109 protein-coding genes, 10 pseudogenes and 1 other annotated feature (2 of these 120 cut by a window edge) are annotated in these 115,343 nt (G+C 32.6%); of the genes and pseudogenes, 60 read left to right on the top strand and 59 right to left on the bottom strand.

Translation table 11 applies throughout. From position 1 onward, the window contains the following. From sleB to ACYFX0_RS26125, 7 genes are all read left to right on the top strand, one after another. Positions 1 to 732 carry the 3' portion of a spore cortex-lytic enzyme gene (sleB, locus tag ACYFX0_RS26095; protein ID WP_001249046.1) on the top strand. It extends 30 nt beyond the left edge of the window, so 732 of the gene's 762 nt are visible here — the last part of the coding sequence; the start codon falls outside the window, past its left edge; it ends in the stop codon at positions 730 to 732. Between the two features lie 15 nt (positions 733 to 747). Next, positions 748 to 2,088, top strand: coding sequence for a germination protein YpeB (gene ypeB / locus ACYFX0_RS26100; protein WP_000943737.1), 1,341 nt, complete (start codon positions 748 to 750; stop codon positions 2,086 to 2,088). 26 nt (positions 2,089 to 2,114) lie between these two features. Further along, positions 2,115 to 2,711, top strand: a complete 597-nt coding sequence (locus ACYFX0_RS26105) for a YhcN/YlaJ family sporulation lipoprotein (RefSeq protein WP_000854056.1) — start codon at positions 2,115 to 2,117, stop codon at positions 2,709 to 2,711. A 106-nt stretch (positions 2,712 to 2,817) separates the two neighbouring features. Beyond that, positions 2,818 to 3,174, top strand: coding sequence for a hypothetical protein (locus ACYFX0_RS26110; protein ID WP_000976437.1), 357 nt, complete (start codon positions 2,818 to 2,820; stop codon positions 3,172 to 3,174). Positions 3,175 to 3,184: 10 nt separating this feature from the next. Beyond that, positions 3,185 to 3,697 (top strand): GNAT family N-acetyltransferase, encoded by a 513-nt coding sequence (locus tag ACYFX0_RS26115; protein WP_003278429.1) that lies wholly within the window; start codon positions 3,185 to 3,187, stop codon positions 3,695 to 3,697. 104 nt (positions 3,698 to 3,801) lie between these two features. Further along, positions 3,802 to 4,857 (top strand): aromatic acid exporter family protein, encoded by a 1,056-nt coding sequence (locus tag ACYFX0_RS26120; protein ID WP_001070854.1) that lies wholly within the window; start codon positions 3,802 to 3,804, stop codon positions 4,855 to 4,857. Between the two features lie 28 nt (positions 4,858 to 4,885). Then, positions 4,886 to 5,422 (top strand): DUF1697 domain-containing protein, encoded by a 537-nt coding sequence (locus ACYFX0_RS26125; protein ID WP_000158574.1) that lies wholly within the window; start codon positions 4,886 to 4,888, stop codon positions 5,420 to 5,422. A 44-nt stretch (positions 5,423 to 5,466) separates the two neighbouring features. On the opposite strand, the gene ACYFX0_RS26130 is transcribed toward ACYFX0_RS26125, so the two are convergent. Continuing rightward, the gene (locus tag ACYFX0_RS26130) at positions 5,467 to 5,871 is read right to left on the bottom strand and encodes a hypothetical protein (RefSeq protein ID WP_001093135.1); all 405 of its coding nucleotides are present in this window, start codon (positions 5,869 to 5,871) and stop codon (positions 5,467 to 5,469) included. Between the two features lie 208 nt (positions 5,872 to 6,079). On the opposite strand from ACYFX0_RS26130, the gene ACYFX0_RS26135 reads away from it, so the two are divergent. After that, on the top strand, positions 6,080 to 7,249 hold the full coding sequence (locus ACYFX0_RS26135; protein WP_086398318.1) for a ParM/StbA family protein: 1,170 nt from the start codon (positions 6,080 to 6,082) through the stop codon (positions 7,247 to 7,249). An 11-nt stretch (positions 7,250 to 7,260) separates the two neighbouring features. Further along, entirely contained in the window at positions 7,261 to 7,596 is a 336-nt protein-coding gene (locus ACYFX0_RS26140; RefSeq protein ID WP_001257762.1) for a hypothetical protein, read from the top strand. Between the two features lie 117 nt (positions 7,597 to 7,713). Here the strand turns inward: ACYFX0_RS26140 and mle are convergent, their stop codons facing one another. Then, a complete protein-coding gene (mle, locus tag ACYFX0_RS26145; RefSeq protein WP_001290769.1) occupies positions 7,714 to 8,568 on the bottom strand; it encodes an alpha/beta fold macrolide esterase in 855 nt (284 codons plus the stop codon). A 425-nt stretch (positions 8,569 to 8,993) separates the two neighbouring features. Beyond that, positions 8,994 to 10,427 (bottom strand): MocR-like pyridoxine biosynthesis transcription factor PdxR, encoded by a 1,434-nt coding sequence (gene pdxR, locus ACYFX0_RS26150; protein ID WP_000706774.1) that lies wholly within the window; start codon positions 10,425 to 10,427, stop codon positions 8,994 to 8,996. A 148-nt stretch (positions 10,428 to 10,575) separates the two neighbouring features. On the opposite strand from pdxR, the gene ACYFX0_RS26155 reads away from it, so the two are divergent. Then, positions 10,576 to 11,493, top strand: a complete 918-nt coding sequence (locus ACYFX0_RS26155) for a DMT family transporter (protein ID WP_460272014.1) — start codon at positions 10,576 to 10,578, stop codon at positions 11,491 to 11,493. 85 nt (positions 11,494 to 11,578) lie between these two features. Here the strand turns inward: ACYFX0_RS26155 and secY are convergent, their stop codons facing one another. Next, positions 11,579 to 12,883, bottom strand: a complete 1,305-nt coding sequence (gene secY, locus ACYFX0_RS26160; protein ID WP_000490132.1) for a preprotein translocase subunit SecY — start codon at positions 12,881 to 12,883, stop codon at positions 11,579 to 11,581. A gap of 354 nt (positions 12,884 to 13,237) precedes the next feature. Further along, positions 13,238 to 13,588, bottom strand: coding sequence for a VOC family protein (locus ACYFX0_RS26165; RefSeq protein ID WP_080118523.1), 351 nt, complete (start codon positions 13,586 to 13,588; stop codon positions 13,238 to 13,240). 172 nt (positions 13,589 to 13,760) lie between these two features. Between ACYFX0_RS26165 and ACYFX0_RS26170 the strand changes: the two genes are divergently transcribed. The 8 genes from ACYFX0_RS26170 to ACYFX0_RS26205 all read left to right on the top strand — a co-directional run bounded on the left by ACYFX0_RS26170 (position 13,761) and on the right by ACYFX0_RS26205 (position 32,818). After that, positions 13,761 to 14,231, top strand: coding sequence for an AraC family transcriptional regulator (locus ACYFX0_RS26170; protein WP_000869618.1), 471 nt, complete (start codon positions 13,761 to 13,763; stop codon positions 14,229 to 14,231). A 95-nt stretch (positions 14,232 to 14,326) separates the two neighbouring features. Next, a complete protein-coding gene (locus ACYFX0_RS26175) occupies positions 14,327 to 14,842 on the top strand; it encodes a DinB family protein (protein ID WP_000379381.1) in 516 nt (171 codons plus the stop codon). A 528-nt stretch (positions 14,843 to 15,370) separates the two neighbouring features. Beyond that, positions 15,371 to 17,323, top strand: a complete 1,953-nt coding sequence (locus ACYFX0_RS26180) for a bifunctional metallophosphatase/5'-nucleotidase (RefSeq protein WP_016098602.1) — start codon at positions 15,371 to 15,373, stop codon at positions 17,321 to 17,323. Between the two features lie 340 nt (positions 17,324 to 17,663). Further along, positions 17,664 to 19,367, top strand: coding sequence for a M4 family metallopeptidase (locus ACYFX0_RS26185; protein WP_000791462.1), 1,704 nt, complete (start codon positions 17,664 to 17,666; stop codon positions 19,365 to 19,367). Positions 19,368 to 19,848: 481 nt separating this feature from the next. Continuing rightward, on the top strand, positions 19,849 to 22,407 hold the full coding sequence (gene pulA / locus ACYFX0_RS26190) for a type I pullulanase (protein ID WP_460272015.1): 2,559 nt from the start codon (positions 19,849 to 19,851) through the stop codon (positions 22,405 to 22,407). A gap of 871 nt (positions 22,408 to 23,278) precedes the next feature. After that, positions 23,279 to 24,256 (top strand): SagB/ThcOx family dehydrogenase, encoded by a 978-nt coding sequence (locus ACYFX0_RS26195; RefSeq protein WP_199670224.1) that lies wholly within the window; start codon positions 23,279 to 23,281, stop codon positions 24,254 to 24,256. Positions 24,257 to 24,288: 32 nt separating this feature from the next. Beyond that, a complete protein-coding gene (locus ACYFX0_RS26200; RefSeq protein ID WP_460272016.1) occupies positions 24,289 to 31,308 on the top strand; it encodes an amino acid adenylation domain-containing protein in 7,020 nt (2,339 codons plus the stop codon). 55 nt (positions 31,309 to 31,363) lie between these two features. Next, positions 31,364 to 32,818, top strand: coding sequence for a pyridoxal phosphate-dependent decarboxylase family protein (locus tag ACYFX0_RS26205; protein WP_199670222.1), 1,455 nt, complete (start codon positions 31,364 to 31,366; stop codon positions 32,816 to 32,818). 108 nt (positions 32,819 to 32,926) lie between these two features. Here ACYFX0_RS26205 and ACYFX0_RS26210 read toward each other — a convergent pair whose 3' ends face one another. Next, positions 32,927 to 33,883, bottom strand: a complete 957-nt coding sequence (locus tag ACYFX0_RS26210) for an alpha/beta hydrolase (RefSeq protein ID WP_000857939.1) — start codon at positions 33,881 to 33,883, stop codon at positions 32,927 to 32,929. Between the two features lie 659 nt (positions 33,884 to 34,542). Further along, positions 34,543 to 35,543, bottom strand: a pseudogene (locus ACYFX0_RS26215) (alpha/beta hydrolase). 582 nt (positions 35,544 to 36,125) lie between these two features. On the opposite strand from ACYFX0_RS26215, the gene ACYFX0_RS26220 reads away from it, so the two are divergent. Together ACYFX0_RS26220 and ACYFX0_RS26225 are read left to right on the top strand one after the other, a co-directional pair. Beyond that, entirely contained in the window at positions 36,126 to 37,550 is a 1,425-nt protein-coding gene (locus ACYFX0_RS26220) for an ABC transporter permease (RefSeq protein ID WP_106103649.1), read from the top strand. An 11-nt stretch (positions 37,551 to 37,561) separates the two neighbouring features. Then, positions 37,562 to 38,239 (top strand): ABC transporter ATP-binding protein, encoded by a 678-nt coding sequence (locus tag ACYFX0_RS26225; RefSeq protein ID WP_000447864.1) that lies wholly within the window; start codon positions 37,562 to 37,564, stop codon positions 38,237 to 38,239. A gap of 299 nt (positions 38,240 to 38,538) precedes the next feature. Here ACYFX0_RS26225 and ACYFX0_RS26230 read toward each other — a convergent pair whose 3' ends face one another. From ACYFX0_RS26230 to ACYFX0_RS26245, 4 genes are all read right to left on the bottom strand, one after another. Then, positions 38,539 to 38,721, bottom strand: a complete 183-nt coding sequence (locus ACYFX0_RS26230) for a hypothetical protein (RefSeq protein ID WP_000273237.1) — start codon at positions 38,719 to 38,721, stop codon at positions 38,539 to 38,541. 201 nt (positions 38,722 to 38,922) lie between these two features. After that, positions 38,923 to 39,459: a DinB family protein gene (locus ACYFX0_RS26235; protein ID WP_000405918.1), complete on the bottom strand. Its 537-nt coding sequence runs from the start codon at positions 39,457 to 39,459 to the stop codon at positions 38,923 to 38,925. A 327-nt stretch (positions 39,460 to 39,786) separates the two neighbouring features. Beyond that, the gene (locus tag ACYFX0_RS26240; protein WP_001084893.1) at positions 39,787 to 41,247 is read right to left on the bottom strand and encodes a sensor histidine kinase; all 1,461 of its coding nucleotides are present in this window, start codon (positions 41,245 to 41,247) and stop codon (positions 39,787 to 39,789) included. Further along, positions 41,240 to 41,905 carry a response regulator transcription factor gene (locus tag ACYFX0_RS26245; protein ID WP_000800727.1) on the bottom strand — a complete coding sequence of 222 codons (666 nt, stop codon included), beginning with the start codon at positions 41,903 to 41,905 and terminating at the stop codon, positions 41,240 to 41,242. Before ACYFX0_RS26245 ends, ACYFX0_RS26240 begins: the two co-directional genes overlap by 8 nt. 461 nt (positions 41,906 to 42,366) lie before the next feature. On the opposite strand from ACYFX0_RS26245, the gene ACYFX0_RS26250 reads away from it, so the two are divergent. The 4 genes from ACYFX0_RS26250 to ACYFX0_RS26265 all read left to right on the top strand — a co-directional run bounded on the left by ACYFX0_RS26250 (position 42,367) and on the right by ACYFX0_RS26265 (position 45,111). Continuing rightward, the gene (locus ACYFX0_RS26250) at positions 42,367 to 43,044 is read left to right on the top strand and encodes an HAD family hydrolase (protein ID WP_460272017.1); all 678 of its coding nucleotides are present in this window, start codon (positions 42,367 to 42,369) and stop codon (positions 43,042 to 43,044) included. 182 nt (positions 43,045 to 43,226) lie between these two features. Next, positions 43,227 to 43,595 carry a DUF4180 domain-containing protein gene (locus ACYFX0_RS26255; RefSeq protein ID WP_000351863.1) on the top strand — a complete coding sequence of 123 codons (369 nt, stop codon included), beginning with the start codon at positions 43,227 to 43,229 and terminating at the stop codon, positions 43,593 to 43,595. 108 nt (positions 43,596 to 43,703) lie between these two features. Beyond that, positions 43,704 to 44,207: a MepB family protein gene (locus ACYFX0_RS26260; protein ID WP_001058784.1), complete on the top strand. Its 504-nt coding sequence runs from the start codon at positions 43,704 to 43,706 to the stop codon at positions 44,205 to 44,207. Positions 44,208 to 44,346: 139 nt separating this feature from the next. After that, on the top strand, positions 44,347 to 45,111 hold the full coding sequence (locus tag ACYFX0_RS26265) for an arylamine N-acetyltransferase family protein (protein WP_106082091.1): 765 nt from the start codon (positions 44,347 to 44,349) through the stop codon (positions 45,109 to 45,111). A gap of 23 nt (positions 45,112 to 45,134) precedes the next feature. On the opposite strand, the pseudogene ACYFX0_RS26270 reads toward ACYFX0_RS26265, so the two are convergent. Continuing rightward, positions 45,135 to 45,339: pseudogene (locus tag ACYFX0_RS26270) on the bottom strand (hypothetical protein). 27 nt (positions 45,340 to 45,366) lie between these two features. On the opposite strand from ACYFX0_RS26270, the gene ACYFX0_RS26275 reads away from it, so the two are divergent. The 4 genes from ACYFX0_RS26275 to ACYFX0_RS26290 all read left to right on the top strand — a co-directional run bounded on the left by ACYFX0_RS26275 (position 45,367) and on the right by ACYFX0_RS26290 (position 48,957). Next, a complete protein-coding gene (locus ACYFX0_RS26275) occupies positions 45,367 to 46,020 on the top strand; it encodes a YdeI/OmpD-associated family protein (protein ID WP_000110859.1) in 654 nt (217 codons plus the stop codon). Positions 46,021 to 46,147: 127 nt separating this feature from the next. Beyond that, positions 46,148 to 47,263 (top strand): NAD(P)/FAD-dependent oxidoreductase, encoded by a 1,116-nt coding sequence (locus ACYFX0_RS26280; RefSeq protein ID WP_106082119.1) that lies wholly within the window; start codon positions 46,148 to 46,150, stop codon positions 47,261 to 47,263. 215 nt (positions 47,264 to 47,478) lie between these two features. Beyond that, complete coding sequence (locus ACYFX0_RS26285; RefSeq protein WP_001202616.1) at positions 47,479 to 47,919, top strand: NUDIX hydrolase; 441 nt, start codon at positions 47,479 to 47,481, stop codon at positions 47,917 to 47,919. A gap of 378 nt (positions 47,920 to 48,297) precedes the next feature. Then, complete coding sequence (locus tag ACYFX0_RS26290; RefSeq protein WP_000026523.1) at positions 48,298 to 48,957, top strand: protein kinase family protein; 660 nt, start codon at positions 48,298 to 48,300, stop codon at positions 48,955 to 48,957. A gap of 434 nt (positions 48,958 to 49,391) precedes the next feature. On the opposite strand, the gene ACYFX0_RS26295 is transcribed toward ACYFX0_RS26290, so the two are convergent. Further along, on the bottom strand, positions 49,392 to 50,609 hold the full coding sequence (locus tag ACYFX0_RS26295) for a macrolide family glycosyltransferase (RefSeq protein ID WP_106082090.1): 1,218 nt from the start codon (positions 50,607 to 50,609) through the stop codon (positions 49,392 to 49,394). A gap of 618 nt (positions 50,610 to 51,227) precedes the next feature. Here ACYFX0_RS26295 and ACYFX0_RS26300 point away from each other — a divergent pair. Next, positions 51,228 to 52,397: a serine hydrolase domain-containing protein gene (locus tag ACYFX0_RS26300; protein WP_460272018.1), complete on the top strand. Its 1,170-nt coding sequence runs from the start codon at positions 51,228 to 51,230 to the stop codon at positions 52,395 to 52,397. A 278-nt stretch (positions 52,398 to 52,675) separates the two neighbouring features. On the opposite strand, the pseudogene ACYFX0_RS26305 reads toward ACYFX0_RS26300, so the two are convergent. After that, a pseudogene (locus tag ACYFX0_RS26305) lies at positions 52,676 to 54,004 on the bottom strand (IS4 family transposase). A 229-nt stretch (positions 54,005 to 54,233) separates the two neighbouring features. Here ACYFX0_RS26305 and ACYFX0_RS26310 point away from each other — a divergent pair. From ACYFX0_RS26310 to ACYFX0_RS26320, 3 genes are read left to right on the top strand one after another with little or no spacing between them, the layout of a single operon-like run. Then, positions 54,234 to 54,446, top strand: coding sequence for a helix-turn-helix transcriptional regulator (locus ACYFX0_RS26310; protein ID WP_000599740.1), 213 nt, complete (start codon positions 54,234 to 54,236; stop codon positions 54,444 to 54,446). Next, positions 54,443 to 54,877, top strand: a complete 435-nt coding sequence (locus ACYFX0_RS26315; RefSeq protein WP_000595642.1) for a hypothetical protein — start codon at positions 54,443 to 54,445, stop codon at positions 54,875 to 54,877. The genes ACYFX0_RS26310 and ACYFX0_RS26315 overlap by 4 nt, the downstream gene beginning before the upstream one ends. An 18-nt stretch (positions 54,878 to 54,895) precedes the next feature. After that, positions 54,896 to 55,372, top strand: coding sequence for a small multi-drug export protein (locus tag ACYFX0_RS26320; protein ID WP_000230643.1), 477 nt, complete (start codon positions 54,896 to 54,898; stop codon positions 55,370 to 55,372). Positions 55,373 to 55,746: 374 nt separating this feature from the next. On the opposite strand, the gene ACYFX0_RS26325 is transcribed toward ACYFX0_RS26320, so the two are convergent. Further along, complete coding sequence (locus ACYFX0_RS26325) at positions 55,747 to 55,926, bottom strand: hypothetical protein (RefSeq protein ID WP_098582558.1); 180 nt, start codon at positions 55,924 to 55,926, stop codon at positions 55,747 to 55,749. A gap of 91 nt (positions 55,927 to 56,017) precedes the next feature. Further along, positions 56,018 to 56,275 carry a hypothetical protein gene (locus ACYFX0_RS26330; RefSeq protein WP_000173569.1) on the bottom strand — a complete coding sequence of 86 codons (258 nt, stop codon included), beginning with the start codon at positions 56,273 to 56,275 and terminating at the stop codon, positions 56,018 to 56,020. Between the two features lie 137 nt (positions 56,276 to 56,412). Between ACYFX0_RS26330 and ACYFX0_RS26335 the strand changes: the two genes are divergently transcribed. The 4 genes and pseudogenes from ACYFX0_RS26335 to ACYFX0_RS26350 all read left to right on the top strand — a co-directional run bounded on the left by ACYFX0_RS26335 (position 56,413) and on the right by ACYFX0_RS26350 (position 59,658). Beyond that, complete coding sequence (locus ACYFX0_RS26335; RefSeq protein WP_000169959.1) at positions 56,413 to 57,843, top strand: PQQ-dependent sugar dehydrogenase; 1,431 nt, start codon at positions 56,413 to 56,415, stop codon at positions 57,841 to 57,843. Positions 57,844 to 58,030: 187 nt separating this feature from the next. Then, positions 58,031 to 58,604: pseudogene (locus ACYFX0_RS26340) on the top strand (hypothetical protein). A gap of 32 nt (positions 58,605 to 58,636) precedes the next feature. Then, positions 58,637 to 59,200, top strand: a complete 564-nt coding sequence (locus ACYFX0_RS26345) for a GNAT family N-acetyltransferase (protein WP_000185962.1) — start codon at positions 58,637 to 58,639, stop codon at positions 59,198 to 59,200. A 77-nt stretch (positions 59,201 to 59,277) separates the two neighbouring features. Then, complete coding sequence (locus tag ACYFX0_RS26350; protein WP_001048937.1) at positions 59,278 to 59,658, top strand: nucleotide excision repair endonuclease; 381 nt, start codon at positions 59,278 to 59,280, stop codon at positions 59,656 to 59,658. A gap of 57 nt (positions 59,659 to 59,715) precedes the next feature. Here the strand turns inward: ACYFX0_RS26350 and ACYFX0_RS26355 are convergent, their stop codons facing one another. Continuing rightward, entirely contained in the window at positions 59,716 to 59,922 is a 207-nt protein-coding gene (locus tag ACYFX0_RS26355) for a hypothetical protein (RefSeq protein WP_098437247.1), read from the bottom strand. Positions 59,923 to 60,054: 132 nt separating this feature from the next. Here ACYFX0_RS26355 and ACYFX0_RS26360 point away from each other — a divergent pair, with 132 nt between their 5' ends. From ACYFX0_RS26360 to ACYFX0_RS26380, 5 genes are all read left to right on the top strand, one after another. Beyond that, on the top strand, positions 60,055 to 60,834 hold the full coding sequence (locus tag ACYFX0_RS26360) for an undecaprenyl-diphosphate phosphatase (RefSeq protein ID WP_001104288.1): 780 nt from the start codon (positions 60,055 to 60,057) through the stop codon (positions 60,832 to 60,834). Positions 60,835 to 60,916: 82 nt separating this feature from the next. Then, positions 60,917 to 62,239 (top strand): FAD-dependent oxidoreductase, encoded by a 1,323-nt coding sequence (locus ACYFX0_RS26365; RefSeq protein WP_106082087.1) that lies wholly within the window; start codon positions 60,917 to 60,919, stop codon positions 62,237 to 62,239. A 63-nt stretch (positions 62,240 to 62,302) separates the two neighbouring features. Continuing rightward, positions 62,303 to 62,830, top strand: coding sequence for a GNAT family N-acetyltransferase (locus ACYFX0_RS26370; protein WP_000409250.1), 528 nt, complete (start codon positions 62,303 to 62,305; stop codon positions 62,828 to 62,830). A 16-nt stretch (positions 62,831 to 62,846) separates the two neighbouring features. After that, complete coding sequence (locus ACYFX0_RS26375; RefSeq protein ID WP_000999070.1) at positions 62,847 to 63,368, top strand: YfiT family bacillithiol transferase; 522 nt, start codon at positions 62,847 to 62,849, stop codon at positions 63,366 to 63,368. 1 nt (position 63,369) lies between these two features. Then, on the top strand, positions 63,370 to 63,843 hold the full coding sequence (locus tag ACYFX0_RS26380) for a GNAT family N-acetyltransferase (protein WP_000351397.1): 474 nt from the start codon (positions 63,370 to 63,372) through the stop codon (positions 63,841 to 63,843). 121 nt (positions 63,844 to 63,964) lie between these two features. Here the strand turns inward: ACYFX0_RS26380 and ACYFX0_RS26385 are convergent, their stop codons facing one another. Continuing rightward, positions 63,965 to 64,342 carry a PH domain-containing protein gene (locus ACYFX0_RS26385; protein ID WP_000522474.1) on the bottom strand — a complete coding sequence of 126 codons (378 nt, stop codon included), beginning with the start codon at positions 64,340 to 64,342 and terminating at the stop codon, positions 63,965 to 63,967. A gap of 179 nt (positions 64,343 to 64,521) precedes the next feature. Between ACYFX0_RS26385 and ACYFX0_RS26390 the strand changes: the two genes are divergently transcribed. The 6 genes and pseudogenes from ACYFX0_RS26390 to ACYFX0_RS26415 all read left to right on the top strand — a co-directional run bounded on the left by ACYFX0_RS26390 (position 64,522) and on the right by ACYFX0_RS26415 (position 68,267). Beyond that, complete coding sequence (locus ACYFX0_RS26390) at positions 64,522 to 65,373, top strand: patatin-like phospholipase family protein (RefSeq protein ID WP_000789282.1); 852 nt, start codon at positions 64,522 to 64,524, stop codon at positions 65,371 to 65,373. Positions 65,374 to 65,385: 12 nt separating this feature from the next. After that, complete coding sequence (locus ACYFX0_RS26395; protein WP_000765972.1) at positions 65,386 to 65,757, top strand: YxiJ-like family protein; 372 nt, start codon at positions 65,386 to 65,388, stop codon at positions 65,755 to 65,757. Between the two features lie 280 nt (positions 65,758 to 66,037). Next, complete coding sequence (locus ACYFX0_RS26400) at positions 66,038 to 66,403, top strand: hypothetical protein (RefSeq protein WP_000800304.1); 366 nt, start codon at positions 66,038 to 66,040, stop codon at positions 66,401 to 66,403. Between the two features lie 109 nt (positions 66,404 to 66,512). After that, a pseudogene (locus ACYFX0_RS26405) lies at positions 66,513 to 66,926 on the top strand (hypothetical protein); the annotation flags it as partial. Positions 66,927 to 66,965: 39 nt separating this feature from the next. Further along, positions 66,966 to 67,373, top strand: a complete 408-nt coding sequence (locus ACYFX0_RS26410; protein WP_001070924.1) for a DnaJ family domain-containing protein — start codon at positions 66,966 to 66,968, stop codon at positions 67,371 to 67,373. A 78-nt stretch (positions 67,374 to 67,451) separates the two neighbouring features. Continuing rightward, complete coding sequence (locus tag ACYFX0_RS26415; protein ID WP_460272019.1) at positions 67,452 to 68,267, top strand: YwqG family protein; 816 nt, start codon at positions 67,452 to 67,454, stop codon at positions 68,265 to 68,267. Between the two features lie 723 nt (positions 68,268 to 68,990). Here ACYFX0_RS26415 and ACYFX0_RS26420 read toward each other — a convergent pair. Together ACYFX0_RS26420 and ACYFX0_RS26425 are read right to left on the bottom strand one after the other, a co-directional pair. Further along, a complete protein-coding gene (locus tag ACYFX0_RS26420; protein ID WP_106082086.1) occupies positions 68,991 to 69,386 on the bottom strand; it encodes a RidA family protein in 396 nt (131 codons plus the stop codon). A gap of 152 nt (positions 69,387 to 69,538) precedes the next feature. Next, positions 69,539 to 70,535 (bottom strand): annotated as a pseudogene (locus ACYFX0_RS26425) (LAGLIDADG family homing endonuclease). A 296-nt stretch (positions 70,536 to 70,831) separates the two neighbouring features. Between ACYFX0_RS26425 and ACYFX0_RS26430 the strand changes: the two are divergent. Next, positions 70,832 to 71,794: an MBL fold metallo-hydrolase gene (locus ACYFX0_RS26430; protein WP_106082084.1), complete on the top strand. Its 963-nt coding sequence runs from the start codon at positions 70,832 to 70,834 to the stop codon at positions 71,792 to 71,794. Positions 71,795 to 71,855: 61 nt separating this feature from the next. Here ACYFX0_RS26430 and ACYFX0_RS26435 read toward each other — a convergent pair whose 3' ends face one another. The 15 genes from ACYFX0_RS26435 to ACYFX0_RS26505 all read right to left on the bottom strand — a co-directional run bounded on the left by ACYFX0_RS26435 (position 71,856) and on the right by ACYFX0_RS26505 (position 83,988). Further along, entirely contained in the window at positions 71,856 to 72,794 is a 939-nt protein-coding gene (locus ACYFX0_RS26435; RefSeq protein ID WP_001242971.1) for a hypothetical protein, read from the bottom strand. A 97-nt stretch (positions 72,795 to 72,891) separates the two neighbouring features. Further along, positions 72,892 to 73,404, bottom strand: a complete 513-nt coding sequence (locus ACYFX0_RS26440) for an NUDIX hydrolase (protein ID WP_002082688.1) — start codon at positions 73,402 to 73,404, stop codon at positions 72,892 to 72,894. Positions 73,405 to 73,426: 22 nt separating this feature from the next. Next, positions 73,427 to 74,557, bottom strand: a complete 1,131-nt coding sequence (gene dnaN, locus ACYFX0_RS26445) for a DNA polymerase III subunit beta (protein ID WP_106082083.1) — start codon at positions 74,555 to 74,557, stop codon at positions 73,427 to 73,429. A 30-nt stretch (positions 74,558 to 74,587) separates the two neighbouring features. After that, positions 74,588 to 75,031, bottom strand: coding sequence for an NUDIX hydrolase (locus tag ACYFX0_RS26450; protein WP_106082082.1), 444 nt, complete (start codon positions 75,029 to 75,031; stop codon positions 74,588 to 74,590). A gap of 281 nt (positions 75,032 to 75,312) precedes the next feature. Continuing rightward, a complete protein-coding gene (locus ACYFX0_RS26455; RefSeq protein WP_000706899.1) occupies positions 75,313 to 75,738 on the bottom strand; it encodes a GNAT family N-acetyltransferase in 426 nt (141 codons plus the stop codon). A 130-nt stretch (positions 75,739 to 75,868) separates the two neighbouring features. After that, entirely contained in the window at positions 75,869 to 77,077 is a 1,209-nt protein-coding gene (locus ACYFX0_RS26460; protein ID WP_000814378.1) for an L-lactate MFS transporter, read from the bottom strand. A gap of 280 nt (positions 77,078 to 77,357) precedes the next feature. Beyond that, positions 77,358 to 77,501, bottom strand: coding sequence for a hypothetical protein (locus tag ACYFX0_RS26465; RefSeq protein ID WP_000653680.1), 144 nt, complete (start codon positions 77,499 to 77,501; stop codon positions 77,358 to 77,360). A 31-nt stretch (positions 77,502 to 77,532) separates the two neighbouring features. Continuing rightward, complete coding sequence (locus ACYFX0_RS26470; protein ID WP_000288927.1) at positions 77,533 to 78,549, bottom strand: serine hydrolase domain-containing protein; 1,017 nt, start codon at positions 78,547 to 78,549, stop codon at positions 77,533 to 77,535. Between the two features lie 101 nt (positions 78,550 to 78,650). After that, positions 78,651 to 78,911: a heterocycloanthracin/sonorensin family bacteriocin gene (locus ACYFX0_RS26475; RefSeq protein WP_001071342.1), complete on the bottom strand. Its 261-nt coding sequence runs from the start codon at positions 78,909 to 78,911 to the stop codon at positions 78,651 to 78,653. Between the two features lie 199 nt (positions 78,912 to 79,110). Then, positions 79,111 to 79,557 carry an NUDIX domain-containing protein gene (locus ACYFX0_RS26480; RefSeq protein WP_000836826.1) on the bottom strand — a complete coding sequence of 149 codons (447 nt, stop codon included), beginning with the start codon at positions 79,555 to 79,557 and terminating at the stop codon, positions 79,111 to 79,113. A gap of 16 nt (positions 79,558 to 79,573) precedes the next feature. Further along, complete coding sequence (gene cutA, locus ACYFX0_RS26485; RefSeq protein WP_001160789.1) at positions 79,574 to 79,921, bottom strand: divalent cation tolerance protein CutA; 348 nt, start codon at positions 79,919 to 79,921, stop codon at positions 79,574 to 79,576. 30 nt (positions 79,922 to 79,951) lie between these two features. Then, a complete protein-coding gene (locus ACYFX0_RS26490) occupies positions 79,952 to 80,410 on the bottom strand; it encodes a GNAT family N-acetyltransferase (RefSeq protein WP_086390554.1) in 459 nt (152 codons plus the stop codon). A gap of 77 nt (positions 80,411 to 80,487) precedes the next feature. Then, complete coding sequence (locus tag ACYFX0_RS26495; RefSeq protein ID WP_014895267.1) at positions 80,488 to 81,411, bottom strand: nucleoside hydrolase; 924 nt, start codon at positions 81,409 to 81,411, stop codon at positions 80,488 to 80,490. Positions 81,412 to 81,573: 162 nt separating this feature from the next. Continuing rightward, positions 81,574 to 82,935, bottom strand: a complete 1,362-nt coding sequence (locus ACYFX0_RS26500) for a glycosyl hydrolase family 8 (protein WP_106082081.1) — start codon at positions 82,933 to 82,935, stop codon at positions 81,574 to 81,576. Positions 82,936 to 83,073: 138 nt separating this feature from the next. After that, entirely contained in the window at positions 83,074 to 83,988 is a 915-nt protein-coding gene (locus tag ACYFX0_RS26505; protein WP_000551632.1) for a DMT family transporter, read from the bottom strand. 150 nt (positions 83,989 to 84,138) lie between these two features. On the opposite strand from ACYFX0_RS26505, the gene norG reads away from it, so the two are divergent. After that, entirely contained in the window at positions 84,139 to 85,572 is a 1,434-nt protein-coding gene (norG, locus tag ACYFX0_RS26510) for an efflux pump transcription regulator NorG (RefSeq protein WP_460272020.1), read from the top strand. A 44-nt stretch (positions 85,573 to 85,616) separates the two neighbouring features. Here the strand turns inward: norG and ACYFX0_RS26515 are convergent, their stop codons facing one another. Next, positions 85,617 to 86,147, bottom strand: coding sequence for a DUF4269 domain-containing protein (locus tag ACYFX0_RS26515; RefSeq protein WP_000495184.1), 531 nt, complete (start codon positions 86,145 to 86,147; stop codon positions 85,617 to 85,619). 174 nt (positions 86,148 to 86,321) lie between these two features. Here ACYFX0_RS26515 and ACYFX0_RS26520 point away from each other — a divergent pair, with 174 nt between their 5' ends. Continuing rightward, positions 86,322 to 86,783 (top strand): DUF2306 domain-containing protein, encoded by a 462-nt coding sequence (locus ACYFX0_RS26520; protein WP_000021744.1) that lies wholly within the window; start codon positions 86,322 to 86,324, stop codon positions 86,781 to 86,783. Positions 86,784 to 86,916: 133 nt separating this feature from the next. Here ACYFX0_RS26520 and ACYFX0_RS26525 read toward each other — a convergent pair whose 3' ends face one another. The 4 genes and pseudogenes from ACYFX0_RS26525 to ACYFX0_RS26540 all read right to left on the bottom strand — a co-directional run bounded on the left by ACYFX0_RS26525 (position 86,917) and on the right by ACYFX0_RS26540 (position 89,767). Then, the gene (locus ACYFX0_RS26525; protein ID WP_086398306.1) at positions 86,917 to 87,762 is read right to left on the bottom strand and encodes an SH3 domain-containing protein; all 846 of its coding nucleotides are present in this window, start codon (positions 87,760 to 87,762) and stop codon (positions 86,917 to 86,919) included. Further along, positions 87,759 to 87,929 carry a hypothetical protein gene (locus tag ACYFX0_RS26530; RefSeq protein WP_000232343.1) on the bottom strand — a complete coding sequence of 57 codons (171 nt, stop codon included), beginning with the start codon at positions 87,927 to 87,929 and terminating at the stop codon, positions 87,759 to 87,761. The genes ACYFX0_RS26525 and ACYFX0_RS26530 overlap by 4 nt, the downstream gene beginning before the upstream one ends. A gap of 117 nt (positions 87,930 to 88,046) precedes the next feature. After that, complete coding sequence (locus ACYFX0_RS26535) at positions 88,047 to 88,922, bottom strand: glycerophosphodiester phosphodiesterase (protein ID WP_016098587.1); 876 nt, start codon at positions 88,920 to 88,922, stop codon at positions 88,047 to 88,049. Positions 88,923 to 88,967: 45 nt separating this feature from the next. Continuing rightward, positions 88,968 to 89,767: pseudogene (locus tag ACYFX0_RS26540) on the bottom strand (GNAT family N-acetyltransferase). 510 nt (positions 89,768 to 90,277) lie between these two features. On the opposite strand from ACYFX0_RS26540, the gene ACYFX0_RS26545 reads away from it, so the two are divergent. Beyond that, the gene (locus ACYFX0_RS26545; protein WP_000035353.1) at positions 90,278 to 90,982 is read left to right on the top strand and encodes a hypothetical protein; all 705 of its coding nucleotides are present in this window, start codon (positions 90,278 to 90,280) and stop codon (positions 90,980 to 90,982) included. 49 nt (positions 90,983 to 91,031) lie between these two features. Here the strand turns inward: ACYFX0_RS26545 and ACYFX0_RS26550 are convergent, their stop codons facing one another. The 13 genes and pseudogenes from ACYFX0_RS26550 to ACYFX0_RS26610 form a co-directional block, all read right to left on the bottom strand. Next, positions 91,032 to 91,676, bottom strand: a complete 645-nt coding sequence (locus tag ACYFX0_RS26550) for a methyltransferase family protein (RefSeq protein WP_106082079.1) — start codon at positions 91,674 to 91,676, stop codon at positions 91,032 to 91,034. A gap of 22 nt (positions 91,677 to 91,698) precedes the next feature. Beyond that, positions 91,699 to 92,148: pseudogene (locus tag ACYFX0_RS26555) on the bottom strand (GyrI-like domain-containing protein); the annotation flags it as partial. Between the two features lie 191 nt (positions 92,149 to 92,339). Continuing rightward, the gene (locus tag ACYFX0_RS26560) at positions 92,340 to 92,765 is read right to left on the bottom strand and encodes a DUF4879 domain-containing protein (RefSeq protein ID WP_000472921.1); all 426 of its coding nucleotides are present in this window, start codon (positions 92,763 to 92,765) and stop codon (positions 92,340 to 92,342) included. A gap of 302 nt (positions 92,766 to 93,067) precedes the next feature. Next, positions 93,068 to 93,874: a DegV family protein gene (locus ACYFX0_RS26565; protein WP_000831919.1), complete on the bottom strand. Its 807-nt coding sequence runs from the start codon at positions 93,872 to 93,874 to the stop codon at positions 93,068 to 93,070. Between the two features lie 200 nt (positions 93,875 to 94,074). Further along, complete coding sequence (locus tag ACYFX0_RS26570; protein WP_106082077.1) at positions 94,075 to 94,581, bottom strand: DUF3189 family protein; 507 nt, start codon at positions 94,579 to 94,581, stop codon at positions 94,075 to 94,077. Positions 94,582 to 94,660: 79 nt separating this feature from the next. Beyond that, entirely contained in the window at positions 94,661 to 95,116 is a 456-nt protein-coding gene (locus tag ACYFX0_RS26575) for a DUF1453 family protein (RefSeq protein ID WP_000353716.1), read from the bottom strand. Positions 95,117 to 95,306: 190 nt separating this feature from the next. Continuing rightward, on the bottom strand, positions 95,307 to 95,939 hold the full coding sequence (locus ACYFX0_RS26580; RefSeq protein WP_000281840.1) for a VanZ family protein: 633 nt from the start codon (positions 95,937 to 95,939) through the stop codon (positions 95,307 to 95,309). 224 nt (positions 95,940 to 96,163) lie between these two features. Next, the gene (locus ACYFX0_RS26585) at positions 96,164 to 97,189 is read right to left on the bottom strand and encodes a serine hydrolase domain-containing protein (RefSeq protein ID WP_000598054.1); all 1,026 of its coding nucleotides are present in this window, start codon (positions 97,187 to 97,189) and stop codon (positions 96,164 to 96,166) included. A 212-nt stretch (positions 97,190 to 97,401) separates the two neighbouring features. After that, positions 97,402 to 98,634: an MFS transporter gene (locus ACYFX0_RS26590; RefSeq protein WP_000793350.1), complete on the bottom strand. Its 1,233-nt coding sequence runs from the start codon at positions 98,632 to 98,634 to the stop codon at positions 97,402 to 97,404. Between the two features lie 65 nt (positions 98,635 to 98,699). Further along, positions 98,700 to 98,958: a binding site (T-box leader), on the bottom strand. A 176-nt stretch (positions 98,959 to 99,134) separates the two neighbouring features. Beyond that, entirely contained in the window at positions 99,135 to 101,273 is a 2,139-nt protein-coding gene (locus ACYFX0_RS26595) for a penicillin-binding protein (RefSeq protein WP_001170953.1), read from the bottom strand. 289 nt (positions 101,274 to 101,562) lie between these two features. Further along, positions 101,563 to 102,162 (bottom strand): undecaprenyl-diphosphatase, encoded by a 600-nt coding sequence (locus ACYFX0_RS26600; RefSeq protein WP_001110130.1) that lies wholly within the window; start codon positions 102,160 to 102,162, stop codon positions 101,563 to 101,565. Between the two features lie 246 nt (positions 102,163 to 102,408). Beyond that, a complete protein-coding gene (locus tag ACYFX0_RS26605; RefSeq protein ID WP_000644526.1) occupies positions 102,409 to 103,398 on the bottom strand; it encodes a zinc-binding dehydrogenase in 990 nt (329 codons plus the stop codon). A gap of 175 nt (positions 103,399 to 103,573) precedes the next feature. After that, positions 103,574 to 104,077 (bottom strand): GrpB family protein, encoded by a 504-nt coding sequence (locus tag ACYFX0_RS26610; RefSeq protein WP_106082075.1) that lies wholly within the window; start codon positions 104,075 to 104,077, stop codon positions 103,574 to 103,576. Positions 104,078 to 104,205: 128 nt separating this feature from the next. Here ACYFX0_RS26610 and ACYFX0_RS26615 point away from each other — a divergent pair, with 128 nt between their 5' ends. Together ACYFX0_RS26615 and ACYFX0_RS26620 are read left to right on the top strand one after the other, a co-directional pair. Continuing rightward, entirely contained in the window at positions 104,206 to 105,087 is an 882-nt protein-coding gene (locus ACYFX0_RS26615; protein ID WP_106082074.1) for a protein kinase domain-containing protein, read from the top strand. A 510-nt stretch (positions 105,088 to 105,597) separates the two neighbouring features. Beyond that, the gene (locus ACYFX0_RS26620) at positions 105,598 to 106,167 is read left to right on the top strand and encodes a hypothetical protein (RefSeq protein WP_061667044.1); all 570 of its coding nucleotides are present in this window, start codon (positions 105,598 to 105,600) and stop codon (positions 106,165 to 106,167) included. A gap of 538 nt (positions 106,168 to 106,705) precedes the next feature. On the opposite strand, the gene ACYFX0_RS26625 is transcribed toward ACYFX0_RS26620, so the two are convergent. After that, positions 106,706 to 107,176 carry an NUDIX hydrolase gene (locus ACYFX0_RS26625; RefSeq protein WP_000210489.1) on the bottom strand — a complete coding sequence of 157 codons (471 nt, stop codon included), beginning with the start codon at positions 107,174 to 107,176 and terminating at the stop codon, positions 106,706 to 106,708. A 1,242-nt stretch (positions 107,177 to 108,418) separates the two neighbouring features. Between ACYFX0_RS26625 and ACYFX0_RS26630 the strand changes: the two genes are divergently transcribed. The 4 genes and pseudogenes from ACYFX0_RS26630 to ACYFX0_RS26645 form a co-directional block, all read left to right on the top strand. Further along, positions 108,419 to 109,705 (top strand): APC family permease, encoded by a 1,287-nt coding sequence (locus tag ACYFX0_RS26630; RefSeq protein ID WP_001060113.1) that lies wholly within the window; start codon positions 108,419 to 108,421, stop codon positions 109,703 to 109,705. Next, positions 109,689 to 110,285, top strand: a complete 597-nt coding sequence (locus ACYFX0_RS26635) for a bifunctional transcriptional activator/DNA repair enzyme AdaA (RefSeq protein ID WP_000654821.1) — start codon at positions 109,689 to 109,691, stop codon at positions 110,283 to 110,285. Before ACYFX0_RS26630 ends, ACYFX0_RS26635 begins: the two co-directional genes overlap by 17 nt. Before the next feature lie 264 nt (positions 110,286 to 110,549). Continuing rightward, positions 110,550 to 111,023 (top strand): DUF1203 domain-containing protein, encoded by a 474-nt coding sequence (locus ACYFX0_RS26640; protein WP_106082073.1) that lies wholly within the window; start codon positions 110,550 to 110,552, stop codon positions 111,021 to 111,023. A gap of 140 nt (positions 111,024 to 111,163) precedes the next feature. After that, positions 111,164 to 111,810 (top strand): annotated as a pseudogene (locus ACYFX0_RS26645) (IS4 family transposase); the annotation flags it as partial. Positions 111,811 to 111,812: 2 nt separating this feature from the next. Here ACYFX0_RS26645 and ACYFX0_RS26650 read toward each other — a convergent pair. The 3 genes from ACYFX0_RS26650 to ACYFX0_RS26660 form a co-directional block, all read right to left on the bottom strand. Next, entirely contained in the window at positions 111,813 to 112,172 is a 360-nt protein-coding gene (locus tag ACYFX0_RS26650; protein WP_016077596.1) for a hypothetical protein, read from the bottom strand. Positions 112,173 to 112,275: 103 nt separating this feature from the next. Further along, on the bottom strand, positions 112,276 to 112,437 hold the full coding sequence (locus ACYFX0_RS26655; protein WP_106082072.1) for a hypothetical protein: 162 nt from the start codon (positions 112,435 to 112,437) through the stop codon (positions 112,276 to 112,278). 116 nt (positions 112,438 to 112,553) lie between these two features. Continuing rightward, complete coding sequence (locus tag ACYFX0_RS26660; protein ID WP_000901426.1) at positions 112,554 to 112,751, bottom strand: hypothetical protein; 198 nt, start codon at positions 112,749 to 112,751, stop codon at positions 112,554 to 112,556. Between the two features lie 85 nt (positions 112,752 to 112,836). Between ACYFX0_RS26660 and ACYFX0_RS26665 the strand changes: the two are divergent. Further along, positions 112,837 to 113,123: pseudogene (locus tag ACYFX0_RS26665) on the top strand (hypothetical protein). Positions 113,124 to 113,378: 255 nt separating this feature from the next. Here ACYFX0_RS26665 and ACYFX0_RS26670 read toward each other — a convergent pair. Beyond that, positions 113,379 to 113,612, bottom strand: a complete 234-nt coding sequence (locus tag ACYFX0_RS26670; RefSeq protein WP_000453747.1) for a hypothetical protein — start codon at positions 113,610 to 113,612, stop codon at positions 113,379 to 113,381. A gap of 32 nt (positions 113,613 to 113,644) precedes the next feature. Then, positions 113,645 to 113,905, bottom strand: coding sequence for a hypothetical protein (locus tag ACYFX0_RS26675; protein WP_000453677.1), 261 nt, complete (start codon positions 113,903 to 113,905; stop codon positions 113,645 to 113,647). Between the two features lie 581 nt (positions 113,906 to 114,486). Between ACYFX0_RS26675 and ACYFX0_RS26680 the strand changes: the two genes are divergently transcribed. Together ACYFX0_RS26680 and ACYFX0_RS26685 are read left to right on the top strand one after the other, a co-directional pair. Beyond that, a complete protein-coding gene (locus ACYFX0_RS26680) occupies positions 114,487 to 114,951 on the top strand; it encodes an exosporium protein D (RefSeq protein ID WP_460272021.1) in 465 nt (154 codons plus the stop codon). A 291-nt stretch (positions 114,952 to 115,242) separates the two neighbouring features. Continuing rightward, a protein-coding gene (locus ACYFX0_RS26685; RefSeq protein ID WP_106082608.1) for a hypothetical protein crosses the window boundary here: on the top strand, positions 115,243 to 115,343 show its 5' end (the start). The gene runs 364 nt beyond the window's last position; 101 of the gene's 465 nt are visible here — the first part of the coding sequence; the start codon lies at positions 115,243 to 115,245; the stop codon falls past the right edge of the window.

Here is a 115,343-nt window from a genome sequence, read left to right on the forward strand (position 1 = left end):
GTTTTACTTGCGTTCATAGGACTGTCTTTAATGGTCAGTAGTATACAACTAAAGAATGTAGAAGCTTTTTCTAATCAAGTCATTCAAAGAGGAGCATCTGGCGAAGATGTCATTGAACTGCAATCTCGTTTGAAATATAACGGATTTTATACGGGAAAAGTGGATGGTGTTTTCGGATGGGGTACATATTGGGCACTTCGGAATTTTCAAGAGAAATTCGGATTACCCGTTGATGGTTTAGCTGGAGCTAAAACGAAGCAAATGCTCGTGAAGGCAACGAAGTATGACAAGTCCACTGCCAATAAAGGAAATAGTGGTAGTACTGCACAAAAAAATAAACCATCTCAAAATAAAGGGACAAATGTTCCGAATGGTTATTCGCAAAATGACATTCAACTTATGGCAAACGCAGTATACGGGGAATCACGTGGTGAACCGTATTTAGGACAAGTTGCAGTAGCTGCTGTTATTTTAAATCGTGTTACAAGTGCATCATTTCCAAATACCGTTTCAGGAGTAATATTTGAGCCAAGAGCCTTTACGGCAGTTGCGGATGGGCAAATATATTTAACGCCAAATGAAACAGCGAAAAAAGCTGTATTAGATGCGATTAATGGATGGGATCCAACAGGAAATGCTTTATATTATTTCAATCCAGATACTGCGACTAGTAAATGGATTTGGACTCGTCCACAAATTAAAAAAATCGGTAAACATATTTTCTGTAAATAGAGCGGAGGTGGGACAATGTTACGAGGTATTATCATTGTATTATTAACAGTCGGTGTAGTAGGAACAGGATACTGGGGCTATAAAGAGCACCAAGAGAAAAATGCGGTTTTAATTAGAGCGGAAAATAGCTATCAACGTGCATTCCATGATTTAGCATACGAAGTCGATTTATTACACGATAAAATTGGCACAACACTTGCGATGAATTCACGATCATCTTTATCACCTGCATTAGCGGATGTATGGCGTTTAACATCTGAAGCTCGCTCAGATGTAGGGCAACTTCCTTTAACATTAATGCCATTTAATAAAACGGAAGAATTTTTAGCGAATATCGGTGATTTTAGTTACCGTGCAGCCATTCGTGATTTAGAAAAAGAGCCTTTAAATGAGCAAGAATATAAAACGTTGCAAACTTTATATTCAAATGCAGGAAATATACAAGATGAACTAAGAAAAGTACAACATCTTGTTTTGAAAAATAATTTACGCTGGATGGATGTAGAAATGGCACTTGCATCAAATCGCGATCCAGCAGATAACACAATTATTGATGGATTGAAAACTGTAGAGAAAAACGTAACATCATATTCTTCTACAAACTTCGGACCGACCTTTACAAGTGCGCAAAAAAATAAAAAAGGCGGATTTGAAGCGCAAGGAAAGGCAATTTCTAAAGATGAAGCGGCGAAAATTGCAAAATCGTTTTTGAATTTAAAAGGAAATGAAAAAGTAGATGTTGAGAAAAGCGGAAAAGGTGCGAAAGAATCCTTCTATAGTGTGAAAATTAAAGATGAAGCAACGAACAATGAGTTCTATATGGATATTACGGGAAAAGGAGGATATCCAATTTGGGTTATGAATAACCGCGAAATTAAAGAACAGAAAGTTAGTTTAAACGATGCAGGTAGTAAAGGTTTGAAATTTTTAAAGGACCATAAGTTTAATAATATGGAGCTTTATGATAGCTCTCAATATGATAATGTTGGTGTGTTTACGTATGTAGTAAATGAAAATGGAGTACGAATTTATCCAGAAGCAATCCAAATGAAAATTGCTTTAGATGACGGTTCTATCGTAGGGTTCTCCGCAAAAGAATATTTAGCGTCGCATCAAAAACGAACAGTTCCATCGGCAAAGTTAACTGTAGCAGAAGCAAGAAAGAAAATCAATCCGGATGTGAAAGTAATGGAAGAACGTAAAGCTGTAGTAGTCAATGATTTGCATAATGAAGTACTTTGCTATGAATTTGTAGGTACTTTAGGAAAAGATACGTACCAAATATTCATTAATGCTAATAGTGGGGCCGAAGAAAAGGTAAAGAAAATGCAAGCTGTTGAAAAAATTTATGATTAAACCTTAATAGTGAAGTGGTGAAAATAATGAAAACTCTAATATATATATTGATGCTTTGCTTCGTTATAACTGGATGCAGTATTGGAAAAAAAGACAATCCAAACGAAAAGCCGGAACAAAAAAATGTCTCAATGAAAAATGTTAATTATACGAATAAATCAAATAAGCCAAATGAAAAAGCAGCAGATCATTTAGCATCTTTAGCTGCAAGTGTGCCAGGTGTGAATGATGCGACAGCCGTAGTAGTCGGCAAATATGCAATTGTAGGTATAGACGTAAAAGCAAAACTTGATCGAACTCGAGTTGAATCAATTAAATACTCTGTTGCAGAAAGTTTAAAAAATGATCCTGACGGTGCTAATGCAGTCGTTGTAGCAGATGTTGATACGTATGAACGCCTCAAACAAATTGGAAAGCAAATTAAAAAAGGAAAAACAGGTGAAGGTATACTAGATGAATTAGCGGCTATTGTGGGCCGAGTAATGCCACAAGTTCCAAATGATATGATTGAAAATAGAGAAACGAATCCAATTAAAGATAATGATAAACAATTACCAAAAGATGAAAAACAAGAGCTAAGAAAAGAACAGGATGATCAATCAAATAATCATTTGAATAAATGAAATTAGCCTCGTACTTAATTGTACGAGGTTTTTGAATATAATATTAAATATTCAGTTTATTTTTAAGGAAATATATGGTTTAATTATGATGGGAGGGACAACTGTTATGATGAAAAAAAGCGCATGTATATTGTTTAGTTTTTGCTTAGGTTTCAGTATGACAGCGTGTGAACAAAGAAAAGAAGTGAAAAATCAAACAGCAACTTCTTCTACTGTGATGGAAAGGCAACAGAAAGCGTCTATCAATATAAACCATTTCTCGAACATAAATGAAGGAATGACTTATACAGAAGTAAAAGATTTAATTGGTTGTGAAGGGGATTTACTTATAGAAGAAGGGGTAGAGCATTCTACACAAATTAAACAAATTTTTGCTTGGAAAGGAAACGATCCAAATTCATTTGTTGAAATTACCTTTTTAGATGGAAGAGTGCATTCAAAAGTACAGCAAGGTATAAGTTAATAAGCAAAAAATGGGAGAGTTTAGCATGAACATACACACAGGGGAAATTCAATTAGTTCCGTATAAGGAGAAATATAAAGAAGTTATACAAACATTTACTTTACCAAGTGAACAAGTTCAGTTTACATCAGATCCAAGCGCATTACTGGAGAAAGCAAAAAGTGATCGTACAAAAAATGTGATTGTTATTTTAGATTACAATGGGGTACCGGTTGGTCTTTTCGCATTGCAAACGGGAGATAGAGTAAAGGAGTTCACGGATAATGAGGATGCTTTACTTTTAACATCATTTTCTATTAATCACAATAGACAAAGAAAGGGATACGCTAAAAAGTCATTGTTATTATTAGAAGAGTTTGTAAAACGTTATTTTCCAATAAAAAATGAAGTTGTACTTGCTGTGAATGAAAGAAATATTCCTGCACAAAATTTATATGCAAAAGTCGGCTTCCAAGATAAAGGTTTTAGAAGAATGGGACCAATTGGCCAACAAATAATAATGCATTTACCTATAATGAAATAATGAGATAGAAAACTTACTCTTGAATATTCATGTAGTAGGTTTTTTTATTTTAACAATATATAATATATGTATATAAAATGAAACAGAAATGAAGGATATAAAAAATGAATCAAGATAGACAATGGAATATTGTTGGGGGAAGAGTGATTAAAACTGGGATTGCAGTTTTTCTTACAGTGTTAGTTTGTAAATTTTTTAACATCCCAACTATTTTTGCTGTAATAACAGCAATTGTTACAATTGAACCAACTGCAACAGACTCAATAAAAAAAGGGTTTATTCGCTTTCCGGCCTCAACAATTGGATCGGCATATGCCATGACTTTCACATTTTTCCTAGGCCATCAAGCAATTTCTTATGCATTAGCTGCGATGTTTACGATTGTTACATGTCAAAAACTAAGGTTACATGCGGGAACATTAGTCGCGACTTTAACTGCTGTAGCTATGATTCCAATTACGGCAGATCATTATTTTACTGCATTTTTAATTCGTTTAGCTACTACATCTACTGGTATTATAGTATCTACTTTAGTGAATTTTTTCATTTTCCCACCACACTACACGAAAACGATTTTTGGATGTACAGAGGATCTATTTGCTAAAACAGCAAATATTATGGAAGAATGGATTACTGCATTACTTGCAGGAAAAGGTATGAAAAAGGAGACAGCTCAGGATCTATCTAAATTGACTTTATTATTGCATAAGGCGATACAATTTGTTCAATATGAGCAGAAAGATTGGAAGTATCATCACCATACAAAGAAGGAAATGAAAAGCTTTTTACTTGTACAAAAGCAATTGCATTTATTACAGCAAATCATTTACCATATAGATAATTTAGCTCGAGTGTCAATTGAGACCTGTGACTGGTCACAAAGTGAAAGGGAAATATTACAACAAACAACTTATTCTATAATTGCTATATTGAGAAACCGTTGTAATGAAATTGATGAGGAACATTTTAAACTTATTGCTGAATTAGACAAGCAATTTTGGAGTTATAAAAATGATTTAAAAGATTATAAACCAGATCATTATCATCACCATTTTTCAAGTGAATCTATTATTTTATTTGAGGTATTATCTATTCATGATATGTTAGAAGAATTAAAACAAATATCCGAGAAATATGAGTGGGAAAATCAATTCAGTTGATAAATTCATTTTATTGTGGGGGAATAATATGACAATTTATGTTGCACTACTAAGAGGAATCAATGTCGGTGGACATAAAGTAATCAAAATGGCTGATTTAAAACGATTGTTTGAATCAATAGAATTAAAACATGTGAAAACATATATACAAAGTGGTAATATCGTGTTCGAATCTGAGGAAGGTATAAACTTTCTAAAGGACCGAATACAATCTGAAATGAAAAATGAATTTGATTTCGATGTTCCAGTCATGCTAAGAACACATGATGAATTTATAAATATTATTAAACAATGTCCGTATGAAGTTCATTCATTGTTAGAAGGGGAAAGTGTTCATGTTGCTTTTTTAGCTAATGTACTTTCTGAAGAAGAGAGTAGTCAATTGCTTACATTTAAAAGTGAACTTGAAGATTGCTATATAGATGAGAAGGTTGCTTATTTGTTTTTCAAAAATAGCATTCGAAATTCTAAATTAATGAACCAGTTTCAGAAGTTACATACACCAGCTACAGTTAGGAATTGGCGGACTGTGAATAAATTAAAAGCAATTGTAGAGAGTATGTAAATATAAAAAGATGAGGTTTTCTACATGTAGAAAACCTCATCTTTTTACTTATATTGTTTTGCAACTATGAGTTCGACAATAGGATAAATAAAGAATGAAGAGCAAATTGCGATGAACAGAGGGAGGTTTTTAACGCCATCTAAATTAGCCCCCATAGAAAATCCTTCGGAGAAGATTAATAAAAGGAACATTATAACTACAAGCACAAAATACGCAATTTTAAAGCTTTTATATGTAATTTGTTGGCCCATTTCATCTTGACTTTCTTCTGATACACCGTGGGGATCTCCCCAAGTAATGTGATTAATTAAATTACTAAGTATTAACGAAATAGCAAAAATCGTACCACCCAAAATAGAACCTTCAGTGATGTATTTATATGTGCCATGTACTATTATTGCAATTAATGCTAAAACAATGATGATAAAAATAGTTTTTTTAGTATTCAATAAATAATTGCCCCCTCGATTGTAAAAAACTCTTTACAAATATAAGTATAAAATTGGAAAAGTATCATGTCAAATACTTTTTACATAAAATATATAAGTATGCAATATTTTGGTTTTATGATAAATAAAAAATTACAATACATTTGAATGTAAAAGAATGGGCTCGCATATATTTGGAAGGGATGTCAGATTAATTTAGGGGGTAGTTATGTCTATACTTTTAAAAGCTGGTGCAGATGCAGGAAACAACGGTTTGAAGTTAATGGTGAAAGGGCAAGACCCTATTTTTATTCCGAGTATTTATTCTTTATATATAGGTGAGCCGACAGGACTCTTAGATGAGGTAGATGTTTCATTATCTGAATTAGAAAACCACATTGATGTGACTATAAGTTCGCCATCGTTAATGCTTAATAATGTACGATACATCGTTGGAGAAAAAGTCATTCAAGATCAATTAAAAGGTACTGAGGTAGAGAAGAAATCAAATAAGTCAACGGATGAGTTAATGGTTATTACAATACTATCAGGTTTGGCGGTAAGCGCTATGCGTCAAAGTCCAACTTCTAGCCATATTAATATTCGTTATGATTTATCTGTCGCTCTTCCTATGCAGCTTATTACACAAGAAATAGCTGCTGAAAATGCAAAACGTTATATGGGAAATCATAAGGTAATTTTCCATTATCCGAACGGACGCGATGTGACAATTAATGTTTCAATTGAGTATTGTAAATGCCTGCCTGAGGGCGCATCTGGGACGTGGGGCATTGTATACGATGAAGAAGGAAATGTTGTGAAACATAAAATAGAATGTGAGCCGAATCAAGTTTCTGAAATTGATTTTGTAGATAAGACTCTACTCTCTTTTGATATTGGTGCAGGGACGACAGAAGAAGTTGTTTCATTAGGGGTAAATTTCCGTCCGCAACTAAGTAAAGGTTTATCTTATGGTGTAAAAGAGACGTTATTACAAATTATCACGAGATGGAACCGAAAGTATCCAACTAAGACGATTGATAGTATTACAGAATTCAATCAAATTTATTTAAATGATAAGCATCCGAGAAATACCTTATTAGTTGAGGAATCACAGCCGGCACTATTAGGTTTAGCAGCTCGTGTTGCAACAGATATTATAAATAAAATTGATGATATGAAAGACGATCCATACGTGTTTATTTATGGCGGTGGTGCAGTAATTATTAAAAACAGTTTAAAAATGATTTTAAAGCAAAAAGGACGACTCAAAAATGTAATCTTTGTAGATAATCCGTTATTTACCAATGCACGAGGATTATTAGTCTATACTTGTTCGCCAAAATATAGAGAGCATAAGCAAAAAGAGTTAGGATTTACAAACTTAACGATAAGTTAGTTGGTGGAAGTATGCGATCTAGGCGATATAAACGTGGTGATCGAGTAAAAATCAATATTCATAAATCGGTATCACCTGAAATGCTTGCGTGGCTGAATAAACAATCAAATCCAACTAATTTCTTCTTTTTTGCTGCGCAGCAACTATTTAAACAAGTAGGAGATATTGACGTTTCTAAAGCTTTACCAAGCAGCCATGTTTTCTCATTATATGTGGAGCCTTCATCCTTATTAAAAGTTGAAGTAAACCCTTTTAAAAACATGACACTAGAAACAAATACATCCACCGAAAATGCAAAAAAAAAATTATGGGAATCTGTTGATCAATTAGATTGTCCATTTTTTTAAACATAGAAAAATATAAGAAGTCCCATCACTATACATACGAATACAGTGATGGGTTTTTGTTTGTAAATAGAAGGGGCACAATACAATTTGTGCCCCTTTTGTTAATTATTTGTTTGTCTAAATTTCAGATGTATGTTTAGAAACAGCAGTAATTATGCTTTCCCAGTCATCTGGATGGTTTTCATGGCCTGCCCCTTTAAGAGTTAATAGTACTGAGTTTGGAATTTCATCAATTAGTGCGAGGCCATGTTCGAATGGGAGTGCTGTATCATCTGTTCCGTGAATAACCAATGTAGGTGCTTGTATGGAGTGAAGTACACCTTCATATGCATCATCACCTTGAAGTAAAGCATGATTAAACATACTTAATAAATTATTTGCGCGTTCTATTTCTTGTTTTACTTGTGTATAAACTCTATTTTCATCAAATATTCGTTCTGATCCACATAATAGACGAGATCCTGAAACTAAATACTCTGCCACATCGTTTTTATTTGTCCAATCTATACTTGTGCCATTTACATGATGTGTTAAAATTCTTTCATCCATTGGAGGTAAATCGCGAGTATTGTCATCAGATCCTATTACACTAGTCGCTAGTAAAGTTAGCGTCAAAATTCTTTCGGGATGTTTTATAGCGGCAATTTGAGCAATCATACCACCTAATGACATACCAAATAGGTGAGCTTTATCAATATGATAAGCATCTAGTACTCCAATTGCATCTTCAGCCATATCTGTTACTGTATAATTGGAAGTTCTAGGTTCGTAGGCAACAGAGCGTCCAACATCACGGTTATCAAAGCGAATAACAAATTTCCCCGTACTAGCCAACAGCTCACAAAACTCTTCGTCCCAATAAACCATGGAACATGTAGCGCCCATAATTAATAAAATAGCAGGGTTCTTAGGGTTCCCAAAGCTTTCTGTACATATATCAATTCCGTTTATTTTAAATATCTTTTCACTCATATAGTTAGCCTCATTTCTTTTGAATTTAATTAATAAAACAGTTTTGGATGATTCTAAGATGTGTGTAAGATTCTTTTTGAAATTCATCCCGCTATTTGCCGGGCAGTAAGAGCCCGATTGGTGAGGAATGATTAAAGTTTTACTTTATAATGCTTTTTGCATAATTACCCCCAAAAATAAGTATATGGTAATTCAAGGCAAAAAATTTTGAGAAATAATTGTATGTTATTAAAATAAACAGCAAGGAGGAGAGGAAATGAAAGCAATTGTTATTGATCGATATGGCAGTGTTGAAGAATTGAAAGAAAGACAAGTTTTAAAATCGGTTGTTAAGAATAACGAAAAAGCTCAACAATAAATAATAGCCCATACTACACATTGTCATTTTCGGGTATTATTTATTGTTGGCTATTGTGTTATTACTTCTAACAAATACTGTTTCGTATTGTATCATGTAATTTCTCTAATCCAATTGCCATATCTTTCTCGTTTAACATTGAATAGCTAATTCTTAATTGGTTATCATTTGTTTCGTAGTTTAATAGACAAGCTGTTCCTGGTAAAAAAGAGACATCTACTTCATTTGCTTTTTGTAATAAGGTAAAGGGATCTATCGAATCAGGCAGTTTCACCCATAAATTAAAACCGCCATTTGGTATCTCAAAGTTTAGTCCTTTTAATGGCGATAGTATATCAATTGTTAAATCACGTCTCATTTGTAAAGCTGTACGTAATTTTTCTAAATGATTTTTCATACGTTCCGCACGTAAGAAAGGTAGAAGTGCCTTCTGTGTTAATAAAGGACTACCGATATCCATGGAACCTTTCACTGCATATAGCCATTCAAAAATAGGACCATCGGCAAAAAGTGCTGCGATACGGAGTCCTGGTGCTAACGTTTTACTAAATCCTTTTATATATATCACGTGGCCATCCTTATCAAAACTTTTGATTGGTGGTGGGACTATAGCACCTTCAAAATATATTTCTCCGAAAGAATCATCTTCAATGATAAAAAATTGATATAGCTCCGCTAGTTCTATAAGTTCCATTCTTCGTTCTTTACTCATTACTGTACCTGTCGGGTTCTGGAAGGTGGGATTTGTATACAATAAAACAGGATTTTTACTTTGACAAATATCATCAATTAAGTCGGAGCGAACTCCATGATTATCAAGAGAAATAGGAATGATTTGAACACCTTTATTGATGAAAACGTCAAGCGCAGCACTGTAACATGGACTTTCTACTAATACGATATCTCCAGGTTTTAATAATGTTTGAGCAATTAAATCAATTCCTTGTTGTGCTCCGCTTGTAATTAATAATTGAGATGGGTCCGTCACTAATTTCTGGTGTTCATTTAAGTAATTTGCTATTTCAACTCGCAGTTCATAATCGCCTTGAACAGGCCCATAAGTTGCTAACAACATCGGATTTTTATCTAGCAATTTATGCATTTCGTCTGCCAAAAATGGATTTGGTAACAGACGAGGATACAGAATTGCTTGTGAAAAATCATAATATTTACGGTGCTTATTCATTGCATATTGAGAACGCATAACATTAATAGATCTTGATTGTTGCCATTTATACGGTATCGGTTTGAAATCTTTCTTTACACGTTTATATATGTAAGCACCTTTTCCTTGTTCGATGCGTATATACCCTTTCGTTTCTAACTGTTTATACGCTTTACGAACAGTTAATACATTGATTTGTAAATCTGTGGCCATACAACGTAAAGAAGGAAGGGATTCACCATGTGAAAGCATACCACTTTGTACTCTTTCAACAATTTGCATATATATTTGCTTGTAATACGGTATGTTTGATTCTTTACGCAATACAATCTTCATAGTTTCACCTATTTTTCTTTTTAATTTAATTAAAGCGAAAAATATATAGGGAATCAACTACAACTTGAAGTAACTGTTATATGTATTGATACACTGTTATACACCATACCCTCTATACTCATTTTAAGAGTAAAAAGGAGGAAGAAAAATGGTCATTTTTAATTACATTTTAGTATGTATTATTTTCGGGACAACATTTTTAACAATAAAAATTGGAATTGAAGCAGGGGCGCCACCGTTGTTTTCAGCAGGAATTCGATTCTTTTTAGCGGGCATAATCCTTATGATTATTTTTAAATTAAAGCGAAAAGAAATTATGCCACATATATTTTCAAAACGTATTATGTATGCTGGATTTTGTTTAACATTTATGACATTCGCAAGTTTATATTGGTCAGAACAATATATTTCTTCGGGATTAGCTGCTGTTCTTTCTGCTACGGGACCAATGATGATTTTATTAATACAAGCAAAGAGGAATAGGGAGAAATTACAAAAGGAGCAACTCGTTGCTTTAGTTATCGCACTAATAGGTGTTATATTTGTTTCTTTACCAGGAATGCATCAACAAGTAAGTTTCATATGGAGTATTGCTTGTATTGTTTTAGTTATAGGAGAGTTATTTTACGGAATAGGCTCTATTCGTTCGAAAGAAATACTTTCAGATTTATCAAATGTATCACCATTTCTTATTAACGGTATTCAAATGTTTTATGGAGGGATTTTACTACTAATCGCATCTATTATTGTAGAACAACCAAATGTAAGTGTATTAACTTCATGGAGTGTACAATGGCCTATTTTATATCTCATATTTATCGGATCAATCGGTGGACACGGATTATATTACTGGCTCTTATCAAAAACAAATCCAGTATTTCCATCGACGTGGTTATATGTATCACCATTAATTGCAATAATTGTGGGATATATCATTTTAGGAGAACCTTTAAATCCTACAATGGGAATGGGGGCTTGTTTTATATTGATAGGTGTATTTTTAGCCAATCGTTCAACACTACGGACTTATTTCAAAAAAGGGCGGTTATTAGAGAAGGAGATGTAGTTTAATAAAGCAACAGCCCTGTATATTACAGGACTGATACAATAAAAAACACAGTTGGTTATTTTTCCAACTGTGTTTTTTATAATTAATTCACTTTTTTAATAAAACCTTTATAATGACGTTTTACAAGCTGGCTTTCTAACGTCTTCATAGTTTCTAGTGCTACACCGACAATGATAAGTAAGCTTGTACCACCAATTTGGGCAGAAGGTGGTAACGTAGCAATTTTCGTGAATACGAGCGGTAATATAGAAATTGCACCTAAGAAAATTGCACCGATAAATGTTAAACGGTATAAAATTTTAGTTACATATTGTTCAGTTGCTTTACCAGGACGAATACCAGGAACATATCCATTTTGCTTTTTCAAATTCTCAGCCATTTGTTCAGGATTTACTTGAATAAATGCGTAGAAGTATGTGAAAGCAACGATAAGACCGACATAAAGTGTCATTCCAATTGGATGTGCGAAATCAAGATTTGCAACTAACCATTTTGATATGCTTGAATCAGGGAAGAGCTGCGCAATTGTACGCGGCGTCATTAAAAATGCAGAAGCAAAGATAACTGGTATAACACCAGCACTATTTACTTTAAGAGGTAAATGAGTGTTTTTTGCTCCTTGATATTGATTGTTTCCTGAAACAGCTTTTGCATATTGTATCGGTATTTTACGTACAGCTTGTTGAATGTAAATAACGCCAACAACTATCGCTAAAATTACGAGTCCAATTAAAACAATTTTTATTATGTGCATGAATAGCTGATCGCCAGCATTTTGGAATTGTTGTAAATAAATTTGATTTGCAACATTTGGAATCGCGGCAACGAGACCTGCGAAGATAATCATCGAAATACCATTACCAACTCCGTTAGCGGTAATTTGTTCGCCTAACCAAAGTAAAAATGCAGTACCTGCAGTTAAAACTGTCGCAATAAATAAGTATGTAGTCCAGCTTTGATCTGTTATTAATTGTCCACCAGCTATATTATTAAAGCCATAAGACATTCCGATGGCCTGTATGAATGCGAGAATGATTGTAAAGTATCGAGTGAATTGAGCTGATTTCTTACGGCCCATTTCTCCTTGCTTTGCCCATTCCGAAAATTTAGGTATAACATCCATTTGAAGTAATTGTACTATGATAGAAGCTGTAATATATGGTGTAATACCTACAGCAAAGATTGAGAAGTGTTGCAGTGCTCCTCCACCAAATACGTTTAACATACCTAGAACGTTAGCTTGATCTTGTACTTTTAATACCTCTGCGTTAGTATGAGGAACTGGAATAAACGTGCCAATTCGAAAAACGATTAACATCGCTAGTGTAAAAAGGATTTTCCTTCTTATCTCAGCTACTCTCATGAAATTTGAAATCGTACGAAACATTATGTCGCCTCCTATATTTTTATCAGTAAAAAACTGATTATTATACCCTATGAAGTAACCACAAACCTCCTTCCGCACTAAATTCATTTGACAAATGGATTTTCATACACTTTGTAGTTTTCACGGATATAAAAATATAAGGTGTTATATAAGCGACCTATACACTTTTCGTAATCATTCAATACCCATAATATATCGAATAAATTCACAAATGTACATACATACGCATGAAAAATGAATAAATAGGGTCATTTTTTACATTTATTTAATGATAAATTGATAGGACATTATTATTCACGATTGTTATACATGTTATAAAAATAAAGGCGAGCCATTATGATTTATAGCTTATATTCATTCAAATGTGTCAGCTAATAGTGTCTCCCAATCTTTAAATGATAATTTATTAGTTATATGTTTTAGTGCATTAGGTACAACAATATGACAAATAAGTTCTAAGCTATTACCATCTGGATCAATAAAATAAACAGATGCATTACCTTGATGTGGACGGACAAAGGGTTCAATAGATTCATTACTTCCAAACGGAACGGTTTTAATTTGAAGTGAGTGTAACCAATGTAATGATTCTTTTAAATCCTCATATGAAACTCTAAATGCAATATGACGTAAAGAAGGATGATATTTTATTTCCTTACAATTAATATATCGATTTAAAAAGAATTTAAAATCAAATAAAAGTATGAAAGTACATACTACTTTAGTAGTAGTAATCAATTATATTACAATTAAAATTTATCCCCCGCTGATTAAAGGTTCACTTTATGTGATTAGAAAATTCTTTTTATTTAAGAAGGAATAAATATTAAAGAAAGCTAAATAAACAGTGTACGTATTTATAGGGGAGAAGATGTAAATGAAAGTTGTTATAAAAAAATTACCACCATTAGAAGTAGCGTATATAAGACGAACTGGTAGCTACTTTGAACCGCAAAATCACTGGGGAAAGTTACTGAACTGGTCAATTGAAAATAACCTTTATCCACCAGAGCAATCATTTATCGGAATATCATTAGATAATCCTGAACTTGTTGCAAGTCATAAGTGCCGGCATGATGCATGTGTTACGATTCCTGAAAACTTCGATAAAGAAAAGTATCATGATGTGCAATTTAAAAGATTAGATGGAGGTACATATGGTCTATACCAGTTCTATGGTGAACCTCATAAATTAAGTGAAGCGTATCAATACATGTATGCAGAGTGGCTACCAAATAGTGAGTATGATGCAGATTATGATAGAGATAATTTAGAGTTTTGCTTAAATAATGTTCCTGAAGATTTAGAAGGAAAGTTAAAGGTTGATTTATTTGTGGCTTTAAAATGAAATTGGATATAGTAGTGAAAGAAAATCTTTTTTCGAAGATAATATTTCTAGCGTAGGAATTTAAGTATGTAGGTTGCAATGAAAGGAGAATCCACATGGATACATTTGTAAATAACAAATTTTATGAAACGAGAAATCAATTAGTTGAGGAAATTAATTTGTTGAGTGATGCTCAATTTAATAGGAAACCAGATAAGGATAAATGGAGTATTGCACAAGTTTGTCATCATTTAGTTTTATTAGATGAGAGAATTATAACAGTTATTTCGTCAGGATTAAAAAAGTTAGATAGTACCCAAAATGAGCGTAAAGAAATTCACACTATTTTATTAGATAGAACGAAAAAGTTTATAGCACCAGAAATGATTGAACCAAGTATAGAACCATTTGAAGTGCTGCAAATGGTTGATTTGTTAAACGACTCTAGAAAAGAATTGATGCGTTTTCTGAGTACAATAGAAGATGAATCTAAATTAGTAAAAAAATCAGTGATGCATCCAGCTCTTGGAGAATTATTTCTTGATCAGTGGATAGAATTAATCTATTTGCATGAACAGCGTCATATAGAACAAATCAAAGAGATAAAATTGCTTTGTGAAATTGAAAAGTAAAAATCATTCCCTGTTTATTGATGCGTATTATAAACAGGGGAAACGATTGATTCATATTGATTCAGAAGAAAACAAAAATAGAATGAAATTAGTTGAAAGTAACCAATAAGCTTAAGAAAATATAAAACTATCCGATTTTCTGTATAAGTGTAACCCCGTCTTAAATGAAGAGCGGGGTTATTTTTTTTTGAAAGTGTTTTTATTTAGAAGGAAATAAATCAGCAACGAAATTCAAAAAATTAATCATCATAACATATTGTATATGCACGTTTTAATAAATTGAAATGATAATAAATGATATGTCCTTATTTTGAAAGTACACTTCACACCCTTAAGGAAGGGGTATTCTGTCAGGAAACGATAAAATACAATTCTGTTAGGGGATGTATGCAATTTATTCTCTTTATTTTTGCAACAGAACCACCTTCAAAATTATCTTTTGTAGTTGAAGTTTCCCGAATAATAAGTTACATTTTTAAAGTTCAAACAACTTTACGAAAGTACAAAAAGGGGAGAAATATTATTATTATGCAAAAAATGAAATGGAAGAACTATGTATGTTACTTTGTAATTCTATTACTGCTCGGAACAGCAGTAATAGTCAAACCACCTATCTCTAAGGCTGAGGAATCTGAAGTTAATATTACATTGTTAGGTACTGCAGATATTCATGGCAGATTTATGCCTTGGGATTATGCGCTTGATGGAGCAAATATGAGTGGAAGTTTGACGCAGCTTTATACGGTTATAAAGAAGGTCCGTCAAGAAAATCAAAATACCATATTAGTAGATGCCGGGGATACAATTCAAGGAAACTCAGTAGAATTATTCAACGATAAGCCACAATCGCCAATGATGGTAGCGATGAATACAATGGGATATGACGCCTGGGCATTTGGAAATCATGAATTCAACTTTGGATTAGATACATTGAAAAAAGTTAGTGAGCAATATAAGGGAAAAACGTTAGCAGGAAATATTTATAAGGAAAATGGAGAGCGCTTTCTTCCTGCATATACAATTGTAGAAAAAGGTGGAATTAAAGTTGGGATTATTGGTATGAATACACCAATGATTAGTGATTTTGAAAAAGGGACAGATCACTTAAATGGTTTAGTGGTGAAAAATCCGGTAGAAGAGACGAAAAAGGCAATTAAGGAATTAGAAGGTAAAGTAGATGTAATGGTAGGAGTTATGCATATGGGACTAGAAAATGAGAATGGTATCCCTGGTACTGGTGTACAAGATATTGCAAATGCTTGTCCGGAACTAAGCGCTATTTTTGCGGCTCATATGCATAAACTTGTAAAAAAAGAAGTTGTAAATGGCGTAATTATTACAGAACCAGATAAATATGGAACACATATTTCACGTATTGACCTTACTTTTACAAAGCAAGATGAGAAGTTGGTTTTAAAAGATAAAACTGCTACCGCTATACCTGTAAAAAATGCTGATGGAACAACGATATTATCTGATCCTACACTTGAAGAAACACTAACACCTTTTCACGAATATGCGAGAGGAGATGCAAATGTTGTAGTCGCTCAATTAAAGGGTAGAAATCTTGTTCCTGAAAATGAAATAAAGGGTATCCCAAGTGTTCAGATTCAAGAAACACCTTTATCAGATTTCTTTCATGAAGTCATGCTCTACTACAGTAAAGCAGATGTAGTAGCCCATCAAATTGATAATGATTATGCCCGTTTGGATACAGGTCCTATTAAGAAAAAAGATATTGCGTATAATTACCAATATGCCTTGGGAGAGATTACAGTATATAAGATTTCTGGAAAAGATTTAAAAGACTATATGGAATGGGCAGCAGGATATTTTAACTCATCTCGTGCCGGAGATGTAACCGTTAGCTTTGATAAAACCCGCCGTGCATCTAAATACAGTACGAACGATTTCTTTGGAGGCGTAAAATACGAAATTGACTTAACAAAACCATACGGAAGTAGAATTACAAATTTACGCTCTATTCGTACAAACAAACCAATCAAAATGAGCGATGTTATGACGCTGGGAATGAATGCATACAGAATGGAGGCTCTTCAGGCAAAAGGAGGAGCTTTAGAGGGGCGTAAGTTTGAACAAATTTGGTCATCTAAACAAGAGAATGCATTTGGAGAAACAGGTGGAACCATTCGTAACCTTGCTATTACATATTTAAAAGAGGTAAAGAACGGTGTATACACGCCAAAAGTTATGCGTAATTGGAAAATTACTGGTGTAGATTTACATTCTTCAGAGCATAAGGCTGTAGTTGATCTTGTGAATAAAGGGATTTTAGAAATTCCAAAAACAGAAGACGGAAAATACACAAATATAGCATCTATAAATACGAAAGATTCAATTACAAAAGAAGAGATTGTAGCACTCTCACAAAAAGCAAATATTAATCCAAATCAGTTTAAGCATATAAAAACGAAAGGTGAATTTTACAAAAAACTTAGTAGGATTACTAAAAAAATATAAATTATAAGGTTTCTTATAGTAATTGTTATTTTAACAACATTAAACCCACTCTTAAAATAGTAAAGAGTGGGTTTTTATGTTGTTATTTAGAGGTAAGTATACTTTTATTACAATGAATATAGATAATTAATAACTAACCAATTGGATGAGCGCCTATAAGGACTCTCTTTTATTCAAATTAATGTACATATGTGTTCCGTTCATTATTTATAATATTGACCACAATTTATGTAATTTTGCATAATGTTACATAAATTGTGTATTTTCTCTTTTTTCCGACATAAATAGACAGTATACTTTGTACAAGCTTTCTATTTCAAAAATTATACGAGGTGAAATAATGAAAAACAAAAAGACATTAACTAAGGTAGCATTAACAACTGGATTAGCTTTAACAGCTGTGGCACCATATGGGGTAGGTCATGCAGAGGAAACAGATCAACTACAAGTTCAAATTCAGGAAGAATCGTTCCGTTCGGGTGAACTGACACAACCGTCACAAAAGACACCAGAAAATGTAGTAAAGGATGCACTTAAGGAGAAAACAGAGCAAGCTCTCTCCCAAAAACAAGTCAATGGAGAAGCAGGAGTAGATTATAAAGTCCTTCAAAAACGTGGTTCGTATGATGGAACTACACTTGTACGTATGCAGCAAACATACGAAGGAAAAGAAGTATATGGTCATCAATTAACTGCACACGTAGATAATAATGGTGTTATTAAAAGTGTTTCAGGTGATAGCGCGCAAAATCTAAAACAAGAAGAATTGAAAAAACCTATTAATCTGTCAAAAGATGAAGCAAAACAATTTATTTATACGAAGTACGGGAACGATATCAAGTTTATTACTGAGCCAGAAGTTAAAGAGGTTATTTTTGTTGATGAAAATAATGGACAAGCTAAAAATGCATACCAAGTTACCTTTGAAGCTGCAACACCAAACTATGTTTCTGGTACTTATTTAGTAAATGCACAAAATGGTGATATGTTAAAAAATATGGTACAAGAATCTAACTTAAAAGCTAGTGACAAACTAGTTGGAGCTTTAAAGAAAAGTAAACAAAGCAGTCTTACATCATTAACTGGAACAGGAAAAGATGATTTAGGTATTTCTCGTTCATTTGGTATCTCTAAACAAAGTAATGGCAAATATGCTCTTGCTGATTATACAAGAGGGCAAGGAATTGAAACATATGATGTGAATTACAGAGATATTACTAAAGAAGAAAGCTATTATCCTGGTACATTAGCGACTAGTACTTCGGCAACATTTAACGATCCAAAAGCAGTAAGTGCTCATTACTTAGCAACAAAAGTATTTGATTTTTATAAAGATAAATACAAACGTAATAGCTTTGATAATAAGGGACAAAAGGTAGTTTCAGTTGTACATGCTTGGGATTCTGAAGAGACGAATGATCCGAAAAATTGGCAGAATGCATTAAGTGCTAATAATGGAAGTATGCTTGTATATGGGGATCCTATTGTTAAAGCATATGACGTAGCTGGACATGAATTTACACATGCTGTTACTTCTAGTGAATCTAATCTTGAATATTACGGTGAATCCGGTGCGATTAATGAGGCGCTATCTGATATTATGGGAACATCTATTGAGAAATACGTAAATAATGGAAACTTTAATTGGACAATGGGAGAACAAACGGGATCTGTTTTCCGTGATATGGAAAACCCAGCTTCTGTTCCATCTTCACTCGGAGTACCTTATCCAGATGATTACAGTGAATTTAACGATTTTAATGGATGGGATCAAGGCGGTGTTCATTTTAATTCAAGTATTATTAATAAAGTTGCGTATCTCATTGCAAAAGGCGGAACTCATAACGGAGTAACTGTTAAAGGAATTGGTGAAGATAAAATGTTTGATATTTTCTATTATGCAAATACTGATGAGTTAAACATGACTTCTAATTTCAAAGAATTGAAATCAGCATGTATTCGAGTGGCAACTAATAAATATGGGGCGAATACAGCTGAAGTTCAAGCAGTTCAAAAGGCATTTGATGCAGCAAAAATTAAGTAATTTAGAATTATAGTTCTCATTCATATATTAATACATTATGAAAAAAAGCTAATATCATTTTAAGGATATTAGCTTTTTTACGTAGCGATGTATTGTTGAAAATAAACTGACTAAGCAATAATTAGGCGCGTTATCTGTAAGAAGTTGCGACAAATAAATAAGGTTTAAAGTATATAAAAACAGAAAATTAATAATATATTGACCTCTTGATAGAAAGTCTATAAAATGAAAACGATAACAAACGATTGCTTTAAAATGATTTCCCTGACCTTTTAGCATTTACAAATATATGAGGGCATACACAAATCTATTTTTTTAAGCATTTATGCAAACGCTTTCGTATTAAAAGGTCATTGAAATACATACGTGAAAATAGCCAATATGGAGGTGAAGCAAAAGAGATTTCTAGATTAATTTAAGCAGTGTTATTCAGTGTAAGCATAATAAATCGCTAGTAATATTTGAAGAAAGGGTGTATGTGGTGCAAATTATAAAAAGATTAATTAACAAAACAGTTTTATTACTTACTTTAATCGTTATGTTATCATCTGTTTTCTCCTTTCAGGGTGTGAAGGCAGTTTCAAATTCGAAAACAACTGAAGTTATCATTCATTACAAAGAGAAGCTTGGAAATACAAAAGACTGGAATCTTTGGTTATGGGGAGAAAATGCAAATGGTACATCTTATGAATTTACTGGTGAAGATGAATTTGGAAAATACGCTAAGATAAAAATAGACGGTGACTATAATCGTGTAGGATTTATAGTTCGAACAAATGAATGGAAAAAAGATGGTGGGGATCGTTGGATTGAAAATATAAAGGGCGGTCGTGCTGAAGTATGGATTCTTTCGGGCGATGAAAAAGTATATAACTCTAAGCCTTCTTCAGATCTCTCAATTCAAAAAGCAACTATTGATAGTTTCCATGAAATTACCATAACGACTAATGTCCCGTTTCATATTAGGGAAAAGAAAATTGAAATTGAAGGCATTAAAATTAAAAATATTAGTCCTTATGATATAAATAGTGGAGATATTACTAATAAGGTCAAAATAATTACGGAACAGAAAATTGATTTAAAACAAACATACAAAGTTAAAATAGAAAACTTAGCTGATACGAATACTGAAATTGGTAAAGTCATTCGTAGCGAGGAATTTGATAATTTATTTTATTATAGTGGTAACGATTTAGGGAATACATATACCGCGCAACATACAAAGTTTCGTTTATGGGCTCCTACTGCAAGCGAAGCGAAGTTAGTTACATATAAAAACTGGAACGATAAAATAGGTGCTGAAATAAACATGCAACAAGGTGAAAAGGGAACTTGGACAGCAGAACTAAAGGGGAATCAAAAAGGGCTCTTTTATACGTATAAGGTCAAAATTGGTGATACATGGACTGAAGCGGTTGACCCATATGTGCGTGCTGCTTCTGTAAATGGAGATAAAGGTGCAGTCGTTAATTTAGAAGAAACAAATCCGAAAAAATGGAAAGCAAACAAAAAGCCAAAATTTAAAAATCCGGAAGATGCTATTATTTATGAGTTACATGTACGTGATCTTTCCATCCAACCTGAAAGTGGTATTAAACAGAAAGGGAAGTATTTAGGTGTAACAGAAAAAGGAACAAAAGGGCCAGAAGGTGTAAAAACAGGACTTGATCATATAAAGGATCTAGGTGTTACTCACGTTCAGTTTTTACCGATATTTGATTATGCTTCAGTAAATGAAGAGACTTTAAATGAACCGCAATATAACTGGGGATATGACCCTAAAAATTTCAACGTTCCAGAAGGCTCCTATTCTACAAATCCTTATGAGCCAACTTTTCGAATAACTGAATTAAAGCAAATGGTTCAAATACTACATGATAATAATCTTCGTGTGGTAATGGATGTAGTATATAACCATATGTATAACGCTGCTGAATCTAATTTCCATAAGTTAGTTCCAGGTTATTATTATCGTTACAATGAAGATGGAACATTTGCAAATGGAACTGGAGTAGGAAATGATACTGCTTCAGAAAGAAAAATGATGAGGAAATTTATGATAGATTCCGTCACATATTGGACAAAAGAATACAATTTAGATGGATTCCGTTTTGATTTAATGGGTATTCATGATTATGAAACGATGAATGAAATACGTAAAGCTGTTAATCAAATTGACCCTTCTATTATACTACACGGAGAAGGATGGGATTTAAATACACCTCTTGCAGCTGAGCTGAAAGCAAATCAAAAAAATGCAGAGAAAATGAAAGGGATTGCTCATTTTAACGATAATATACGTGATGGGTTGAAAGGTAGTGTATTTGAGGAAAAGGAAAATGGTTTTATAAATGGAAAGGAAAACATGGAAGATCGTATTAAAAAAGGTATTACGGCAGGTATTGACTACGATACAAATTCGTCTACCTATCAAGATCCGGAACAGGTATTAACTTATGTGGAAGCACATGACAATCATACATTATGGGATAAACTTGAGTTAACTAATTCAGGTGACAGTGAAGAAGTGCGAAAACAAATGCACAAATTGTCTTCTTCAATTTTATTAACATCACAAGGAATTCCATTTTTACATGCAGGGCAAGAGTTTATGCGGACGAAATATGGTGATCATAATAGTTACAAATCTCCAGATTCAATTAACCAGATGGATTGGCTGCGCCGTGCAACGTTTAATAATGAAGTAGATTATATGAAGGGTTTAATAGAATTACGCAAAAAGTACTCAGCTTTTCGAATGACATCTGCAGAGCAAATAAAAACACACGTATCATTTATTGATGCTCCGAAAAATACTGTAGCTTATACAATAGAGGGGAATAAAAATGAAGACTTTACAGTGGCTCACAATGCAAATAGAGAAGCTGTTGAAATAACACTTCCATCGAAAGGGCCTTGGAAAGTACTAGTAGACAGCAAGCAGGCGGGAAGTAAACCACTTTATGTTGTCCATGACAATAAAATTAAAGTTCCTACATTAAGTTCATTTATCTTAAAAACAGAGAAACCGATTAAATAAAAGCGAAGAATGTGGAAATAAATACTGCATTGAGCAAATTTAATAAGGATTGCAAATGAAAAAAGCGAAGTGAAGATTATTCTCACTTCGTTTTTAAAGTTAATGTAATATAATTTCACATACTGTAATTATATTACAATTTAATAAAAGAAATAAGCAATAGATTATTTCTTTTGTGGCAGTAGGAGAAGAAGATATCTTTGAGTTTATTTATAAAATTATCTGAAATACATTCGTAATTCAGATAATGTTTATTATATATTCGAACATATAACGAACTAGATATTTGAGTTGTATTAATTCCTACAAATCGTTTAAAAATAACAAAGGCGTAAAAAGTATATGGAATTAAAATAGAGAAAAGACACCATTCAAGGTGTCTTTTCTCTATTTTGAATATGAAATGTAAGTAACTCGATTCTATGTAATAGTATGTGATATTTTCACACTAACTGATTAAGAAAAATTTAAAACCCTTTTCTTAATCTATTTGTAATAAATTACATCATAAAATTTTATCGATATAATAAATAAAACTTTCTCAACATTATTTGATTTAATAACTATATTCAACCGCTCTCCAATCCATTACAATAATTTCACATTGGAAATAAATGAATATTCCTAATGTTATAAATGGTTTATACCTTATAGGATTACTATGGGAAAGGATGTGAAATATCCAAAAAAAAATCATTTTTTATGATGAAATAAAAAATTTTAATGAAGAAAAAGTTATTTCATTATTTTCAAGTTTCGTTAAAGTGCATGTATTTATAATCACTATGAGACAAGGAACAGAATCTAAAAAAATTTTTGTAGATTAGAAAATTGCATTTCAAAAATAAGTTAAACGTTTATGGAGGGTTATATGAGCGAGAAAATTTATTACTGGTCTCCGATTAAGCATTGGGAGAAGTTGCATAATGAAGTTTTGATAGGGGAAATGAGATTTACAGGTATTCTGTCTGAGTGGTTTCCTGATCTTTATTTTATGGCTCAAAAAGGTGTGAAAATCAGTGAACTAGTAGAGCGCTTTTCATTAGGAAATGTAGAAGAGACACAAAAAAACATAGAGCTCATGATAAAAAATCGTGTGTTAGTAAGTAACATATTACACCCAAGAGAAGTATTTTCTTCACAAGAAAAGATTTTTTCAAATCCATATAGCAACCAGATTCGCTTTTCTAAAGAAAAGTTAGATAAGTATATGAGTGAACAATTAAATCGCACGCACGTTGCTGCACGGTCGACCGAAATTCAACTTGAAACAACAAATGAGCTACCTACTATAATTAAGGAACGTAGATCTTGTCGTCAATTTGATATGGAAAAACATATTAGTTTTTCGGAATTTTCTCAATTCTTATCAACTCTAAAACAGGTTAAGGAAGAAAAAATATACTATCATTACGCAAGTGCAGGCGGGCTCTATCCCATTGATATCTTTGTTTATATAAAACCAAAACGTATAGAGGGTATGAAAGCTGGATTTTATTATTATAACCCATCAAAAAACAGTCTTGTGATTGTAAACAACATTGATCAAGTGATCAAAAGTGATCATGAGTTAATTAATCAGGATTTATTTACTCAATCTGCATTCTCAGTTTATTTGATTTATAATGCGAACGCTTCTATCCCGAAATACGGTTCAGATGGATATTTATTTGCTTGTATTGAGTCAGGCATTATCACTGCTACCTTAAATATGGTTGCTGAAACATTAAATTTAGGGGTTTGTTCAGTTGGTCATATGAAATTTGAAGATATTCAGCAATTTTTATGTTTGGATAATCATCAAGTGTTTCTCCATGGGCTTGAAGTTGGCTTAAAAATTAACGAGTAGAAGAAATGAATATTAGGGGGATAAAGATAAAAATGCACATTAAAGATCGAAGTTCAATTCATGAAAATAAAGAAGTAGAAGCGTTTTGGAAGGAGCAATTATCTTCCGAGATTCTCGATTTTTCTGTATTTAAATTTAATAGCGATTACCAACTAAATAAAGAAACACCTTGTGAGTACGTTCAAGTCAGAGTGAATGTAGAATTTAGTAAAAGTATACAAAAAATAAGTAAGTCTCAAGATTTATTATTATTTAGCTGGTTTCAAGCCGCTTTAAGGGTTTGTTTGGCACATTATACAGATCAAGAAAGAATTACCATTGGTATTCCTATAATTGAAAAGAATCTTGAACAAAGTGAGAATCTTAATAAGTTGATTCCTTTAGGAAGTGAAATCCATCCGCATCACCCCTTTAAACAATTAGTAAATGAGATTGAACAAACGACTTTATTCGGGTATGAAAATCAGGAGTATCCGCTCTCTGAATTATTAGTTAAACACAATTTAACTCCTTTTCAAATTGTTATTGGGATGGAAGGATTACATAATGAAAATTCACTAGAAGAATACGCAGAGAATAATTTAGTCCTATGGATACGAAGAAAATGGAATGAAATACATAATGAATTTGAATTTCAAATTTCTTGCAAGTCCCGTTCATTCTCTTCTTTGCAACAGTTTGCAAATTCGTATTGTTATGTTTTAAAGCAAGTTTCACAAAATCCGAATTTGGCAGTGAAAGATATTTGTATTATTGCAGAAGAAGAAGAAAAAGAGTTGCTAGAAGGATTGAATACTTTTCAAACGGGCATAGACTTGTTTCAATCATTTCAAGATTTGTTTGAAGCGCAAGTATTAAAAACTCCAGATCAAATTGCTGTTGTTTGTAATGATCAATCTTTGACATATAGAGAATTGAATAAGAAAGCGAATCAATTGGCTTCTATTCTTCAAAGTAAAGGTGTTTCAAAAGAAAGTATTATTGGCGTTATGGTAGATCGGTCATTAGAAATGATTATTGGTATGATGGGGATTTTAAAAGCAGGAGCAGCCTATTTACCAATCGACCCTAACTACCCAACTGAACGAATTGAATATATGTTACAAGATAGTCAAGCAAAATATTTACTTAGTAAGCGAACAGAAGAAGTATTGCCACAATTTGCGGGTGAAGTACTGTATCTTGATAAAGAATATCTTTTTCAAGGTGAAGAAAGTAATTTAGTACGAGAACATAATCCTAATGATTTGGCTTATGTTATTTACACATCAGGATCGACAGGAAATCCAAAAGGGGTAATGATAGAACAAAAATCTCTAGTTCATTTTTTAAATGTAATGAGAGAAAAAGTAAAGGATAATCGATCATTCTTGTTTCTTGCTAGTGTATCTTTTGATATTTCCTTGTTAGAAATATGTCTTCCTTTAACGCAAGGTTCAAAAGTAGTAATTGCTACAGAGGACCAGTTTGCAACAAAAGAATTGGCTCATTTGGTCAAAAAACATAAGGTGGATTTATGGGAATCAACGCCATCGCGAATGGAAGTGATTTTGAGTGATCCAGAAGGGGCAAATTTTCTAAAAGATTTAAAATCTATTTTATTAGCAGGAGAAGCATTTTCTATTGATTTGGTTGAAAAAATTCGTTGTATCAGTGAAGCAACAATTTTAAATATTTATGGTCCCACAGAAACAACCATTTGCGCAACAGTAAAAGACTTGAGCACTTCCAAAGAAGTTACGATCGGTAAACCAAATCCGAATTATCATTCCTATATATTGAATAAGTATGGCCAATTAAAACCATTTGGAATTCCCGGTGAACTCTGCATTGCTGGAGTAGCAGTAGCACGAGGGTATCTTGGTAAAAGTAAACTGACAGATGAAAAATTTGTACCGAGTCCTTTTACGGCAGGAGAAATGATGTATCATACAGGTGATCTCGTTCGTTGGTTGCCTAATGGAGAACTTGAGTATTTAGGTCGAATGGATCATCAAGTGAAAATTCGGGGGTATCGGATTGAATTAAGAGAAATCGAAACTCAATTAAGGGAATATCCAGAAATAAACCAGGCTATCGTTGTTGATCAAGTGTATGGAAATAGGAAATTATTAGCTGCCTACTATGTATCGGATAACAAGGTGTCTTTTGGTGAAATCAGAAAATATTTAAGTGATAAATTACCTGAGTTTATGATTCCTGAAAAAATGATTCAGGTAGAAGAGATTCCATTGAATCCAAATGGAAAAGTGGATAGAAAAAGGTTATTGGATATAACACAAACGGATTATGTATCAATCCCATACGTTGCCCCGCGCAATGAAATTGAACAAAAATTAGTGTGTGCATGGGAAAAAGTTATGGAGATTGAGGGAATCGGTATTCATGATAATTTTTTTGCATTAAAAGGAGAATCCATTAAAGCACTTCAAGTAATTAATTTACTAAGAAAAGACTGCTTAAAAATAAGTACAACAGATTTTTTTAAGCACCCTACAATCGCTCAACTGAGTTCTTGTGTAAAGTTAGAGCATAAAGAGGAAAACTTTGAAAGTAGACCAACTCATGTTAAAGATTTATCTAATCCATTTTCCTTAACAGAAGTTCAGACAGCGTATATGTTAGGAAGGAATTCACAGTTTGAATTAAGTGGTATTTCACCTCAAACATATTTTGAATATGAAACAACATTGGATATCAATCGTCTTTCAAAAAGTTTTCAAAAGGTAATCCATCGTCATCCAATGTTGCGAGCTGTAATTTTACCAGAGGGAAAACAGCAAATATTACAAAGCGTTCCTGATTACCAGATTGAAATAGTGAGTCTCATAGATTTAGATGATAGGAATCAAAATGCTCGCTTGCAAGAAGAGCGTTCTCGAATGACTAACCATGTATTCCCTTTGGGGCAATGGCCTTTGTTTGAATTGAAAGCTTTTCTTTTAAAAGAAGACACGTATTTATTATGTTTTCGATACGATGCTTTATTAATGGACGGAGCAAGCATGAACATTGTTGGACAGGATTTGTTGCATTATTATTATAAACCAAATCAAAGATTAGAATCTTTATCTTTTGATTTTCAAGATTATATGTTTATCTATGATGAAATGAAACAAATCGGAGAATATAAAACAGCAAAAGATTATTGGACAAGTAAGCTTCCTGACTTTCCGTTTGCACCTTCTTTGCTGTTAAAAAAGGATCCAGCAGAGATTGCTACTCCTAAATTCCAATCACTTACAAAAATCCTGGACAATGAAAAATGGACAAAGCTACGAAAGTTAGCACAAGAGAAAGAGGTAACGCCTTCCGCTCTACTTTGTACAATATATGGTGATGTGTTGGCATATTGGAGTAATCAACGTCGATTAGCAATTAATTTGACTGTATTTAACCGTTATCCTGTTCATGATGAAGTAGAACAGATTGTAGGAGATTTCACATCGCTTATTTTGTTGGATGTTGATGTAAAACCAGAGCAAACTTTCTTTACTAGAGTAAAAGAAACGCAATCTACTTTATTAGATGGCCTTGAACATCGTCATTACGATGGAGTTAACTTTATTCGAGATTTTACTCGATATCATCAAATGACGCCAAAAGCAGTTATGCCAATCGTTTTCACCTCGATGTTAGCAGGTGCAGGTGCTTTCTCTTGGGAACAACTTGGTTCTCTTCGCTATATTCATGCTCGGACTCCACAAGTGTATTTGGATAATGTAGTAATTGAAAAAAATGGTGAGTTATTAATTAGCTGGAATTATGTTGAAGAGTTGTTTGATATTGATGTGATAGAAGCAATGTTTTCCCAATTTGTTGACTTATTGGAACAATTGGTGAAACAAAGCGATATAACATCTTTGCAGATGAAAGAATCGGATCAAACTTTAATTGAACAATATAATGAAACAACAGAAAAAATACCTTCAACTACTCTGTATCAATTATTTACAGACCAAGTAAAACGTACACCGAATGAAGTAGCGGTGGTATTTGAGCAAAAATGGTTAACATACTCGGAACTTCATAAACGCTCCAATCAAATTGCCCACTTCTTAAAAGAGCAGGGCATTGGTCTTGGTGACAAAGTGGGTCTTTTAGCCAAAAGACGAGTTGACACAATTGTTAATATGCTAGGTATTTTAAAAGTAGGTGCTGCTTATGTTCCGATTGATCCCGATCATCCTTTAGATCGCCAAACATATATTTTAAAAAATAGCTTATGCAAGCTTTTATTAGAACCTAGTCTTTATGAAGAAAATGATTTGTCATTTTATACAACAGAAGACATGCCCGCTATTGCTGGTCCAGAAGATATTGCCTATATTATATACACTTCAGGAAGTACAGGAAAACCAAAAGGAGTAATTATTACTCACCAAGCGGTTACAAATACGATTCAAGACATAAATCAAAAATATGAGGTAAATGAAGATGATCGTATTATTGGTATCTCTTCCATGTGTTTTGACCTATCTGTATACGATATTTTCGGAGCTTTAAGCACAGGTGCAATGTTAGTAATGATTCGTGATCCGAGAGACATGCAAGAATTAATCCGCACTGTCGAACGTAGAGGGATTACAATTTGGAATACAGTGCCTGCAATCATGGATTTGGCATTGGATCAAGTAGGTTCTCATTTTGAACATTCTTCTTTACGTTTAGTTTTACATAGTGGAGATTGGATTCCGCTTTCTTTACCAGAAAAAATAAAACGACATTTTCCGATTGCAGAAGTAGTTTCACTAGGAGGGGCAACAGAAGCATCGATTTGGTCAATTTATTATCCGGTCAAACAGGTGGAATCACATTGGAATAGTATTCCATACGGGATGCCCTTGGCAAACCAAACGTATTATGTGTTGAACTATGAAAAGAAAATGTGCCCTGTTGGTGTAATTGGAGATTTATATATCGGGGGAGTGGGCCTTGCTAAAGGATATTTAAATGATGAAAAGAAAACAAATGAAGCGTTTGTGTCACATCCTGATTTTGGTCTTATATACAAAACAGGAGATTGTGGAAAAATGCATTCTGAGGGATATATTGAATTTTTAGGCCGCCAAGATTACCAAGTAAAAATTCAAGGGTATCGAGTAGAGTTAGAAGAAATCGCTCATTGTCTTCTAACTTATAAACAAGTCGAACATGCTGTCGTAATTGATCAAACAGATGAGAACGGAATAAAATTTTTAGTTGCATATGTGGTAACTGAGCAAAATATTAGTACAACAGAACTACGAAAGCATTTGCGAGATCACTTGCCAGATTACATGATTCCTTCTTATTTTGTTTATTTGGATCAATTACCCTTGACTCCAAACGGTAAATTAGATAGAAAAGCGCTCCCTACTCCCGAGAAACAAACAAATGAAGTATTTATTGCTCCAAAAACTGAAATGGAAAAAATATTAACTAGTATTTGGCAAGAAGTACTCAAAATAGATCAAGTTGGAGTAAATGATCATTTCTTCGCCTTAGGTGGAGATTCGATAAAAGCGATTCAAGTGTCCGTCAGACTGTATCGACAAGGATTTGAGCTTGAACCAAAAAATCTATTTTCATTTCCTATATTAAGGGACATGGTTCAATTTGTTAAAAAGCTAGACCATTTTTCAAGTTCACAAACAAATGATGTAAACATAATGAACGATAATAAAGCTACATTACTAAATATTAAAGATAAACAACTTAATCAACAAACACTTACCAAAATACAAGAAAAAATGCCGGATATAAAAATAGAACGTATTTACCCGTTAGCACCTTTCCAAGAAGTTATTTATGAACATGCTACGAATGAACCTGATACAAATGCATATTTTGAACAAACAATTTGGGCACTTGAGGGGGAGTTGGATATTAAACTCTTTATTCAGTGTTTCCAACAATTAGTTGATCGTCATGATTCTTTAAGAACAATAATTGTGCAAGATGAACAAGCAAAACCTTGGCAAGCTGTTCTATATGATGTTCAAATAAATTCAGAAATAAAAAACTTGATTGAGATGACGAAACAAGAACAGCAAGAATTCCTAAAACAGTGGATGAATGAAAATTTAAGTCGAGGATTTAAAAATGATGAACTTATGACACGTCTCTGTATATTCCAACTAGGTAATAACGAGCATAAGGTAATTTGGAGTTCCCATCATCTATTATGTGATGGTTGGAGCGTCAGCATTTTGATAGACGAATTATTCCAGCTCTATGAAACAACAAATGCGGGAACTACGGCGGGGTTACCTATAGTAAAACCTTTTGAAACATTCATAGACTGGACTTTGGTACAAGATCATGAGAAAGCACGTCATTTTTGGAGGGATTATTTATCAGGATACAATCAGAAAATTAGTATTCCTAAAAAGAAAGTCCCATCTAAAAGTGAAGGGTTAAACTTCACTTTTATGGATTTAACATTAGACAAGGATTTGACTAATCAGTTACAGACATTTGTAACTAAAAACAATATAACTATGAATACAGCACTACTAGCTGTATGGGGAATATTACTTGGCAAATTCAACGGAACGAGAGAAGTAGTATTGCCTAATCTCGTATCAGTCAGACCTCCCGAAGTAGAAGGAATTGAAAGTATGTTCGGTCTGTTCACAAATGTTTTGCCTATCCGATTAGCATGGACAGAAACGCAGTCTTTTGTGGACTTCCTGCAAAAAGTTCAACTAGAAACATTAAAATGTAATGAGTATGCATACTATTCATTTATTGATATACAAAAGCAAAGTGAATTAAAAACTGAGTTGACTGACCATCTTTGGGTTTTTGAAAACTATCCAACTAATCCAGCAATCTTTTCTTCAAATGAAAACAGACATTTTGCCATCACGGATTACGAAGTTGTTGATGAGCCACATGTAAAGTATGGAATTATGTGCTTCCCTGAAGAAAGACTTACAATAAAGTTTGGATATGATCAAACCGTATATGAAGCAGAGAAAATACAGGAAATATTAAATCACATCCATGGGTTAATCAACACGATTCTTCAAAATCCAATACAAACAATTTGTGATTACAAATTATAAAAAATGAAAAGGCGAGCAAGAACTCGCCTTTTTAAATAGAATAGGGGTAAATCAAATGACGAAAAACTTGCAGCTATCAGCCGAAGAGATGCGTCAGTTAGGATATCAAGCGGTTGACTTGATTGTTGATCATATGAATCATTTAAAAAGTAAACCAGTTTCAGAAACGATTGATAGTAATATTTTTAGAGACAAGCTAATTGAAACGATTCCGGAAAACGGATCTAATCCAAAAGAATTACTTCATTTTCTTAATAACAATGTGTTTAATCAAATTACTCATGTGGATCATCCTCATTTTATGGCTTTTGTGCCAGGTCCTAACAATTATGTTGGTGTATTAGCAGATTTTTTAGCAAGTGGGTTTAATGTATTTCCTACAGCTTGGATAGTAGGTGCAGGTGCTGAACAAATTGAATTAACGACAATTAACTGGTTAAAATCAATGCTAGGATTCCCTGATTCAGCTGAGGGCCTATTTGTCAGTGGCGGTTCCATGGCTAATTTGACTGCACTTACTGTAGCGAGACAGGTCAAGCTGAATAATGACGTAGAAAAGGCGATTGTTTATTTTTCTAACCAAACTCATTTTTCTGTAGATCGAGCACTTAAAGTATTAGGTTTTAAACAGCATCAAATTTGCCGAATTGAGACAGATGAAGATTTAAAAATTTCAGTTAGTACTTTAAGAAAGCAAATAAAAGAAGATCGACTAAAAGGGAAAAAACCATTCTGTGTTATTGCTAATGCAGGGACAACGAATTGCGGAGCGGTTGATTCCCTCAACGAATTGGCTGATCTTTGTAATGATGAAGATATATGGCTACACGTGGATGGAGCTTATGGGGCTGCAGCAATTCTCAGTGAAAAAGGAAGGGAGTTATTAAGTGGAATTCATCGTGCCGATTCTTTAACGTTAGACCCGCACAAATGGCTTTTTCAGCCTTATGATGTTGGTTGTGTACTCATTCGAAATAGCCAATATTTAAGTGAAACATTCCGTATGATCCCAGAGTATATTAAGGATACAGAAACTAATATAGAAGAAAAAGTGAATTTTGGGGAGCGTGGAATTGAACTTTCTCGTAGATTTAGAGCATTAAAGGTATGGCTTTCTTTTAAAGCATTCGGAGTTACAGCTTTTCGTGAGGCAATTGATCATGGCATTATGCTAGCTGAACAAGTTGAAGAGTTTTTAAGGAAAGAAAAAGATTGGGAAGTAGTAACACCCGCCCAATTAGGAATTGTTACTTTTCGTTATATTCCATGTGAGCTAACATCTACAGATACAATTCATGAAATAAACAAAAAATTGGTGGAAGAAATTAATCAAAGAGGATTTGCTATGCTAAGTACTACTAAATTAAAAGAAAAAGTAGTAATTCGACTTTGCTCTATCAACCCAAGGACAACAAAAGAAGAAATACTTCAAATCATGATGAACATAAAAGCATTGGCAGAGGAAATAAACACATCGCCTAAACATCTTATATCTGTTTCTCAACCTTGATATATTAGGCGGATTTTACATATTAATAGCCGATTCTCATTTAGAATCGGCTATTATGTTTAAATGATAACATATATACTATTTATAAGTATTTATCTTGTAATGGGATTAAGCCTCAACCTTGGATACTCGTTTGAAACCAGTCTTTATTGCTTGTACTATTTCGTTCACAGCATAAATAGATACATCGGCATTTGGATTTAACCCTTCAAACCAGTGATAGGCATTTGGATATAAATGAAACTCCACATCAACACCAGCTTGCGCTAGTTTGCTTACATAGGTTAATGTTTCGCTGCGGAATGGATCTAATTGACCAACAAATGTGTAAGTATACGGTAAGTCACTATAATCCTCAGCTCGAGAAGGTGCTGCATAGGCAGGGATTTGATCCGTTCCATACATTTCTCCTAAATACATTTTCCAGCCAGCTTCATTTGCCTTTTGATTCCAAACAAATCCCTCTTTAATTTCATTCGCTGAAGGTGTATCATTTCTGTCATCAATCATTGGATATAGTGGCATTTGTAAACAAATTGAAGGATATTTTCGATCTCGGGCTAATAATGATAATGCTGCTGTTAGTCCACCGCCGGCACTTACTCCTGCAACCCCAATACGATTTGAATCAATGTTTAATGACTTTGCATTATCAGCAATCCATTTTAAAGCTGAATAACAATCCTCAATTGGTGCTGGGTAAGGGTGTTCAGGTGCTAAGCGGTAGTCTACAGATACAACCACACAGCCAGCTTCTTTTGCAAACCTCATACAAGTATCATCGTTATCATCTATAGAACCTAAGATATAACCACCACCATGTATCCATAATAAGACAGGTAAAGATTCATGATTTGATTTTGGACGATAAATTCTTAATGGTAACGGATTATCATCAGGTCCAACAATGACTTTATCTGTTAACGAAAGGGAGTCATCAACAACGGTAGGTGGTCTCATTTGAGCTATCCCTTCTCTGATTGATTGCAAGTTTTCCGGGCGTAAATCGAGATCCGGAAACATCTCTAACCCTTGTAATAATTCTGGATTTACTCTAGTTTTCATTTTAGCACCTCTATTTGTAATTGTTTTCAAATAAATGAAGTGTATTCTAAGTAGTTTAATTGTGAAAGAACACCACAATTAAATTGTAAATTGGATATGTTATAACGGTCAACAGAATATTCAGGAATTAAAACCTTTCTCAAGAAGGACTTTCATGCAATTAATAATACAAGTATTGGATTTAAGAGCAAAGTGGTTTAATGTCGTTGTAATTATGTACATTAGAAAAATTTCTTTTTGAGTCTAGAAAAGGATTAGATTCTTTTCTAGACTCATGAAGAATTATGAAAAGCAAAATTTTATAGATAGTTATCTTAAAAATAAACAAAGAGAGAAGAACTAACCAATGTTCTTCTCTCTTTTTCATATGTAATTAGGGTATCCTTAACTGCAAATACGGATGGTATAGATTAATGGATGAATAATTTCCTTTTAAATTAATAACGGAATACATAAAGATTTTTATATGTAATATTGCATATACAGGGACTACTAGTGAAAATGTTGAGCAATGTTTTTCCATATGGTAAATTAGTTCCTTAGTTATTTATTTTATTTCATTTTCAATCGTGTAAGGCTAGGGGCGAAGATTTACAAAGGTGACTAGTAAAAAATATAACAATATAAGTATAAGATTTTGTACTTAGTAATCTCGCGATTTAAGGCATGACATTGGATAAGTGCGGGGAGTTCAATCGATTTTGAATAAAATCAATAGTATCAGTTGCAATTTTTTTACGTTTAAGAACGATCCCGGCATGCCCACATTTATAAATATATCGTGGAGGTCTTTCCCAAGATTCCCACAAGTAATCTGTATCCTCAGAATGCACATATAGATCATGCTTACCTGAAATTAATAAAATATTTTCTTTTTTTACTTTTGGCAATGCTTGACTCGGTTCAGTGATTTTCCAATAATCTATTAAATCATCATACGTAACACCATGATGTTCCAAGTCTTCTCTAATAAATTTACCTGGAGTTGTATTCCAAATAGAATAAGAAAGTCGATTTGCATAGAAAATGGATGCTAACACATCAATTTCTTCTTCAACAAGAGAGGTTAAGTTAGTAATAAATCCGCCTAAACTAATTCCTATTAGAATCAGGGGCCCATTTTTATTTGCTTTAATCCATTTAATCAAAGCTCGTAAATCAGCTACCGCTTGTCTAGTTGCTTGTAATGTTCGTTCAATATTTGCACTTACCATATACTCTCCACTGAATAAGGATTGATCGGGTTTTCTTTCAAAATGATAGGGTAGAGTGAAATAATACATATTCCACTTCAGGCTGGTCATATGATAGTGGAATATTTTTTCACACGTTCGTTAGAATCCATTCTCCAACCGTGAACAAAGATAACATGAGGTGCATTTTCATTTTTATGTAAGAATAATTCCCCAGTTACAGAGTCGTTGCGTGAATCACCGGATTGAACCGAACTTTTATAGTTGAATTGCCCAACCATGTATTCATTTTCCTGCTTTGAATGCTTAATGTCAAAATGAAAATGTGATGGTTGTACTTTATAAAAAGATTCTATGTTCTTTATATTTAATGAAGTGTTAGAAAGGGAAGTAAACTGAAATGCTACACTTCTTTTTTTATGTAAATCATATAAGGCGTACCGATCAATGAGTTTTGAAAAAATCAAATTAACCTCCTCCAAAATACATATTGTTTAAAACATGGACAAAATTTATGTTGTAAATTAATTATAAAATATTCTCTTTTCCTAATAGTAGGTGATAAATTTATATATCATATTATAAAGTTTGCAATAAAATAAAACTATAAATAAATTATACTAAAATCTAAAAAGCAAGTTAATATTCTTATTCATATAAGAGAATATTAACTTGCTTATTTTCGTATTAAAAGATGCACCTTTTAAAGCGACGTGATTTGTATGAGATACAGTAACTATATTAAAATCCCTATTATAGATATCCAAATAGGTTTCTCTATATTTATTGTATAGAAATTACACAGTAAATATTTTTTGTGCTACATACATTAAATTAATCTTAATCTTATATAAATTTATTAAACGGAATAACTCCTTACCAATATTCAAAAACGACTGTATTTTTGAATTTGTGTTCTAGCTTTTCTTGAACAGGTAAATGAATAACTACACATAAACTCCTTATATCTCTAGTTAAACTACCGATTAGCTCCATATAAACTCTAGATAACCTATATAGAATACAAGTTATCAAGGAGGTAAGAAAAAATGAATTTTATGAAACGAGCAATTCTCAGTATGAAAAAAAGGATAGGAACATCATTAATTTTGATGGCAGTTTTTCTGATTGTTACAAATTTGGTTCTTTCAGGTTTCACAATCCAAAATGCATCAAAAAAAGCAGCGGATGCTGCAAGAAAAAAACTTGGTGCAGATGTTACTTTAGGTCTTGATTTCGACAAATTAGGTCAAAAAGCTAAGGAAACTGGAGAAATGCCAAATCCGCCGCAGCTCGATGCAAAAGAAACAGATCAATTAGCGAAGTCCAAGTATGTAAAAGATTATAATTACATAGCTAACACTTTCGGTATTTCTGATGGGCTTAAACTAGTAGGAGCTTCAGAAGAAGAAGGAAAAGGTAAAGTGGGAATGGCGGCTGCGCGAGGCGGTTCAAGCTCTGGTACAGAAATCGATATGAACGCTTCTTTTATGATTGAGGGAGTTCGCAAGACTGCATTACAAGAAAGCTTTAAAAACGGAAAAAGTAAAATCATTGATGGAAAACCAATAACAGAGCAAATGAAGGATCAGAATGTAGCTTTAATGGAAAAACGATTAGCGGAATTAAACAATTTGAAAGTAGGAGACAAAGTTAAAGTGCAATCAGGGGATAAGAAGGAAACCCTTGAGGTTGAAATTATCGGTATTTACGAAACAAATGAGCAAGCAATGGGTCAACAGGCTCCTCCTATTATGGATCCAGCTAATAAACTATATATGCCGCATTCAACTATGAAAAAATTAGAAGTAGACCAAGGTATAAGTAGTGTTCAAGTCGTGTATTTCTTGAATGATCCACAATATATTGATGCATTTAAAAAAGAAGCAAGAAAATTTAATATTGATTTTAATTATTATAAATTAGATGCGCATGATTCATTGTACAAGCAAATGATTGGTCCTATCGAAAATATCTCTTCGACTTCTCAAATGATTATTTATATTGTATCGATTGCAGGTGCGATCATTTTAGGATTAATCATAATGCTATCAATTAAAGGGCGTCGTAAAGAAATGGGAATTCTATTGTCCATTGGAGAGAAAAAGTGGAAGCTGATGGCGCAATTCGTAGTAGAAGTAGTGTGTGTCGCTATTTTAGCATTTGGATTATCCATAACAACAGGAGCTAAAGTTTCTCAATATATCGGGGATAATTTACTTTCGAATGAAATTGCTACTTCAAGCGAAGAAACAGATACCTCGCAACATGGTACTGTAATGATGGCTGGACCTGGTGGTACTCTACAAAATCAAAAAGAAGATCCGATTAATAAAATTGATGTAAGTGTAACAGGAGAAGATGTAGGAAAAATGGGTGGAATTGGACTAGCTATTGCTATAATAGCAACGCTTCTTCCGGCATTATCTATTCTACGTTTAAACCCAAAACAAATTCTTTTAAAAGATGAATGAGGAGGCTCGATATGGAGACAATTTTACAGTTTAAAAATTTGGATTATTATTATGAAAGTAATGGAAAAAATGTAGCGATACTAGAAAATGTTAACTTTTCTTTTCAAAAAGGACATTTCTACACGATTTTAGGACCATCTGGATCTGGTAAAACCACAACTCTAAGCTTAGGTTGTGGACTAGATGTCCCTAAAAATGGTTATGTACTGTATAATGGCAAAGATATTAGAAAAATTGGTTTGGATCGATACCGTAATCAAAATGTATCTGTAATTTTCCAATCTTATAACTTAATAACCTATATGACAGCTCTTCAAAATGTCTTAACAGCAATGGAAATTACAGGTGTTAAAGTGCAAAATAAAACAGCAAGAGCATTACAGTTATTAGAGAGGGTAGGACTCTCAGAAGCTGAAGCGAAACGAAACGTCCTGCAACTAAGCGGTGGGCAACAACAGCGTGTAGCAATTGCTCGAGCACTATCTTGTAATGTTGATTTATTGATTGCGGATGAGCCAACAGGAAACCTTGATGAGGAAACCGCAATGGATATTATAGAACTGTTTCAAGAACTTGCACATAAAGAGAATAAATGTATTATTGTTGTGACGCACTCACAGGAGGTTGCTAAAAAATCAGATCGTGCAGTGTATTTAAGTAAGAAGAAGTTGGTTGTAAATGAAATCTAATATAAACATCGTAGCTGTTCAATTCACATAATTTTCAAAATCTAGACCTTTCAAAAGCTTATATTTGTTTTATAATAAAATCAAGCCATAATCAAAATGGTCTCCCTGTACTGAATGTTAAAATAGTTTGTTGTTCCCGTTTTAATAATATTTGAAAAAGAACTTGTAGGATATTCTACAAGTTCTTTTTAGTATAATTGGTTACCTATATCATGGGATAATCATACATAAAAAACGGAACATTACCTAGATGTATAATCTAAATATCGTCCCGTTTACCTATCTATGTATCTGTATAGTTATTGCAGAATTAAACCTACAATCATAATTAAACTAAATACTATCATCCAACCAAACGCACAATATCCAAAAATTTTAATCCATTTAGGTAATTGATTCATGTTAATTTTATTTGTGGGAACTCCTTGCATCGAAAACATCATTTTTTGATCTCTATCTCTATTATTTTGTTGTTCATACATAATATCATCACCTTTCCAGAACTATTGTGTTTATAGTATATCAACCTAAAGAAAATTATGTACAGAATAAAAGAGGATAGCATATATATTATGTGGTGAATTTTATAAATAAATGCATTTAATTGCCATGATTCTAAGTGCTAATACGTTATAAATACTGAACAAGAGCCCTACATAAATAGGACTCTTGTTCTTCAAATATTAACTTGCTGGATATGCATCAGAACCAAGATAACGTTCTTTTATAATTTGAAGATGATGAAGCTCATGACCGGCAATGATGTATGCTAATGCACGAACTGTAACTTCAGAATTATTCGCATTTCCTCTTTGTGACCAGGCTTCTTTATCTAAGCTTCTAAGTAAATACAGGGTAGATTGGCGAACAACTATTAAATTCTCAAGAAGATCTTGCATAGATTGCTTATCAAAAGCAGCTCTAAGAACATACATATCATCATTATAGCCTGGAAGTTCTGCTGTCTCGCCTCGAGCGATAGATAGCAATCGATACGCCATAATACGTTCTGTATCTGCTATATGACCGATTACTTCTTTTATACTCCATTTAGTAGGAGCATACCGGAAAAGTCCCTTACTATTAGAAATTCCCTTTAATAAAAGATTCGTTTCCTTCATTTGTTGTTCTAGAATATGTATGATATTTCCGTCTGATACCAAGTTGGTATACGTTGCATAATAGGAGTTATATTCACTTACCTTTGGTCTTATTTCCATACGAATCATCCTTTATGTTTAATCTTTACATATAGCTTATCATAAAAGAATTCCAAATTAATCTGAAAAATGGAGGTGAATAAACATTTTTCATCCTCCTTTTCAGTTTCATAGATGAAATGTATCTCAAATAAGAGAATCTAATTTGCTGCTAAGCGTAATTTCGCTTTTTTTGCTGTTATAGGTAAACATTTAAGTTGAATACAGTTTGTCACTACTTATGACAATCGCCATTTAAAAAGTAGCATACGTCATTAAACGAAAAGCCTGTTAATAAGTTTATACTTACTACAAAAACAAATAAACTCGTCCTATTTAAAGGAGAGTTTATTTGTTTTTATGTTTAGATAGCGGAATACTCATGCAAAATTGCACACTATGTTCCATATTTTTTATTGAATACTTTATATCTAACGTTTCAAGAATTTGTTTAACAATATATAGCCCCAAACCACTTCCTCCAGTATTTCGATTCCTTGATTTTTCAATTCGATAAAATGGTTTGAAAATTTGTTGAATATCTTCATCTTTAATATTGATACCTGTATTTATAATTTTCATTTCGATTTGATCTTGTTTAGAATTCTCTCTTAACTTTATATAGACTTTTTCATTATGTGGTGAATACATAACCGCATTGTGGATAATATTTTTGCATGCTTTTTCTAAAAGAGCACAATCTGTATAAATAGAAAGGTCAGAATCAAATTCTTTTATTATTTCGATACTTTTTTGAGAAGCAAAAAATTCGAGATCTTTTGTGATTGTACCTATTAACTTTGAAGGATTAACTTCCTCTACTTTTAGTTTGAAGGTGTGTTGTTCTAATTTCGATACGCTTAAAATTTCACGAACTAATTGTTCCATACTTTCAATAATTTGATGATTTTTCTTTAAATATTGATCGCGATTTTGATAAGGGCCAATATTGTATATCATCCCTTCTAAGTATCCTTTCATTACAGTAAGAGGGGACTTTAATTCATGTGCTACAATCGCAAAAAACTCTCTGCGTTTTGTTTCTATTTCTCTTTCTTTTTCAATATCATTTTTTAATTGTTCATTTGCTTTTTTTAAATCAAACATAGCTTGTTGTAAGTTAATAGACATGTCATTCAAACTATTAGACAATTCTCCTAACTCATCTGTAGAGCGAACCTCAATTTTTTCGGAGAAATCTAAATTTGCCATCTTTTGTGCACCTTCATTAATATAAATAAGTGGCTTTGTAATAAACCTGGAATAAAAATAAGCACTTCCTATACCAATAATGAGCACAATGATACTAATATAGGGGAGAAATCGTACTAAAACCTGTGAAGCTTCATCAATCGGTTGAAATGTAGCAAAGACTATAAGCGTTAAACTACCATCTTGGAATTGAATTGGTTTCGTAACGTTATATGAATTGCTAAGGGTACTTGCATTCTCGAATCGTGTTGCTTTAGTAACTACTGTTTTTTGCGTACCACTTTGAATAAAAGAAAATGAAGGAGAGTAAATAATTACTCCTTCTTTATTTTGAAGGTAAAGCATCGCATTATTTTTTTTTGCGTATTCATCAAAAAGTGGTATCGCATCTTGAAACGTAAGATTTTTAGACTTATCAATGATTTCGTTTATCCCTGTTTGAAGTTGATCTGTTTTATATTGCTCATAAAACGTAGGGAGAAAGAAGTATAAAGTTAAATAAATCAATACTGCAAAGGATAACAAAATGAGAGATGTAGTCATAAAGAGTTTATAAGTAATTTGCTTCATCTTCATGAGTTTCACAATACTATTCATCAATTTTATAACCAATACCCTTTATTGTTTTAATATAAGGGATAGCTAATTTTTTGCGTAGGTTTTTAATATGTGTATCAATTATTCGTGTTTCTCCAAAATAATCGTACCCCCAAACCTTCTCTACGATATTTTCTCTTGTAAGTACTTTTCTCTCATTTTGAAATAGTAGTTGTAGAATTTCAAACTCTTTTGTCGTTAATATAATTTCAACATCATTTACATAGACTCTATATGCATCCACATCGATACGAACTTCTTTAAATATCAAATGATTATTTACATTTTTATCATAACTTCTTCTAAGTACAGCTTCGACTCGTCTAATCAAAACATGAAATGAAAAGGGTTTTGTTATATAATCATCGATCCCAAGATCGAATCCTTTCATTTGATCTTCCTCTTCTTCCAACGCAGTTAGCATAATAATTGGTACGTTTGACTGACTTCGAATCATTTTAGAAACTTCAAACCCATTAAGATTGGGCATCATGACATCTAGGAGAATTAAATCAAAGGATTGCTTATTAAATTGTGTCATACCCTCTAGTCCATCTGAAGCGACTACCACTGTATAATGCTGTGTCATTAAAAATTGTTTAATTAATTCCTGAATTTCTTGATCGTCCTCTACCACGAGAATATGATAGTTTTTCATAATATCACCTCTGGTAGTCATTATAGCCGTACTATCTGGAGTTTATGTGGAGATACAGTAGTAAACTTCATAGGACGTTTACTACCAAAAAGTATTATTAGCTATATTACTTTTTTATGGAGAAATAATTGATTAAAAAACTTATCGTATGAATTGATGTATGAATAATATTTACGAAAAACTAATGTATAATAATGTGAATTGTATGTAATTTCTTAAAGTTTGTGAAAATATACTTGTGCTTCTTTACCAAAAGAGGGAAAGGAATTTTAATATAGAAGAAGCTACAATAATACTAGAGTGTGTGCCAAGAACTTTGGATTTCTTTCATCTAGTTTCTGTTTAGTCGTTAATCACTACATAACAATGCTCTTGCTAAACCAAAAGTTTAAGGGTACGAACTTGAAGAGGTTTACATAATACTAGAAAGGTTGTGAAATGATTTGAAGTGTTATAAAGGTATGCTGTTTGATTTAGATGATACGTTACTTGATAGGGATAAGGCAGTAGCGGCATTATTTTTAATTGTTTTAGAAAAGTGTTATGAAAATGTAGATGGTGCGGCTAAAAGCAACATGTTACAGAAATTCAAAGAATACGATAAAAGAGAATATGGCATAAGTAATAAAACGACAGTTTTAGAATCATTGTTTGATGAATTCACGCCGAAGTATAGATTGCCACGCAATTATATCCAAGATTTTTGGAATAATAATTTCCCTAGATGTTTTTCAATAGACCAAAATACTATTCATTTCTTAAATCAAATAAAGAAGCACTTTAAAGTTGGAATTATAACAAATGGCTCAACTCAGAGGCAAAAAGCTAAAATATTTAACACGAATTTAAATAGGTATTTTGAAACAATCATTATTTCTGAAGAAGTGGGATTTAGTAAACCTGATAAACGTATATTCGAACTAGCATTAAATAAGCTAAATTTACAGCCGGAAAATACTTTATTTGTTGGGGATGACTTAGAAAAGGATATTGCTGGTCCTCAAAATGTAAATATAAAAGATGTGTGGTTTAACCCTCAAAAAATCAAGAATACTACCAAAATACAACCATATGCCGAGATTAACACTTTGGATAGTTTGTTAAGTTATGTTACTCCACAATATTTTTATAACAAGTAAAAGCAATTTCATATATATATTCAAAAATATAAAAAAGAGAAACTATCATTAATTTCATTGACCGTATTAGTAATAAAGAATAGAGGCAATTTTAATAGCTGCGGCTAATTTAATCTATGATTAATACGAAGTTTTGTAAAACAATTTTACTCATACGGTGCACATTATAAAGGGGTGGGACTATGGACATAAAGAAAGTAGTAATCGATGGAATCAATATTGCGGTCATTAGAAACGATAAGGTATTAATATCGGATGTTCAGTCTGCATTAGATACTATGGCAACAGTTCAATACGAGGTAGATGCGAAGCATATTATTATCCACAAGTCATTAATAAGTGAAAGCTTCTTTGATTTAAAAACACGTCTTGCGGGTGATATCCTTCAAAAGTTTATAAACTACAAGGTAAAGATTGCTATCATTGGGGAGTTCTCTATTTACACTAGTAAAAGCTTAAAAGACTTTATTTATGAATGTAATAAAGGGAATGACATTTTTTACTTAGCAACTGAGCAACAAGCAATTGAAAAACTAAGTACATTAAAGTAAAAATTATATCCTGCTAAATTCCCCCATTTCACTTAGTTCATGATTATATACGATATAGAAGAACTGATGTTTGTGGTAAACTAAGAGATGAATAAAGGGGGAGTTTTTTTGAACAATTTTAATGATACGATCCGAAATTTAAATAATATAGTTTACCAACCTAACAATTTAATGATTACGAATCTAAAAGAAGAAAAGCAAAACGCAGAATATGCAGGATGTTTATTCCACTTAAATAACAAAACCATTCGTTTTAGAAAATCAAAAGTTACTCCTAATAAAATTGGGCAATTTGTTTCTTTTTGGGAGAAAGATGACAATATGCAAAATCAAGCATTTTCTTATGACGCTGCTCCTGACTTATTAGTTATTACTTGTATAGATGATCATAAACTAGGACAATTCATTTTGCCTAAAGAGATTCTTCTTAAGGAAAAAATCTTGAGAACACAAAATCAAAAAGGCAAGATGGCTATGAGGATTTATCCTATATGGGATAAGCCTGTCAGCAATCAAGCTAAAAAGAGCCAAATGTGGCAACTTCAGTATTTTGTTGATTTAAGCGATTGTAATAATTTACCTATAGACAAACTATTAAATTTGTATTTGTAGCTTCTTATCTTTAGTGATCTTGTCGGTTAGACTTTTTGTACCGGTACAGTTACATAAAATGTACGTTGTTACAGTACCCCTTAAAACTTACAATCAGCATATATTATTTAAACTTATAAAATTTTAAGGGGTGCTAAATATGACAAGTTTACAAGATCAGCTTTTCGCAAGATTAAATCTTAAAAAACGTAATGAAGTAACGTTTGAAGAATTACCTACTATACTCTTTTCATTTGCACATACTATACCATTTGAGAATTTAGACGTTATAGCACGAAATACGAATCAAATCTCTCTGGAAAACTTACGAGAGAAAATTTTAACTAGTTCCCGTGGTGGACTTTGCTACGAATTAAACACCCTTTTTTACTATTTCTTAAAAGACTGTGGCTATGATGTACAACTGGCATTAGGTACGGTTTATAAAAATGATATAAATGCATGGGCACTTGAGGATGGCCATATAACAATTATTTTAACTTATGCTAATGTACAGTATTTAATTGATGTAGGTATAGCTTCATTAGTACCTCTTGTTCCTGTACCTTTTACTGATGAGTCTGTTTCTTCAAAGAATGGTTCGTACCGGGTGAGACGAAAAGATACGAGTAAAGGAAATTATGTTTTAGAAAGAATAGATGCTGAAGGAGAATGGAAAGTTTGTCATGCCTTTTATAAACATATTATTGATGAGATAGTAGTAAACGATGTTCAAAGAAGAGTAATAGAAGATGAGAAATCTATTTTTAATAAGGGACCAATTGCAGTGAAATTGACGGACTCTGGGCATGTCTCTTTAACGAATAATAGTGTAACTGAAATTATTTATGGAGCAAAAACTAAGCGTGAGGTTACAGAAGAGCAATATAGAGAGCTTTTATATACTTTATTTGCTATTAAGTAATGAATAATAAAGATAGCCGGTACTTAATCAGAGGCGGCTATCTTTATTATTTTTTGGTGTAAATGGTTTTCGTCTAATATGTTTCGGAAACTGCGGTATAGTTAATGTTTCCTCAGTTTCTTCATATGTATGAAAAACTGGTTCTTTTGCAGCAGAATAATATGATTTAAAGTTTGATTTTCTTAATACATATAATACACTAGAACAGTACGAAAAAGTATGTACAATGAATTTTGAATGTAAAGGAAGATTATTATGTCAGTTATTGATAAATTGAAACTTAATAAGTATACAAATATGGTCGTAATTAACGAACCAAGTAATTATGACATTTTTACAGGTAAAGAAACTGTATTCTCAAAAGAACACGATGCTATCTTTATATTTGTAGAAACGCTTGATGAAATGGTGAAACAAACGAATTTTATTATTAGTAATGAAGAATTACTAATTGAAAAAGGTTACGTGTTCTTCGCATATCCGAAAAAAGGTAATGCTCGTTATAGTACGTTTATTCACCGTGATGAGATGTTTCCGGCATTAAACGTTGGAGAAGATGGTTATGTGGGAGAAAGCAATATTAAATTTGCACGAATGGTAAGTATGGATGAAGTCTTTACTGTTGTAGGTTTAAAACGTGAAAAGAAAAAAACAATGAAAACATCTGCTATGAGTCAATGTGTTGCCGATTATGCAGATCGAATTAAAGATGTTGAAGCATTATTAGCTAATCATCCGAATGAACTTAAGTTTTATCAAAGTTTAACGCCTGGATACCAAAAAGATTGGGCACGTAATCTTTTTTCTGTGAAACAAGAAAAAACACGTGAAAAACGTCTAGAGAAAATGATAGAAATCCTTTCACAAGGCTATAAAACAATTGAATTATTCCGTAAGAAGAAAAAATAATGACTAAGAAAGTCACAATGCTGCAACAATTAATTGTGATGAGTACATTGAAAAAAGTATTCTTTCCATTATACTAAGGAATGTTCTTATATTTATATAATTAGCAAAAAGAGAAAAGGTGTTTGAAATGAAATCGTATATTGTAGTTGGATCTGGAATTTTAGGAGCGTCTACTGCTTATCATCTTGCTAAAGCAGGTGCGAATGTTACTATCGTGGATCGCCAACAATTAGGGCAAGCAACTGATGCAGGAGCAGGTATTGTATGTCCATGGCTATCACAGCGTCGTAATAAAGCATGGTATAAAATCGTTAAAGGCGGTGCACGTTACTATTCTTCGTTAATTCAGCAATTAGAAGAAGACGGTGAAACTGACACAGGATATAATCGTGTAGGTGCAATTAGTTTACATACTGACGAAAAAAAGTTAGATCAAATAGAAGAGCGAGCTTATAAACGACGTGAAGATGCCCCAGAGATTGGTGAAATCACTCGCTTATCAGCTGAAGAAACAAAAAAATTATTCCCAGCATTATCAGACGAATATAGTTCTGTTCATATTAGTGGTGCTGCACGAGTAAATGGAAGATTATTACGCAATGCATTAATAAGTGCTGCGAAAAAACATGGTGCAACTTTTATAAAAGGCGATGCCATATTAGTCCGTGAAGGAAATCATATTACTGGAGTTATAGTAAACGATGAAACAATTTTAGCAGAAAAGGTTCTTGTAACTGCAGGTGCATGGGCGAATGAAATCTTGAACCCATTAGGAATTAATTTCTTAGTTACATTCCAAAAAGGACAAATTGTTCATCTGCAAATTGAAAATACAGCAACAGAAAATATGCCAGTTGTTATGCCACCAAACGATCAATATATTTTAACGTTCGACAATGGTCATGTCGTAATTGGTGCAACACATGAGAATGATACGGGTTTCGATCATCGTGTAACAGCAGGTGGTCTACATGAAGTATTCCATAAAGCATTAGCAGTTGCACCTGGCTTAGAAAATGCTACAATGCTTGAAACGAGAGTTGGATTCAGACCATTCACACCAGGGTTCTTACCTGTTATCGGACCGCTACCTAACTTTGAAGGAATTCTCGTTGCGAATGGATTAGGAGCTTCGGGTTTAACAGCTGGTCCATACTTAGGAGCGGAACTTGCTAAACTAGCGCTCGGACAACCGATTGAATTAGATTTAAATGATTATGACGTTGCTGGAGCAATTGAATAATATGGGGTACTGCTAACATTTAGGAAAACCATGCTAAACAAATTTGACAAGGAATAAACAGTTTTTCCTCTGTTAAGAGTATGCCTGTTTATGAAAAATAAAATTCTTTAAAAATAGAGGGCCGACATTATAAACCTGCATTAATAATGTAGAATTGTGATGTCGGCTCTTTATTCATATTGATTTAAAACTTATTTTCGAGAGGAGGTTAAGTAATGAGAGCACCATATCAAGTATTGATATTTCCTTATATAAAAACTGACGATTCTATTCAATATGGTATTTTTAACCGAAGTGATTATGGTTATTGGCAAGGAATAGCTGGTGGCGGAGAAGACGGTGAAATTCCTATTGAATCAGCAAAACGGGAAGCGTTTGAAGAGGCTGGTATTACAAGAGAATGTCCATATATACAATTAGATTCTGTGTCTTCACTACCAGTAGAGGATGTAGTTGGAGGATTCCTTTGGGGAGAAGAGGTTTATGTAATAAAAGAATTTTCTTTTGGAGTTAAAGTCCCTACAAAAAACATATCATTATCTAAAGAACACTTCAATTATAAATGGTTATGCTTCGAGGAAGCAGTAACGTTTTTGAAATGGGATAGCAACAAAACAGCATTGTGGGAATTAAACAAAAGGCTATTAAAACAATAAAAGTTTTAGCTAACAAAGATATTAGTGGAACAAGAATTTGAACAATTAAAAAAATCTTGCTACACTTCTAAACAGTGTTTTAGATTATAAAATAGGGTAATATAGATTTGGCATGGGTAATGAACTAAGAGAACTTGCACTAAGAAAAGCCCTATACAGTTGCCTGTGAAAAAATGAAAATAGTTAGAAATATTTTTATGTTGTACAGTTTTTGGCTATGAATAGCGGAATAAATATTAAGTATTCAACAGTTCAAATAGAACGAGTCATCTTTTTATTTTAAGAAGAAAGATGACTCGTTTTATGCTAATATTCGCTTAGTGTATATTTTCGTTAAAATGTGGGTGGGCCCCTTTTAGCAAAACCGGAGTGGGAATGATGAGTATAAATAGTTTTGTGGGATTAATAAAGGACGAATTATTAAAAGAGGTAAGCATACGAAGTGAAGATGAATTCGAGCCTGTAGTAGTTAAAGATATTCCTAGACTTTGGAAGTGTTTAGGGACAGGTAATTATGCCGCAGTATTCATGCACAGAGAATACAAAGATTGGGTAGTGAAAGTTTACGTGCGAGAAGGAGAAGGAATTGAAAAAGAGTCAGAAGCATACCGAAGAATTGGAAATCATCCTTCTTATTCAAAGCTTATATATAAAGGAGAAAATTTCATAGTATTGAAACGTTTAAAAGAAATTACTTTATACGATGCTATTCATAAGGGGATTAAAATTCCTAAGCAGGTAATACTTGATATCAATGAGGCTTTGGAGTATGCGAGGGAACAAGGGTTAACTCCTTGTGATGTTCACGGGAAAAATGTGATGATGGAAAAAGGAAGGGGATATGTGGTCGATGTATCTGATTTCTTAAAAACAAAAGAAGATAGTAAGTGGAGAGACCTAGAAAAGGCATATTTCACCTTTTATTTTCCTTTCATTTATAAATTGCCTTTCCCTGTTAAAATACCGTATTTTATGTTAAACATTGTTAGACGTTCGTACAGAAAATATAAGAAGCTTAAAAAGAAATTCAAATTGTAAAAGGACCACATACTTATCTTTAAGTTAAATCAGCGAGCCAATAGTAAACAAAAGTACCGTAAATTTTAGATATGTCTAATATGTACGGTACTAATTTTATAACATCATGAAGTAATCAGTTGAACAAATGGGTGGGCCGCTACATCGCCATAAACTTGAGAAATGCATTGTTCTCAAAAATGAGTTGAATTCACATAAATTACTGTAGAAAAATTAAAAATTTTGTTTAGGGGCTACTTCAAGACCTTAGCTTGCTGAGTATGTGGTGCTACCCCCATTACTATCAACTTAAGAATTGATAGTAATGGGGTATTTAATTTCTTATCTTGATGAGTATGGGATACTGCCAGCATTTCTTCTATCTTCTATATTCTTGTTGTAGGGTGTTATAAAATTCTTAAGTTAATAGGCCTTGAGTGGCATACATAGCAGAATTAACGAGTAAATGTAACAATCTCATCAACAGCTTTGATATAACCACCTGCCTCACGGAATGATTGACTAATTTTTTTGGCATTCTCTTTGTAAATCGAATGCTGCAACACTTCATTAACGGCATGTTTTAAATCCTCGGCCGATAATTGCTGGATATTTAACATAAATCCTGCGCCAAGTTCGTATACTCGCTCAGCAATCGTATGCTGATCATTTATAAATGGGAGCATAACTAGAGGTACTTCAAAATAAAGTGATTCACTTGTGCTATTCATTCCACAATGACTAATAAATACATCCGCTTGACGCAGTATATCTAATTGTGGAAGATAGTTACCAACAATAAAATTATCAGGTATATCTCCTAGCTGCTCCACTATTAATTGTTTGCCTATACTAAGTACTACTTTCGCATTGAGATCTTTTAAACCGACGAAACATTTTTGATAGAATTCAGGCTGATTATTAATTATGGTTCCCATAGAAATATAAATCACACGTTCTCCTTTTAATTCATCAACCGAAAAATCATTTAGAGTTTCATTTTCAGCAATGGAAGGACCGATAAAAATATAGCCAGCCTTAAAATCCTTGCTGTTTCTTTGGAAATAGCGAGAAGTAAAGACAATATTCAAATCGCCTGAACCCGGACAAAGTAAAAAATTATCAGATAGGGATACTTCATATTTTCCTTCTAAATATTGTTTCCTTTTTGCTATTTCTTCTAATTGCAAAAATGCTTGTAGCATGGCTAAACGTTCCTGTTTTTGTTCTATGTTTCTTGTTCCTGTCAGATTCATATTTTCTTTTAGTTCTTGTGAAAAAGCAAACGTGGTCCAAGTTGCAATAGATGCTAAACCTCTATGGTGAGCAACCCATTTTCCAGGTAAAGACTGTGCATCATAGAGGATGTAATCGTATGTTTCTTTGGAGATTTCTTCAAAAATGGAATCAGTAATTCTTTCCATAGCATGAAGGAAGTGTAATAAGTACTCTTGAGGATGGGAAGTCATAAGATTCATAGTTTCCGAAAGCTCTCTTTGTGCCTCTTGATTGATGGGACGGAATTGTGCACCTGCTTTTTTGATTTTTTCTTCAAAATCATTTGATGAATAATAGACAATGTTGTCTCCACGTTGTACTAAATCATGTACTAATCCTAATGTTGGATTTAAGTGTCCTTCTCCACCTATATTGATGTAAAGTGCTTTTTTCATCTTTATCCCCTCCAGTAAATTTGATATCGTAAAATGTAAACGATTTTTTATTTTGTTTGAATTATAACGAACGAAGTGAATAAATGTCTATTTTCATTTTTGAATATTCTTAATTTTTAGAGGGTGTTTTATTTAGATAACTTGATGGCGATGGGTTCACCATATCAAAACAAGAAAATTGTGCGTATAGACATATTTTTCAACCGCTTCCTGTACGTTAAGGGAATCGTTATTTTTTTACAGTTTTTTTATTATGGAATTCAAAATAACTAATTATAATAGGTGAAAAAACAATCAATAGTTGGGTTACGGAAAGGATTCGAATTTACATTCTTTCTCAATACATATTATGGATAAATAAAGTAAAATATGGGTTAGGGTTATGTCTCATGTTGTGTTAATCCTAACAATAACTAAGGGTACATAATATGCTTTCATACCTTTGAATAATTTTGTTATAGAAGGGATGGAGATTTAAATGGCTCAAATTGTTGGTATTGATATATACCTTTGTACTGGGGCTTTAATCTATATGCGTGAGGGCCTTTCCCTAAGTCTTGTTAGGAAGTAAGGAACAGCAAGCACTTATACAATATGAATAGAGGAGAGGAATGCCTTATGAAAATACGTAGTCAAATTACATGTGCAAGTCTGGCCCTTTTAATAGCTGGAAGTTCCCTGTCATATACAACACCAACCTCAATTGTAAAAGCAGAGCCCACTCAAAATGTATCTAGTTCGTTACAAACAAATACGCAACGAGATCATACTTCCGTCAAGCAAGCAATGCGGGATACATTGCAACTTGGATACCCAGGGATACTTGCTAAAACTTCTGAGGGTGGAAAAACGTGGGGATATGCCGCTGGAATAGCGGATCTGAGAACCAAGAAACCAATGAAAACAGATTTTCGCTTTCGCATTGGGAGTGTGACGAAGACGTTCACCGCAACAGTTGTACTTCAATTAGTTGGAGAGAATCGCTTGAAGCTAGACGACTACATCGAAGACTGGTTGCCTGGTGTCATTCAAGGAAATGGATATGATGGTAACAAGATTACTATCCGGCACATATTGAACCATACAAGTGGTATCGCTGAATACTCAAGGTCAAAAGACGCTGATTTTACGGATACAAAAAAATCGTATACGGCTGAGGAGTTAGTGAAGATGGCGATTTCTCTTCCCCCAGATTTTGCTCCAGGAAAGGGCTGGTCTTATTCAAACACAGGATACGTATTACTGGGTATCCTTATTGAAAAAGTAACTGGAAACAGCTATGCGGAAGAGGTTGAAAATCGAATTATTGAACCACTTGAATTGTCGAATACATTCCTACCAGGCAACTCAAGTGTTATTCCAGGCACTAACCATGCCCGTGGGTATGTCCAACCAGACGGAGCAAGTGAGCTAAAAGACGTTACTTATTATAACCCAAGTGCAGCTAGCTCTGCTGGAGATATGATTTCTACGGCTGAAGACTTAAACAAATTCTTCTCTTACTTGCTCGGTGGCAAATTACTGAAAGAACAGCAACTAAAACAAATGCTTACTACAGTTCCTACAGGAAAAGAAGGAATCGATGGATATGGTCTTGGAATCTATGAAACTAAGCTTCCAAGCGGTGTCTCGATATGGGGACACACAGGTGGCATTCTAGGGTTTACAACTCTAGTTGGAGGTACACTTGGAGGCAAGCATACGTTGGTCGTCAATTGGAATAGTTTGGGTAGAATTGGCAGTCCTAATCCTTTTAAAAAAATTTTACTTGCTGAATTTAGCAAGTAGGAAAAAAGGAAAAATTTATCGTAGTTTTCATAGTTAAAAATATACTTTACTGTTTCAAAAGCCCCAACTTATTTTCAAGAAAAATAAGTTGGGGCTTTTTTTGTTTTGGTGGCGTTTATTCTTAAGTTGATGGATGTGTGGTGCTACCCCATCGCTATCAAGCTAAGACCATAAAACGTTAATTATAATAGAGGTTGTTTCTTTTTTTTAAAAGCTACGTGTAGGGAATTTAAAGATTTGCATACGAAATAAACCCTAATGGGTTTCAATTTTTTGATTTAAGCCGCTTGATTATCAAACATGGTACAATTGTAAATGACACCTAATATATCAAAGACTGTTTTCTTCTCATATCGATGAGATTTTCTCCCGTTTTGCTGTAGGAGGTTGAACAGGCGAATTAAAATCTTTGATAGCTCTTGGGTGTCTTTCTGTATAGCTTGGAAAATAAGAAGAAAGTAATCTTTAATCATATATATGGCCTTATATTCACTCAGTTCTCGTTTTATCTTTTTACAATGATGAATATGAAAGAATGATTTCCACGTTTTAAATAAAAGCTCGATTTGCCAACGTAAAGAATACCTCTATAGATATTGTCCCATCGGGACAATATCTATAGAGGTATTTGTCATATATACATTGATACCGCTAAGTCGTTTACTACGAGCAGAATACTTCATTCCTTTCTTTTTTTCTCTTACAGTTTGATCGTGTAATCGTTTTTGTTGTTGTTCTTTTGTTAGTCGATGAACAATCACACGAGTCGGCACTTTATCAGTCATTCCTACATAAGCGTCAGCTATTTCACATGTTTGTCCTGGTTGAAGAGAGCTCATTAAACCCTCCATATCTATTTGAATATACTCTGTACCTTTCTTAATTCTTCCATCTTGAAAATAATCAGGATTGGGATTTTTTTGATAAATACGTGTATTCGACTTGATACGAGAGATATAGTAAGCCTTTTGGTCTTGTATATGTTTAAGATCTTTCAAATGAAAATACCCTAAATCTCGGATACATAAATCATTCGCTGTCACAGTTGGAACACGCAGGGAACCGTAGGTTCGATCATGTTGTTTACCTGGACCTGTATGGATATGCAGGAACTGGCCACTTAATAGATCATACTCTAGCTGAATCTTCACCCCCGCTGTATGGCTGCATCCTCCTGCACCTGGATAAACAAATGAAAAGGGATCTGGAAGTTGAAATGCAGTTGAATCTAAAATACGAATACGCTTGAAAACAGAAGTATATGGAGAAGGAATAGGTATAGATGAGGCCAATTTTTGGTTTAGTAGTTTAGATAATATGTGTTGTAAAAATTGGACAGCCGCTTTATTAAATCGTTGATTCAGTCCCTCAGGACTGATGAGCACTTCTGTCGATGCTTCTAAACAGCTAGATAACTGGGTTAAAGAAGTTGTAGCGACATTTTGACTCATCCATACACATAAAGCGACTAAATCTTTTGCTTGGTATTTACTAGTTCTTTGTACAAAACCAACATCTCTAGCAAGATCTCGTAAGATATTTGGAGATAAGAATTTTTGAATTTCTTGAGCAAATAGTTGTAATTCATCAGATACAGAAATAGACATACAAAAACGCCATCCTTTCCTATGATTCTACAGAAAGAATAGCGTATTTTTTCATTTTATGGGGTATTTTGTTTTGGTATCTTGATAGCGATGGGGTGGACTCCCTTTTTAACATAAGGGTAATTTATGTCGTGTTTAGCAATTATTCATTACATAATGCAAATGATTGTTTACATTTTGTTAGTAATCATTTACAATTACAGTAATTGTAAATGAGGAAAGGGGAATTATGATACTAGAAAACAGAGTTAGAGAATTACGAGCACGATTTAGATGGACTCAGCAAGACTTGGCCGATGCAATTGGGGTCACAAGGCAGACAATTGGATTAATAGAAAAAGGTGATTATTCTCCATCTGTCACTATGGCGTTAAAATTAGCTGCTGTATTTCAAGTTACCGTAGAAGAGGTTTTTTATTTAAAGGGAGAGGAACGATTATGATAAAACAGGTTTTAAGATCTCCACTTATAGGGGCCAGTATATTTGTGTTGATTATTGCATTTTTACTATTTTCTCTTATGAATACACAAGTCATTTTAGCTAAGTTATGTTTCGGGATTTTAGTGACGGTTACTTTTTTATGGCTCATTCTCACAAGGATTTATAACCGAAAGAATCCTCATGATAAGATTAGGCTATTTGGTTTTATACCATCCGAATTTCGTGAAATAGATGAAGGGCAGCAGTGGGTAACCTATAAGGCTTGCCGAAATGTGTATATTTACTATAGCATTGCGCTTCCAGTAACGGCAGGGATTTGCTTTCTCTTTTCTCAACATAATTTTGTTCCATTATTGTGCATTGGTTTACTAGGTGCAGGTCAATATATTGTCTATTGGTTAACCACTATTTTTATTTTAAATCGTATTTAACAAAGGGGATGAAACAATATGGTGGAGTGGGCTCAAAATGCGGGGGCATTATGGCAATATGTAGTGTTATTTCTTTTAGCATTTGCCCCATGGATGGATGTATCAATTGTTGTACCACTTGGTATCGCATGGGGATTACAACCATTTGCAGTAGGAGTAACAGCATTTGCAGGAAATCTTATCTTGGTTCTATTACTCGGTTTTTTCTTTAAACAGTATGCAAAATGGCAAGCAGCAAGAAAACAAAAAAAAGGTATAACAACACCTTCTAAAAAAGAAACCCGATCAAGAAAAATATGGGATCGATATGGTATTCCAGGTTTGGCTCTTCTAGCTCCAATTCTCGTAGGAACTGATATTGCAGCCGTATTAGCTTTAACATTTGGATCTAACCGGACACACGTCATAAGTTGGATGACGGTCAGTCTAGCAGTATGGACAGTCATTTTTACAGTTGCTGCGATGTATGGACTTAGCTTTTTAAATATTATTTAGGATATCATAGTGATTTTAGGTAATCTAAAATCGTTCACTACCTAAAAATTATGGAGTGATGAAGTGAGTTCATATGATATTAGGAGAAAAGCTTTGACCAAAAACATTTGAACACTCAACTAGCTGTACGATATGGTCATAGTACCGTAATTCACGAACCTATATGGATAGAGACACATTGCTATCAAACTAATATTTTGAAGCATCCCCAAAACAAAAAAAATGTACATTTTCATCTGGAAATGTACATTTTCTCGTTTTGGGGTATTTGCTTTCCTTAGGTTGATGGGCATGTGGTGCTACCCCAAAATAAAAAGATTAGGAGTGAATCCTAATCTTTTTATTTATACATATTATTGTTAGTTATATCACTATCAATTCCAAAACGGGATATTTTGAATAAATGAAACCGTCAAAATAAGTGTTGATACGGAACCGGCAGTTACTAAAGTTACTATTTTTCGTCCATTCTGTTCTTTTGAAGGTTTTATAAGTTCTGTAATTAACACAATCCATATTATGATAGAGACTATTGAAATAATATTTATAGACATATGTATCACATCCCTTCTTGTTTTTACATAAATATTTCTTCTTTTATAAAATAAAAGCAATTTAACAAGAAAACATGTACCTCATTAAAAATCAATATTTCCCTGTTAAACCACCTTTTTTAAATAGAAATACGACTGATAAAACGATAACAACAGCCTTCAAACTTCCCCAATATGGATAAATAGTATGATCTGTTAGACTAGCATATTGAAAAATATTCTCTAAACCGAAAATTCCTATCATGACTGCTAAAATAAATGAAGCTGATCCATACGTCCCGTTATGATAGAGGGTAAATAAGTATATTGCACATATAAGTGGTACGATGATTTGTAATAAGAGTGTCATAATTAGTCCCCCCGGTATATTGATACTTATATTATATACAAAATTGTAATAAAAAGGAATGCGACTTATTTAATACTAACAGAACTACTCTAATCATATTCTTCTATAAAAAAGAAGAAAAAGGGGTGTACAGTTAATTGACAAAAGTTAAAGTTAATTTACGACCCATTGTTCATAACGTAAATTTACCAACCGTATTGAAAACAACGATACTTCCAGGTGAATCGACCGAAAGACTATTTATCGCAACTCAATTAGGAGAGATTTTTTACATAGGGGACGGAGTTATAAAAAAATTTTTAGATATGCGTCACCTAATTATTAAATTAGGTACATCTGAAGAAGGTGTTTCTAGTAGCGGTTATGATGAACGAGGATTACTAGGACTTGCATTTCATCCGCAATTTTATCAAAACGGTTTATTTTATCTTCATTATTCAGTAGCCGGAACTCAAGGTCCAGGTGCACTTTCTGAACAATTTAAACCGAATCCTTGTGACCCTAAAACGTTAAATTTAAAGTGGGTTAATAGAAATACGCAATATGATCACATTGATACAGTGGAAGAATGGACTTTACAATCTAACGGCCAAGCTCAAAAGCGACGAACATTACTGAATGTAAGAAGACCATTTTTTAATCATAACGGAGTCAATAGTTTAAACTTTTCACCTGAGACTGGAAAACTTGTTTTTACAAATGGAGATGGCGGATCAGGTTATGATCCATTTAATTTAAGCCAAGATGATTTAGAAATAGCAGGAAAAATAATTGAAATCGATGTAAATAAAAATACATTTATAAATAACCCTCCTGTAGTTACACGCTTTAATGACCTTCCTTTATCTATACAAGAAACACTTACAGTAATTGCAAAAGGAGTACGTAATATAACCGGCATTTCATTTCAAAGGTTTTATAATCAATATATCAAATACACCGGAAATGTCGGACAGGATATTGTAGAGTCTATTTTTTCATTTGTTCAATATAAACCTATACCAGTTACAGAACTTGTTCAAATGCATTTTATGAGGTTAACTCCCAATCAAGATGGTTTTATCAATTTTGGGTGGCGAGGATGGGAAGGGGATTTACCTACTTCTTTTATACGACATTGTTCCGAAAATCAGACTTTGGATGAGAGAACAATAGTTTATTATGATGAAACAATACAAACTTCAGTGAAGCGTATTCTGCCTCTACTTAGTTATTTTCATAAAGATTTTAGAACCGATAAGTTTGGAGGAACTTCACTTACAGGAGTTCAGCCATATATGGGAAATGCAATTTCAAATTTAACGGGTAGCGTTGTTTTTACCGACCTTGCTAAGAAAGAAGATTCTCGACCGCCAGTTAAGGGTGTTTTAGCTTATACTAGAGCCGGTACAGACGGTAAACATGCTGACTTTCATGCTATTGAAACCAATTATGATTTTGGTACGCAAGCAGCTTATTATATGAGTTTAGGAACAAATTCGGCTCAAACTAGGTTATATTTAGGAGTTTACGGTTCTATGAAAGTAACTGATTTTAACAAAGGTACCATTTTTGAAATTATTCCTTGATACGATACAAATGCTCAGTCTAAAAACATAAGGAATTTATTCTGTTTTCAAAACGCAAGACTTAACTTGTCCCCCTAAAAATCTTCAATGTATTAGCATCTATTAACTTGGAGAAAGTAACTCATAAACCATATGTGTACGAATAATATAGAAAGTAATGAATGAGGTATCTTTAGGGGGTATTTTAATGAATCGTTTTGTACGTTATTGGTATCAACTGATGATAGAGCATGATATAAGCTTTGTTCATAAAAGAAAATTGTCCCTTGCGAATAAGTTAGTACTTACAGCTTTGATGAGTGCATTGGCCACCATGTTTCAAGCGGCGGGGAACTTAATTCCTGGTATAGGTTTGCTCATTAGTCCATTTTCGACATTGCCGATTTTTTTTTGCTATTCTCTATTCTATTCGTGAGGGAATACTTTCTTATATTCTTACTATTTTTCTATTATTTATTATTGAGCCAAGTGAACTAATTGTCTTTCCTTTTACTACAGGCTTATTAGGTCTAGCCTTAGGACTAGCCTTTTTAAAATTCAAGAGGAGAATTTGGATTGTTTCCTTTTCAGCGACTTGTCTACTTATAGGGATTATGATCGTTCTCGATGTTTTCCGTTTTCCGGTACTTGGTCCTACTGTTCATACAACTATGGACATAAAAATTATTTTATCAATATTTATACTGAGCTTTCTATACTGCTGGATTTATGCAGGTTTTTGCAGAATAATGATGAATAGATTATGTAAAGTGTTGTATTGACAATGGCATAATGAAGATTGGAGAATGCATTCATGACTAACGTTGCAGTTAGAAGACCAAATTTGAATGATGTAGATGAACTATATTTATTTTTCCGGATAGTTATTACGAATACATACAAAAATGAAGGATTGTCACAATTATTGGATGACATAGAAAATGAAATTAACTCAAAAAAGCAGTATTTGAAAAGTGATTTTGATAGTAACGGAGAAAGTCGTTACTTTTTATTAGCAATTGATACAAGTAACGATAAAATCATTGGAACAATCGAAATTGGTCCAGCAAGTACATTGATTAATAGTTGTACAGGTGGTGTACTTAAAAATTTGTATGAAATAGGAACTGTATTCATACTTCCGGAGTATCAAAGAAAGGGAATAGGGAGTTTATTACTACATACAATGTTTCTTACATTACTTAGCAGAGGGATAACAGAATATTGTTTAGATAGTGGATATAAAAATGCGCAAAGTATATGGACGAAAAAGTTTGGAAAACCTAGCTATGTATTGAAAGATTACTGGGGCGAATCCAGTGATCATATGATTTGGAAGAACAATTTACATGATACACCTATAATATTTGAATTATAAAATGAAATATGCCTCTGAACATAGCTTTTCTTACTTATGTATGCTATTATTTATCTTTATAATAAAAGAGGACGTGAATGAACTTGATTAAAATTAAAATTCCTGAAGCTGATGTTTCAATTACTGAACGTAAACAAGTTATTAAAGGAGACGAGCCAATCATTACTCCAATTAATGGCTTTATCGATTTCCACTTGTTCCCTAGAGATAAAGGCGGCATTTTTATGTTTTATAATATTAATGACGAACTTCTTTTCGTAGGTAAAGCTCGTAAAATTAGACAACGTATTAAGAAGCATTTTGAAGATAATGTTTCACCAATTAAAAATCACCGTGATGAAGTATACCGCATTGATGCATGTATCGTAGAAGATCCAACAGAAAGAGAAATTTACGAAACATATATCATTAATGAATATAAAGCGAAATATAACGTTGATAAAGTATTTTACAAATAATCAACATTAATAAAAAACAATCCTAGCTAATATGCCAGGATTGTTTTTTATTTAGATTTATTCTTCATATCTTTCTCCTTTTTTCAAATGATTAGCCACAATAAAACAGAATATCCCTATAAATATAAGTACAATACCAACCGTTTTATGTTTTCCCTCAAAGAAAGGAATATCTGAAATAACATTTGTCATACATAGTCCTAAAAATACAAGGATAGGGCCCACCCAAAGTAATACATTACCGAATTTTGTGTGCTTCCACATAATAACCCTCCTTAATTCTCTTTACATATATATCCATAACTTAAAAGTAAATTCATAGAGAAATATAGTTTTTTTCATATCGAAAATTTAACCCTCATATATTGGTACAAGCAAAAGAGAAAGGAGACCATCATGAATTGGTTAGAAGCTTTCATATTAGGTATAATTCAAGGTTTAACAGAATTTTTACCAATCAGTAGTACCGGACATCTTTATTTAGGAAGGCATTTATTTCAATTAGATAAAGCAGGCTTATTTTTAGATACGATGTTGCATATTGGGACTTTACTTGCAGTGTTTATTTATTACAAAAAAGAATTTATATATTTAATTAAAAACCCATTTTCAAAGCTCATGTTATTACTTATTGTTGGGACGATACCTGCAGTTGTTATTGGTTTATTGTTTAAAGACTTCTTTGAAGATATTTCAAAAACAGGAATCACGATCGGTTGGGAGTTTTTAGTGACCGGATTCTTTCTCTACATGGCAGATAAACAAAAGAATGGTCGTAAAAAAATGGATGACATCACATATAAAGACGCATTAATTATCGGTTCATTTCAAGCGGCTGCTATTTTCCCAGCGATTTCTCGTTCTGGTATGACAATCGTCGCTGCATTATGGAGGCAGTTAGACCGTGAAACTGCTGCTTACTTTTCTTTTTTATTATCAACGCCAGCCATTGTCGGAGCCATTATTTTGCAATTTGTAGACGTTTTTCAAGGGAAAGCAGAATCTATTTCTAGTACATCTTTAATTGTCGGAACGTTATCAGCAGCGTTTTTTGGATACATAGCCGTTTCATGGATGATTCAATATTTAAAACGTCACTCCTTAAAAGTATTCGCGTATTACGTATGGGGATTAGGTATTTTAATTTTAATGTTGCAATTTACTGATGTATTTTAAGTATAATGATAAAGAAGTTAATTAGTTTAAGATCCTGTTTCATTCATACAAGGCAGGATCTCTTTTTATTAAGGGGGAAAATATGCTTAATACGGCTATCGTTATTGGTGGAAGTATGGCAGGAAAGTTTGCAGCAAAAGCATTATCAACTTCTTTTAAAGAAGTAATCATTATAGAAGCTGGTGAAAGATGGGATGGAAAGTCTTCGAGAAAAAGAGTTCCACAAAGTAATCATCCTCACGTGTTATTAAAAGGTGGAGAAAACGCAATTGAAGAATTGTTTCCTAATATTACGAACGAATTAATAGAAGCGGGTAGTATTATAAACAACTTTACGCGTGATTTGAAATGGCATCAATTCGGTCTATGGAAACAACCGTTCATAGGGGAAGTACATATGATTCAACAAAGTCGTCCTTTGCTAGAATGGCATATTCAAAAACGAATACATCAAATTTCAAATATTACTATTAAATATGAAACATTGGTTAAAGGGTTATTGGTAGATGCAAAGCTTAACAAAGTGTGTGGAGTAAAAGTTAAATATTTAGAGACAGACACACAAGAAGAAGTTCATGCAGATCTTGTAGTTGATGCGAGTGGATTTGGCTCAAAAAGTATAGAATGGCTACGAGAATACGAAATTGAAGTAAAAGAAGAGAAAGTTCGTATTGATTTATTTTACGCAACGAAAATGTTCAAACTTAAAGAAAATGAGGAGTTAGACTGTTGTAATATGCTAATGTCTCCGAGTTTCCCTGATAACCCTTATGGCGTTCTTATTCAAACGATAGAAGATAATCGTTATTTTGTTACTTTCAGTGGATACGCAAATGAGAAAGCACCACAAACAGATGATGAGTTTTATGATTTTGCTGAAAACCTATCAATTTCTAATGTTACAGACTTCCTAAACAAGGCTGAGGGAATTACTGATATAAAGACATACAAAATTCCTTATCAAGTACGCCGGCGATTTGATTTAGTGAATAATGTACCAGAAGGCTTATTAGTTGTTGGAGATGCGCAATGTCGTTTTGATCCCGTTTTCGGCCAAGGCGTATCAGTTGCTGCTATGGAGGCTCACCAGTTGCAATTACTTCTGCAAGGCAGAAAACAGCTTGATAAAACATTTACACAACAATTTTATAAAAAGACAGCTAATATAATAGAAACCCCTTGGGATATGACAACGACAGAAATATCACGTCACCCGCAGCTAAAGAGAGAATTAACTACAAAACAAAAATTTCAGCTATGGTATACGAAACAAATATATCGACTATCCGCAAGTAATTCTGATGTTTATATTCGGTTAGTACGAGTGATGAATTTAATTCGTAGTCCATTTCATCTTTTTCATCCGAAAGTGCTACTATCTGTATTGCTTAATCGAAAGAAATAGCAGGAATATAATTGATTAAAAAAGAATGTATAACAGTTAGTAAATCAAGAAGGAGAATACGAGATGGAAATATACATAGAGCAACTAAAGAAACAAGATGTTAAGGATTTATTTACGTTTGAACTTACGAATAAATCTTTTTTTGAAACAATGGTACCAAATCGTGGCTCGAAATATTTTGAATTTGAATATTTCCAAAAACTACTAGACGATTTATTAATAGAACAAGCGGATGGAGATTCTTATTTTTATTTAATTCGTAATGAAGAAAAAGAAATTGTAGGGCGAATCAATTTAGTAGATATAGATACGGAAACTCGAATTAGTTCACTAGGGTATCGGGTCGGAGAAAAATTTACTAAAAAAGGAGTTGCAACAGCAGCCGTAAAATTAATTTTAGATGTAGCGAAAAATAATGAAATTACTGACATTTATGCTAAAACAACGACTAATAATCTCGCATCACAAATTGTACTAGAAAAAAGCGGATTTTCTTCTTATCAAAACGAATCAGATACAACATCTGTAGAATTAAATGGAGAACATGTGAAGTTTGTACATTATATTTGGAGAAATACTTCGCGCTTATAATAAGGAGGACTTATTCATGAATGATTTGCGTTATCCAATTGGCCAATTTACATACAAACGTCCTATAACGGAAGAAATGATTGATACATGGATTCAAGAAATTGAAGATTTACCTAATGAACTAACAAAGGCAATTAAAGATTTAGATCAGAAGCAGTTAGATACACCATATCGCGTTGGAGGTTGGACTGTACGTCAAGTAGTTCATCACGTCGTTGATAGCCATATGAATAGCTACATACGCTTTAAATTAGCACTGACAGAAAAGAATCCAACTATTAAGCCGTATAAAGAAGAGAAGTGGGCAGAGTTACCCGATTCAAAATTACCGGTAGATGTTTCACTAGTAATGCTAGATTCATTACATAAAAGATGGGTTAACCTTTTATATTCTCTAGAAATTGAAGATTTAGAAAAGACATTTAACCATCCTGAAACTGGTGAAACAAAACTTGCTGTTGCAATAGGACTATACGCATGGCATGGTCGTCATCATACCGCTCATATTACTTCTTTAAGAAAGCGTCTAAATTGGTAACATGGATATTATATTAGAGAAGGCGACAGAAACTGATGCAGAAGTTATATTTCAAATGCAAATAGACTCATTTAGCCCTTTATTACATAAATATAAAGACTATGAAACAAATCCAGCAAATGAAACTATCGAAAAAACTATTTGTAGAATAAATCAAGTAAACGGTGGCTTCTATAAAATAATAGTGGATATGAATCTTGTTGGAGCGATATGCATTTCACAAAAAGAAACACCCTCTAAATTTTGGATCAGTCCAATGTTTATTCATCCGGGTTATCAAGGAAAAGGAATTGCTCAAAAGGTGATTACATTAATTGAGGAAATGTTTCCTGAAGCAACGAGCTGGGAACTTGCTACTATTTTAGAAGAAGAGAAAAATTGTTTTTTGTATGAAAAGATGGAGTATAAAAGAACAGAAGTTATAAAGAAATTAAATGATAAAACTACACTTATTTATTACAAAAAAGAAAGGTAAAGCATATAAAACACGCTTTACCTTTTTATGTTATTTTAGATTAAATATACAAAAATGATGTATTTTCTTCCGAAATACCCGGGTTAGTAATTTCTGAAATGAATAAAAATACAAGAAACCACTACTTTGTCGTATATGTCACTAACGCTTTTTGAATGCTTAAAATACTATCGTCACCTTTAAATTCTTTCGTAATTGGATCCTCCATACTAGACACCCAAATTTTAAGTTCTGCATCTAAATCAAAATGCCCAGCCGTTTCGATGCTATATTGTGTAATACTTTTATAAGGAATAGAATGGTATTCTGTTTTTTTGCCGGTTACTCCTTGTTTATCTACTAAAATAAGTCGACGATTTGTAAATACGATTAGATCACGAATTAATTTATAAGCATGCTCTACTTTTTCATCGTCTAGCATAATCTTCTCTAAATCACGTTCTACACTTTCAGAACTCGTATTTGATGCATTTCCTAAAATACCGCTAAATAAACCCATATTAAATTCCTCCTTTAATATATGTGGAATGAATTACTTATATTGTAACATGTTACTCACAAAGATATTATGACATTACTTTAGTAGTTTCTGGTTATTGTTGTAATCAGTTTATATAACCTCATCTTAAAATCTTGTGCTAATATGAAATTAAGAAAAAAGAAGCAGAGGGATATAACATGAAGAATATCGGTTTAGTATTAGAGGGCGGAGGAATGAAAGGTTTATATACTGCAGGTGTACTCGAATATTTCATGGAAAAGAACTTATTCTTTCCGTATGTAGTCGGCGTATCAGCTGGAGCCTGTATGGGGGCAACCTATTTGTCACGTCAAAAAGGGAGAAATAAGAAAGTAAATACAGAACTAGTATCAGATTACAGGTATATATCTTATCGAAATTTAATTCGAAAACGTGAATTATTTGGGATGGACTTTTTATTTGATGAAGTACCTAATAAAATCGTCCCGTTTGATTTTCAAACTTTCTTAAACTGTAATGAACAATTTGTTATAGGGACGACTGATTGCGAATCAGGACGAGCTGTTTATTATAATAAAATAGAACATGGAAATGATATTTTAAAAATCATCCGTGCATCTAGCTCAGTTCCGTTTATAGCACCTGCTGTAGAATACGATAATCGTAAGTTGTTAGATGGAGGAATTATAGATCCTATTCCAGTTCTAAAAGCTCAAACTGATGGTTATGAAAAGAATGTAGTTATCATGACAAAACCAGAAGGATACGAAAAGCAGCGGAATAAATTTTCTAGACTGGCTAAAATTTTATATAGAAAATATCCGAATATCGCAGAATCTTTAGTAGAACATTATCGTTTTTATAATGAGACGATATCTTATATGAATCAAATAGAACAAAAAGACAACTTTTATGTCATTCAGCCTAGCGTACAACTTCCAATAAGTGGAATAGAAAGAAATAAAGAGAAACTTGTTAATTTATATAACCTTGGCTATATAGATGCTCAATATCATTATGAAAACTTATTAAATTGGATAGAGAAATAAAGGAGGAGAAAGTTGAAGTTAGGAAAAAGGGTTATTTTTAATGAATTGCAGAAAATGCCTAGTCCGCTGTACAAACCGTTTCCTTATCGCGCTACAGCAAAATTGCAGCGAAACTTAGAAAGTAGATTTACCGAAGATAATTGTATAAACGCTGATTTTAATCATCATTGGATGCATACAGCAGCTACTTTAAATTCTGTACTAAATGGAAACGAACAGAACATTACGTTTCAACAAATAAAGTGGTTAAGAAAATCGTTTTTTGAGTGGTTTCCGCAATATCGTTTTCTAGAAACAGAAATTGTGAATTATCCCATTTTGTATAGAGATTTCATAAGTTATGAGAAGACCAGGAAGCTATTACTTTATTACCTTACTGAATAAAAGCGAAAACGTACAGGTTACATTACTTGTACGTTTTTTGTTCATAAAACATTCAATATTAACAATTAGTTTATATAGGAATTCTAATGAGAAGAAAGAAGTACATATAATAGAATGATACAGGGGAGGAGAGAGGAATAGCTGTTTTGCTTTAAGTTATTGTCCAACTCGAATACAGTTAGTTATTTATGTTAAAATATTTCGAGTGAAATCAAGCTTTTAAGGATTTCATTGAACATTAAACAAAACAAGTTAGCAACGTAGAAGGGATAACATTAACATGAAAAACGTATCAAATATAGATAAAGTAGAATCAATAAAATCTTTACAGTCAACAATTAGTAAACTTGAAAATGCCTTATCACAGATGACTCAAAAAGGATCAAATACTACTTTAGTGAAAAAAAGACTCAAAGCAGCTAGTATCGGCTTAGCTATGTTAGAAAGTGTTTGGAAGCAAGAAACTCATCATTATACTCAGGAAGATTTAGCAGAAGCTCGTAATGTTCTGATTGGTTTGCTTCCATCAATTGAAAAGATTTACGTTAAGTCAAAGCTTGGGAGTCCTCAAAGAACGCTTTTAGAAAGAAGAATAAAATCGTTTGAACTTTCTATTCAAGCAATAGACAATTATTCTAGTAAATAACTTATTTAAAGAGTCTTATTACAAAAGTGTAGCAAGACTCTTATATCATTCTATCAAAATTAAATATCCTTACTGCCACATTGCAGCAAAGGCAAAACATCTTGATCTACCTCATAATTATTCTCAAACTTCACATCTTCAAGAACATTTCATTGTCTTTAATAAAAATCCATGCATTAAGTAATCTTCAATCGCAAAAACACTCAATTATTTAATTTACGAAAATGGAATACCGCCATGTATTGCTGTAGATCCTGTTAATCAGCTAGAAGAACTAACTTTTGAAAACGATATTCCTCGGATTGAAAATCAAATTTCATCTATAAATTCTAATGCAACTCAATTTCACTTTTATATGGTAGCAGGACAACTTGAAAACAAACCTCTTTTAACGGCCAATAATCACTTGTATAGAGCTTTAAAAGATAAAGGGTACAAAACCACTTATGAAGAGTTTCAAGACGGTCATGATAGCGTGTGAGGGTGAAAAAAGTTATTTGATGGATTGAAAGCTTTGAAATAGATAAAAACCACACTATAAAATAAAAAGGAGAGAAAATCTATGAATCAGGAAGAACTCGATAAAAAATTAAAGAAACAAGAGATTTTAGTAAAAGATGAAAAAGTTTGGTCGTATACGTATGAGGATCATATTAGTTCTATCGTTAAACAAGCAGAACAGAAAGGAGCTTTTGATAATTTACCTGGTAAAGGTAAACCTCTTAATCTCGATAAAGATCTTTCTTACAATCCTGAAAAGCAACTTTATAGAACTTTAGCAAATAATCATATTTTGCCTAGGTGGATTGAGCTTTCAAAAGAAATTGAAGATTTAAAAGAAAGACTAAAAGAAAATACAAATACGGCAGAAGCAGCGGAATTAATTCGAACTATCAATAAAAAGGTTTTAGAGCATAATTTACTTTGTCCGACAAGCGCGCAAAAAATGAGGGTGAAAATGGATTTTTAACGATTTTCAATTAAGCTATCGCTTACTATATAATTAAGTTAGGCATTTTCAATTCGTTACTAAAGGGAGGCAAATGTAGTGAAGAATACGTATCAACTTCAAATTCCGAAAGAACTAGAACAGTATCGTAGTATTTTAGAAGAAAGTGTGAAACCGTATGTTAAAGTGTCTGGAACATTAGCAGAGACAACGCTTTTTGAAAGTAAGTTTGGTGGTTATCCGTATTTACCTATAGATCAAGAGCATCCAAAAGACTCAAACGGACAACCTATGATGCTACTTGCGCAGTTAAACCTTGAAGAAATACCAAACATTGAACATATGCCTCAACATGGAATGTTACAGTTTTTCATAAGTGCTGAAGAAGATCTTTTTGGAGCAGATTTTGATCATCCCACAAGCCAAAAAGACTTTCGAATTGTTTATCATTCTACAATCACAGCGGATTTAACTAAGGTAATTACTGATTTTAGTTATTTAAACACTTTACATTTAGAGAATTTTATCATACCCGAAGCAGCAAAACTAAAGTTTGAGTTGGCATATCAACCAGTAACACCAAGAGATTATCGATTTGAAATGATTTTTAGTGATAACATTGATTGGGAAGAGATTGTTGATGAAGAAAATAATATAGAATTAGGCGAACTGTATGATGATTTATGTAAAGATCAAAGACATAAAATTGGTGGATATCCATTTTTCACACAGACAGATCCGAGAGAATGGGAAGAAAAATACCAACAGCATGACATATTATTGCTGCAAATCGATACAGACGATTCATTAAATATTATGTGGGGCGATTCTGGGGTTGCTAATTTCTTTATACGTAAGGAAGAGCTGTTAAATCTAGATTTTTCCAATGTCATTTACAATTGGGATTGTTACTAGAAGATATAAATAAATTAATAGCAAACAAAAAATCTTCCTGAAGGTGAGGAGGATTTTTTATGTTAAAAATAAGCGTTATGTTAACTAGAATAAAAAACAATGAGTGTAATGAAAGGCAAGCCTAAATAACAGAAATAACAACAAATAATGTAAAGTTGTAAAACGTGTGCAAATAGCAATCAATTCATTTAAGTAAAACATAAAATAAAATTACTAATTTATATTTTGTATAGAAATAATTTTTCTGTATAAAAATTTCTTGCCGATCAAAAATGTTTTTAATTCGTTAAATCTTAAGCGATTATTGATTAAGATTTGCTGTGATGAATTTATAACAAATAAAAACGATAAAAACCGAAGAAATTTGTTTAGATAAGATTTCATATGAATCTCACTAAAAATCTCCGTTCCGTCTCATTAAGTATAGTTTACTTGGTTTTTGATACCTGTAATCGCTTCGTCTCTATAACTGCCTATAATATATATTATGTTAACTAACTTTAAATTATAAACTTATTATAAATAAGTCAGTTTTTGTGATTAGCCTCCTCTCGTTCTTTTTAATCATTCTGTGTGATGGATTGTTTAGTTGTTTGTTTTATAAGTTGTTGATGAAAATGTCTCCAGATATAAATTATATTTAAGACAATAAAAAATGCAATTCGTTTTAACTGAACGCATTAAACGAATTGCATTGATATGATTACGGATAAGTTCTTAAAATTAGTTTGCTATAGCAATTGCTTCAATTTCAATTAATAAGTTATCGTTAATTAACTTTCTAACTTCGACAGCTGAACTTGCTGGTGGATTCTTAGTGTCAACGTATTGATCTCGTATATCTCTAACAATGGCCATTTGAGAAATATCTGTTAGGAAAAATGTTAATTTTACTACATCATTAAATCTTAATTCCGAAGTTTCTAATGCACTTTCAATATTTTCGAAAACTTGTCGCGTTTGTGTAGCTAAATCACCAATGCCAACTATTTGACCATCAGTGTTAATCGCTACTTGTCCAGATATGTAAATTGTTCGTTTAGCGTTACTAACTTCCACTACATGTGAATATCCAAAAGTTGGTGGCATCGTTTCTGGATTGATAAATTTCTTTTGCAAGGTGTCTCTCTCCTTTTTTATCAAGAAAATTGTAAAATCTCTGTATTCACTATATTCAATCAATAAAATTAAGAATCCTTTATGGTTTAAAAATAAAAAACCTTAGAATAGCTATCTTCATACCTATTCTAAGGTTTTTTAGGATTTTATATTTAGTTATCGCTAGTGGACATTGTTAAATTAATCTTTTCATAATCTCTTTTAAATTGATTGTCATTTTTTAGCCAACGTTTGAAAGCCGATTCGCTTATTTCTAAATTTGAACAAGTTGTAGCATTACATTTATTTTTCATATATTCTTCAAGGAAATTTTGTTTTCTTTGTTTAACGGCAGTTTGAGTTTGTTTTAATTTTCGATCTTGTAATTGATCTAAACTCAGACTTTCTTTCTGAAACACTTCATATTTTCTATGCAAATAAATATCTTTGTCTTTATAAATCCAATTTGAAAATAGTTGTATTGATTTTCTTCCAGATAAAATAACGCGATAATGTTTGTTTTGATTTAGTAAATCGGCTCGTAAATTGCAATTTTGAAGAATTTGATGTAAAGAATTCATAAAGTTATATGATCCACCTACGAAATTAACTGTATAAGTTTCATACTTGACGTAACCATCCCCATCAAAATACCCACGAACAAAATGATGCAAATATTCTTCTGGTACAAAAGGAAATTCGATGTTAAATGATTTACATGGCATAATTCCGTGTATGTTCATAAGGTCGTCTTTTATTGTTTTGCTATTAATATTTAGCATGTATACGCTTGTTTTTTTTGTTTTGATAAAGTGGCTGGTTTGTTTTTAGTTCTTTTTTTATATTTTCTAAAATATAACTTTCTTTTTGAGATATACTGACACATTGATTTTCTTTCTGTATAACACCATCTGCTGCTATAAACCCTAAAATATAAGCCATATTGTTTGACCACGTTTTAAAGTAATCTTCTGTTATGTCATACTTTCTCTTCCAACTCCCTATAGCGCGCCTTGGTACGTTATTGTCTGATAAAACCATACGAATATACCTTGCAGACACATTAGCAAGCACAGCGATTTCTGAGGTGCTCTTCCCTTCAGTATACAAATGCATGATTTCAGATTTTGATAGTTTACATTTTGATTTCTTTTTTCGCTCTATGTGCACTTACATCCTCTCCTTCCTTTCTTTTATTAGAGACATATTTTCTTCTATAACATACAACGAAACATATGTTCTCCGTTGCGTATAAGAAGGAATTTACTAAATAAAAACAATTTACATGTACTTAATATTTGTCTTAGCTGCTGCTGTGCGATTTGTACTTTATAGATACAAATAATGAATTTGACGGATTTATGAAATACAAGGCATTTTAGATGAAAGGTAAAATAATATAGTTTAAACTACAAATAGCTACAATAACAACATACGTAAATTGTTAATCGTAAAAAGGAGAACGAATGAATAAGAAATATACAAATCAAATTCATACTGATATGAGTTTTAAACCGAAAGATATTATAAGTTTAATGACGGATTACTTTAAAATAAAATCAAAGCTGCGTCCTATAAAGGGTTTGCCTATCGTTTTATCAAATAAAGATAATGAACCGTTAGAGAGTGTTACATGGTTTGGCCATTCTGCTTCTCTTTTGAAAATAGAAGGTAAAAAACTGTTATTAGACCCTATGTTTGGAGATGCCTCTTCCCCATTTCCTTTGTTTAATAGTAAACGCTATAGTGGTGCTTTTTCTTTAGAACGTGATGCCCTTCAAGAAATTGATGCGATTATCATTTCTCATAATCACTATGATCATTTGAATTACAAAAGTATTATGCAGTTAAAAGATCGCGCAAAGCACTTTTATGTTCCAACTGGAGTTGCACAATATCTTATTAAATGGGGTGTTTCGCCTAGTAAAATTAGTGAGCATAATTGGTGGGACGAAATTACGTTTGATAATATTAAGTTAGTATGTGCGCCTGCAAGGCATTTCTCTGGACGAAGTATGACAGATAGAGATTGTTCATTATGGTGTTCATGGCTTATCCTTGGTCAAGAGACTAAAATTTTCTTTAGTGGCGATAGCGGTTATGCCCCTCACTTTAAGGAAATTGGTGATAAATATGGTCCATTCGATCTTACATTGATGGAATGCGGACAATATGATCCGAGGTGGTCTGCGATTCATATGTTGCCTGAAGAAACTGTACAAGCTCATATTGATGTACAAGGAGAATTACTTCTTCCGATTCATTGGGGTGCTTTTACATTAGCATTACACGAATGGAGTGATCCGATAGAGCGTGTTACGAAAGAAGCTAACCGTTTAGAAGTTAAAATTACAACGCCTCAAATTGGCGAATCTATTACGTTAAAATCTACAAACTATCCTTCAACAGCTTGGTGGAGAGAAATTTAATTATAAATAGAAAAAGAGCGAACTCTCTTATAAGGAATTCGCTCTTTTTCTGTATTTAAACTTATTTCACTATATTTGATTTCCCGCTATCTAAAATTCTATTTGCTGGTACACTGGACATTTCAATCACTGTATTCATACTTTTATCAGTTAGTTCAATGAGTTCGTTTTCGTGATTGATTTTCTGTAAATCCCACACCATTCCATGGAACTCGTTATGCTGTCCACTTACCTTTACAATACTTTTCGTTTTATTTGTAGGTTGTATTTGAAGGTTTGTAAATAGGTTACCACTAATTTCATTTGGCGTTGTTACATTACTATCCATAAAAATCATATTTACACAATCTTCGAGAGAGAAGTTCATAAAACGGTTGGCATTTATCCATGCATGTCCAGATTGTGGTTTCTTTGCTACTAATTTCACCCCAGTTTCCATGCCTACAACTTTTATATTTTCAAAATTAATAAATGAAATTTCATTTTCCTTCCCACCAGAATACAAAGAAATGCCGGTACCTTTATTCGTTTCTGTCCAATTGATAATATTTATATCTTTTATTTGTGTTTTGTGCCAAGTGTTATAATACTTATTTTTTCCGTCTAAATATATAACTTCAGAATTAAATTTAGGATCATCTATAGCTATATAAGCTCCTTCAATAGAAGCGTTTTTTTCTAATTCTAGAACTCTAAAATTACCTTCAACAACAAATTGTGTTCCATAACCAAATAATAACTTTACACCCTGTTTCACTACGATTGGTGACGTAATTTTATACTTCTTATCATCAAGCAATACTGTTTTAATTTTACTAGATTCTGCTTTATTAATAGCAGATTGTATTTTGTTTGAATCATTTTTACCTTTAAAGTCTTCTACATACACCTTATCATTTTTAGCTAAACCTTCTTTTTTGTTGTATTGATAAAAAGCAATAGTAATTAAAACGATACCTATGAGTAAAATAATTATTTTCTTCATCACACTCATCCTCATATAAATTTTCTCCTTAGCTACTCTTCGAATAATCTATGGCTTTTATATTTAGGTGATAATTATTTTGCTGTGTATGATAGATTACGATTCTTACTTTTTATAATGGAATTATATTATCTATAGAGTTGTCCTGCTTAGCTAATTCTTTATTCCTATAATCTATTAATTTATGATTAGATAAAATAAAATTATGCTCTAATATTAATTCATTGTGGAGCACTTCAACTAAAAATTTAGGTATCATCTCTCCTACACCGTAATTATAGTCACTAAGAATCCAAGAAACCTCTTTCCAATCTAAAATTCCTTCTGAGACTTTTTTTGGAGTGTGATATGTAAATTCATGAAGTAACTCTACTAGATAAACATAAATACCGCCAGAATATGAAGAATCCTCCCATTTAATAATGCCTTTAAATTGAATTTGGTCATACGTAACTTTTATATTAGTCTCTTCCTTTATTTCACGAATCGCATTTTCTAAAGGTGTTTCTCCCTTTTCTATCTTTCCTCCTACCCCATTCCATAATCCTTTTACTGGATCATATTCTCTATTTAACATAAGTATCTCTTCATTTCTTTTTATAAAACATAAAGTGTGCTTGTACATAATGTGATTCCTTCCTCCGTTTTTAATAAGCTCTTACTGGAGATATAAGATGGATTGCTACAGATTGCTCTCCTGCTTCAATCAATATCGGTCTCATAGAACCGCCAAAGCTTAAAGTAATCGTTTCTTCTTTTATTGCTCTTAAAGCATCAACCATAAAACGCCCATCGAAAGATATATTTAATTGTTTTTCACCTTGAATCGCATCTATTTGTTGCGTTTCGGATATTTGCCCAATTTGAGAAGCGTTTGAAGAAATTTTAATTGTAGATTCGTTTATGATTTCTAAGTTAACATTGTTATTGGCCCATTCACTTGCTAATAAACTTGATCGGTCTACACCTTGTAATATCTTTTTTCTATCTATGTTAATAATCGTTTTAAAGTCATTTGGAATAAGGTTAGAAATATTAGGATATTTCCCTTCAATTAGTCTTGAATATAATGTAGTTGTTCCAAGCGTAAATATAATATGACTCTCTGAAAGGTAAATATATACGAATTCCGAATTGCTGTTCATTAATTTTAGAAGTTCACTAATGGTTGCGCTTGGTACAATACAATTTGCTTTTACATCTGAGGAAAGTCGCGTTTCACGTATCGCTAGTCTATGTGAGTCAGTTGCAGCACAAATAAACTTATTATTAGATAACTCTATATGCACCCCAGTAAGAACAGGTCTAGATTCATTTTTCGCTACCGCAAAGACTGTTTGTTTAAATACTTCAATCAATTGCTCTGTCTCTACCTTGATTTCTGCATGATTGTCTATAAGCGGTACATTTGGAAACTCATCTGCAGGAAATCCATTTAAACTTAATGTGATTTCTTCTGATTGTATCTTAATAATTTGCTCATTCTTACTTTTTATTGCTATATCACTTGGCATTTTCTTTATTATTTCAATGAAATACTTTGCAGGTACAACAATAGTTCCTGCCTTTAAAATAGTTGCAATTTTTTCGCCTTCAATTGAAACAGGAATGAATTTTTCAATAAAAATATTCGAGTTACTTGCAATTAAAGTAATTCCAGATTGATCTGCAGTTATTTTTATACCAGATAATATAGGAATTAAAGATTTTGTTGATATCGCTTTGTTAACTTCTGAAAGTGCTTGAGTAAATTGTTTGTGATTAACGATGAACTCCATGTTTTCCCCGCCTTACATGAGATAATATTTTTATGAAGATTGATGAACGATTGTTCCGTTAAAAAAATAAGGTACTGTTTCTTTCCTTTGTAATAAATCTAGTAAATGTTCTGGTATGCGTAAATACGGTGCTGCTATATGTAATTCCATCCAAGTAATCTCTTCGATTTCTTTTGGTCTTGATATATATGTCTCCCCGCCGATTATTTCGCCTAGAAAATTAAAGAAAATTGCATGATGATCTCTTTCCTCGAAAAAGGCTTCGCTGATAGAACAAATCCCTTTTACGTTTATATGTAACCCTGTTTCTTCTTTTACTTCCCGAATTACTCCTTCTTCTAAGGTTTCTCCTAATTTAACTGCGCCACCCGGTAATGTATAATAAGAACCATTTTCCCCTTTGTTTTTTACCATTAAGATCTTTTCATTAGTTTTATCGTACAAAATCGCGTATGTAACATTAACTTTTTTCATATGTACCTCCTCTATTTTTAATAAAAGGAATTTTCTGTCTTCTATCCATTCTACCATTAACTCCTTTTAATATATATAAGTTAGTTAAGTCTTGCCTTTACCGCTATTGGTGGAGTTAATAAGAATGGGCCACTGATATATAAAGAAAGAACGTATCTTAGGAAGATTATCCAAAGAACGTTCTTGAAGTTTTAGCATGAAAATTGATTAAATTAAAACTAAAATTAATAATAACCTCGCCTTGATTACATTTGTATTCCAAATACTAATGTTAACAAATTCTATATACTTTTTAGCCGTTTTTCTAAATAATAATGATTATGTCCTTTCGGATGATCTTCACTTACTCCAATTACTTTATATCCATGTTTCTTATAAAAATCAGGAGCTTGGAAACTAAAGGTATCTAAATTAATTAACCTACACCCTTTTTCAATTGCAAATTCTTCAATAAGCTTTATTAACTTGTTTCCGTAACCTTCATGCCTATATTCTTCAGAAACCCATAGAAAGTCAACGTGTACATGGTGCCAAAAAATTATTGCTGTTACCCCACCTACGATTTCTTCTTTTTCATTTCTTACTATGAAACTAACCTTTTCTGAAGGTGTTTTTTCTTCATCTGCGAGATATTTTTGATTATATTCAATTACTTTCTCTCTTATGTAATCACTATCTTCTTGTACCCACTGCTGTACTATTTTCATTTTAAGTGTCACGCTCCTTTTTACTTATCTATTCAATTTTATAATGATATTGTCCTGTCTTTAATGAGTTAGTAAAGAAGCAAAGTTAATGGAATAAAAAAGAGCCCTAACATGAGGACTCTTTTTAAAATTAAGCAACTTTCCGATGTAAATGTTTTAGTTCCTTTTTCTTTTCTGCAGTTGGTGGACGGATTAATATTGAAATAATGAAGGAAATAACACTTAAAACACCGATTATAATGAAAGTTGGTTGAAATCCCCCGAGTATCGCTCCAATAAATGATCCTGCAAGCGCACCAAATCCGAAACCTTGGTAGACAATGCCGTAATTTGTACTATGGTTTTTTAATCCAAAGAAATCTCCGACAATAGCTGGGAATATAGTTATATTACCACCGAAGCAAAAGGCGACACTTGCTACACAAGCAAAATAGATTCCGTAATTTAGCGGAATAAAACTTAAAGTAAAGACTGACAATCCTATAATAATAAACGTTGCAGAGACAATTTTCATTCGGCCGATTTTATCTGATAGCGTCCCAAGAATAATTCTACCTACTGTATTAAAGATTGCAATCATAGCAACGGCGTTTGCAGCAGTTGCTGCGCTAAGTCCAACGAGTTGTACGCCGATATCTTTTACCATACTTATTAAATACAAACCACCCATACACGAGGTGAATAACATAAAAAATAGCAGATATACTTGTTTCGTTCGCATCATTTCACGCGGAGTATAGTCATTGTGTAATGTTTCAGTTACAGCATTACTTACAATTGCCTCACGTAAGAAGAACGATCCGATTAACACTAAAAGTAACACGATAATACCCCAATATAAGAATGCTTGTGATACACCAAGGTTATCGATAAGATTTCCGTTTATATATCTAAAGATTAAGCTGCCCATTCCATACGCTGATACAGATATACCTGAAATAAGCCCTTTCCGATTTGGAAACCATTTAATTAAATTAGATAGTGATGTAATATAAGCTGTTCCATCCGCATAACCAACAACGACACCAGCTAATAAATATAATAGTGGTAAAGAAGAAACTTGTGAACTAAGTATTAAGCCGAGTCCTAAAACAATTCCTGCAGTAGCAATAAGTTTTCGAAGTCCTAATTTTTTCTGCAACTTTGCTGCAAATAAAGTTGAGAATGATAAAGAAAAACTTGTTATGGAGAAAGTTATCGCTACTGAATTAAGATTCCATCCAAACTTACTTACAAGGGGTTGATTAAATAAACTCCATGTATAAATTGTTCCAAGGCCAATTTGAACAATGATTGTACCTAGAACAATTAGTAACGGATTTATAGAACTTTGTTTCATACTAACTTGTCCCCTTCTTTTATCTTGACATGAATTTTCACAGTTAGTATATCCATCATAAATTACAAGATACTGTACGGAAAATGGTAATTAAGTTCATATACACAAAAAGACACTTCATAAAGAAGTGCCTTTTGCAGGTTATATCAGATATTTCTAAAGAAAGCTTTGTTAAGATAAGACATTTTCAAATGCTTATGTATATATGTTATCAAATAATTTCTTAAATGTTATGAGACTTAAGACGTATTTTTCATTCATCATATAGTCGGATGAAAAATTAATATTCGATTTCATCAAAATCTTTCGGCTGCGGTACAGTTTGCATATTAGCTGCATCTTTAGGATCGCTATAAATTGCATTTTGCTCTGTATTTACATCTTTTATATTTTGCTTTTTATTTTTGTTCACTTTATCTTTCACTTTCAATCACCCCTTTTTGTTATAGGAGTAATTATGCCCTAATACGGTTACTAAATGTATCAGCGACTAAATTACTAAATTCACGTAAATAATATAAGTAATTATCACCGCCGTAGTTATATCTTTTATTATACATTTTTGCAACAACTACATTATATTCAGGTATTACTAAAATAGTCGGTCCAGTAATCCCTAATATTTGATACGACCCTTTTGGAATACGTTCACCAAGTTCGCTTAATTGTGCAGGCTCATTTTGGATGAACCAAAACACCCCATTTTGTGGTAGCTCTTTGTTTATAAATGTTGGACTCTGCAAACTCGTAGCAATTTTTATAACTTCTTTTGGAACGATTTGTTTATCATGTATCATGCCTTGATTTAGATGAAGATTGCCCCACTGCGCAAATTCTCTAGCTGAGACAAATAGATTTTTTTCAGTACCATCATTTACTGTACCAATTCCACTTATCGGGTCTTCATTTGGATTATTAATAATTTCAACCAAATTTTCATCTTGCTGTATTCTCCATCCTGTTTCTTGAAATTTAGCAGGTTTAAAAACACGCTCTTTTAACAATTCAGGAAAACTTTTGTTATATAGCTGATAAATAAGACGTGTCATCATTCTTACATTAATATCTCTATACGCCCATGATTGTCCCGGTTCAAATTCACGAAAAATTGTCCCGTCATTCGTTTCTTCTAATCCGTGCGAATGTGTTACTAAATGTCTTATCGTCGTTTTACCAAGCAATACAGGATCAAAGTCTTTAAAATATTTTATCGCTTCATCATCAATAGAGTTTATTTTCCCCTCATAAAGCGCATACGCTATTATTAATCCTAAATAACTTTTTCTAGCAGAAGCAACGTTAAATTGTGAAGGTGCTGTTACTTTCTTGCTTGTAGATGTATTTGAGTGATAACCACTATAATGCTCTAGCACGATTTTATTATCTTTTATAATACAAAGTGCTGCAGCAGAACTTTGATTTTTTTCTTTTATATTTTCTACCCAAGAAATCAACTTTTCGTATGTATACAAATAAATCCCCCTTAACACTAATACAAAATTATAGCATGAAAGAAAAGTATAAACAGTATTTACACCTTTCTTTCATATAAAATATTAATGATGTACTATATTTAAATAATCCACCAGTTCCAGCAATTAAAGCAACCAAAACAACCAGCGCAACCTACGCAACGTCCACCACAGCCACCACATCTACCGCCGCCACAACCGCCACAGCGTCCACCACAACCTCCGCATCCTCCGCAACGACGTGCATCGTCTTGAATGTAGTAGTATGGATATTGACTTTGTTGTTGATCCCAATACACAACATTACCAGTTTGATAATCATTAAGATTTAATGTTTGTAGTTCATGTTGAAACTGATTCATTAAGAACCCCTCCATTTATAAATATAAATTCCGCCCAAATATTAAAGTTAATAAATTCTTGTGAACAAAGTAGAAACAAGACTATAGACTAAATGCGTACATCAACAAAATATGAACTTACACTAGGTGATGTACCTTGTTTTTCAGCCTATTTTCTTTATATTCATTCGATGGACGTATTTACTATAAATAAAGTGATTTAAAAATTACTAATCCAACAATTTAGTAGTTCATCACTTAACTTTCTTTCTAGTAATTCCTTCACTAAAGGCATTGGCATGATTTCATAATGATTTAAGGCTTCTTTATTACAATCTATCCATTGAAATGCTAAATGAGACTCGCTAGATTTCGGTGGTAAGTCCGTATGTAAATCTTGTGACTCTACTTCAAAAATGTGGTTAATTTCATGATGAAGCACTTCTTTATCTTGCCATTGATTTTCTATGACTCCTAAAAATTGTTGTATACTACAGTTTACTCCAAGTTCTTCTCTTAACTCTCTTATTAATGCATTCTCTGCTGATTCTCCAATTTCAACATGGCCACCAGGTAAAAAATAATGATGGCCAATATATTCAGCAACTAATAATTTTTCATCTTTTATCATGACTGCTCGTACAATATGATGAAATTTACTTTTCAATTGATATTCCTCCTAGTTATTCAATGTATAGTTGCTCAAAATAGTCATTTAGTATTGGTATAATATAAATCATAGGTGTTTCATACGGATGAATATCATTAATAACTTCAAGAGCATCTTTTACAAGTTCTCGTTTACACTTTATTTCAACTTTACATTCTTGCCCTTCGCATATTCGACCAATTTCTCCATTAAAAGGAGATGCCTCGTCTAAAGGTCTCCAATATCCTTTCACTGAACTATAGGAAAGACAATGGTCATATTCGCCCGTTTTACATGCTCCAATTTTATTTAATTCATCCCTTAATGTTTCAATATATTCTTCAGGAATGAACACTTCAATTTTCACTTCAGTAAATTGCATATTTCATTTCACGCCTTTACTTCCTAATAGTTAAACAAATAAACGATATACTTGCTCGCCATCATACTCCTGTTCTAATGATTTGAAACTGTATCGTTCATATAGTTTCTTTGCAGAGATATTATCTTTATGTACGGTTAATCTAATTTCTTTACACGATTTAAAAGTATTTTTTATTATATTAATACTTTCTTGTAATGCTGCTTTTCCATATCCATTTCCTTGCTGCTTTTGATCAATAATAAATCCGTTAATCCAATACATATCTGATGTCTCTCTTACAACTGCATGCATTACAAAACCAACCATAAGGTCACCAACGTATATAGAGAATGGTATGTACTCTACATTGTCACCATCTGGTTTTATATATACTTTAGCAAGCGAAACTGCTACGGATGGAACAAATTTCAACTGATTTTCTTTAACTTGTAGCTTTAATGCTTCTTCCCAATTTTCTCTCGTAACAACCTTTAACTGGACATTCAATATTGTAAGCTCCTTTATCTAGAGGGATGTATTTTTATATTCAACGCATTGAAATAATTCCCTTTTTCGACAACAACTTATAACATGATTTTTATAAAATCTTGAATGAATTTTTGTTCATCTATTTCTAATGCTATATGGGCCCCTTCAGGTATAGAGCTAGGGCGGAAATCAGCAAATGTTTGTCCTTTCGTACCTCCGTATGTATCTACATTTACTGTACGATGCACAAATTCAAAAAAACTTGGATTTACTAATCCACTTATTGCAACCACATCATGTAGCAAAGGTCCTTCGATAGATGGATTAAGTTTTTGGTATGCAGATAAATAGTAGTCATACATTGGTTTCATTATCATATGAAATGGATTCTTTGTATTAGCTTGAATATAGCTAAATACATTTGGTGTTAACACAGCTTTGTTTGTTACATTTAAAGGGAATATTAATAAATTCTTTGCTTGATGGAAAACAATTTTACTTGCTATCGGATCTCCATACACATTTGCCTCTGCTAACGGCGTAACGTTTCCTACTTCTAAAAAAACACCACCCATGAAATATATTGCTTTTACATTTAGCATTAAATCATTCCATAAATTAAAAGCAATTGCTAATGAGGTAGATCTTCCTACATCAACAATCGTTAAATCTTTTCCGTACTTTACAAGAATCGCAGCGATACTACCAAAATTGTATATTGGAATAGATAATACGCTTTCTGGAACATGGATGGGCCCTAATCCTTCTGCTCCGTGAATTTCAGGGTAGTACGTAGTAATTTCTTCTGTAAGTGGTTTTGTTGCACCACTAATGACAGGAATGTCTTGTCTATTTGCTAACTGTAAAATATACGCTGCATTATGTGCAGCATGTATATGCTCAACATTTCCGTATCCAGTTACAATACCTACAATTTCAATTTCGGGATGCAGTAAACCATACATAATGGCAAATGAGTCATCAATACCTGGGTCTCCGAAAAATAATACTTTTTCCAAGAAATACTCTCCCCTCATAAAAACATAGAGTCATCAATAACTATGTATATGAAAAAAGCAAGTATATCTATGCGAATTTTAGAATGGATAATGTTCTACAAAATATTAAAAAGGAACTAGCGTATGCTAATTCCTTTCTTAAGTAACCATTCTCAAATTTAATTAATTATCGTATCCTTCATAAATTGCATCATTTATTTGATTTTGTATTTTTTTATCATCAGGTACAGGTTTCCACCAATTTCCTGTAATAAATAACATGGTTAATAAATTATAACTATCACTAAAGTAGCTTTCTTTCTTATTCTTCATCCAATCCCAACCGCTATTTACCCACTTTTGATTATTGCTATCCGTTATACTTGCAGCAATAAATGGCGAAACGAATACACCAGTTGGATAACTACCAATATTAGACCCGTTTAATTGATAACCATCCACAATTTTAGAAGGATTTCCATTCGTTTTATTTTGAATCCACGAAGAGACTTTATCAGAAATGACTTTACTTCGCTTCTCACCGTACATCGCATAGTCCATTACAATTCTTAAAGGTACTCGACTAGCATTATAATAATATGCATTTGTATATTTTGACTCATCTAAGAAGTCTTTAGGTGCGGGTTGTGGTGGGTTTTTTACAACGAAATCTGAAATAAGCCCTGTATTTGGAGAGTACTTATTACTAAATTGCGTATAAACATCGTACAAATTATTAATAACAGTAAGCCAAGTTTTATCACCTGTAAATTCATAAAATGCTCTAAGGTGTGACATCATCCAATCAGATGGCCTCGTATCAAGTGAATTTTTAGAATCCCAATCTCCTAAATTTAGTCGGCTATTATTTGTAACATTACTAGCTTTAATACCTTTTGTAATCATGTCTTGTGCTTCTTTTAAATAATTAACTGTTCCATTTGATCCCCACTGCTTATGAGCAAGAAGAAGAGAATACGCAATATCTAAATCCCCATCAGTAGCAGAATCAAAATGACCTTGTGCTTTTTTACTATCTGCGACAACCCATCCCATTAAATTAGGATTTTGAGAGCTTTTAAAAGTTCTTGCTGTTTTAAATAAACCATCATAGATTTTTTGGGCATTCGAATCGTAACCAGCCATTAATACTGTAATTATCATCCCATACCCTTGACCTTCTGAAGTTCCAAGTGGCTTAAACCCATCCGCATCACCCGTAATCTCTCCTTTTACGTAATAACCACCAGGTAAAGAAGATAAATCATTTTTCAAATATTTCTTTTTCCAATTATCGTAGTAACTTCTTACAGAAGCATTTAAACTTTCCTGTGTAACATGAGTAGGTTTTATAACACCTGCATAATTAACTTGCTGGGGAAATGGTTTCATTTCCTTTGCAGCAGCTACTTGTTGATTAACTACGGGAATAGAATTTTGTACTGAATTGTCCGTTACATTTGCTGCGAAACTAGAATTAGAAAAACTAGCTAGACCGATTCCTATAATAGAAATACATGTGAAAATATTTCTTTTTCCATTCATTATGTTGTCATCTCCTTTTAAAATGCTTACTACATAAAATGTAACATACAATATTTAACTGAAATACAAAATATTATATTTATCAACATAAGAAAGAAACTATATGAAAAAGTATCATAAAATTATTATTGAATTACGTTATACGGATTGATTATTTGCTAAATTCCTATGTTTTTCTTTTCTTAATACTGGTATATGAGCAATCACGATACCAAGTATAGTAATCCCTCCGCCAATTATCGAAACTAAAGTTGGCACTTCTCCTAACCATAACCAAGCAATAAAACATGCAGTTACTGGCGTTAAATATAGAGAACTTGTTGCCTCAGCAGCACCAGCATGAGATATGATATAGGCCAATGCGATATATGGGAGTACTGTTGGAAATAAGCCTAAATATAAAACACTCACATTCACTTCAAGAGGAGCTGCTAGTATTTCTGTATACATTCCCGGTAAGAAAATAAGCATACATACAGTACTAGATAAAATTGTATATATGGTAAATGGTAAGAAGCCGTACTTTTTTAAGTAAGAAGTTTGAAAAACAAAATATAGGCTTTCTGAAATCGCTGCTAATAATATAAATAATCCCCCACTATTCAATTGAATAGCATCTCCTTGACTAAATGATATGAGAGCAATTCCTATAAAACTAATTACACCACCGATCCAACCATTTAATTTCATTTTTTCGTTTAAAAATATAGAAGCAAGAATTGCCGTTACTATAGGTGTGACCGAAACAATTAAACTTGCAGAACCAGCATTTACTGTTTTTTCGCCGTAGTTTAATGCAATGTGATAAAAAGTGAATCCTAAAGCACCGAACATAAAAATTGCTGGGATATCCTTTAAATCCGGTAGCCGTAACTTGTAGATAAAAGAAAACAACAGAAGTATAAATGAAGCGATTAATAAGCGTAGTAAAGTAAGATGCTCAGGTGTATAAGATTCAAGCCCCATACGAATTGCCGGAAAAGCAGTTCCCCATATAAGAATCGTAAACGCGTGTGCATATATAATGCGTAAATCCCATTTTTTATTATGCATGTTTTCTCTCCCTTTCTAATAAACCAACCATTTTTAAATTACCAATTATTTCTTTTCATCATATTTAATAGTTGATACAATGTCTTCAACCAGTTATTTATCGTAAAAACCAACCACTTGGCATTTTTAAATTGAACGAGGGAGTTTTTTATGACAACGAATAAAAAACTGCCTAAATATCGGCAGATAGTAGATTATATGAAAGAAAAAATCGAAAACGGAGAATGGCCGATCGGAAGTAAGATCCCTAGTCAAAGGCAGTTAGTAAAATTATTTCATGTAAATCGAAGTACTGTAATAACTGCGCTCGATGAACTTATGGCAGATGGCTTAATTCAAGGGAAAATCGGAGCAGGAACAGTTGTAACAAATAATACATGGTCATTATTAGCGACGAATCCCCCGCCTGATTGGAGTGAATATGTAAAAGCTGGTATTCATAAACCTAGCAAGTTAATGGTACGAGAAATAAATGAAGCAGAAGCAAATAAAACACTTATCCATCTTAGTAAAGGTGAACTTGCACCTCAAATTTTCCCGCTAAAAACGATGCAGTCCATTATGAAAAACGTAAGTGACGAATTAGATTATTTCGGATACGAAGAACAAAAAGGTTTTTTACCGTTACGTGAGGCAATAAGTAACTACGTAAAATCATTCGGAATACATGTATCACCGGGTTCTATATTAATCGTCTCTGGTGCATTACAAGCATTGCAATTAATATCAATTGGTCTTTTGCATAGAGAATCAACTGTTTTACTTGAACAACCTTCTTACTTATATTCACTTCATGTATTTCAATCAGCAAATATAAATTTATCTGGTATAGCTATGGATCATCACGGTATTTTACCTAACGAATTATTAAAACGCATTAAATACAGTCAAAAGAAAAACATTTTATATTCTATTCCTAGTTTTCAAAACCCAACTGGGATATTAATGTCTCAAGAACGAAGAAAAGAAATAATAAAGATATGTGAAAAGGAACAGTTACCTATTATTGAAGATGATATTTATCGTGAGTTATGGATTGATGAACCCCCTCCAGCTCCTTTAAAATCAATAGATAAACATGGACATGTATTATATGTTGGTAGTCTATCTAAAACACTTAGCCCAGGACTTAGAATTGGATGGATTATTGGACCTGAACCAGTTATTGAAAGATTGTCAGATATAAAAATGCAAACAGACTATGGATCGAGTTCGTTATCCCAAAGAGTTGCTGCTGAATGGATAAAAAAAGGTTTTTATGAAGAACATGTTGCAAACGTAAGAATTCAACTAAAAGAACGAAGACAAATCATGATACGGGCTTTAAATAAGTATTGTGCAGATATTGCCACTTGGGATATTCCTAACGGCGGATTCTTTATATGGCTTAAGGTTGTACCTAGCATTCCGATGAAGAAATTATTTTCAGAGGCACTATCAAAGGGAATTCTTTTAAATCCAGGACGTATTTATGAAGAAGAATCAGAACCGTACATTCGTTTATCATATGGATATGCTTCTCCAGAACAAATGACTCACGGGGTTAAATTGCTGAGTGAATTAATCCGTAAGCTAATGGCATAATAAAAACTCCTCTTTTTCTATAGAGGAGTTTTTATGTATCTTATTTACCACAACCGCATTTCCTGCCCCAACACAATAAGTCCTTCATAAGGATCTCCTTCAATGTTTAATACTTGAGCAAAAGCAGGTTCTGTTTTTATACCGTTCTCTTTCAAGCGAAGAATTTCTTCCCTTATATGTGGATGCTGCATTAATAGCATGTGCTCTACTATCATATGTCTATATGCATTTTGGTTACGCACTGGCTTAGGCTGAGCAAATAATTCAAATTCAAAACCTTCGAATTCAAAATTTACCTTTATCGATTCAGTACCTTTCATTTTTTTCTTTTTTATATTGAACCCTCTATAAGAACCATATAAAGATCTCATTTCCTGCTCAAAAACATCAAAGTTATGTACTTCCATTACTATATCTAAGTCAGATTGGAGAGTATCAATTCTTATAGGGATTGTCCCGCAAAGAACGGGACTATACAAAGCTAAATCCTCCATTATGTTTAGTTTATTTAAAACATCATATACCTTTTGTTGTTTGTCATTCCCTGATTGTAAATATGTAATAGATGTAAACATGGAAGTCTCTCCTTCATTTCACGTAATACGTGGCTCACTAAAATCAAGAAAAATTTGTCCGTTTAAATTTGTTCTAGGATTACCTTTATTTCAATATATTAAGGCCAACAAACAATATGTTTCAACTTTTCTCCTATACTGCAATACTATAAAAATAAAAAAGGAGGAATTATTATGAGCATTTTTAACATTCTTTTAACCATACACATACTATTTGGAACAATATGCTTAATCACTGGTATTGTAGCGATGGTTGCTCAAAAGAAGAAAGGAAAACATACTGAATGGGGCGAGATATATCATGCATCCTATGTTGTCATTACCCTTACGGCAATAATATTATCCATTATCAACTGGGATAAAATCGCATATTTATTTTATGTAGCAATCTTCTCTTATTCATTTGCAATTTATGGATACCTCGCACGAAAAAAACGTTGGAAAAATTGGCTCCATCACCACATTAGAGGTATGTTAGGTTCTTATATAGGTGCAGTCACCGCACTTTTAGTAAATGTCGGCATCCATATTCCCATTATAAATTTACTTCCGCCAATATGGTTTTGGTTTTTACCCACATTAATTGGTATCCCCCTCGTAGCCAGTGTATCAAAAAAATATAAAAAGCGTAGTTAAAATTAATTACATTTTGATTACTTTCTGATTATTAGAATGAAAAATTATACTCTATATATTACGAATGATATTATGAGCACTCGTCCTATGAACATCTATAATAAAATGCCGCCCAACAGGACGGCTCTTATTTTTACTTTACAAATGTAACATATTCACCAGAAACCCATTGATTTCCACCAACATTATACCAACCATCTTTATATCCAAACGATTGATATTTTGCACCTTGGTACACATTTTTCACAATACCGTAATTTGTTCCTGGTCCGGTACGAACACGCAATACATCCGCTATTATAGTAACTACGCCTACACCATCGTTTGATGATTGTGAAGTTGCGGGTACATTTCCTCCCGTATAACGAATATATGATGGATCGTTATAAATCCACTGATCGCCACCTAAATTTAACCAGCCATTTGATTGCCCAAATACTTTGTAGGACTCTCCTTTCCCTAATTGGCGAATAACACCATATCCAGTACCAGGTCCTTTTCGTAAATTTACATTGCTACCGTTAATATAAGCTACCCCTACACCATCATTCGTTGGAGGAGGAGTCGCTACGTTTTGAAAACCTTTTCCAAAAGTATCCGTTCCATACCCTTTGTAGTTATATTGCAAATGCGGGCTATCCACAAATCCTTTCCAGTCACCGCCCCATTCAAAGCCAATTTGTTTAGCATAACGAATTGCTGATGCCCACGGTTCTTTATTATAGCCATTCCAATCTTCTGTACCATTCGACTGAATTGGAACAAAATCTAATGCTTGTCCTACTAAGTGATATGAGCGCATCGTTTGCGATGCTCCTTTACGAACATATTCACGTTGTTGCTCGACCGTACGGATTGTTTCGTAAATTAACACTTCAATACCATTGTCAATGCAGTACTGATACCACTTAAAAGCGGCAGCTTTCGTATTATCCGCTAATTTATTCAGATTACTTACATTTCTATTGTGGTATTTCAATATGCAACATCTCCTTTTCTATTATCATATGCAAAATTCGTCTCATGGGTTGTACATATACCTAGAACGATACGAAGTACAAATACATAAGAAGCCAATTCATCTAAAAAGGTTTTCACTTCTAGCTTCAAACTTTGTAAACTGAAATCAAAGCAATAAAAAACCACAACCTAGGTCTTCCAGTTGCGGTTTTTGGTATTTTCTTTTGATATGATACATGCCTTCTTGCATTGATAATCCTAGTATACAGGTTGTGTAAATTTTCCCTTTATGAATAACACTACTTATTCATGATTTTTCAAATCCAATATTGAATGTAAATGATCTGGATAATTGGTAAACATCCCGTCGACTCCCCATGCAAGTAACTTTTTCATATCATTTTCATTATCTACTGTAAATGGATGAACTTCTAATCCACTTTTCTTTATTTTCTTTACATAATCTGAATCGATATATTTGTAATTCATACCAAGACCTATGCAGTACATTTTATACTTTTCTATCTCTAATTTTGTTAATTGAACTGCTTTTTTATAAGGTAATAATTGTACTATGGATATATTACTATTTAAGCTATGAATCTTTTGTAGACTTTCTTCACTAAACGATTGAATAATAACTTTATCCTGTATTTCGTAGTAATTAATAATTTCTAATAATTTTTCTTCCATTCCTAAATATTCATCAGGTGATTTTGTTTCGATATAATAGTTCGCGTTATGCCCAAACGTTTCAATAATTTCTTTTAATGTTGGGACTTTAGCATTTTCAAATTCTTTCTTTGCTAAGTTCGGATATTTTTCATAAAAAAAAGAACCTGCATTTAGTTGCTTTATTTCTTCTAATGTATGCTCTTTCACTAGCCCAGTACCATTTGTTGTACGATTTAAGGTTTCGTCATGCATAGCCACTAAATGTCCATCTTTTGTCATTTGGAGGTCAATTTCTATATAATCTCCATTCATTTGTTGTCCTAATTTATATGCTGCTATTGTATGTTCAGGTGCGTACGCAGAAGCACCTCTATGTGCGATATTTTTTATATGATTTGATTGATTAATAGCTTTAGTATACTTATGTTCATTTATTTTCTGAAAAACAAAGATACTTATTACTATAAAGGCACAAATTATTGTAACAAGATATATCTTTTTCATAACGATTTATAAGCTCCTATATAAAGACGATTTAACTAGAATGATTTACTCAATTAAATGTCGATTTTCCAATACAGTCATTTTACCGATAGCTTGAAATCCCGATTTTTTATAAATATTGATTCCATCGTGTGAAGCTTGTAATACACAATAAGTATTTTTAAATTTTTGTGCTTCTTGCAGAAGGAAATTGAACATAGTAGATCCGAACCCTCGTCCTCTCATTCCTTCTTTAGTTGCTATGTCATAAATACCAATACTATCTTTTGAACATATCAATGAACCAACAGTTACGACTTCACCTTCATATAACCCTAAAAATAATTTCAGATTCTCACTGTTACATATATCAAGATTAGAAATTTGATTATAGAATGCTTGTACATGTATACCTTCTTCTGATGTGCCGAATAGATGAGCTAACGTTTCTCCAAATTTATTTATTTGTCCAGGGGAAGCTGCTTGTTGAATAGTAAAACTTACTGGCATGTTTATTGTTGGGGAAATTGTTTTTAAGTCTGCTACCATCGCAATATTCTGTTCCACTTCTTTTAAACCGATTTTAATTAACTCACTTTTTATATCCCGCTCTTGCTCCTCATCCCATAACCAAACACTCATTGGAAAATTTCTTTGATAATAGTATTCTACCTCTTTATATAATTTCTCGATCCCTTCCGTTAAATTATTGTTTAGTAGAGTGATGATATTAAATGTATCGGCAGGTAATCCACAATCAACAGCAATATAATCTTTCGTTTTTTTATACTCATTCCGGGCACAAATTGTGCAATATATGAAGTTTTAAATGCAAAGTTATCTAGTAATAGTTGTTTATAATTCATCAATAGTTCTCCTTTTCATAAAAAGTAACACTCGAATTTTTCTATATTAAATATAACATATTAGAAATTTACCATTTTCTATAAAAAGTACCTCTTTAAATTGTGCTCTATAGTTTAAAATAATTAAAAATGATATAACGTTGTCGGAATGAAAAAAGTGGTATATAATAAATATTAACATTACTAGTAATTATTTTAGGTATTCCTAGAATAAAGGAGCGATACATATGAAAATTACTATTTATTTCGGAAGTCATGAAGATCAAGATGTTCGTACTATGGACTGTCATTTAGATGTAGAAGATACAGAAGAGATTGTTTCTGTATCATAATATAAATAGTTAGGGTAAACCCTATTCCTTACAGCGTTTAAGGCACCTTTTATAAGGTGTCTTTTTTGTTATATTTTCATCAAAAACCCTTTACTTTATAGCGTTTTAATAGTAAAATATAAATATACGAACAAACGTTCTTTTTATTTTAAACGTACATGAAGGGATGATTTTAACAATGGCTCCATTAAAGCGCAGAGGAAGAAAAAAGCAAGCACCTATTATTTCAAATACAGGCTTTATCGGCTCTGTCTTTATTGATACATTGGAGTTACAAAAGAAATCCTATTATTTCGCTCGTAAAAAACTTCAAATTGTTCATCACGTATTAGATGGTCTCTCTGGAGCAACAAGTGCTTTATTTAAAGAACATAACATTTCAGCATACATGTCATGTGTGTATTTACATAAACAAAAGAAAATTGGTTTTGTTCTTTCAACGAAACCATTTGAACAAAGTGATGGCGTTGCTTATTTTGTAAATTATTTAATCGAAAAGAATTTTTACGGCGACCATGACGAAGATGTAGAATATCAAGAAGTATTTAATACAGGTTTTATCGGTGTAGTATTCGCTGATTTGTCTAGTATAGATCGCTTTAATTTCGAGTTTGAAATGGGTATGCTAACGAAATTAATGAAAGATATGATTATTCCGGTTAAAGAACTCTTTTTACGCCATAATGTACCGGCTTACATCTCCACTTCTCATTTAGAAGAACAAAACAAATTAGGTTTCGTTCTCTCTGTAAAGCCATATGATGAACGCGCTGAAGCTGATTTATATTTTGAAGCGTATTTAAAAGAACGAGGATTATTTATTGGTGATGAAGAAGATGATATTGATAAAATTGTTATTAGAAAAACAGCTGAATTACGATAGAAAAGCGCAGGATGCTGATCCTGCGCTTTTTATAATTTATGAAACTGATTTACCAAATAAACGGTATTAGTTTTTTTGTATTCTGTTTATACACTGTAAATTGTTCTCCATACTTTATCTGTAAGTAAGCATCAGATTTTGGAATATATTCAAAAATAAATACAAAGAACAGGCCTAGAGATATAAACAAACTATAAATATTGCTAGAGATAAATGCTAAACCTAACACCCAAAGGCAATCTCCCAGATAATTAATATGAATCGCATATTTAAATAAACCGCCTGTATATAGCTTACCTTGATTTACAGGATTATCTTTAAAGGATTTTCTAAGTAGCTCTGAAACTGTGTTTAACATACTTCCTCCTAAAAATAATATCCAACCTATTGTAAGTAATATTAAATTAGGATCCTGATTACTAGTAATCATTAAGATTGGAAAACCTAAATAATAAATTCCAAAAGCAATACTGTTCATAATGGCTTCTTGCCATGAAATCCCTCTAGGCAACCATATAAACATCATAGCTGTTAATCGTAAAGCGGTGATAATTAAAGCTATAAACAACCCTATTGAAATGCCTTGTTTGAAATAAGTAATGAAAAGCAAGTAAAACGCAATGATTAGATAGATAATCTCAGTAACTAAAATTAATATTTTTTCTTTTATTGTTGGCCGGTTTATACCATACATTGTGATACACCCCTTCCTTTATTCATTTTATAGGAAAATATACTTCTATGATGTTATTCTCCTCCTGTGTGCTATAAGGATTCGTTTTATAAACCTCAAACGGAGCGCCATTCAGTTTATAGTTATTTTCCTCAATCCAAACATGTAGCTTTGTATGAATAAAAGGTAATTCTTCGTAAGAATCAATAAGCGTAGCCATTGCGCAAAGACCGGGATTAAACACTTTTGTTTTATTAGTGGCTTCTGCAAGGGGAATCGCAATTTCTACATCATAATTTTCAGATACATATTCTGAACTATGGAATATAGCAAGTGGTTTTGCACTAGGTAATAAATTTTCAAATGAAATTTTACTAAACAACTCATTAAAGTGTGTTAGGAAATCAGCGGTATTAATTTGTTTTCGCTGAGATAATATATTATAGGTTAAGTGATTTACAAGATTAATCTCAATATGATTTAAGTAACCTATGTACTTTAACTGGAGAGGACTTGTACTACGCGTTCATATAAATTTTATAGACGTTAAGGATTTTGTTTTATGGGAAGTGTTCTTGCTATGGAATCGGAATTGTAAATATAGATGAACGTGATTCAAATCAAAAAAAGGTACTCCTAGAAGTACCTTTTTAACTATTCTATATGTGCGAACGTTTTCAAAAATTATTGGATATAAATTGACGTACGCATTGTATTAAATGGCGCGTTTATAGATGTTTTTTGGTATTCAAATGTTCCTTGTTGATGTCCAGATGCATCCCATTTGTAATACCAGCCAACGATTGGTTTTCCGCCGATTATTGTGGATCCAATACTTTTTACATTAGAACCATTCATTTTAGTAAACGGATTTTGACCGTATCCCATCTCTTTCGTTGTAATATATAAGTATTTTCCCCCGTGGTTACGTGTTGTGCTAAAGCTGTTTTGGTTAATTGTTTCTACTCCGCCCAGCTCAGACTCTACTTGTACGACGTTTAGTGAAGTAAGTGGTGCTGCTGGTCCAGCTGAAGCTTCTGTTGCCATCCCTAATCCGACGAACGCTGTGATTGCTAACGATGAAATCCCTAGTGCTGCTTTTTTAAACATAAAAAACATCCCCTTCCATCTATTGTTTTCTCTTTCATTGTCAATATAATCCTAATAATCTTATATGTAAATAGATTGTAACTGTAGAAATAAAAGGTAGAATATTCTGATTTATTAGCATTTAAAAATATGACTTCAACTTTTTTCGTTAAAGATAGTCATCAATCTCTAACTACTCTAACTACCTAATGACCTCAAATAAACGCTATTCAAGTCATTTTAAGAGGTACAAAAGACCTTATAGTATATAAGGTCTTTCCCAACACTCTGAAAAAACCCGTGAATGATTCACGGGTTTTACTTTAATAACTAATTGCTATTGTTCCCTCACCTGCATGAACCGCAAATGAAATTGGTAATGGATATAATTTGAAATCCATTTCGGGGAATGCTTGTTTAATATCTGCAATCCATTCTTCCGCTCCAGCTTTATCGTTAGCATGGAACATATGAAGTACTTTTGGTAATTCTTTTTCAAGTTCATTTTTAATATATTCTCGACATTTTTGGATTTTACGAACTTTCTTTTCAAGTAAAAGCTCTCCACCTTTTACTTCTAGTATTAAGTTCACACTTAATAAACTTCCAAGTAAAAATTGAATACCCTTTACACGACCACTCGCATATAAACCTTTTAAACTCTTTGGGAATACATGAAAAGGTCTTCTTTTTTCATCTACTAATGTTTTGTGTATATCTTGTAAAGTCATACCATCATTGTATAACGATTTCGCTTTTCTAATTAATTCATCCATTGGATAACTTGTTGTTTCACTGTCTAATACAGTTAATGGAAAACCTGCCATTTCTGCAGCTAACTTCATATTTTGATAGGTTCCACTTACTTTTCCGCTAATAGCAACTGCAAATCCTTCTTCATATCCTTCTTTGCATTTTGTAAACAACTCTACCATTTCCCCAATATTAGGTTGTGAAGTAGTGACTATTTTACCTTCGTTTAACGCATTATAAACCCGTTCACGTACACCTTCTTCACAATCTTTGTACGAAATTCCATCAATAATAACTTCGATTGGGATAACAAAGTTATCTCCTTCTGTTTTAAAATTCGCAGTTGTACTATCAGTAATCCAAGCAACACGCTTCATGTTGTTCCTCCCTTAATTCAATTCCTCTTTTCTAATTTTTCTATATATTTATGTTATAAAAAGAGAATATCCCTGTAATAGTAACAGGACTTTATTATTTTGGCTATAGTAGATGTATATTAAATGTGACTATTTCTTGTCTATTCCACAAATAAAAAAGAAAATCAAGGAATTTGCTCGATTTTCTTCTTATTCATATACTATTTAAAAGTTTCATTATCTAAAATTACAACATAATCATTCGTTAATCTTCCTGCCTCTTTTGTATAACTAACAAGCCTTTGTATATTATCACAGCAAATTTTTGCTCCCCATACGAGTAACGGTATGCCAATAAAATCGATATGGAACCTTCTAGAAAACAGACCACCAAAAGTCATTGGTAAAGGTACGGTTGGTGATGTATTAGAAAAAATAATTTTTTCATGACTTTGATAATGTTTTTGCAAGATTTCTCCTAAATGCTTCATCGCTGGTACAACAACTTTTGATGCGCCACATCCAATCGTATATACAGGATGACCGTTTTCGTCTATTCCATGAAAAATAATTTTTCCCATATCTTCTGTTTTCAATTTATTAAAGTAATCTACATTCAAAATTTCTTCTTTTGTTAACTTACGATCCGTTGGTAATTTATTTAAATGATACGCTGCAGCTAGTGATGTTGTATGTGTACCGCCGAAGTCTGTGTAAATGTATATCATATTATCATCCCTTGTTGTAAAAGTTCAATGTTATTTAGTATTACCGTTCGCAACAATGTTAAACAAGGGATGCATGTATTTACGCTTTTTGTGTTAATTCATTATATTTTTTCCAAATATAATAACGTCTACTAATTACGGTGCCTAATGTAATACATAAAAAGGCATTTGTTACAACCATTAGTGTCTGGTGCGTGCTACCAGAAAACATACTTTGTTTAATAATAATTTTTACTCCTAAAATAACAAGAAGAATTATTGTACTTACCCAATTTCCTTTCCGTAGTACATGACCCGTTTCACTATCTAATCGAAATGTTAAAGCTTTCCCCCGTATAATTCCAATACCTAAGCCAATTCCAAGCATTACAAAAAACAGTAGTCCTTGCAGCAAAGTTATTTGTCCCATACGAATAATGGACTGAACTGTTACAAAGCACAACAAAGCCGGAATGAGCCAAATACGGTTTATTTTCACTTTTCGTTCTTTACTTTGCATCAAAACAATAATAAGAACAACAAGTAAAATATCCATTTAGAATCCTCCTATAAACTTGTTTATCTTTAAAGATTATATTCTCCTCTTTTCATTCCATAATTGAAATACAATAGCTACTTTCAAGTGTAAGATGGAAAATGTGAGTTCTCATCAGCCTTAAGCATTATTTATAAAAATAAAAAGACGTACTTTTTACTCGTACGCTTTTAATAACTCGTTTAAACTCCTATTTATCAACTAATTCCACACCTTTAGAATTAGTTTTACCCAACAATCGAATGTTAAATTTATTAATAGCTTTTAAAAAGATATTATAAATACAATATCCAACAATAGAACCTATAACATTACAGATCACATCATCAATATCAGTAATACGTCCCACTCCACTAAATAAAGACTCAATTAATTGTAGCAATTCAATACTAACTGATATAGCAAATCCTAATAAAATATTATTTTTGAATTTCGTATATTTATCCCATAAGATTGGTGCTGAAAATCCTAAAGGCATTAATAATAAAATATTCCCGCCTACATTTCTTACAATTAGACCAATCATAAACAGGGCATCCCCATCATAAGCACTACCAATTTGATTGATGTCTTTAATAATTGATGCAAATGGTATTATATTGACCGAGCGATTCAGATTTTCAACATTAGAAGGAAAACCAATTGGTAAAGGGAATAAAGTTACTGCAACAACCATACAAATGTAGACCACGAATAAAAAACTTATTATTTCTTTCCACCAAATCACATGTTTTTTATTTTTGGTACCAATTAATATTCCACGTACAATTAAATAACAAATAACCCCTAAAATAATAAACAAACTACCGTTGATCATATACAAATTGCTAACACGCCCTTTCATATGAATGAATAATTAAAATTTACAACTATATAGTAATGTTTTCGAATTCCAAAATCTATATAATTGTATATATTTTTATGAAATTATAAAACCCTTTATTTACTAAATAAAGGGTTTCTCGTTAACTAAAATATTTTTCAAAATAGAAACTATCATGAACCCGTTTAAATTATTTTTGTATCTCTTCTTTAATATCCATATAATTAAAAAGCTCTTTCTATTTCTGTCATTAATTTTTCGGGTCCTGCCCCTTTATTCGATGGAATAACTAAAGTGATTCCTAATTCTGGATATATAGACGAGCGAAAACTGACGCCTGGATCATATCCCATTATATGATATTTGAATACCTTGTTTTCTCGTGTTTCAATCCATATTCCATAGCCGTAAGACTGTTTATCATTTACTTGAATGTGGGGAGTTAAAAGTAACTTTGTATATTCCTTTCCTAAAATTTCATTATTAAATAGTGCCGCCCAAAATTTCAGCATGTCTGGTGCAGTAACATATGCACCTCCATCAGCTCCTCCTTTTATTGGTATAGAGTAGGCGTTTGTTCTCCAATTTTGGTTAGTTTCATCCTTTATATATCCTAGTGCTGTATGTCTTGGTAATCTATCTAAAGAAAAATAGCCAGAATCATTCATACCAATTGGATTAAATATGTTCTTTTCTATATACTCCGTAAATTTAAATCCCGTCTGTTCTTCTATTATTAATCCGAGTATGATAAAACCTGCATTGTTGTAGTGAAACTTACTTCCAGGTGTAAACATCATATTACTGTTTTGGAATAATGGTAAAAAATCTTTTAAGCTCTTTAATAGATACATAGGTGTTTGTTTCCAAAGATCTTCGAAGTTATCCATAATACTTTCATCAAAATAATCTGGTATACCAGCGCTATGCGTTAGTAGTTGATGTATTGTAATATCTTCATCAAAGTTTGGAAATTTTATCTCTAGACAATCTTTTAATTTTGTATGAAAAGAAATAACACCTTTTTCAACAAGTTGACAGATGCCAATTGCAGTGAAAATTTTACATCCTGAGGCAATGCCGAATCTTGTTTGTATCGTATTGCTTATACATTCACTTTGGTTTGCGTAACCCAATGCTTTTTCATAGACTAGTTTTTTTTCTTTTTTTACTAAAACTACTCCAGAGAAATCTATTTCCTTTTGTATTTCTTTTACAATTTTATTAATCTCATCTTTTGTTTTTATCACGACAACCACCCTTATCTTTCCAAATTGTTCTTTCCCCTTATTAATTTTTCCATATAAAGGGGAAAGAACCCTCTTATTGAATACGATAAATTGTTAATGAGAACACAAAGTTTATTTCGAATTTATCCCGCATTAACGGACAGTAAGACCCCCACCTCAAAATTCAGTGGAAGTTAAGCGGGGGATGAACAAAACCCCCACTGATTAAAGTTTCACTTTATTGATTCAGTAGAATACAACTTAGATTGCAATGGGAATAAAGTAAACACACACAATACGATAGTGATAAATAACATTATTAATGACCCTACAATAACTACAAGTTGTATAGAAATGAACTGAGTCGCAACACCAGATAATATTGTAATAAAAATTGTTACTAACGCAATAATAAGCCCATATATACTCCCGATCCGTCCCATCATATGAACAGGGATGTTATTTTGGTAAAATGTATAAAATCCTGTATTTGCATATGCCATCGAAAAAGATAAAATAAAGAATCCAATAGCAGCTATTAAAAATACATTTGAAAAGGCATAAATTAAATAACCAATTGCGATGAATAATGATCCTATTCCAATTAGAAATGAAGGTGCTAATTTCTTTGACAAAATTGTATTTGTTATGGCACCTAATATATAGCCTGCACCAGCTATACTAACTAGAAAACCGTATTCACTATCTGTTAGTAGTAATACCTCTTTCGCAAACGATAGTTCAAGTGAATCAGTAGCAGTTGCTAATACGAACATACTTTGAAATAAGAAATACACATATACGACATACACATGTTTTCTACTAAAATTTATAACAGTGCTCCAATCTTTTTTTAATACTGTAAGGGATAATGTATTACTAGTTGTATCCGAATCTTTTTTCTTATCAAGGTTGGGTAAAAGTAATGTAATTAATCCTGATAAGAGAAATGCTATAGCATTCATATATATAGCGAATTCTGGTGTACCCGCAATTAATAATCCCCCCGCTACTGCTGGTCCAATTAGTGATGCACCAGATCCTATTAAACTACGTAGTGAGTTGAAACGTTGTCTTCGCTCTACTGGAATTAATTTCGTCATATACGTCATAGCAGTTGACTCATAAATTGCACTGGCCATACTTATAAAGAATACGAATACATAAACAATCCAAAGTGACGGAAGTAAAGGTAAAATAGCGATAAATAACGCACGATATATATCGAGGTGAATCATTAACTTCCGTTTATTTAAACGATCAATCATACTCCCAGACCAAGCGTTTGTAAATAAAGTGGCTAATGGTTTTATTACATATAAAGTAGCAACAGCTAAGGCTGAGCCACCCATATTATAGACAAGTACATTCAGTGCTATTAAGTAAATCCATGCCCCTAAATTCGCAATACCAACTCCGGACAATAGTAATAAAGGATATTTCCAATCTTTAAGTAAGTTTTTCATTTTTGGCCCCCGCTTTCCAAATTGTTTTACAACAATAAAAAAATCCCACCCCCAAGACTTTTAATCTTAGGGACGAGATTATCATCGCGGTGCCACCCTAGTTTGTTAATATGTCACCATACTAACCTTATCAGGTACTGCATTCTCATTCATGCTTATACCATAGCTCTATAACGGGAGCTCCCGTCACACCACCCCCTTCATAACAGGTTCCGGTGTACTGCTCAGAGGCTTGATTCAATAAAGAATTTTTACTCCTTTTCAGCTAAATGGAGCTCTCTGTGAAAAATTCATTTTATTTACTATTCTCTTCACTGCATTTGATTTTTTCCATATTATCACAAATGATTTTAACTGTAAATAAAAAATAATCAGATATTTAATAACGTATTATTATTAATTCGCTTATTTATTATTTTTTCTAAAAATTACGGTGCGTGAAATTACTTATAACTCTAAAGAAAGAGCCATTTTCATATAGCTCCTTCCAAATACCTGAATTAATTTGTATTCGCCTCTGTTAACGGTTGTAACGGCGGTTCTAATTCTATTTCTAGTGTATCTCCTTCTTGTAAACCTTGTCCTTTTTCAATACTTTGGCTCGTTACATAACCCGTACCAGAAGTTTTCAAATCTAATTTCAAAAGCTTAGAGAAATACATAACATCACGCATGGACCAACCTTTTACATTTGGCATATGTGCGTTATTTCCTAATAAAAATATACGATCTCCTTCACTTATTACCTCGCCAGACTGTGGGTATTGTTTTATTATTTTTCCTTCTCCTAAAATTACCGGCTGTAGCTTCTCTTTTTCTACACTTTTCTCTATTGTATCCATCGATTTATTTACATAATTTTGCACTTTTAATTGAGATTGTTTCGCTGCATCAGCTATTTGTTTTTCTGTATACGGTTTCACTTTTAAATATTCAAGGCTGTTTTTTATAACAGGTTTAAATATTTCAGCAAGAGGCTGAGCTCCATACTCATCTCCTTTTAACTTTGGCTGCTTAATAGCTAAGTATACGATTAACTCCGGATCATCAATTGGAGCCATTCCTAAAAAGGAGAAAATGTAATTCTCTTTCCCTTCCATATATCGGCCGTTTTCAGGATTCGGGATTTGTGCTGTTCCTGTCTTACCTCCAATTGGATAACCATCCACTTTATACATTGTACCAGTTCCTTTTGAAGATGTTATAACACGCTCCATTAAGCTTCTAACCTTGTCCGCTGTTTCTTTTTTTATCGGATTCCCAATTTCTTTCGGTTGATTTTCCATAATAACTTCTTTGTTTGTTGGATTTACAATTTTATCAACGATATATGGTTGCATCATTTTCCCGTCATTTGCTATTGCAGTAGCCGCTTGGATTAATTGAATAGGAGTTACTGTAGAACCTTGGCCGAAAGAAGTTGTAACTTGTTGAATTTGCGTATTTAATAATAAAGTATTTTTACTTTCACCAGGTAAATCTATTCCTGTTTTTTGATTGAATCCAAATTTATTCATATATTGCTTAAATTTATTTGGTTTCAGTAACTGATCTTCTAAAATAGAGAAAGCTACGTTTGATGACCTTTCAAAACCTTCATCAAACGTAATTGATCCCCATCCAAATCCACCATTATGATCTTTTATATCAGATGAACCCACGGAATATTTTCCAGATTGAAAATATTCTTTTCCGTTATATACACCTTCATTAATGGCAGCTGCTAACGTAAAAACTTTCATTGTTGAACCTGGTTCATATGCATTTGCAATCGGATCATTTAAAAAGTATTCGATATCACCTACATTAGGATTGTAACTAGGTTTACTAGACATTGCTAAAACCTTTCCTGTTTTTGGATCAGCAATAATTCCAATTAACATAGAAGGATCATAATGCTCTTGTGCTTTGTTCATCGCTTCTTCTAAAAAGCTATTAATTTGTTTATCAAGGGTTAAATATACGTTATTCCCATTTTTAGCAGGTTCTACTTTACCTATATCATTCGTAAGCGGAATCCCCCTTCGTGTACCCACATATTCTATATTCCCGTTTGTAGAGCGCAAATATTTATCCAAACTCTTTTCAAGCCCAAACTTTCCTTCTGTATTCCCTTTATCATCTGGTCTAGCAAAACCAAGTATATAGGATGCAAAGTCTTCATTCGGATACACTCTTGCTTTTTCCGTCATAAAAGATACACCTGGTATTTTTAAATTATTAATTTTTTCCTTCGTTTCCCTAGATAAGTTCCGACCAATTTTTCCAATTTCAACTTGTGTACGCCCTTCATGCAAGTTTTTCAATACTTCTTCTTTATCAATTTCAAGCGCATCGGCTAATTGTTGTGCGGTTTCATCTTTATTTTTCACTTTATCTTTTCCTTTTAAATTCACAACAACTCGATACGTTGTAGAATCTTGTACTAACACCTTCCCGGTTTGGTCATAGATAGTGCCACGATTCGCTTCTAAAACACCTTTTTTATTATGTTGTTCATTCGCTAGATCCTTTACATTCACATTATGCACGACTCCTACTGCCTGAATATAGAATATACGCAAAATCATAATAAGAAACAAAACAATAAAAGCAATCATCATATATCGAGCGCCTTTATTCGTTTGGAGTTTTTGCATACTTATCTCCTCTCTTTTGGAATGGATTCGTACGAAGATACGTTTTTAAATTTGTAATTTTTGTTTGCGATACTATATGTTTCGAAGTTTTCTTTTTAATTCCTTTAAAACAATGCAAAACTAACTGTTGTTATTTTGTGTCATTATTTTATATAATTTAAATTCGGTGCGTGAAATTTCAAAATATTAATTAGTACAACTTGATTACAGAGCACTCTAAACTCTTTTCTTATTTCCTATAAAAAAGTTCCCCTCTGGATGTCCAAAGGGGAACTTTTTTATAATACAATTATGCGATATGGTTATATTTCGCTAAGAAAGGAATTCGTCTCGCTACTAATGCATACATTTTGAATACAAGTTTCGCTATTGGTTCAAACATACGTGCACTTTGCATTACTAATGCGCTCATAATAAGTGTTAAGAATGCTGCACCAAGTATATCTAAAGGATAATGAACACCTACGTACATACGTGATATACCGACTAATACTGCCCATAATAGCGCGATATATTTCAGTTTTTCTCCTCTAAGAATAAATACGAAGACGATTGAAAATACAAGTACAGAATGATCGCTAACGAATGATGAATCTGCTGCATGTGGTACTAATTGATGTACATCATGTGATACGAACGGACGCGGATGGTAATATACTGCGTGTATAAGAACATTTACTAATAATGCAAAAATAACCGAAAGCGTCGTATATAAAACTGTATATTGTTTTCTAATTGCCTTATCTTTCTTTCCATTATTAAACCATAAGATAAGCATAAATAAAATGGCTACGTATGCAGCGCTATTTGTAATAGCAACCATTAACGTATCTAATAGTTTGGATGAATCAGCAAAATTATTAAACCACTGAAATACTGTGTAATTCATTAAACTCTCTCCTTACATACAAGTGTTCTTGATTTACACAGTATACAATACCATTATGAAAATAGGCTTAAACTTTTTTCATCTAATTCTCATTTTACTATTATTCATATGACAATTATAAAACAAATTTTATACGCTATTTATGTATAAAGCTGGTAAGCCTTTATAATAAGGCGGTTCGTATTTTTTCATGTTTGGGATACATAACATATTCATTTAAATATACTAATTGCAAAATCATATTTTTTAATTCATTTGAAGTACAATATTTCCGAATTGTTCTCCATGTTCCATACGGCTTAGTGCTCGAATTGCTTCTTCTAACGAGTAAACTTTATCAATAATTGGTTTAATTTGATGTTTTTCTATAAACTTTATCATCTCATTAAATTCCTCACCGCTACCCATGGATGTTCCCATAATATCAATTTGATTGTAAAATAGCGCGCGTAATGGTAATTCAATTTTATCTCCTGAGCTTGCACCAAAATTCACGATTCTTCCATTTGGTTTTAATACATCAAAATATTTCAAAAAAGTTGCCGGACCTATACTATCTATTATTAAATCTACTTTTTCACCTTGTAAGCTCTCTTCCCAATTTCCAGCACTATGAAAAGAAATATCTGCACCATATTTCTCAGCAAGTTCCCTTTTATTCTCTACCCTAGAAGTAACACTCACTTTTGCGCCAATTGCTTTCGCGAATAACATGGCAAATGTAGCAACACCACCGCCTATTCCCGGAATTAAAACGTGTTCGCCGCACTTCAGTCTACCTTTTGTAAAAAGCGCTCTATATGCAGTTAGTGCGGATAAAGATAAAACACCTGATTCTTCCCAAGTAAGATATGAAGGCTTTTCTACTACATTTTCAGCTGGTACAATTACATATTCAGCAAACGTTCCATCTTTCGGTCCACCTAGCACTTCCGGTAACTCCGGTACTTCAGTAGCATGTTCCCATCCAATACTAGGATTAATAATAACTTCTGTATGTAGTTTAATATTTGAAACTCCTTCTCCTATTTCTGTAACAACTCCTGATCCATCTGACCCTATTACTAATGATAGATCCATTTCTTTTCTATTATTTATAATAAATAAATCCCTATGATTTAATCCTGCAGCTTTTAACTTTACTTTTACTTCACCTGCATTAGGACTTATCTCAGGTGAAAATTTATATTCTAATCCCTCTAATCCTTTTTTATATTGATGTACAATAGCTTTCATTGCTTAATTCCCCCTTAATATTTCCAATGTACTCGAAATATCAAAATAAATAAAATAGTTTGCCTCCAATAATTAGAACTTATATATTTTGTCATGAAAAAAACAAAAAATCCCCTCCCTATAAAAAGTATAGGAAGAGGTTTCAAAACTAGTTAGATAAGAATCTATAAATTTATTAAGTTCTAGCTAATTCTAATATTTTTCGAATAAACGGCGCTTTTGCCTTTGTATACGACACACGATCAAAAGTATATGTAATAGCAAGCATCTCTTTTAATTCTCTATATTCTTCACGTGCCCATTCATGGCTTATTAGAAAGTCCCGAAATAAAATATTGTTTCTCCATTCTTCGCTATTATAAATATAAACATGCAAATGATGAGTACCTGCTCTCCATTTTCCCTTTCTAAAAAAGCGCCAATTCGTAGCTTCTTTTGGAACAAACTCATATCCAATTTCAGATAGAATTTCTATCCAGTTTCCAGTAATTTGCAAGTCCGTTACGCCAATCATCATATCAATAAGAGGTTTAGCTCCTAATCCTTTTACTGCAGTGCTTCCTATATGTTCAACAGCAATTATTTCTTGTCCTAACAAGGAACAGAATTTCTCTTTTTCTTTTATATACTCTTCAACCCAGTCTTTTTGATATGCTTTAATAACAATTTGTTGGTCCATTATATTCACCTCTTTATAAGTGTTTATCATTATATTTATAAAATTTTATATTATTAGCATAGGATTTCCATAAAATATGTCGAAATAGTGGAATGTACAACTTAATTATATTAAATGTGAGGTAATCTATGAAAGATAATTCCGTGGAAATTCAGTTAAATAACGTAACATTCCAATTGAAAGAATATCATAATTTTGATTGGCTTATTAAATTAGGGACCGTATTTGCAGTTTTTGACCAGCAAGATTCAGGTAATATAAGTTTTGGTATAGAAAAAGATGGTCATAAGAAATTTATTAAATACGCAGGAGCACAAACAATTGCATATGAAGGAACAAGAAGGGATGCTATTGAAAGGCTAAAAAATTCAGTTACTATCTATGAAGATTTAAAGCATGACTCGCTTATAAGATTAATCGATCATTTTCCAGTTCAATCTGGATATGTATTAATTTTCGATTGGTTTGATGGTGAATGTCTTCATTCGCATTGGCGTTTCCCACCTCCTGAGAAATATAAAAATCCAAACTCTCCATTTTATAAATTTAGACATTTGTCTGCTATAAAACGAACTCATTCCTTACATTCCATTTTTTCTTTCCATACTTATGTAGAAAAGAAAAACTATGTATCGATAGATTTTTATGACGGTAGTATTTTATATAATTTTAATACAAACGAAACAAAAATTTGTGATATAGATTTATACAGTAAGAAACCTTACATAAATAGAATGGGCCGGCTATGGGGTTCCTCCCGTTTTATGTCACCAGAGGAATTTGAACTAAACGCTATAATTGATGAAAGAACAAATGTATTTAATATGGGAGCAATGGCTTTCTCACTTCTAGGCGGTGAAAAAGATCGTTCCTTTATAAAATGGGAAGCAAGTAAGGAATTATATGAGGTAGCGTATCGTGCTGTAAATGAAAATCGGGCAGAACGGTATGCATCAGTTACAGAATTCTATGATTCGTGGTTAAACGCGGCGAATGCAGAAAGGATATAACCTTAAATTATTAAAAGAAATATAGAGTTTATACTGTTATCATGTATATTAAGACTGTTTTTATGAGTATTTCGTATAAAGTGTGATGTAACTGATTAAAGCTATTTTCAAAGGCGACATATCGGCAATAAGTTATGTCTATTCTGTATAAGTGTTAGCAAGTTCGTTTGCAAACTTGCTAACACTTTTTTGTTTAAATAATTCACACATTTTTTCTTAATATACTGATTATGTTTCCAATTGTGTACTAATGTGTGGGTTTGACTACCCATATTTTAGACAAAATGGACGGTAAGGGTGAGGACAATATAAATATGTCTTTTTCTTTGTATATGTTTATTTCACGAGCTATAAATTTTTTCAATTCCAAGCATGTGTATCATATTCTTCATTATTACAATAAATGCATTTCACGGTAAAGATAGGGAATTTGTATATCTAATATTCATAATTTATGTTATGGTACAATATGTTAATTAATTACAATACTTTCTAAAAGGGGAATACATAATGAAAGCAACGAAACTCATAGCGTTGACAGTGCCAGTTCTATTATTGTTCGGTTGTGGGCTAGGAGATAAAGATTCTACTCCTAAGACTGAAGAAACTAGTAAAGCAATGTTGAAAACTACAATATCTGAGGAACAGTATCCAAGTTACATGTATGAACAATTACTAGATTTTAACTTTAATAAGGATGACATAATAATAGGTTTAGGTTATGCACTAAAAGGTGATGAAAAGTATAAAGAGGTATTCAAAACGGCAAGTATTTTGGATGAAGCTTTAGATCGAATGGAGAACGTAAAAGTACCTGATAAGTATAAAGACACGCATAAACTCATCTTAGAAGGGGTAGAGGATGCAAGAAAAGGTACAAAACCAATATTAGAAGCTAAAGGTAAAGATGTAAAAGAAGTTAGTGTAGTTATTGCGAATAGTTCTCCCCACCTGTTAGGCATGGATAGAGAACAGTGGAAAGAAGCAGTTTACCAATTAGCTAAAGAAAACAAGGATGATTTCTCTAAGGTATATGATAAGAAAGTAGAGGAACATCAAAATAGAAAGAGTAACTCGTAATCAATTATACAACACGATAAGGAAATATAAGAAAATGATGATCAAAAAGGTAAACTATTAAATTTTATTGAAGCTAAATACGAAGTTAAAGAAAAGAAATAATACATACTTAATATTTCTTTTAGGGCGCATCTTCATGAAAGTTGTACGCTCTATATTTAAAGGCTTTCGTTTAATGGGCTTAATTGTAAAGACTTAACTTAAAGCATTATCTAAAAGTAAACATAATATCCCTCCATGACTCTAATGGTACCATTAGCAAGGACAAATTTGAACAACTAGGATATTTATGTAAGTCAGATATAGTGTCTCTTTATCAGTTGCAAGAAAAAAAGTGGATCCCTATTCTCTCACATGGAATCCACTCTTTCTATTTCTACAACTCTATTTTTATACGTTCCTCTTCTTGTCCTTAACAGGACTGCCATCACTAAATCATTAACATAATTATCTTTAGCGGAAGTTAAAAGTTTTTATTTTCTTACACAATTAAAGCGCCCGTTAGTTAAAGATTATGGATAATTAATTTGAAAGTGTTTTATCTAAATACACCTTTTCTTTTGGAAAGCCAATCTTCTAAGGCATCTTCGTGTAGTTTTGTGAATAATTTTGGTATTTGGTCTATTGGGAAGTATTTTAAATCCAAAGTCTCAATACCATCTACAGTAAGTTCTCCGCCAATTGGCTTACATTGAAAACAATGAGTGATAGTCTGAGCTTTATCTCCGTTCGGAAACTCACCAGAATATTTAGAGTAGACACCTATAAGATGTTCAACCTCAACATTTAATCCTGTCTCCTCAAATATTTCTCGTTTAGCGGTTTCTTCAAGAGATTCTCCAAGTTCCATAGCACCACCTGGTAGACCCCACTCATTTCTATCTCCCCGTTTTTGTAAAAGAATTTCATTTCGTTCGTTATAAACAATACCTCCAGCAAAATTAAGAAATATTAAATCATGCCCTACTTTTCCCCGGATATAACGAATGTAGTCCTTATTTGTAGTCATAAATTCCCTCCTAATTTATATATAAAATACAAATCAATTATATAAGGATAGAAGAAAATGGTAACAAAAATGATAATATTCCTTATTCTCATAAGGAATTCGCCCTTTACTTTTTATCAATCTATGCGTTTTTTAAACATTTCTATTCTAATACCTTCATTTCCCGAATCCCCTTTCAAAATAAAGAGAACACCCTTTCTTAAAACAATTTTATCGCGGCTCTAAAAATTGGTGTCCTCTAGTTTTCTAGCCGGACTATATTCTATTTTCAAGCTCATTTCTATCTCCCCATGAATAAAACTCAGCATTCTGTTTATACTACAACTACATCTAGAGACACATCACTGTTTAGAGCGGCTAGGTTTTGTTAGCTGCTCTTTTGTTTTTTACACAAATAAAATCAATAACTCAGCATATAATATCTATGTAGCTAGATTATTACCTCTGTATCGAGCAGTTAGGCTGGGCTAACTGCTCTTTTATTTATGACAAAATGAAACTTTTTAACAGAATTACTTTCGTATAACATTTTCAATCTCGCTTACACTATAACTGTAACTTTAAGTTACACATCTATTACTTAGAGGGCCTAATTTTCTTTTGTGTAACAATTGGTTAGCTCATAAAGTTAACCAATTTGTTGCGTTAAATATTTTTTATTTCTCAATACTTAATACCTGGAATTAATTCTTATTTATTGGTATTAAACTATTGACATTGATTTTCCTCATATGCAATTTTTGAAAAGGCCTTTTCTCTCACATCAGGCCCTTTTATTTATAAAAAAAGATTATTTTATATAGATTACTATAAGCATCCATAAAGCCAAAGCACCAATGATAGCGAGTACTATACGTGTATATAGTATCCTTACTTCAAAGTCTGTTTTCTTGAAGATTTCTCGTAATGGAGATGTCTCAAAATGTTAGCTTGATGGGCATGGGATCCCGCCCACATTTTAACGAAAATATAAGCTAAGCAAATTCCAACATAAAGCGAGCCGAATTTTCTACCCTTAAGAAAAATTTCGGTTCGTTTTATGGTTTCATGACAAGTTGTTTACTGAACAATAAAGTTCTTTATTGGAACAGGCTACTTTCTTCAACAATCTGGCCCGATTGTTGAAGAAGAAATATAATAAAAATGCTTTTGATTGTTTTATTAAACGAATTAAACCGCAAAAAACAAGAAGAATCCCCCCCTTTTTACTAGTACACTAAATCCTATAAAAGGGGGGAGATCATGAACAATAAAGCCATTGGATTATTTCAAGGAATTGCGTTATACATTTCAGCTATTCTAGGATCAGGTGTCCTTTTTTTATCGGGGGTAACGGCCTCAATAGCGGGCCCTGCATCTATTGTATCCTGGTTTATCGTTATTATAATTAGTTTTCCGCTTGCTTATTCCTTTGCTAGTTTGGCACGGATATATCCTGATTCTGGTGGAGCAGCAACCTTTGTTAGAAATTCTTTTGGATATCATCTTGGCAATATCGTTGGGTGGTTTTACTTTGTAACAGCAGCAGTTGGTCAAACGATTGTATCTTTAACTGGTGCTTTTTACGTCAGTCAGGCATTTGGATTTTCGCATTTTGAAACAATTATAATTGCCGTCTTTATTTTGGTAATTGCAGGTGTTTCCAATTATTACGGCGTAAATGTTAGTGGTAAAGTTGCAGTGATTTTAAGTTCCTTATTACTGATTCTTTTAGCGTCAGCTGTATTTGTGGCGTTTCCAAGAATACAATGGGGGAATTTTACTCCCTTTGTTCCAAATGGATGGTTTTCTGTCGGGAACGCTATAACGGTTATCTTTTGGGCATTTTTTGGTTGGGAGGCGATTTGTAATCTGGCTGAGCACTTTAAAAGGCCAGAAAAAGATATTATCAAAGGAGCAGTTATTAGTGCAGTTGTCATTGGATTATTATTTTTAGCGCTAAGTCTTGTCACTATTGGAACGGCCACGTATGGCAGTCAAGAAAGCAACCTGTCTCCTATCGGTGTTATAATGGGAGGTACAGTAGGCGGAGGTGCCAAAGTCGTTACAGCTGTTTTAGCTTTAATTATTTGTACAGGGACAGCGAATGCTTTTGTAGCCAGCCTAACGCAATTAGGATATTCATTAAGCAGAGATGGTGCTTTCCCAAAATTTTTCTCAAGGCTGCATGCAACTACTCAAATTCCAAGACAGATGGTATTGTTTGTTATCTGTTTTTCGGTAGCAGGTGTGTTAGTGACAAAAGCTTTGTCACTAACGTTTGATGATATTTTGTTTATACCGACTTCTCTTGGGATTCTAGTTTATGTTCTTTCAATGGCGGCAGGCGTTAAATTATTTAGGAAGAACACACTGGCATGGTGGGCATCGTTAATCTCTTTCATTTTATGTTTGCTGGTGATTCCATTTTTTCAATTGTATATATTTGTTCCGTTAATTGTCGTGGCTATATATGTGATTTATATGATTTTAAGTAATAAGATTTTCGCCTACAAGGGAGGATTAAAATCTAATGAAAGATCAAAATAACCTTTCTAGAGATACCATGTGGAAAGCAACAGTATCATGTGATTCAGCGTATGACGGGATATTCTTTTACGCAGTCAAGACAACTGGAATTTTCTGCCGGCCTTCTTGCAAGTCTAAGGTTCCTAATTATGAAAATGTATCCTTTTTTTCAAATGCGCAAGAAGCTCAAAGGGCAGGCTATCGCCCATGCAAAAGATGCCGATCAGATCTAAATATAAAAATATACGACCCGTTCGAATGCGTTTTAGAAGATACTATGCGATTGATAAAAAATAATTATGTTCAAAACATGTCTTTAAATGAAATTGCATCAAGGGTAGGAGTTAGTCGTTTTCATTTAAATCGGAGTTTCAAAGAAAGAACAGGGTATACTCCTCGAATATATCTAGAAAGGATCAGAGTTAAGAAAGCAAAGGAACTGCTCTTGACAACGGTCTTTAATAGTACAGAGATTGGTTATCAAACAGGCTATCAAAGTGTATCTAGCTTTTATAATGCATTTAAAAGAAATACAGGATTTTCACCGAGTCAATTCCGGGCTTTCCATAGTGGAAATACCGTAAACCAAGAACTTGACTGAATTCACGTTCTTTAACAAAAGATAGCATGAATTAACAAGAGTGCTTTGTACTCATCGTATTTTTCGATAAATCATTACTGATTGATTAAAAGTAAACAACTTTGTATTGAACAATAATAAGCAATTTTTTCTCTGTTATAGAATTGTAGGCTTTTTAATTCAATCCTCAACAAACGGGCAGCATTATTGAACAAGTTTTATGAACTTTAGTGGTAGCATCATTAGTGAATTGCTTTATAACAACTAATTAAGGAGGGATAGAATATGAGAAATAACTTTCAAATCGTTGCGTTACAAGAGAAGGAGTTTAATAACCTAGTTCTAATGAATGAAGAAGTATTAAAAAATATCGGGGCAGTCAAAATAATAGCAAATAAAAATCCTGGATATCCTTGCAGGGTAAGTTTGAAGGATGCAGAGGTAGGAGAAGAGGTAATTTTACTGAATTACCAATATCATAGTGTTAATTCGCCTTATAAAGCAAGTGGTCCTATATTTATACGAAAGGGAGCAACTACTGCTAAGCTAGATGTAAATGAAATTCCGCATATGTTACATCATAGGTATCTATCTGTACGCGGCTACAATGCTGACTCAATGATTGTAGAAGCAAGGGTTACAGAAGGTGTAAATTTAAGAGAAAATATAGATGAAATTTTTGATAATAAAGAAGTAGAATATATTCATATTCTTAACGCTAAACCAGGATGCTATAACTGCCTTGTTAATAGAGTGTAAAAAAATTGAAAATGCAAAACTTCTATTATCCTATAAGGGGTACCACTAATCGCTATCAAGCTAATTCAACAAAATCTCCCCTAAAATGAAAAAATACGCTATTCTTTTTGTAGAATCATAGGAAAGGATGGCGTTTTTGTATGTCTATTTCTGTATCTGATGAATTACAACTATTTGCTCAAGAGATTCAAAGTTTTTTATCTCCAAATACCTTACGGGATCTTGCTAGAGATGTTGGTTTCGTGCAACGAACCAGTAAATACCAAGCAAAAGATTTAGTCGCTTTATGTATATGGATGAGTCAAAATATCGCTACAACCTCTTTAGCTCAGTTATCTAGCTGTTTAGAATCATCCACAGAAGTACTCATCAGTCAGGAAGGACTGAATCAAAGGTTTAATAAATCAGCCGTTCAGTTTTTGCAACATATATTGACTAACCTTCTAAATAACAAATTAACTTCATCTATACCACTTTCTTCTCCATACACCTCTGTTTTCAAGCGTATTCGCATTTTAGATTCCACTGCATTTCAGCTTCCAGATATATTTTCAACCATTTATCCTGGGCTGGAGGATGTAGCCATACTGCTGGGATGAAAATTCAACTTGAATATGACCTATTAAGCGGACAATTCCTATATATCCATACAGGTCCAGGGAAACAACATAATCGAACCTATGGTTCTCTGTGTATTCCAACTGTAGCACCAAATGATTTATGTATCCGTGATTTAGGGTATTTTCATTTAAAAGATCTTCAACATATACAACATAAAAAGGCTTACTCTTATCTATTAATAACTTTACATCGTCTTGCTCCTCTACAGATTAAACGCTCGGCTTCTCTTAATGAAATTGGAACAAGTACAGCTTCATCAACATCGTCTTCTACATCAAAAACCGCAAATGCTTCCCCACCCACGATTAAAACACAAATGAATTCTACTTCTAAATCATCATGAGACCTAGGAATACAATTAGAAATAGTACAACGTTGAATACCCCCTACTAACAATGTTCTAGCTTCTTGCTCAGATATTCGAATAAAAACAAATTCCTCTATGGCTACATTTCCAACTTCCACTTCAATTTCTACTAGAAGAAAGAATCTGTTTCTAATTTTCACATTTCCTATGTATACGTACACTTTCCAACACGCCTTCTAATTCCTCTTGTTTCGCTGTTCTATCAATTTTTGGTAAGAAAGATAATTGTTTAGTCATATAAGACCGCTCCTTTTTATTTTTAGATTATTTTTGTCTTATTGCTCCACGTCTTCGTTCATAACAAGGTCTATGCATCCCCATTAAATCCCCAATTTCACGAGTACTTAATTTCTCTTTTGGTTTTTTCTTCTTTTCTTGCTTGGATTTCTTTTTCCATTCATGTAACTGATTTTTTAACCCCTCCATTACCCCATCTCCCTTTTCAAAATAAAAAGGACACCCATTCGTAAAACAGCCTTAATTGCTGCTTTAATGAATTGGTGTCCTCTAGTTTTCTAGCTGGACGATATTCGAATGTTGTTTTAAATATCCCAATAGTCACTATTAACATCATTAGTATATTTGCTGATTTCCTTCTCTTTCCCACACTTTTCACATTTGAAATAACTAACTATCCCCATCTTACCAGTTTTAAAATCTTCATTGTCATGACTATTAATAAGTTTATATCTATGTATACATTTAGGTTCTTTTAATTTACCCAACCAATTTCCTAACATAAATTAATCCCTTTCCTCTCGAAGATATTCTTTCTATTCCCATCTTCTTAAGAATACCTTAGAAAATATTTCTAATAAATGTAACTTGGTAGCTTATTTTTCTTTAAACAAAAGGATTATTTTGTTAAAAAATTCATTCCAATTTATAACCACTATCTTTTTCTTATATTTTCCATTAAAATTTAATAGAAATATTTTGATAACAAAGGAGCAACCTATGAAGCATAATATAAATTTTTTGCTGGTATTAAAGGATTCTCTAAAGCAGGTAATTGGATAGCAATGCTTAGAAGCATAGTAACAGTTCTGCTAACATTGTTATTATCAGTGTTTTTAACACTAACTTTAATCGTTGGTTATGCATTAAGTTAAATGTAATTCTTCACGAATAAAACTAAATATTACGTCAATACTATACATGACATTAGATTTTCTCCTTGTTCCCCCTTGGAGATGAGCAGTTAGCTTTTGCTAACTGCTCTTATTTTCTACAATTGGTTTCATTTACCTGATGTATTTAACGTAATATTAAGTTACGATATAAACGAATAAAATATATTTGGCAGTTATACCATTACCCTAGGAAACTAGGGTTTTTATTTCTATAAAATGAAATTTTTATTGTAATTACTCACCCATAGTTTTATATTTTTCAAACATTCCATTCTTCCGGAGAGTATTTACTAGCTGCCTTATCGTTAATTCCGTTCTTCCTAATGCTAAAGCAATTCCCTTCACCTTTCCGAATCCATAATACTTACATATGTAGGCTAATTCTTTCGTTGTATACGGCTTCTTATGATTCGGATCGTAATCAGGATGATACTTCATTCGGCCCTGCGCATCATATTGAACTTCCACCCTGATCACTTTCCTTTCAAATGAAGTTTCTATTAAGCTACTTGATAAGCTTTACAAACCCATGATTCATCTTCGTCTGCATCATCCGCAAAGAATATTTCTACCTTCAATTTCAAACCATTCTCCATTGCGGCCGTCGCTTCAAATACTCTGCTTATATGGTCAAATTGCTTGATATCCTCGTCCTCAACCATTCCGAATTCTTCTCGGAGACTATCGTAGAATTTTTCTACTGCACTTTCTAAATCATACTGACTTTTATATGTTTGTTCGTGAATTAACTGGACCTCCATTTTCATTCTCCTTTTCTAATAAAATAGCGTTTTTGTTTAGTTTCACTCTAAAAGTAAAATTTTCATTTTTTCATTCAACCAAGTTCATAACATATTCTTTTCCCCCGATAAAATAATGATTAGGTGTTCCATGCGCATTTTATTCACCGGAAATAATACCTTTCACGTACTTACGTATTAGAAACTTCATTTCTGCTTCTTCTCCACTAGCAATTTTGTTCACTTTTTTGATACATTTATGAAACATTCACATGTTATCTTCAATATGTTCTATTCTTTTTGAAAAACCATGTGAGAATACCAAAATAAGAAGCCTTAGAGCCCTAACTCTAGGGCTTCTTGTTTTCAAATAAGGATTTTGCTAAAAAACTACACATTTATTAAGAACATGCATAAAATATAATGTGGTATTCTTTTTCAATATTAATGTTTATCCGAGAGCGCCTTGAATGGCGCTCTTTAATTTCCAAATAACATTTTTAGATAATTACGAGAGCGGATTTTATTATGTTGTACAAGCACTACTTCACTTTATTAAATAGACTATATAGATATCTAAAAGAAGGGAGCTTTAAATTCATATGGCTGATTACTTTTATAAAGATGGTAAAAAATATTATAAAAACCCATCACATTCCAACAATCAAAAAAATAACTGTTTTATTGAAACTCATACGATAGCTGGTTCTGCAGAAAATGCAAATGGAAATATACCTGTGTCAGTTTTCCTTGAAACCACCGCTCCACAAACTGTATTTGAGGATTTTACAAACAATCATAATAAAACATTAATTCAGTTATTCGTTGTCGGTATGAGTGCACCCGTTCAAGTAACTATTCTAACAAGAAGATCTAACGTACCAATTACTACTACATTACAACCTGTTCAAACAAAAATATTTCAAGTTGAAGATTTTCAAAGTCTTACTCTTACAAAGCAGGAAGGTTCTACTAGTGTAGTTAGTTTATTTGTTCAAAAAACATTTTGTATATGCTGTAACGATAATAACGATTCATGTGATGAATATTACCACGAATGTAATTGATATATTAAATCACCAGAAAAGCCCTTTATATAAAGGGTTCTTTTCCTTTTACTCCCCTCATTTTACCGTTTTTTATTATGTTTCCTAACTTACAGTAATGTCCTTAAAAAATTTTTCATATATATTTATCAAACGCACTTTAAAATCCCAGAGTTTCAAATAATTTCAAAAGTCGACTGACCAACAATATTCGACTCATCTTTAAAAACTTATTAAAAATAACTTAGATACAAAAAGGCTACGTTTTATATAAGATAAAAAATTATCTTACGCAAAGGAGCTTGATTATTTGTGAATTACCAAAATGATAACAACTCTAACATTCACAAACCTTGTTCTTGTCCATCTCCCACGGCTAACAGTTTAAATGTTGTTCAAACTACCCCATCAAT

Source organism: Bacillus sp. NEAU-Y102 (assembly GCF_054788175.1).

Bases quoted from the DNA above. Each gene is read 5' to 3' on its own strand.
- ACYFX0_RS26195 (WP_199670224.1), top strand. From the start codon at position 23,279: ATGAGCGAGAAAATTTATTACTGGTCTCCGATTAAGCATTGGGAGAAG.
- ACYFX0_RS26125 (WP_000158574.1), top strand. From the start codon at position 4,886: ATGACAATTTATGTTGCACTACTAAGAGGAATCAATGTCGGTGGACAT.
- ACYFX0_RS26220 (WP_106103649.1), top strand. From the start codon at position 36,126: ATGAATTTTATGAAACGAGCAATTCTCAGTATGAAAAAAAGGATAGGA.
- ACYFX0_RS26155 (WP_460272014.1), top strand. From the start codon at position 10,576: ATGGTCATTTTTAATTACATTTTAGTATGTATTATTTTCGGGACAACA.
- ACYFX0_RS26435 (WP_001242971.1), bottom strand. From the start codon at position 72,794: ATGAGGATGAGTGTGATGAAGAAAATAATTATTTTACTCATAGGTATC.
- ACYFX0_RS26110 (WP_000976437.1), top strand. From the start codon at position 2,818: ATGATGAAAAAAAGCGCATGTATATTGTTTAGTTTTTGCTTAGGTTTC.
- ACYFX0_RS26410 (WP_001070924.1), top strand. From the start codon at position 66,966: ATGAATCAGGAAGAACTCGATAAAAAATTAAAGAAACAAGAGATTTTA.
- ACYFX0_RS26315 (WP_000595642.1), top strand. From the start codon at position 54,443: ATGATAAAACAGGTTTTAAGATCTCCACTTATAGGGGCCAGTATATTT.
- ACYFX0_RS26390 (WP_000789282.1), top strand. From the start codon at position 64,522: ATGAAGAATATCGGTTTAGTATTAGAGGGCGGAGGAATGAAAGGTTTA.
- ACYFX0_RS26625 (WP_000210489.1), bottom strand. From the start codon at position 107,176: ATGACTACAAATAAGGACTACATTCGTTATATCCGGGGAAAAGTAGGG.
- ACYFX0_RS26660 (WP_000901426.1), bottom strand. From the start codon at position 112,751: ATGTTAGGAAATTGGTTGGGTAAATTAAAAGAACCTAAATGTATACAT.
- ACYFX0_RS26515 (WP_000495184.1), bottom strand. From the start codon at position 86,147: ATGTTTACATCTATTACATATTTACAATCAGGGAATGACAAACAACAA.
- ACYFX0_RS26175 (WP_000379381.1), top strand. From the start codon at position 14,327: ATGGATACATTTGTAAATAACAAATTTTATGAAACGAGAAATCAATTA.
- ACYFX0_RS26180 (WP_016098602.1), top strand. From the start codon at position 15,371: ATGCAAAAAATGAAATGGAAGAACTATGTATGTTACTTTGTAATTCTA.
- ACYFX0_RS26285 (WP_001202616.1), top strand. From the start codon at position 47,479: ATGAGAGCACCATATCAAGTATTGATATTTCCTTATATAAAAACTGAC.
- ACYFX0_RS26640 (WP_106082073.1), top strand. From the start codon at position 110,550: ATGAGAAATAACTTTCAAATCGTTGCGTTACAAGAGAAGGAGTTTAAT.
- ACYFX0_RS26380 (WP_000351397.1), top strand. From the start codon at position 63,370: ATGGATATTATATTAGAGAAGGCGACAGAAACTGATGCAGAAGTTATA.
- ACYFX0_RS26595 (WP_001170953.1), bottom strand. From the start codon at position 101,273: ATGCAAAAACTCCAAACGAATAAAGGCGCTCGATATATGATGATTGCT.
- ACYFX0_RS26605 (WP_000644526.1), bottom strand. From the start codon at position 103,398: ATGAAAGCTATTGTACATCAATATAAAAAAGGATTAGAGGGATTAGAA.
- ACYFX0_RS26290 (WP_000026523.1), top strand. From the start codon at position 48,298: ATGAGTATAAATAGTTTTGTGGGATTAATAAAGGACGAATTATTAAAA.
- ACYFX0_RS26135 (WP_086398318.1), top strand. From the start codon at position 6,080: ATGTCTATACTTTTAAAAGCTGGTGCAGATGCAGGAAACAACGGTTTG.
- ACYFX0_RS26620 (WP_061667044.1), top strand. From the start codon at position 105,598: ATGAAAGCAACGAAACTCATAGCGTTGACAGTGCCAGTTCTATTATTG.
- ACYFX0_RS26560 (WP_000472921.1), bottom strand. From the start codon at position 92,765: ATGTTTAAAAAAGCAGCACTAGGGATTTCATCGTTAGCAATCACAGCG.
- ACYFX0_RS26440 (WP_002082688.1), bottom strand. From the start codon at position 73,404: ATGTACAAGCACACTTTATGTTTTATAAAAAGAAATGAAGAGATACTT.
- ACYFX0_RS26365 (WP_106082087.1), top strand. From the start codon at position 60,917: ATGCTTAATACGGCTATCGTTATTGGTGGAAGTATGGCAGGAAAGTTT.
- ACYFX0_RS26370 (WP_000409250.1), top strand. From the start codon at position 62,303: ATGGAAATATACATAGAGCAACTAAAGAAACAAGATGTTAAGGATTTA.
- ACYFX0_RS26140 (WP_001257762.1), top strand. From the start codon at position 7,261: ATGCGATCTAGGCGATATAAACGTGGTGATCGAGTAAAAATCAATATT.
- secY (WP_000490132.1), bottom strand. From the start codon at position 12,883: ATGTTTCGTACGATTTCAAATTTCATGAGAGTAGCTGAGATAAGAAGG.
- ACYFX0_RS26210 (WP_000857939.1), bottom strand. From the start codon at position 33,883: ATGAAAACTAGAGTAAATCCAGAATTATTACAAGGGTTAGAGATGTTT.
- ACYFX0_RS26245 (WP_000800727.1), bottom strand. From the start codon at position 41,905: ATGAAAAACTATCATATTCTCGTGGTAGAGGACGATCAAGAAATTCAG.
- ACYFX0_RS26225 (WP_000447864.1), top strand. From the start codon at position 37,562: ATGGAGACAATTTTACAGTTTAAAAATTTGGATTATTATTATGAAAGT.
- ACYFX0_RS26675 (WP_000453677.1), bottom strand. From the start codon at position 113,905: ATGGAGGTCCAGTTAATTCACGAACAAACATATAAAAGTCAGTATGAT.
- ACYFX0_RS26240 (WP_001084893.1), bottom strand. From the start codon at position 41,247: ATGAATAGTATTGTGAAACTCATGAAGATGAAGCAAATTACTTATAAA.
- ACYFX0_RS26385 (WP_000522474.1), bottom strand. From the start codon at position 64,342: ATGGGTTTATTTAGCGGTATTTTAGGAAATGCATCAAATACGAGTTCT.
- ACYFX0_RS26520 (WP_000021744.1), top strand. From the start codon at position 86,322: ATGAGCATTTTTAACATTCTTTTAACCATACACATACTATTTGGAACA.
- ACYFX0_RS26600 (WP_001110130.1), bottom strand. From the start codon at position 102,162: ATGAATTACACAGTATTTCAGTGGTTTAATAATTTTGCTGATTCATCC.
- ACYFX0_RS26120 (WP_001070854.1), top strand. From the start codon at position 3,802: ATGAATCAAGATAGACAATGGAATATTGTTGGGGGAAGAGTGATTAAA.
- ypeB (WP_000943737.1), top strand. From the start codon at position 748: ATGTTACGAGGTATTATCATTGTATTATTAACAGTCGGTGTAGTAGGA.
- ACYFX0_RS26535 (WP_016098587.1), bottom strand. From the start codon at position 88,922: ATGAAAAAGATATATCTTGTTACAATAATTTGTGCCTTTATAGTAATA.
- ACYFX0_RS26325 (WP_098582558.1), bottom strand. From the start codon at position 55,926: ATGTCTATAAATATTATTTCAATAGTCTCTATCATAATATGGATTGTG.
- ACYFX0_RS26255 (WP_000351863.1), top strand. From the start codon at position 43,227: ATGGACATAAAGAAAGTAGTAATCGATGGAATCAATATTGCGGTCATT.
- ACYFX0_RS26275 (WP_000110859.1), top strand. From the start codon at position 45,367: ATGTCAGTTATTGATAAATTGAAACTTAATAAGTATACAAATATGGTC.
- ACYFX0_RS26200 (WP_460272016.1), top strand. From the start codon at position 24,289: ATGCACATTAAAGATCGAAGTTCAATTCATGAAAATAAAGAAGTAGAA.
- ACYFX0_RS26350 (WP_001048937.1), top strand. From the start codon at position 59,278: ATGAACTTGATTAAAATTAAAATTCCTGAAGCTGATGTTTCAATTACT.
- ACYFX0_RS26295 (WP_106082090.1), bottom strand. From the start codon at position 50,609: ATGAAAAAAGCACTTTACATCAATATAGGTGGAGAAGGACACTTAAAT.
- ACYFX0_RS26400 (WP_000800304.1), top strand. From the start codon at position 66,038: ATGAAAAACGTATCAAATATAGATAAAGTAGAATCAATAAAATCTTTA.
- ACYFX0_RS26430 (WP_106082084.1), top strand. From the start codon at position 70,832: ATGAATAAGAAATATACAAATCAAATTCATACTGATATGAGTTTTAAA.
- ACYFX0_RS26280 (WP_106082119.1), top strand. From the start codon at position 46,148: ATGAAATCGTATATTGTAGTTGGATCTGGAATTTTAGGAGCGTCTACT.
- ACYFX0_RS26590 (WP_000793350.1), bottom strand. From the start codon at position 98,634: ATGAAAAACTTACTTAAAGATTGGAAATATCCTTTATTACTATTGTCC.
- ACYFX0_RS26185 (WP_000791462.1), top strand. From the start codon at position 17,664: ATGAAAAACAAAAAGACATTAACTAAGGTAGCATTAACAACTGGATTA.
- ACYFX0_RS26630 (WP_001060113.1), top strand. From the start codon at position 108,419: ATGAACAATAAAGCCATTGGATTATTTCAAGGAATTGCGTTATACATT.
- ACYFX0_RS26250 (WP_460272017.1), top strand. From the start codon at position 42,367: ATGCTGTTTGATTTAGATGATACGTTACTTGATAGGGATAAGGCAGTA.
- ACYFX0_RS26505 (WP_000551632.1), bottom strand. From the start codon at position 83,988: ATGCATAATAAAAAATGGGATTTACGCATTATATATGCACACGCGTTT.
- ACYFX0_RS26500 (WP_106082081.1), bottom strand. From the start codon at position 82,935: ATGAATGGAAAAAGAAATATTTTCACATGTATTTCTATTATAGGAATC.
- ACYFX0_RS26475 (WP_001071342.1), bottom strand. From the start codon at position 78,911: ATGAATCAGTTTCAACATGAACTACAAACATTAAATCTTAATGATTAT.
- ACYFX0_RS26615 (WP_106082074.1), top strand. From the start codon at position 104,206: ATGAAAGATAATTCCGTGGAAATTCAGTTAAATAACGTAACATTCCAA.
- norG (WP_460272020.1), top strand. From the start codon at position 84,139: ATGACAACGAATAAAAAACTGCCTAAATATCGGCAGATAGTAGATTAT.
- ACYFX0_RS26355 (WP_098437247.1), bottom strand. From the start codon at position 59,922: ATGTGGAAGCACACAAAATTCGGTAATGTATTACTTTGGGTGGGCCCT.
- cutA (WP_001160789.1), bottom strand. From the start codon at position 79,921: ATGCAATTTACTGAAGTGAAAATTGAAGTGTTCATTCCTGAAGAATAT.
- ACYFX0_RS26455 (WP_000706899.1), bottom strand. From the start codon at position 75,738: ATGAAAATAGTACAGCAGTGGGTACAAGAAGATAGTGATTACATAAGA.
- ACYFX0_RS26375 (WP_000999070.1), top strand. From the start codon at position 62,847: ATGAATGATTTGCGTTATCCAATTGGCCAATTTACATACAAACGTCCT.
- ACYFX0_RS26635 (WP_000654821.1), top strand. From the start codon at position 109,689: ATGAAAGATCAAAATAACCTTTCTAGAGATACCATGTGGAAAGCAACA.
- ACYFX0_RS26575 (WP_000353716.1), bottom strand. From the start codon at position 95,116: ATGGATATTTTACTTGTTGTTCTTATTATTGTTTTGATGCAAAGTAAA.
- dnaN (WP_106082083.1), bottom strand. From the start codon at position 74,557: ATGGAGTTCATCGTTAATCACAAACAATTTACTCAAGCACTTTCAGAA.
- ACYFX0_RS26105 (WP_000854056.1), top strand. From the start codon at position 2,115: ATGAAAACTCTAATATATATATTGATGCTTTGCTTCGTTATAACTGGA.
- ACYFX0_RS26460 (WP_000814378.1), bottom strand. From the start codon at position 77,077: ATGAAACAAAGTTCTATAAATCCGTTACTAATTGTTCTAGGTACAATC.
- pdxR (WP_000706774.1), bottom strand. From the start codon at position 10,427: ATGAAGATTGTATTGCGTAAAGAATCAAACATACCGTATTACAAGCAA.
- ACYFX0_RS26450 (WP_106082082.1), bottom strand. From the start codon at position 75,031: ATGAAAAAAGTTAATGTTACATACGCGATTTTGTACGATAAAACTAAT.
- ACYFX0_RS26320 (WP_000230643.1), top strand. From the start codon at position 54,896: ATGGTGGAGTGGGCTCAAAATGCGGGGGCATTATGGCAATATGTAGTG.
- ACYFX0_RS26330 (WP_000173569.1), bottom strand. From the start codon at position 56,275: ATGACACTCTTATTACAAATCATCGTACCACTTATATGTGCAATATAC.
- mle (WP_001290769.1), bottom strand. From the start codon at position 8,568: ATGAGTGAAAAGATATTTAAAATAAACGGAATTGATATATGTACAGAA.
- ACYFX0_RS26300 (WP_460272018.1), top strand. From the start codon at position 51,228: ATGAAAATACGTAGTCAAATTACATGTGCAAGTCTGGCCCTTTTAATA.
- ACYFX0_RS26360 (WP_001104288.1), top strand. From the start codon at position 60,055: ATGAATTGGTTAGAAGCTTTCATATTAGGTATAATTCAAGGTTTAACA.
- ACYFX0_RS26170 (WP_000869618.1), top strand. From the start codon at position 13,761: ATGAAAGTTGTTATAAAAAAATTACCACCATTAGAAGTAGCGTATATA.
- ACYFX0_RS26570 (WP_106082077.1), bottom strand. From the start codon at position 94,581: ATGATATACATTTACACAGACTTCGGCGGTACACATACAACATCACTA.
- ACYFX0_RS26205 (WP_199670222.1), top strand. From the start codon at position 31,364: ATGACGAAAAACTTGCAGCTATCAGCCGAAGAGATGCGTCAGTTAGGA.
- ACYFX0_RS26565 (WP_000831919.1), bottom strand. From the start codon at position 93,874: ATGAAGCGTGTTGCTTGGATTACTGATAGTACAACTGCGAATTTTAAA.
- ACYFX0_RS26550 (WP_106082079.1), bottom strand. From the start codon at position 91,676: ATGTATGGTATAAACCGGCCAACAATAAAAGAAAAAATATTAATTTTA.
- ACYFX0_RS26115 (WP_003278429.1), top strand. From the start codon at position 3,185: ATGGGAGAGTTTAGCATGAACATACACACAGGGGAAATTCAATTAGTT.
- ACYFX0_RS26235 (WP_000405918.1), bottom strand. From the start codon at position 39,459: ATGGAAATAAGACCAAAGGTAAGTGAATATAACTCCTATTATGCAACG.
- ACYFX0_RS26610 (WP_106082075.1), bottom strand. From the start codon at position 104,077: ATGGACCAACAAATTGTTATTAAAGCATATCAAAAAGACTGGGTTGAA.
- ACYFX0_RS26230 (WP_000273237.1), bottom strand. From the start codon at position 38,721: ATGTATGAACAACAAAATAATAGAGATAGAGATCAAAAAATGATGTTT.
- ACYFX0_RS26655 (WP_106082072.1), bottom strand. From the start codon at position 112,437: ATGGAGGGGTTAAAAAATCAGTTACATGAATGGAAAAAGAAATCCAAG.
- ACYFX0_RS26545 (WP_000035353.1), top strand. From the start codon at position 90,278: ATGGCTCCATTAAAGCGCAGAGGAAGAAAAAAGCAAGCACCTATTATT.
- ACYFX0_RS26310 (WP_000599740.1), top strand. From the start codon at position 54,234: ATGATACTAGAAAACAGAGTTAGAGAATTACGAGCACGATTTAGATGG.
- ACYFX0_RS26265 (WP_106082091.1), top strand. From the start codon at position 44,347: ATGACAAGTTTACAAGATCAGCTTTTCGCAAGATTAAATCTTAAAAAA.
- ACYFX0_RS26680 (WP_460272021.1), top strand. From the start codon at position 114,487: ATGGCTGATTACTTTTATAAAGATGGTAAAAAATATTATAAAAACCCA.
- ACYFX0_RS26345 (WP_000185962.1), top strand. From the start codon at position 58,637: ATGACTAACGTTGCAGTTAGAAGACCAAATTTGAATGATGTAGATGAA.